Source organism: Micromonospora echinofusca, assembly GCF_900091445.1.
GTDB classification, from domain to species: domain Bacteria; phylum Actinomycetota; class Actinomycetes; order Mycobacteriales; family Micromonosporaceae; genus Micromonospora; species Micromonospora echinofusca.
On sequence record NZ_LT607733.1, the window covers coordinates 505,661 to 618,605 of the forward strand.

Below are 112,945 nucleotides of genomic sequence, written 5' to 3' on the forward strand. Positions count from 1 at the left end.
TCGCCGCCACGCCGAACGCGTACCGGCTGAGCATCAACACCGCCCGGGTCACCGATCTGTCGGTGCGGCAGGCGATCAACCACGCGATCGACCGCACCAGCATCACCAAGAACCTCGGCGGCCCCTACGGCGCCGTGCCGATGACCACGCTGCTGCCGCCCACCACCCTGGGCTACAAGCAGTTCGACGCGTACCCGGCCGGCGACAGCGGCAACCCGGAGAAGGCCAAGGAGCTGCTCGCCGGCAAGACGCAGAACCTGGTGCTGCTCACCTCCGACGTGACCAGCTCCCAGGAGCGGGCCACCCAGATCAAGAACGCCCTGGAGAAGGCCGGCTTCACCGTCACGATCAAGACGATCCCCGAGGACGGCTACCTCGACACGGTGAAGAAGAAGGACAACCCGTACGACATCTGGGTCGACTCGTGGGCGGCCGACTGGCCCAGCGGCGCGTCGATCCTGCCGGTGCTCTTCGACGGCCGTGGCATCAAGGCCGAGGGCAACAGCAACACCTCGCAGCTCAACAACGAGGCGCTCAACGCGGAGTTCGACCGGATCCTCGCGCTCGACCCGGCCAAGCAGGCCGAGGAGTGGAGCAAGATCGACGAGCGGCTCATGAAGGAGACGGCGCCGGCGGTGCCGCTCTACGTCGAGGTGGTCTCCCTGGCGCACGGCGAGAAGGCCGGCGGCGTCTTCATCGGCAGCATCTTCGGCTGGCCGAGCTTCGTGGACGCGTACGTCAAGCAGTGACACCGCCCGTGCCGCGATGACACCCCAGCGGTGACACGCACGGACCGACCCCCGGTCGACAATGTCGTCGGCCGGGGGTCGCCGTGTCCGTGGGCTGCCACCCGCGACCTGCTCGGCGCCGCCACCGCCCGGCGGGAGCCGGCCGGCCCGCGGCGGCGGGGACGGCGGGCGCGGCTAGAGGTGGCGGCGGACGAAGTCGAGTTCGAGCCTGAGCAGGCGTTCGGCGATGCCGCCGGCGGCCATGTGGGTGGCCCCGGTCAGCGGCAGCACCGAGTGCGGCCGGCCGGTCGACAGCAGTGCGGCGGACAGCCGCAGCGTGTGCGCGGCCACCACGTTGTCGTCCACCAGGCCGTGCACCAGCAGCAGTGGCCGGGCCGCCTCCCCGGCCGGCACGGGCTCGCCGGCCAGCTCCACCAGCGAGTGATGCGCGTAGATGTCCGTGCCGTCGTCCGGCAGGCCCAGGTAGCGCTCCGTGTAGGCGGTGTCGTACAGCGCCCAGTCGGTGACCGGCGCCCCGACGATGCCGCACCGGAACAGCTCCGGGTGCCGCAGCACCGCCAGGCCGGCCAGCCAGCCGCCGAACGACCAGCCCCGCACCGCCACCCGCTCCAGGTCGAGGTCCGGATGCTTGCCGGCCAACGCGGTGAGCGCGTCCACCTGGTCGAGCAGGACCACATCGGCCACCCGGCGGTGGATCGCCTTCTCGAAGGAGGGGGCCACGCCCGGCGTACCGCGGTTGTCGATGGTGACCACCGCGAAGCCGGCGTCGGCCCACCACTGCCGCTCCAGCCACGCCCCACGGGCGGCCAGCACCTCCTGGTGTCCCGGCCCGCCGTAGACGTCCAGCAGCACCGGCAGCCGCCGGCCGGTGACGTAGTTGTCCGGGTAGAGCACGGCCGTCGGCAGCCGCCGGTCGGTGACCCGCTCCAGCAGCGGCAGCGGCGCGTACGGCGGGGTGGCGGCGAGCGAGCGCAGCACAGCCACCTCCTGCCCGCCGCGCCGCACCGTCCACCGGGTGCCCGCGTGGTCGAGCGAGGCGCTGCCCACCACCAGCACGTCCCCGCCCACGGCGGCGGTGTGCCAGCCCGGGTCGGTGGTGATCCGGCGGGCGTCCACGCCGCCGCCGATGGTGGTGCGCACTCGGAACAGGTGCCGCTCGCTCGGCTCGCCGTCGCTCGCCTCCACCAGCAGGTCGGCCGGGCCGGTGCCGCCGGGCAGCCGCCCGACCACCCGCCGCACGTAGAGCGACGGCGGGGTGAGCAGGGTGCCGTCGGCGAAGAGGCAGCGGGCGTCGTACCCGTCGTGGGCCAGCTCGCCGCCGACCAGCACCCGGCCGTCCGGCAGGTGCGCCGGGGTGCCGGGGATCGGCTCCACCCAGCGCGGGTCGGCCAGCTCCGCGTGCACCTGGGTCTCGCCGGTACGCGGGTCGATCGCCAGCACCAGGCCGTGCTGCTGGGAACGGCGCAGCACGGTGATCAGCGGCCCGCCCTCGGCCCAGTGCACGGCCGTCAGGTACGGGTAGGTCTCCCGGTCCCAGTGCACGTCGACCCAGCCGTCGTCGAGGTCCAGCAGGTGCAGGCTGACCTCGGCGTTCGCGCTGCCCGCCCGGGGGTACGCGACCGTGGTCGGCGGGCTCGCCGGGTCGGCCGGGTCGTGCAGGTGCCAGCGTTCGACCCGGGACTCGTCCACCCGGGCGGCCAGCACCGACCGGCCGTCCGGCGCCCACCAGTAGCCGCGGAAGCGGTGGAACTCCTCGGCCGCGATGTGCTCGGCCAGCCCCCAGGTCACCCCGGAGTCCTCGCCGGCCAGCAGCGTGTCCGTGCCGTCGTGCTCGACCACCCGCAGCTGCCCCCGGCGGACCCCTTCGGCGGCGTCGGTGACGTACGCCAGGCGCTGCCCGGTGGGGTCGGGCCGGGGGTCGAGCACCGGACCGACGGTGGCCACCTCGACCACGTCACCGTGCACCAGGTCGGCCCGGAACAGCCGCCCGGCCAGCGCGAAGACCGCCACCCGCCCGGTGCCGTCGAGGGCGTACGAGCCGATGCCGGAGGCGCTCAGCCGCAGCCGCTCGCGCAGCGCGCGCTCGCCCGGGCTCAGCGCGGCGGGATCGGCGTCGGCCCCGAGCAGCGTCGCCGGGTCGGCGACCAGCCGCTCCTCGCCGGTCGCCACGTCGAGCAGCCAGAGGGCGTCGGCCGGGTCCTCCGGGCCGGCCGAGCGCAGGAAGACCACCCGGGAGCCGTCATCGGCCACGGTGACCGCCCGCGGCGCTCCGCGGCTGAACCGGCGGGTGCGGGCGGCCAGCTCCGGAAAGTCCACAGTCCAGATCGTAGAGCGGTGACCGGGGGTGATGTGGCCGACCTGCGCGGACGCGTCAGGGTCGGCGGAGGAGAACCGCCGGATAGAGTGACCGGCGTGACGACGCTGCCTGACCGCCGCCTCCTGCTGGTCCACGCGCACCCCGACGACGAGTCCATCGGCACCGGCTCGACGATGGCGCACTACGCCGCCGCCGGCGCCCACGTCACCCTGGTGACCTGCACCCTCGGTGAGGAGGGCGAGATCCACGTACCGGCGCTGGCCCAGCTCGCCGCGGCCGAGGCCGACCAGCTCGGCGGCTGGCGGATCGCCGAGCTGAACGCCGCCTGCGCCGCGCTCGGCGTCACCGACCACCGCTTCCTCGGCGGCGCCGGCCGCTACCGCGACTCCGGCATGATGGGCCTCGCCACCAACGAGCACCCCCGGGCCTTCTGGCAGGCCGACCTCGACGAGGCCGCCGGGCACCTGGTGGAGATCATGCGGGAGGTACGCCCGCAGGTCATGGTCACCTACGACGACAACGGCTTCTACGGCCACCCGGACCACATCCAGGCGCACCGGGTCGCGATGCGCGCGTACGAGCTGGCCGGCGCGGAGGGCTTCGCCCCGGCGAAGGTCTACTGGACCGCGATGCCGCTCAGCGTGCTGGAGGCCGGCCTGACCCACTTCGCCGAGGCGGCCGACAACCCCTTCGCCGGCATCCAGGACATCTCCGAGCTGCCCTTCGGCACCCCGGACGCGCAGATCGCCGCCCGGATCGACGCCACCGAGCAGCACGCCGCCAAGGAGGCGGCGATGCGCGCGCACGCCACCCAGATCCCCGACGCCTCCTGGCTCTACTCGATCGCCGGCAACTTCGGCAGCGAGTTCATGGGCGTGGAGTACTACACCCTCGCGGTGGGGGAGAAAGGGCCGGGCAGCGGCCCGTACGGCTGGGAGGACGACCTCTTCGCCGGGCTCGACGTCGCCGACGGCCCGGACCGGTCCCCGGTCGCGGCGGCCGGTCTCCGGTGACCCTGCCCGTCGCGATGTCGGCCGCCCCGGAGGAGACCGCCGCGCCGCCGCCCGGGCGGTCCCGGCGGCTGCTCGACCTCGCCCTGCGGGTGGCCGGCGGGCTGATCGCCGTCCTCGGCGGGACGCTCACCGCGGTGCTGGAGCTGCTGTTGGCCACGCTCCGGGTCGGCGGCCAACTGATCGGCGTCTCGGTGCTGGTCGCCATCGGCGCGAACATCGCGCTGAGCTGGTTCGCGCACGAGGCCGTCGGCCGCCGGTGGGCGGTGGCGCTGCCCGCGACCCCCTGGTTCGTCCTGATGGCGGTGGCGGCGGTGCGTACCGCCGAGGGGGACCTGCTGGTCTCCGGCGACAACTGGGTCGGCCTGGCGATGATCGTGGCCGGCGCGATGACCTTCGCGGTGATGGGTTTCCGGCAGATCCTGGCGCCGCCGCCGGTCCCTTCGGGGGACTGACGCCGCACAGGTTCCGGTGGTAGACATTCCTGCCAGGAGGCCCGCCGCCGGGGCGGGCGGTACGGCGGGAGGCGTGCGATGAGTGAGCGGTGGCGCGGGACGGCGGTTCTCGCGGTCGCGCTGTTCGCGGTCAACGTGGTCGCCCGGCTGGTCACCCGGTTCGGCTTCGACGGCGACGACACCGCCGCCGACCGGGTGTCGCTGGGGATGTTCATGGTGATCGGGCTGGTCCTGGCCGCGGTCGCCTTCGTCTGGGGCAGGCGTCGGCCGGTGGCCGCCTGGGGTGCGGACATGGCCGCCGCGGTCGGGGTCGCCCTGCTGCTGACGGTGCTGGTGGGGCCGCTGCTGGTCGGTGACAACCCGTTCGGCGGGGGCGCCGGCACCTTCTTCGCCCAGATCTGGCTCTACCTCGCGGCGGCCGGCGTGGGCGTGCTGCTCGGCTACCTGCTGCTCACGGCGCTCGGCCTCGACCACCGCTCCCAGTCCCTCAAGCGCTACGCCGAACTCCGGGCCAGCAAGCCCCGCCGCGTAGTCCGCCGCTGACCACCCACCCCGCGCCGGCCCCCCACCCCCACCCCCACCCCCGGCCCCCCACCCCCGCGCCCCCGTCCCCCGCCGCGAGGTCGATCATGAAGTTAGCGCCCTGGAACGCGCTTTCCGGGGGCAATAAGTTCATGATCGACGACGTCAGGTGGCGGGAGGGCGCGGGGCAGGGCCCCGGGTGGGTCAGGGGGGTGGGGTGCGGGTCAGGTAGGTGTGGTGGGTGGTGAAGCCGAGGGAGCGGTAGAGGGCCACGGCCGGGGTGTTGCGCTGCTCGACCTGGAGGAAGGCGCGCGAGGCGCCGGCTGCGGCGCCCCAGTCGACGAGGGCGCGGATGATCCGACCCGCCAGGCCCTGCCGCCTCGCCTCGGGCAGCACCTCGATCAGGCTGAGCCCGAGCCAGCGTCCCGGCCCGGTGACCGTGCCCCGGCCGATGGCGAGCAGCGCGCCGTCGGCGTACACGTGGGCGAAGCGGACCTGGTCCACGGCGGTGAGCACGTGCCGGGCGGCGTCCGGTAGCCCGCCCTTGCGGCCGGCGGCGACGGTGAGCCAGTCGTCCGACGGCGCGGTGGCCAGCGCGACCGGCGGCGCCCCGGCGTGCTCCGGCGCGGCCGGCGGCAGCCCGGCCAGCGGCACGGTCTGCACCAGTACGGGCGGCCGGACGACCCAGCCACGGGCGTCCAGTTCCGCGCCGACCGGCGCGGCGAGCGGCAGCGGGGTGTTGACCATCGGCGGCTGCCCGAGGTCGGTGTACCAGCGCTCCACCGCGTCGAGCGCGGCGGGCAGAGGCCGGTCCGGGTCGCCCACGGGCAGCGCCGAGTTGGCCCGGCCGGTCCAGCCGTCGGCGGCGCGCAGCCGCCAGTCGCCGAGTCGACCCCGTACGGCGGCGGGCCAGGCCTCGTCGGCGGCCAGTTCCAGCTCGACCACCGCCGCGGCGGTGGGCCGGCGGGTCGGCGGTACCCGCTTGGCCCGGTGCACCTCGGCCACCGGGACCCGGAGCCGACCCTGCGCGGTAGCGAGTGTGAGGTGGGTCTCACTCAGCTCGACCAACTCGCCGAGGGCGTCCGAGAAGAGCGGCCGGCCCTCGCGGATGCCCACGATCCGGCGAACCACGATCCGGTGTCCCACATCCTGCTGTCGGAGCACGATCGACCCCCTCCCCGGCGAGATACTAGGCTCTTACCGTCGCGGGTGATCGCGGCGTGTCTTGCGGAGGAGAAGACCGGTGACCTACATCATCGCCGAACCGTGCGTGGATGTGCTCGACAAGGCTTGCATCGAGGAATGCCCGGTCGACTGCATTTACGAGGGCAACCGGATGCTCTACATCCACCCCGACGAGTGCGTCGACTGTGGTGCCTGTGAGCCGGTCTGCCCGGTCGAGGCGATCTTCTACGAGGACGACGTGCCGGAGCAGTGGAAGGACTACACCGGCGCCAACTACGAGTTCTTCGAGGACCTGGGCTCGCCCGGTGGCGCCTCGAAGATCGGCAAGGTGGAGAAGGACGCGACGTTCGTCGCCGCGCAGCCGCCGCGCGGTGAGGGCCACTGAACCGGCCCGCGCCGGTCTCGTCACGGCTGCCGGAGTTCACCTGGGACACCCTGGACGCCGCGGCCGCCCTGGCCGCGGCGCATCCTGAGGGCCTGATCAACCTCTCCATGGGTACGCCGGTCGACCCGGTGCCCGAGGTGATCAAGCGGGCGCTGGCCGACGCGGCCGACGCCCCCGGCTACCCGCTGACCGCCGGGACGCCGGTGCTGCGCGACACGATCGCGGCCTGGGTCGCGCGGGCCTGCGGCGCCGGCGTCAACGGCCTCGGCGTGCTGCCGACGATCGGTTCGAAGGAACTCGTCGCCTGGCTGCCGACCCTGCTCGGGATCGGCCCCGGCGACGTCGTCGTGGTGCCCTCGATCGCCTACCCGACGTACGAGGACGGGGTGCGCCTCGCCGGTGCCACCGTCGTACGCGCCGACTCGCTGACGGCCGTCGGCCCCACCCCACGCGTACGCCTGGTCTGGGTCAACTCGCCCGGCAACCCGACGGGCCGGGTGCTGCCGGCGGCCCACCTGCGCAAGGTGGTCGACTGGGCCCGGGAGCGCGGCGCGGTGGTCGCCAGCGACGAGTGCTACCTGCCGCTGGGCTGGTCCGCCGAGCCCGTCTCGGTGCTCTCGCCCGAGGTCTGCGGCGGCTCGTACGACGGGGTGCTGGCCGTGCACTCGCTCTCCAAGCGGTCCAACCTGGCCGGCTACCGGGCGGGCTTCGTGGCGGGCGACCCGGCGCTGGTGGCGGAGCTGCTCAAGGTCCGCAAGCACGCCGGGATGATCGTGCCGGCGCCGGTGCAGGCGGCGATGGTGGCCGCGCTGCGCGACGAGCGGCACGCCGACGAGCAGCGGCAGCGCTACCGGGCCCGGCGCGAGGTCCTGCACGCCGCGTTCACCGGCGCGGGCTTCACCGTCGAGCACTCCGAGGCCGGGCTCTACCTCTGGCTGACCCGGGGCGAGGACTGCTGGGAGACGGTCGACTGGCTGGCCCGGCGGGGCATCCTCGCGGCCGCCGGCGTCTTCTACGGCCCGGGCGGTCGGCAGCACGTGCGGGTGGCGCTGACCGAGTCCGACGAGCACGTGGCGGCGGTCGCCGGCCGGCTGCGCGCCTGAGCGCGATGACGACCGACGCGTCGGCGCCGGACCCGGCCGGGCGCTGGGCCGGGGTCCGGGCGGCGGTCGTGGGCACCGGCCTGATCGGCGGTTCCGTCCTGCTCCGGCTGCGGGCGGCCGGCCTGGACGTCGCCGGTTGGGACCCGGACCCGGCGACCCGCCGGCACGCCCGGCGGCAGGGCGTCGAGGCCCCGGAGACGCTCGACGAGGCGGTGGCCGGGCGCCGCGTGGTGCTGCTCTGCGGCCCGCTGCCCACCCTCGCGGACACCCTGCTGCGGGTCGCCCGGGCGGCCCCGCCCGACTGCGTACTGACGGACGTCGGCAGCACGAAGGCAGAGCTGGCGGCCTTCGCCACCCGGCACGGCCTCGTCGACCGGTTCGTGCCCGGTCACCCGATGGCCGGCGCGGACTCCGCCGGGCTCACCTCCGCCACGGCCGCGCTGCTCGACTCCGCCGCCTGGGTGCTCTGCCCGTCCGACGGTCCGGCGACGGCCGCTTTCCGGTGGCTCGCGGCCCTGGTCGTCGACGTGTTCCGCGCCCGGGTGGTGCCGATGTCCCCGCAGGAGCACGACGAGGCCGCCGCGCTCGCCTCCCATGTGCCGCACCTGCTCGCCGGGGCGCTGGCGGGGGCGGCCCGGCACGCCGCCCTGCGCGACGCGGTCCTCGCGCTCGCCGCCGGCAGCTTCCGCGACGGCACCCGCGTCGCCGGCACCCCGGCCGCGCGTACCGCCAGCATGCTGCTCGGCAACCGCGACCGGGTGCTGGACGGCCTGGCCGGGGTCACGGCCTTCCTCGACCGGCTGGCGGGCGCGCTGCGGGCCGGCGACGCCGCCTCCCTCACCGCCCTGTACGCCGAGGCCGAGGCGACCCGCTCCGCGCTGCTCGCCCGCCCGTTCGACACCTCCGTACGGGTGTTCCCGGCGGGCGGCGACCACGCCGCCGAGGTCGCCTGGCTGCGGCGGCTGGGCGCGGGCGGTGGGCACCTGAGCGCCTGCCGGGTCGCGGCCGGCACGGTCTCCTACACCGCGCACGCCCCGGCGGGCACCGCGCCGGCCTGACCCGCGACCGGCTCCGGCGTGCTCCGGACGACGGGCGGGTCGGTGGGTGCGCGGTTAGGGTGAGGGCATGGTGGACGGGCCGGTGGTGGCGGTGCGCGGCGAGGCGTACCGGGAGGTGGCTCCGGAGATCGCCCGGTTCTCGGTGACCGCCAGGGCGCGCGACCGCGACCGGGAGGCCACCCTGACCCGGCTGGCCGAGCGGGCCGCCGCCGTCCGGGTGCTGCTCGACGGCGAGGGCACCGGCATCGACCGGCGGGAGACCGGCGAGCTGCGGGTACGGCCGGAGACCCGGCGCTCCGGCGAGCGGGTGGTGGCGTACAGCGGCAGCGTCACCACCACCGTGACGGTCAGCGACTTCACCGCGCTCGGCGAGCTGATGCTGCGCCTGGCCGACCAGGACCAGATCGAGGTGGCCGGGCCGTGGTGGGCGCTGCGGCCGGGCAGCCCGGCCCACCGGGAGGCCCGGCACGCCGCGCTCGCCGACGCCCTGCTGCGGGCCCGCGAGTACGCGGAGGCCCTCGGCGCCCGGGTCACCGCCCTGATCGAGCTGGCCGACGCGGGCGCGGCGGAGCAGCCGATGATGAGCCGGATGGCGTACGCGGCCGACGGCACGGAGAGCGCTCCGCCGGAGCTGGAGCTCGACCCGCAGCCGCAGACCGTGCACGCCGCGGTGCACGCCCGGTTCGCGATCAGCGAGCCGGTCCTCGGCTGATGGCCGCCGCCCGGGTCGTCGGGACCGACGAGCTGGTGGCACGGGCGCGCGCCCTCGCCGAGGCCGGCCCGCGGCAGCTGCTCGGCATCGCCGGGCCGCCCGGCGCGGGCAAGTCGACGCTGGCGGAGCGGATCGTCGAGGCGGTCGGCCCGACGGCCCGGCTGGTGCCGATGGACGGCTTCCATCTCGCCCAGGCCGAGCTGCGCCGCCTGCGCCGGGCGGAGCGCAAGGGTGCCGTGGACACCTTCGACGCCAACGGCTACGTGTCGGCGCTGCGCCGCCTGCGCCGGCTGGAGCCGACGGCGGTCTACGTGCCGGCGTTCCGCCGGGACCTGGAGGAGCCGGTGGCCGGCTCGATCGAGGTGCCGCCGTCGGTGCGGCTGGTGGTCACCGAGGGCAACTACCTGCTGGTGGACGCGACCCCCTGGGACGAGGTGCGGCAGCTGCTGCACGAGGCGTGGTTCCTCGACCTGGACGCCGAGCTGCGGCTGCGCCGGCTGACCGCCCGGCACGAGGCGTACGGGCGGTCGCCGGAACAGGCCCGGGCGTGGGCGACGGGCAGCGACGAGGCCAACGCCGCCCTGGTGGCCGGCACCGCGCACCGCGCCGACCTGGTCGTCCGCCTCGCCGAGCCGCCGCCGACGCCCTGACGAGGATCCACGCTCAGCGGGGTCAGCCGGAGCCGGGCCGGGGTGCCGGGACGCCCCGGCGCAGCAGCCACGCCACCCGCGAGCGTTCCCGGTGGAACTCCGGCGCCTCGGGGTAGCCGCTGTGGTTGCGGATCGGGGGGTCCGCCACCTCCCCGTCGCTGGGGTACAGCGCCTCCGGGTCGCGTACGGGCAGGTCCCGTTCCCCGGCGGTGACCGGCCAGCCGAGCGGGTCGGTGTCGCGCCAGAAGTTGGTCCAGCGGACCTTGTCGCCGGGCGGGGTCAGCGCGTCGGCGAGCACGGGCAGCCGGTCCGGGCCGAAGTAGCCGGGGAAGACCCGCCCGTAGAGCCGGGTCAGCTGGCAGCCGTACGAGAAGAACCAGATCCGCCGGCGTACGCGGGCCGGCAGTTGCAGGAGCACCGCCGCGCAGATCACCGTGCCCTGGCTGTGCCCGGAGAGGATGATCCCGTCCACGCCCCGGGGGTCGTGCTCGGGGAGCGCCAGCAGTCCGGCGACGCGGGTCTGCAACTCGGGTACGGCCCGCTCGGCGTAGCTGGGCGGGGCCAGCGGGTGCGCCGTCCGGGGCCAGAAGGTGCCCACGTCCCAGACCACGCCCACCGAGCGGCGGACGACGTCGTTGCGGTAGACGAGCATGCCCACCGTGGCGATCAGCACCGGCAGCCAGCCGAGCAGCCGCCCGCCCAGCTCGGAGATCCATTCGACCACCGCCGCGCCGCCGGTCGCCACCGTGGGGTGCGGTGGGCTGTGGGTGAGCAGGGCGGCGCAGGAGAGGGTCGCCAGCACGAGCGACACGGCTGCGTAGCAGCCGACCAGCCGTACGGCGTGTTCGCCGACCAGTCGGTGCAGCGCGCGCCAGGCGGCGACGTCGCGGCAGCGCCGCAGCTCGTGCGCGGAGAGGGGGGCGCCGGTGCGTGCCGTCGCCTCCGCGTACTCGTGGCGGCGCAGGCGCAGGTAGAGCAGCCCGGCCCGGACGACGGTGGCGGCGAGCGCGAGCAGGGCGGCGGCGAAGACGAGCCCGGCCCACAGCACCGGAACCGGGGGCGCGACGGGGGAGGACCCGCCCGTGGCCGGGCCGCCGTTGAGCCGGCCGGTGACCCAGTAGAGCAGCCCGGCGCTGTACGAGACGCAGAGCATCCAGCCGAAGCCGGCGAGGAGCGCTGGCGCGCGCCCGCCCCAGGCCAGGTCGGTGTGGGGCCCCAGGGGTTGTCGCCCGAGCGGCACCGGGACGCGCGGCAGCAGCAGCCCGGTGGCGGCCAGGGCGACGATCAGGACGACGACCGCCCAGAACTCCAGCGCGGCGGGCGCGGGCGGCAGCCCGGGCAGCCCCCCGGTGAACCAGACGAACCCGGGAACGAGCAGCAGGGCGGCCGCCGCGGGCGCGACCAGCGCCCGCCGCCCGGACCGGGCCACCGCGCCGATCGCGATCAGCAGCAGCAACTGTCCCGTGCCCAGCCACGCGACGATCCAGTTCAGCCCGGGCAGCGACCGGTCGGCCGGGCAGGCCGGCGCGCCGGTGCGGGCGCAGCCGGGGGCCGGGCGCAGGTCGGCCAGGGGCGTACCGGCGGGGCCGTCGGGCAGCAGCAGGATCAGCACCGTGCCGGCCAGCCCGAACCCGGTGAGCGCGGCGACCGTGATGCTCCACCGGCCGAGCGGGGTGGCCCCCGCGCGCCGCGTCAGGCCGGGTCCGGCGAGGGCCACGACCGCGACGACCACGACTGCGGCGAGGGCCGCCACGGTGGACCAGGCGACGACCGCCCGCGCGCCCCGGGGTGGGTCCAGGGCGAGGACCACCCCCAGCGGTACGGCGGCGGCGGCGACCACGCCGGTGCACAGGTGCAGCACGGCGCCCCTGCGCAGTTGGCCCTCGCCGATCCAGAAGGTGCGGTCCTGCAACGGGTTTCCGGGCGGGTCGGGGGGTGGGTCCGGCGCGGCCGGGCCCGCCTCGGGTTGCTGCGGTCCGTCCGGCGGCGCGTCGGCGGGCCGCGGAGCCCTCGGTGGGGGCACCGGTTCGGCCGGCATCTGTGCCTCGTACTGGTAGGTGCGCCAGCTCACCAGGCCGAGCAGGGCCAGTGCGCCGAGGGGCACGATCAGGCCGACGGCCATCGGTCTGGTGCCCTCGCTCCACCAGCCCCGTCCCAGGAACTCCCAGGGGCCCGGGATCCGGCGCAGGCAGTCCTGGTCGACGCACTGCCAGCCCACGAGGTCGACTCCGACGGCGGTGAGGGTGAGGGTGAGGGTGCCGGTGAGGCTCAGGCAGAACAGCCGGATGAGCCAGGCCGCGATCCCCGAGGTGCTGTGCCAGCGTTCGGTGCCGGGGTCGGCCGGGACGGACGGCCGGGCGTGCAGCGCGACGTTGGCCAGCGTGAACGGGAGCAGCAGCGTCCACAGTGCGCGTTCGAGGTCGCGCGCGGTGCGTGCGCCGGAGGTCAACTGCCCCCAGCTGTACGCCTCGACGACGACCGGGGCACCGGGCTCGGCGGCGGGGGAGCGGTAGAAGCCGGTGACCGGGCCGCCCGCGACGAGCCACGGCGGTGGGGGCGCGTCCTGGCCGGGGGCCGGACGCAGGCCGAGGATCTGGCCCGGGGGCGTGTTGGAGACCCCGTGCACGCGCAGTTCGAGAACCCGACCGACCATCCGCGCCCCCTGGTGACGACGTCACCACCCACAGTGCCGGGTGCCGGGTGTGAAATGCCAGGGGTTGGAGGATGTTTGTGCAGGTGGTGGGCTTGATCGTGGTCAGTCGAGCTGTCGTACGACCCGGGCGGGGTTACCCACGGCGACGACGTTCGCCGGCAGGTCCCTGGTCACCACGGCGCCCGCGCCGACGACGGTGTTCTCGCCGATGGTGACGCCGGCGAGCACGATGGCCCCGCCGCCGAGCCAGACGTTGTCGCCGATGGTGATCGGCTTGGCCGCCTCCCACTTGTCGCGGCGGGGCCCGGGCTCGACGGGGTGGGTGGGGGTGAGCAGTTGCACGTTCGGTCCGATCTGGACGTCGGCGCCGATGGTGATGGGGGCGACGTCGAGGAAGACCGCGTTGAAGTTGACGAAGCTGCGTGGTCCGATCCGGACGTACCGGCCGTAGTCGACGTACAGCGGGGGCCGGACGTGGGTGCCCTCGCCCACCTCGCCGAGCAGGTCGCGCAGGGCGGCGAGCCGGGCCTCGGGGTCGGCGGCGGGGCTGCCGTTGAAGCGTTCCATCAGCCGCGTCGCCCGGTCCAGGTCGGCGGCGATCTCCGGGCCCTCGGCGATGTAGGGCTCGCCGGCCAGCATGCGTTCCTTCATGGAGGTCACCGGCCGATCATCCCCGATGACGGGGCCCGATCGTTGGCTGGTCCGTCATCTTCGTGTCTTCATTGTGCATACCCGGTATGCAATCCTGATGACTGTCAATGCATCCATCCCTACAGGTAGTAACGCCCGACGAGGAGGATCCGTTGCAGCGAAGAAGAAAACTGGTCGGTCTCGGTCTGGTGCTCGGCGTGGTGCTCGGTACCCCCGGCATGGCCGTCGCCCAGGCGCCCGCCGATCCGGCCACCCGTCCCGTCCCGGCCGCGTCGGCCCCGGCGGCGGGCACCGGCAGCCGCCCGGTCACCGTCACCCTGCTCACCGGCGACCGGGTCACCGTCACCGGCTCCCGCGTCAGCGTGCGCCCCGCGCCCGGGCGTGCGGACGTCCGCTTCCTCACCCGACGCGACCGGGGCCACCTCTCGGTGGTGCCCGAGGACGCCGTGGCGCCGATCCGCGAGGGGCGGGTCGACCGGCGGCTGTTCGACGTCACCGAGCTGGTCGCCGCCGGCTACGACGACGCCCGGCGCGACCACCTGCCCCTGCTGATCACGGGCGGCAGCGGGGCGGCCCGGCGCTCGGCCGTGCCCGGCGGGGTGACGGTCACCCGCGAGCTGCCCGCCGTCGGCGGCCTCGCCGCCACGGCGAGCAAGCGTCGCGCCGCGGAGGTCTGGGCGGCGGTCACCGCCGCCGGTGCACGCGTCGGCGCGGCAGGGGGCGCCGACCGGATCTGGCTCGACGGCCGGCGTCAGCTCACGCTCGACCGCAGCGTGCCCCAGATCGGCGCGCCGGAGGCCCACCGGGCCGGATTCACCGGCCGGGGCGTGCGGGTCGCCGTGCTGGACACGGGGATCGACGCCACGCACCCCGACCTGACCGGTCGGGTGGCCGAGGTGCGCAACTTCACCGAGGAGTCCGCGGCGGGCGACGTGGTCGGGCACGGCACCCACGTGGCCTCGATCGTCGCCGGCAGCGGCGCCGCCTCCGGCGGTCGCCTCCGGGGCGTCGCCCCCGACGCGACGCTGCTCGACGGCAAGGTCTGCGAGACGTACGGCTGCACCGAGTCGGCGATCCTCGCCGGCATGCAGTGGGCCGCGGTCGAGCAGCGGGCCGACGTGGTCAACCTCAGCCTCGGTGGCTTCGACACCCCGGAGGTCGACCCGCTGGAGGAGGCCGTCAACACGCTCACCGCGCAGACCGGCGCCCTCTTCGTGATCAGCGCCGGCAACTCCGGCCGGTTCGCGCCGGTCAGTTCCCCCAGCACCGCCGACGCCGCCCTCTCGGTGGGCGCCGTCGACCGGGACGACAGCCTCGCCGACTTCTCCAGCCGTGGCCCCCGCACCGGTGACGACGCGCTCAAGCCCGACATCACCGCCCCCGGGGTGGACATCGTGGCGGCGCGCAGCCGTGACGGCGTGATCGGCGAGCCGGCCGGCGACGGGTACGTCTCGCTCTCCGGCACCTCGATGGCCGCCCCGCACGTCACCGGCGCGGCGGCGCTGCTGGCCCAGCAGCACGCCGACTGGAAGGCCGACCGGCTCAAGGCCCTCCTGATGTCCTCGGCGAAGCCGAACCCCGAGCTGACCGCGTACGAGCAGGGGGCCGGGCGGGTCGACCTGGCCAGCGCGGTCCGGCAGACGGTGACCAGCAACCCGCCGAGCGTGTCGCTCGGACGGGCACTCTGGCCGCACCACGACGACACCCCGATCACCCGCACCGTGACCTGGCGCAACGACGGCGCCGCGACCGACCTGGAGCTGACCGTCGAGGCGACCGGCCCGGACGGCGGGCCGGCCCCGGCGGGCATGTTCACCCTCGGTGCGAGCCGGATCAGCGTGCCGGGCGGCGGCACGGCGAGCGCCACGATCACCGCCGACACCCGGGTCGACGGCCCGGACGGTCACTACACCGGCCGGATCGTGGCCCGCTCCGGCGGCACGGTGGTGGCCACGACCCCCGTGGCCGTGCACCGGGAGGTGGAGAGCTACACGGTGACCGCCCGGCACCTGAACCGGGCCGGCGCGCTCGCTGGCGAGCACGGCACCACGCTGGTCTCGCTGGACGAGCTGAACCCGTACGACCTGTACGACCCGGACGGCACCGCCGAGCTGCGGGTCCCCAAGGGCCGCTACGGGCTGGTCAGCTTCGTGTACGACGTGGCCGGCGAGGAGGTCACCGCGCTCACCCAGATCGTCCAGCCGGAGCTGGTGGTCGCCGGGGACACCCGGATCACCCTCGACGCCCGCCGGGGCAAGCCGGTCCGGATGAGCGTCCCGCAGCGCTCGGCCACCCCGGCGCTCGTCGTCACCGAGGCGATCTTCCTCGCCGAGACGGGCAGCTACACCTTCGGAATGCTGGGCTCCGACTTCGAGGGCCTGCACACCCTCGGGCTCGGGCAACCCGCTTCCGGTGAGCGGTTCGTCGCCACGGTCAGCAGCCAGTGGGCCGACCTGGAAGCGGCGAGCAGCCCCTACCTCTACGCCCTCAGCGAGGGCGTGCCGGGCCGGATGCCGACCGGCTTCGTCCGGCACTACCGCACGAAGGACCTGGCCACGGTCACCCACCGGTTCAACGGCGGCAGCCCGGGGCTGGTCACCGACCGCCTGGTCTTCCCGCAGCGCGAGCCCGACGTCGGCGGCTGGGCGGTCGGCCTGCGTACCGCCACGCCGGGGCAGCGGGTCGAGCACTACAACACGCGGGGCGTGCGCTGGTACTCCGAGCTGGACTTCGGGGTGCCGACCGACGAGGGCTGGGCCGACCTCAAGGCGATCCTCTTCTCCGAGGCGCGCACCCTGCGCCCCGGGCGGCACTACCGGGAGAGCTGGAACAGCGCGCCGTACGGGCCGTCGTTCCCGGTGGCGGGGATCACCCGGCAGGGCGACCGCATCGAGGTGGGCCTGCCGCTGTACAGCGACGCCGAGGGGCACGCGGGAGGCTCGCTCGCCGACACCGCCCGCACCGCCCTCTACCGCAACGGCGTGCTGGTCGGGGAGACGCCCGAGGGGGCGTACGGCGGGTTCGACGTGCCGTCGGGCGCGGCCGACTACCGGCTGGAGGTGCTGTCGAAGCGGAGCTTCACCGACCTCGCCACCGAGGTGGCGGCCACGTGGACGTTCCGGTCGCGGCACGTCGGCGGGGACGACCCGGTCGCGCTGCCGGCGTCGGCGATCCGGTTCGCGCCCCGGCTGGACCGGGACAACGCCGCCCCGGTGGGCCGGAGCTTCGTGATCCCGGTCGAGGTGCAGCGGCAGCCGGGCGCGCCCTCGGCCCGGGTCGCCGCGCTGACCGTCGACGTCTCCTACGACGGCGGCAAGACCTGGCAGCCGGCCCGGGTCCGCCCCGGCGGAGACGGCTGGACGGCCACCGTGCGGCACCCCGCCAGCGCCGGACACGCCTCGCTGCGGGCCACCGCCCGGGACACCGCCGGCAACACGGTCACCCAGCGCGTGATCCAGGCGTACCGCCTGCGCTGAGGCGTACCCCCCGCCGGGTCCGCGGCCGACCGCGGACCCGGCGGGGCGACCGTCAGTCGTTGGCGTGCAGCGCGGCGTTCAGCTCGATGCCCCGGCCGGTGCGCGGCTTCGCCTCCAGCGCGCCGGTGACGGAGTTGCGCCAGAACAGCAGGCCGTCCACCCCGGACAGCTCGCGGGCCTTGACGACCCGACCGTCCGGCAGGGTGATCTTGGAGGCGGCGGTGACGTAGCAGCCGGCCTCCACCTTGCAGTCGTCGCCGAGCGAGATGCCCACGCCGGCGTTCGCGCCGATCAGGCTGCGCTCGCCGATGCGGACCTTGTCGGTGCCGCCGCCGGAGAGGGTGCCCATGATCGAGGCGCCGCCGCCGACGTCGGAGCCATCGCCGACCACCACGCCCTGCACGATCCGTCCCTCGACCATCGAGGTGCCGAGCGTGCCGGCGTTGAAGTTGCAGAAGCCCTCGTGCATGACCGTGGTGCCGGCCGCCAGGTGCGCGCCGAGCCGCACCCGGTCGGCGTCGGCGATCCGCACGCCCGACGGCACCACGTAGTCGGTCATCCGGGGGAACTTGTCCACCCCGTACACGGCCAGGTGGCGGCCGGCGGCCCGCTCGATGACGCGCAGCTCGTCGACGCGCTCCGGGGGGCACGGCCCGGCGGAGGTCCAGGCCACGTTCGCCAGCTTGCCGAAGATGCCGTCGAGGTTGAGCTCGTTGGGTCGCACCAGGCGGTGGGAGAGCAGGTGCAGCCGCAGGTACGCGTCGGCGGCGTCCTTGATCGGGTCGTCCAGCGAGCCGATCACGGTGACCACCTGGACGGTACGCAGCCCGGGCAGCGCCCGGTCGCCAACCGCTCCCGGCGGCAGGTCCAGCACGTCCGCCTCGTCCTCGCCGGCGACCAGCGGCAGCTCGCCGAGGCCCAGCTTGCCGGTCGGGTACCAGGTGTCGAGCACCTGGTCGTCAGCGGTCACGGTGGCCAGGCCGATGCCCCAGGCGGATTCGGACGTCACTGATTCACCTCTCGTTCGTGGCTGCCGGGCGGGCGGGTCACCAGGTGCCCCGCGCGACGCGCGCTCTGACGCCGGCCGCCCGGAACGCTCGCTCCTCACGCGCCCGACCTGACGGTACCGTGCGAACCATGGAGAACCCGCTGACCCCCGAGGTCCTGGCCGATCCGGTGGCGCTGACCCGAGCGCTGGTCGACATGGAGTCCGTGTCCCTCAACGAGAAGGCGATCGCCGACTGCGTGGAGCAGGTGCTGCGGGGCGTACCGCACCTGACCACGTACCGGCACGGCAACACGGTGATGGCCCGGACCGACCTGGGCCGCGACCAGCGGGTGGTGCTCGCCGGTCACCTGGACACGGTGCCGCTGAACAACAACTTCCCGTCGACCATGCGCGGCGACCTGATGTACGGCTGCGGCACCTCGGACATGAAGTCCGGGGTGGCGTACGCGCTGCACCTGGCCGTGAGCCTGCCCGACCCGCGCTACGACGTGACGTACTTCTTCTACGAGGCGGAGGAGATCGAGTCGAAGTACAACGGCCTCTTCCTGGTCGCCGAGGCGCACCCGGAGTGGCTGGAGGCGGACTTCGCGCTGCTGCTGGAGCCGACGTACGGCATCGTCGAGGCCGGGTGCCAGGGCACCATGCGCTCGGTCGTCACCACCACCGGCGTACGCGCCCACTCTGCCCGCTCCTGGCACGGCGTGAACGCGATCCACGCGGCCGGCGAGGTGCTCGACCGGCTGGCCAACTACGAGGCGCGGCGGGTCACCATCGACGGCTGCGACTACCGCGAGGGGATGAACGCGGTCCGCATCCACGGCGGCGTGGCCGGCAACGTGGTGCCCGACCGGTGCGAGGTCGAGGTCAACTACCGCTTCGCGCCGGACCGGACCCCGGCCGAGGCCGAGGCGCACCTGCGCGAGGTCTTCGCCGGCTTCGACGTGCGGGTCACGGACTCGGCCGCCGGCGCCCCGCCCGGCCTGGAGGCGGCACCCGCCAAGGAGTTCGTGGCGGCGGTGGGCGCGAAGCCGATCGGCAAGCTGGGCTGGACGGACGTGGCCCGGTTCGCCGCGATGGGCATCCCGGCGCTGAACTTCGGCCCCGGCGACCCGAACCTGGCCCACCACCCGGACGAGCACGTCGAGATCAGCAAGATCCGGGACGGCGCCGCCACGCTGCACCGCTGGCTCGCCTCCGCCTGACGCCCGGGCGGGTGAACTCCTCGCACGGACGGAGGGTCCGCGTCGGACGACGCGGACCCTCCGCTCACGGTGCTGCCGGTGCGGGTCAGACGGTGGTGGACGCCTCGGCGGTGGGCCGGGCGTCGGTCTGGCCGCCCTGATCGGTGGACGGTTCCATCAGGCGGGCGCGGCGGCGCTCGGCCACCACGTCGCGGATGCGGCGCTGCATCTGCCGCCGGATCCGGATCATCTCGCTGTTGCTGATCACGCTGACTCCTCCCCCGAAGGCGCGCGCCGGGGCATACCCGGTATGTGAATAGTAAGACGTCCGGGCGACCGAATTAGTTGCCCAAGATCGGAAATTATTTCCGGTCGTCGCCGCGGCAGCGTCGTCGTCGTCCTCCGCGCCGCCGAGCGTCGCCCGAGAGCCGCCTCCGCCGGTCGGCGCAGGTCCGGCTCGTGGTGCCCGCACCTGGCGGGTGCCGCTCCACTACGGTGGCTCCCATGGGTCAGAGCAACGGGCGGGAGTCCGGCCGCGAGCCGGGACAGGAACGGCACCGGGGGGCCGTGACGCTGCGTCGGCAGGCGATCACGAGTAGCACGGCCGATCAGCGCCTGCTCGATTCGCGGGGGCGGAGCGACTGGAAGACCAAGGACGCCTGGCGGGCGCTGCGCATCCTCTCCGAGTTCGTCGAGGGCTTCGACACCCTCGCCGACCTGCCCCCGGCGGTCAGCGTGTTCGGCTCCGCCCGCAGCCGGCCGGAGAGCCCGGAGTGCCAGCTGGCCGAGGCGCTGGGTGCCGCCCTGGCCCGGGCCGGCTACGCGGTGATCACCGGCGGCGGGCCGGGCGTGATGGAGGCGGCCAACCGGGGCGCCAGCGAGGCCGGAGGGCTCTCGGTCGGTCTCGGTATCGAGCTCCCCTTCGAGCAGGGCCTCAACGACTGGGTCGACCTGGCCATCGACTTCCGCTACTTCTTCGCCCGCAAGACCATGTTCGTCAAGTACGCCCAGGCGTTCGTCGTGCTGCCCGGCGGGTTCGGCACCATGGACGAGCTCTTCGAGGCGCTGACGCTGGTGCAGACCGGCAAGGTCACCCGCTTCCCCGTGGTGCTGATGGGCGCGGACTACTGGAGCGGCCTGCTCGACTGGCTGCGCGGCACGATGGCGGCCGACGGCAAGATCGGTCCGGTCGACCTGGACCTGATTCGCGTGACCGACGACGTCGACGCGGCCGTCCGGCACATCGTGGAGGCCGAGGCCGCGCTCAACGTCGAGCAGGAGGCGGTCCGCGAGGAGGCCGTCGCCGTGACCGCCGCCGACCAGCAGGCCGCCGCCGAGGCGGGCGACGAGAGGCGGGAGCGCTGATGGCGGCGATCTGCGTGTTCTGCGCCTCCTCCCGTACGCTCGACCAGCGCTGGCTGGACCTCGCGGCCGAGACGGGCGCGGAGATCGCCCGGCGCGGGCACACGCTCGTCAGCGGCGGCGGGTGCGTCGGCATGATGGGCGCGCTGGCGGACGGGGCACGGGCCGCCGGCGGTCGGACGGTCGGGGTGATCCCGCAGTCGCTGGTCGACCTGGAGGTCGCCGACCTGGCGTCGGACGAGCTGCTGATCACCGACTCGATGGCCAGCCGCAAGACCGTCATGATCGACAAGTCGGACGCGTTCCTCACCCTGCCGGGCGGGCTCGGCACCCTCGACGAGCTGTTCGAGGTCTGGACGACCGCCACCCTCGCCCTGCACGCCAAGCCGATGGTGCTGGTCGACACCGACGGTTTCTACCGCCCGGTGCTCGACTGGCTGGGCGCGCTGGCCGACCAGACCTTCCTCAAGCCCGCCGGCCTGGGCCTGCTCACCGTGACCGACACGGTCCCCGCCGCCCTGGACGCCATGGAACGCCAGCTGACCTGATCCCACCCCACCCGCCCCCGTGCCCCGCGCCGGAAGAGGGCGGGGTGGCGGGGCGGGGGTGTCGTACCGACGTGGTGGGATGGGCGGATGCAGGCGTACCGGTTGGTGCGCCGGCCTGCCGAGGCGGTCCGGGGGGACCAGCGGCCCGGCGGGCCGGCTCGGGGGGACGGTCGGTCCGAGGGACCGACCGGGGACGAGCGGCGCTCCGAGGGGTCGACCGGGGACGAGCGGCGCTCCGGAGAGCCCGCGGGCGCGCGGCGGGCGGCGGCGCGGCTGACCGATCCGCACCAGGCCGAGATCGTGGCGCACACCGACGGGCCGATGCTGGTGCTCGGCGGTCCCGGCACGGGCAAGACCGCCACGCTGGTCGAGGCGGTCGCCGCCCGGGTGGCCGAGGGCGTCGACCCGGAGCGGATCCTGGTGCTCACCTTCGGCCGTCGGGCCGCCACCGCGCTACGCCAGCGGATCGAGGCCCGGGTCGCCGAGGACGGCCACCGCGTGCTGCGCGAGCCGCTGGTGCGCACCCTTCCGGCGTACGCCTTCGGGCTGCTGCGCCGGGCTGCGGCCGAGCGCGGCGAGCCGTCGCCCCGGCTGCTCACCGGCCCGGAACAGGATCTGATCATCCGTGAGCTGCTCGACGTGGTCGGCGAGGAACCCGACGACGACCCGGTCGGCTGGCCGGAGGACCTGCGCCCCGCGCTGCGCACCCGGGCCTTCGCGGCGCAGCTGCGCGACCTGCTGATGCGCGCCGCCGAGCGGGGCGTGGGCCCCGTCGAGCTGGCCCGGCTGGGCGAGAAGCTCGGCCGCGCCGACTGGCCCGCCGCCGCCCGCTTCCTGCGGGAATACGTGGCCGTGCTCGCCCTGCGCGACGTCAGCAACCGGGGCTCCGTCGCGTACGACCCGGCCGAGCTGGTGCGGGCCGCCACCGGGATGCTGCTCGACGATCCCGAGCTGCTCGCGGCCGAGCGCCGGCGGCTGGCGTACGTCTACGTCGACGAGCTGGCCGACACCGACCCGGCCCAGCAGGACCTGCTCGCGACGGTGGCCGGCGGCGGTAAGCCCCTGGTCGCGTTCGCCGACCCGGATTCGTCCACGTACGCCTTCCGTGGCGCGGACCCGGCGGGGGTGACCACGTTCCCGCACCGGTTCCGCACCGCCTCCGGAGCACCCGCGGCCCAGGTGGTGCTCACCACCTCCTACCGGGCCGGTGCCCGGCTGCTCGCCGCGTCGGGTCGGCTGGCGCGGCGGCTGCGCGGCCCGGCGGCGCACCGCCGGCTGCACCCGCTGCCCGAAGCGCCGCCCGGCGCGGTGGAGGTACGCACCTTCCGCTCGGCCACCAGCGAGGCGGCCTGGCTGGCGCACGCGCTGCGCGAGGCGCACCTGCTCGGCGGCGTGCCGTGGTCGGAGATGGCCGTGCTGGTGCGCTCCACCGGGCGGCAGTTGCCCTCGCTGCAACGCGCCCTGCACGCCGCCGGGGTGCCCACCGTCGTGCACGGCGAGGACCTGCCGCTGCACCTGCAACCGGCGGTCGCGCCGCTGCTGCTCCTGCTGCGCTGCGTCCTGGAGCCCGAGCGGCTCGACGAGGAGGCCGCCGTGGCCCTGCTGCACTCGCCGCTCGGCGGCGCCGATCCGCTGGCCGAGCGGCGGCTGCGGCAGGGGCTGCGGGCCCTGGCGCTGGCCGGCGGCGACCGGCGGCCCTCCGGCGAGCTGATCGTGCAGGCGCTGCGCGATCCGGCCGAGCTGGCCGGGATCGAGCGGCACTGGGCGGAGCCGGCGCAGACGGTGGCCGGCCTGCTGGCCGTCGCCCGGGAGGCCGCCGAGCGGGCCGGGGCCACCGCCGAGGACGTGCTCTGGGCGGTCTGGCGGGCCAGCGGGCTCGCCGAGCTGTGGTCGGCGGCGACCGGCCGGGGCCAGACGGTGGCCGGCGAGGGCGACGTCGCGCGGCGTCGCCGCGCCGAGGCGGCCGACCGCGACCTCGACGCCGTGATGGTGCTGTTCGACGCGGCGGCCCGCTTCACCGACCGGCTGCCCGGCGCGCGTACGGAGGTCTTCCTCGACCACGTCCTCGCGCAGGACCTGCCGGCCGACACCCTCGCCCCGACCGCCGACCGGGGGGAGGCGGTGCGCCTGCTCACCGCCCACGCCGCGAAGGGCCTGGAGTGGGATCTCGTGGCGGTCGCCGGGGTGCAGGAGGGCGTCTGGCCCGACCTGCGGCTGCGCGGCAGCCTGCTCGGCTCGGAGCGTCTGGTCGACGTGCTCGCCGGCCGGACGGCCGGGGCCGGCGTGGTGGCCACCCTGGTCGGGCAGAGCTCGGCGCTGCTCGACGAAGAGCGGCGGTTGTTCCACGTCGCGGTCACCCGGGCCCGACGACGGTTGCTGGTCAGCGCGGTCGCCTCCGCCGCGGTCGGCGGCGACGACCACGAGGAGCAGCCGAGCCGCTTCCTCTACGAGCTGGGCCCGACCGACCCGCCCGCCCCGCCCTCCCCGGGCGACGGCCCTCCGCCGCCCGGCGACGGCCCTGACGGCCCCGACCCGGCCCGGCCCGATCGGGACGCGCCGCAGCGGCCGGGCGGCGGAGGGGGCGCCGACGCCGACGAGGAACCGGACCGGCCGGGCGCGTTGCCGGTGAGCCGGCCGCCCCGGGCGCTGACCCTGCCGGCGCTGGTGGCGGAGCTGCGTACGGCCGTCAGCGACCCCGCCGCGCCGTACGCCCGGCGGCAGGCGGCGGCCGCCGAGCTGGCCCGGCTCGCCGCCGCCGGGGTGGCCGGCGCGCACCCGGACGACTGGTGGGGGCTGCGGCAGCTCTCCGACGACCGCCCGCTGGTCGACGAGGGGGCGCCGGTCCGGGTCACCCCGTCGGCGATGGAGAGCGCGCTGCGGTGCAGCCTGCGCTGGCTGCTGGAGCGGCACGGCGGCAGCCCGCCGGCCAGCGCGGCCCAGGGGGTCGGCAACCTGGTGCACGCCGCCGCGATGCTCGCCGAGGACGCCAGCGCCGACCGTGGGGCGCTCCTGGACTACGTCGCCGCCCGGTTCGACGCGATCGAGCTGGCCGCCCGCTGGATGGTCGGGCCGGAACGCAGCCGCGCCGAGGCGATGGTGGACAAGCTGCTGCGCTGGCTGGCCGCCAACCCGCGCCGGCTGCTCGCCATCGAGCACGAGTTCGCCGTACGCCTCGACGACCCGCAGCGGCCGGTCGAGCTGGCCGGCCGGGTGGACCGGCTGGAGGTCGACGAGGACGGCCGGCTGGTCGTGATCGACCTGAAGACCGGCAAGTCCACGGCGGTCACGGCCCACGACCTCGCCGAGCACCCGCAGCTCGGCGCCTACCAGGCGGCGGTGGAGGCGGGCGCCTTCGCCGACTTCGGCGAGGAGTCCGGCGGGGCGGCGCTGGTGCAGCTCGGCACGGGTGCGAAGGACGCGAAGGAGCAGAGCCAACCGCCGGCCGGGGAGGGCCCGGAGGCCGGTTGGGCGACCGCGCTGGTGCGGCGCACCGCCGATACGATGGCTGCCGCCACCTTCGCCGCCGTCGCCAACTCGAAGTGCCGGGTCTGCCCGGTGCGGACGAGCTGCCCGGTCTCCGGGCAGGGCCGCCAGGTGGTCGAGCCGCCGACCGCCCGCCCGCCGGAGCGCCCGTGAGCGTGAGGAGTGAGCTTGCGAGCCCCGCAGTCGCGAACTGAGATGACTCAGTGACGCAGCCCGCCCTGTTCAGCGGCGCGACCCCGGCGCCCCGGGTCGCCGACGCCGGTCCCCGGTACACGCCGGTGGAGCTGGCGAAGCTGCTGCGGCTGCCCGCGCCGACCCGGGAGCAGGCGGCGATCATCGCGGCCCCCGTGGAGCCGCTGCTGGTGGTCGCGGGCGCCGGCTCGGGCAAGACCGAGACGATGGCGGCGCGGGTGGTCTGGCTGGTCGCCAACTCGTACGTGCGGCCGGAGCAGGTGCTCGGGCTCACCTTCACCCGCAAGGCCGCCGGGGAGCTGGCGCACCGGGTGCGTACGCGGCTGGACCAGTTGGTGCGGCGGCTGGGGCGGCGGGGGCGCGACTCGCTCGACGACCCGCTGACGGGGGAGCCGACGGTCTCCACCTACCACTCGTACGCGGGCCGGATCGTCACCGAGCACGGGCTGCGGGCCGGCTACGAGCCGTCCACCCGGCTGCTCACCGAGGCGTCCCGCTGGCAGTTGGTCGACCTGCTGGTACGCAACTACGACGGCGACATGTCCGAGGTGGACCGGATGCCGAGCACCGTCACCGACGCGGTGCTGGCGCTCGCCGGGGAGCTCGACGAGCACCTGGTCGACCCGGACGCGCTGGCCGCGTGGACGGGCCGCTTCTTCGCCGAGGTGCAGGCGCGGCCCGGCCGGGTCTACGCCGACGTGCGCAAGGCGCTGCAACTCCAGCAGACCCGCCTGAAGCTGCTTCCGCTGGTGCGCGCGTACGCCCGGCGCAAGGAGGACTTCGAGGCGATGGACTTCGCCGACCAGCTCGCCCGGGCGGCCCGGGTGGCCCGGGACCACCCGGGCGTCGGCGAGATCGAGCGGGACCGCTTCCGGGTGGTGCTGCTCGACGAGTACCAGGACACCAGCCACGCCCAGGTGGTGCTGCTCAACGCGCTCTTCGGCGGCGGGCACCCGGTGACGGCGGTCGGCGACCCGTGCCAGTCGATCTACGGCTGGCGCGGGGCGAGCGCCGGCACCCTGGACCGCTTCCCCACGGAGTTCGCCCGCCCCGACGGCGCGCCGGCCGAGGTGCTCAGCCTCACCACGAGCTGGCGCAACCGGCCCGAGATCCTCGGCGTCGCCAACGCCCTGGCCACCCCGCTGCGGGCCGCCGGCGCCCGGGTGCCGGAGCTGCACGCGGCGATGAGCGTCCGGGAGCCGGTCCCGCACCGCAGCGCCCGTGGCGCCGCCGCCGGCACCGTCCACTGCGCCCTGCTGCGGACGTACGCCGACGAGGCCGACTGGATCGCCGACAGCGTGCTGCACGCCTGGCGGGGGGCGGCGGGGATGCCGGGCGCGCTGCCCGAGCACATCCCGGTGCCGCTGCGGCCCACGACCGCCGTGCTCGTACGGCTGCGCAGCCAGATCCCGGCGATCGAGTCGGCGCTGCGCGAGCGCGGCCTGCCCGTCGAGGTGGTCGGCCTGGGTGGCCTGCTGGACACCCCCGAGGTGCGCGACGTGGTGTGCACGCTGCGGGTGCTGGCCGACCCGACGGACGGGGCCGCGCTGCTGCGCCTGCTGACCGGCGCGCGCTGGCGGATCGGCCCCCGTGACCTGGTGGCCCTGCACCGCCGGGCGAAGGCCATCGCGGCGGCCCGGCGCAGGCTCGCCGACGACGGCACCCCGCAGATCAGCCCGGACCTGCTCGACGAGGCGACCCTGGTGGAGGCGCTGGCCGACCTGGGCCCGGCGCAGGCGTACTCGGCGGAGGGCTACGCGCGGCTGCGGGCGTACGCCCGGGAGCTGGGCCTGCTGCGCTACCGGCTGGACCAGTCCCTGCCGGAGCTGATCGCGGACATCGAGCGGACGATCGGCCTGGACGTGGAGGTGGCGGTGCGGGCGGGCCGGGACGGGGCCGGCGACGCCGGCCTGGCCCGGGGCCACCTGGACGCGCTCGGCGACGTGGCCGCCCGGTTCAGCGGGGAGACGCCGGGGGCCACCCTGTCGGGGTTCCTGGCCTACCTGGCCGCCGCCGAGGACGAGGAGCGCGGCCTCACGCCGGGCGAGGTGGAGGTGGTCGAGGGCGCGGTGCAGATCCTCACCGCGCACGCCGCGAAGGGCCTGGAGTGGGACGTGGTGGCGGTGGCGGGGCTGAGCCGGGGCGTCTGGCCGGGCCCGGTGCGCAACTCCGACCACTGGCTCGGCGGGCTGGGCGTGCTGCCGTTCCCACTGCGCGGCGACGCCGACGGGCTGCCCGAGCTGGGCCTGGCCGAGGCCGGGGACCAGCGGGGGGTGGCCCGGGCACTGGAGGACTTCACCGACGCCTGGCGGGCGCACGACGAGCGGGAGGAGCGCCGGCTGGCGTACGTGGCGGTGACCCGCCCCCGGCGGCTGCTGCTCTGCTCCGGCTACTGGTGGGGGGAGGGCACCAAACGGCCGCGCGGCCCGTCGGTGCTGCTGCGGGAGGTGCACGACGCCTGCCTGGACGGGGGCGCGGGGCACCTGGTCGACGAGTGGGCGCCGGAGCCGCCGGGCGACGCGGTCAACCCGACGACCGAGGTGGTGCTGCGCGCCGAGTGGCCGGCCGACCCGCTCGGCGCCCGCCGGCCGGCGCTGGCCGAGGCGGCCACCCTGGTCCGCCGCTTCCTCACCGACGGCGACCCGGCCGAACGGACGCTGTCCGACGACGACCCGGCGGCTCGTCTGCTGGCCGACGACGACCCGGCGGCTCGTCTGCTGTCCGACGACGACCCGGCCGAACCGACGCTGTCCGACGACGAGACGCCCGCCCACCCGCTGGCCGGCGGCGACGACACCGCCGGGGCGGGCGCGGACCCGTCGGTGGGCGACGCGGACGTGGCGCGGTGGCGGCGGGAGGCCGATCTGTTGCTCGCCGAGCGGGCCGAGCTGACCCGGCAGTCCGGCGCGATCGAGGTGGCCCTGCCCGGCCAGTTGTCGGTCACCCAGCTGGTGGCGCTGCGCCGCGATCCGGCGGCGCTGGCCCGCGCGCTGCGCCGCCCGGTGCCCACCGAGCCCAACCCGTACGCCCGCCGGGGCACCGCCTTCCACACCTGGCTGGAGCAGCGCTTCGGTGCCGACCGGCTGCTCGACCTGGACGAGCTGCCCGGTGCGGCCGACGCGGACGCGGCGCCCGACGAGGCGCTGGCCGAGCTCCAGGAGCGCTTCCTGGCCAGCGAGTGGGCCGACCGGGTGCCGGTCGAGGTGGAGGTGCCCTTCGCCACAGTGATCGCCGACGTGGTGGTCCGGGGGCGGATGGACGCCGTGTTCGCCCGGCCGGGCGGGCGGTTCGACGTGGTCGACTGGAAGACCGGCCGGCAGCCCGCCGGCACTGCCGCCGACGTGGCCGCCGTGCAGCTGGCGGTCTACCGGCTGGCCTGGGCCGAGCTGGCCGGTGTGCCCGTGGAGCGGGTCGGCGCCGCCTTCCACTACGTACGGGACGGGGTCACGGTCCGTCCGGCGGACCTGCTCGACGTGGACGGCCTGACCGCGCTGATCGTCTCCGTACCGGAAATTGCGGCAGACGGTGGTGCTCGGCCGAATCCGTGATAGGTTGGTCGCGTTGCAGTTATGGTTCCCAGAGACTCTGTGTGCGCCTGGAGGATTGTGGCCCAGGCGCTCTTTGTTGTGTCCGGAGTTCTCCGGGCGGGGCGACCAGAAGCGACAAGCGAGCCAGGCAGTTCCGCGTGGCGCGCTCCTCTTCGAGTCCGCAACAAGTGCGGGTTCGACGTTCCGTCAAGGAGACGAAACAAAAATGGCTATTGGCACCGTCAAGTGGTTCAACGCTGACAAGGGCTTCGGCTTCATCACCCCGGACGGCGGCGGCGCCGACGTCTTCGCCCACTTCTCGGCGATCCAGTCCTCCGGCTACCGGAGCCTGGACGAGAACCAGCGGGTCGAGTTCGAGGTGACCCAGGGCCAGAAGGGCCCGCAGGCGGAGAACATCCGCCCGCTCTGATCTTCGGATCTTCCAGGTAACACCCACCGCGCCCTCCGGGCGCGGTGACGGGACCGGCCCGCCGCACCGTCGACCTGCGTGAGCAGGCGGCGAACGGCGGCGGGCCGGGGCCCGTACCCCTTTCGGTTCGTGCTTGTGAGTCACCCGCGGCCTGGTCCGCCGGTGACAGCGCCGCCTCCGGCGCCCTCCCTCGACACGTGCCGCGTCGAGGAAGGCTTCCGCATGACCACCGTCGTACCCTCGTTCGCCCTCACCGGGCTGGCCCCGGCGCTCCTCGCCGAGTTGACCGCCCAGGGCATAACCGAGCCGTTCCCGATCCAGTCGGCGACCCTGCCGGACTCGCTGGCCGGCCGCGACGTGCTCGGCCGGGGCCGCACCGGCTCCGGCAAGACGCTCGCCTTCGGGCTTCCCCTGCTGTCGCGCACCGCCGGCCGCCGGGCCCGCCCGGGCCGACCGCTGGCCCTGGTGCTGGTGCCGACCCGCGAGCTGGCCCAGCAGGTCACCACCGCGCTCGACCCGTACGCCCGCGCCGTCGGGCTGCGCTGCGCCACCGTCGTCGGCGGGCTCTCGCTGCAACGCCAGGCGGACGCCCTGCGCGCGGGCGCCGAGCTGGTCGTGGCCACCCCCGGCCGGCTGCACGACCTGATCAACCGCGGTGACGCCCGCCTGGACCAGGTCGGCATCACCGTGCTCGACGAGGCCGACCAGATGGCCGACATGGGCTTCCTGCCGCAGGTCACCAAGCTGCTGGAGCAGGTCGCCCCGAACGGGCAGCGGATGCTCTTCTCGGCCACCCTCGACGGCGGCGTGGACCGCCTGGTGCGCCGCTTCCTCAGCAACCCGGTCTCGCACTCGGTCGACCCGGGCACCGCCACGGTGACCGCGATGACCCACCACGTGCTGCACGTGGACGCGGTCGACAAGCCGACCGCCCTGACCTGGATCGCCGCCCGCGAGGGCCGCACCATCCTGTTCATGGGGACCAAGCACCGTGCCGACCGCCTCGCCCGCCAGCTGCTGTCCAAGGGGGTACGCGCGGCCGCACTGCACGGCGGGAAGTCGCAGCCGCAGCGCACCCGGATCCTGGAGCAGTTCCGCACCGGGCAGGTGACGGCGCTGGTCGCCACCGACGTGGCGGCCCGGGGCATCCACGTCGACGGGCTGGACATGGTGGTCAACGTGGACCCGCCCACCGAGGCGAAGGACTACCTGCACCGTGGTGGGCGTACGGCCCGGGCGGGGGAGTCCGGCACGGTGGTCACCCTGGTCCTGCCGGAGCAGCGCCGGGACGTGTCCCGGCTGATGTCGACCGCCGGCATCCGTCCCGAGTCCGTCCAGGTGCGTCTCGGCGACGAGTCCCTGGCCCGGGTGACCGGTGCCCGGGAGCCGTCCGGCGTGCCGGTGACGATCGCGCCGCCGCCGCAGGCCGCCTCCTCCGGGGGCCGGTCGACCGGCCGGGGCGGTGAGGGCGGGCGTGCCGGCGAGGGTGCTCGGGCTCCGCACCGCGCCTCGGGGCGGCCGCGCCGCTCCCGCCGTCCCCGCGCCCCGCACGCCTCCTGATCGACGTCCCCCCCCCGCTCCTCCCACCGGCTCCGGGCACCCGTGCCCGGAGCCGGCTGAGTCTGGAATCAGCACATGTTGCGTCCGATCGGCGGCTGTTTCCGTCGCCCCGGGTGGTGAAGGCTTGGTGCGGGGGAAGATCCGGGCGGAAGCGCCCGGCGGGGAGGGGTGACCATGGTGGGCGACGCCGGCTCGGGCGCGGCGCGGGAACTGCTGCTGGTGCTCGCGGTGGCGCTGGCCGGGCTGTTGCTCGCGGTGGTCGCGGTGTTCACACCGTGGCACGCGGCCCCGGACGGGGCCGCGCCCGCCGCTCCCGTCGAGCTTCGCAGCCCGACGGAGCAGCCGGCCACCACCGTCGGCTGACCGTCACGAGGCCCCGCCTGCCCGTCGCCGGGAGCCGGTGCGCGGTCAGCGGGCGCGGGTTTCCCCGGTCGGTCAGCGTGCCCGCCTTGACCAGCTCGGCGCCGCCGACCGGAGCCGAGGCGGCAACGGCGAGCATGGCCCGGAGCGCGTAGTCGTTGCGCGCGGAGACGTACCCGTCACTGACCCGCCTGGTCCAGCACGCCCCAGCGCCGCCGGATCGCCTTGTCCGCCGCCCCGAACGCGGCGTCGACCACCAGGCCCAGCACCAGGATCACGATCATGGTGGAGATCAGCCAGGGGGCGTCGGACAGCTCCCGCGAGTACGTCAGTTGCGCGCCCAGCGAGGTCTGCGAGATGCCGACCACGATCAGCTCGCCGGCCATCAGGCTGCGCCAGGAGAACGCCCAGCCCTGCTTGAGGCCGGCCACGATGGCCGGCAGCGCGGCGGGCGCGATGACGTACCGGTACAGGTTCAGCCCTCGGGCGCCGAGGTTGCGGCCGGCCCGCAGCAGCAGCGGCGGCACGTAGTCCACGCCGGCGATGACGCCGTTGGCGATGGACGGCGCGGCACCGAGCACCACCACGAAGAAGATCGCCTTCTCGCTCAGCTCGAACAGCAGGATCGCCAGCGGGAACCAGGCGATCGACGGCATGGTCTGCAACGCGGTGATCATCGAGCCGATCGCGGCCCGCAGGATGCGCGACCGGGCCACCGCCAGGCCGAGCAGCAGGCCGACGGCGACCGAGAAGAGGTAGCCGAGGGCCGCCCGGCGCAGGGTGGTGGCCAGCCCGTCCCAGAGCTGTACGCCGCTGACCTGCCGGAGCAGCTCCCGGCCCACGGCCGCCGGGCCGGGCAGCGAGTACTCGGGTTTCCAGCCGGTCCAGACCACGACCTGCCAGGTGGCGAGGGCGAGGGCGAGGGCGGCCAGCTTCGGCCAGGTCGCCGCCCAGAGGCGGCTGGCCCGGGTGCGGCTCTGATCCCGCCCGGCCAGTTCCAGGGCGTCCAGCCCGGAGATCTCCGCGTCGGTACGCGGGGCGGTGGCGAGGGTGTCACCGGCCATGGCGGCCCACCTCCGTACGCAGGCGGTCGGTGACCTCGGCGGCGATCGCGGCGACCTCGGGGGAGTCGATGCGGCGCGGCCGGGGCACGTCGACCGGGGTGGACCAGATGATCCGGCCGGGTCGACTGGAGAGCAGGATGATCCGGTCGGCGAGCCGGGCCGCCTCGCGGACGTTGTGCGTCACGAAGAGCACGGTGAGCCGCCGCTCGGTCCAGATCCGTTCCAGCTCGTCGTGCAGGATGTCCCGGGTCATGGCGTCGAGCGCGCCGAACGGCTCGTCCATCAGCAGCACCGGCGTGTCCAGGGCGAGGGTGCGGGCCAGCGCCACCCGCTGGCGCATGCCGCCGGAGAGCTCGTGCGGGCGCTTGCGGCCGAAGTCGGCCAGGTGCACGGCGGCCAGCAGTTCGGCGACCCGCCCCCGCCGGGCGGCCCGGGGCAGCCCGCGCAGCTTCAGCGGCACCTCGACGTTGCCCTCGACGGTCAGCCAGGGGAAGAGGGCCGGTTCCTGGAACATCAGTCCCGGGTCGACGCCCTCGTCGAGGGCGATCCGCCCGCCGCTGGGCCGGTCCAGGCCGGCGACCAGGTTGAGCAGGGTGCTCTTGCCGCAGCCGGAGGCGCCGACCAGGCAGACGAACTCGCCGGGCGCGACGTCGAGGGAGACCCCGTCGAGGGCGACGACGGCGTTCGCCCCGCGCCCGTACACCTTGCTGACGCCGTGCAGCGCGACCGAGCCGGTCGCGCTGCGTGGCGTCGTCGTGGTCGACGTCATGGTCGGCCGACCTCGGGCTTGCCCTGGCCCTTGAGCACCTCGTTGAGGTGGGTCAGGTCGTAGAGGCCGTCGAGGCTGACCGGCTGGGTCAGCCCGACCGCGACGGCGTGGTCGAGCCCGGTCTTCAGCGACGAGGCGATCGGGTCGTTGGTGAACTCCAGCGTCGGCCACGCCTGCTTGATCAGCTTGAGGTCCAGCGGCTTGCCGCTGATCTTTCCAATGTGGTCGGAGATGGCCTGGTGCGCCTCGTCGGGCCTGCCGTTGACGAACTCGTTGGCGGCCACCTGGCCCTCGACCAGCTTCTTCACCACGTCGGGGTGGGCCTTGAGGAACTTGGTGCTGACGATCAGGTTGGTGATGACGAACTTCCGGCCCGGCCAGAGGTCGCGTTCGTCGACGAGCACCTTGCCCCCGGCGTTGACCAGCCGGGACACGAACGGCTCGGGCACCCAGGCACCGTCGACCGCCCCGCTGCCGAACGTCTCCACCGTCTGGGCGTTCTCCTGGGGGATGATCTTGACGTCGCCGCCCCCCTCCTTGGTCGTGGTGAGGCCCTTCTCCTTGAGCCAGTGACGGATGGCCACGTCCTGGGTGTTGCCCAACTGCGGGGTGGCGATCTTCCTGCCCCGCAACTGCTCCACGCTGGTGATCTCGGGCTTGACCACGAGCGCGACGCCGCCGGAGGCCGCGCCGGAGATGACCCGGACGGCCTCGCCCTTGGACTTCGAGAAGGCGTTCACGGTCGGGTTCGGGCCGATGTACGTGGCGTCGAGCGCGCCCGAGAAGATCGCCTCGATCGCGGCGGGGCCGGCGTTGAAGGTCTTCGTCTCCAGCTTGACGTCGCCGCCGAGCTTCTCGGCGAAGATGCCCTTCTCCACGCCGACCACGGCCGGCGCGTGGGTGATGTTGGGGAAGTAGCCGAGCCGCAGCGTCGTCGGGCCGGAGCCGCCGCCCGCGCTCTCGCTGTCGTCGCCGCAGGCGGCGGCGGTGCCCAGGGCCGCCGCGCCGACGACGGCGAGGGTGGCCAGGGAGACCCACCGACGCAGGGGGAGCCGTCTCATCGTCCATCCAATCCGCAGTATTCCTACTTAGTCGATAGGAAGACTGGGTGAGGCGGTGGGCCGTCGTCAAGGGGCGACCACATGCCGGGAGCGGCATCTCAGAAAAGGCGGCAATCCCTACTTGCTGGATGGGCTATCCGCCTACTGTCCCCGGCGCCGCCACCGGTCGGGAGGAACGACGGTCGCGGCACCCGGGGCGCCGGCCGGGGCGGCTGGCGACAGGTCGCCGATGGCGGAGGTGCCGACGCGCTAGGGTCGATCCCGTGGCGGCCCGGAGATCGAGAATTCCAACGACGAAGTACCCGGTCGAGCGGTTCACCCTCGACAACGGCCTGCGGGTGGTGCTGACGCCGGACCGCAGCGCCCCGGTGATCGGGGTGGCGGTCGTCTACGACGTCGGCATCCGCTCGGAGCCGGAGGGGCGCACCGGCTTCGCCCACCTCTTCGAGCACCTCATGTTCCAGGGCTCGGAGAACCTGGAGAAGCTGGCGCACTTCCGGCACGTGCAGGGGGCGGGGGGCACCTTCAACGGCTCCACCCACCTGGACTACACCGACTACTTCGAGACCTTGCCGAGCAACGCCCTGGAGCGGGCGCTGTTCCTGGAGGCCGACCGGATGCGCGGCCCCCGGCTGACCGAGGAGAACCTGCGCAACCAGGTCGACGTGGTCAAGGAGGAGATCCGGGTCAACGTCCTCAACCGCCCGTACGGCGGCTTTCCCTGGCTGACCCTGCCGCCGGTGCTGTTCGACACCTTCCCGAACGCGCACGACGGCTACGGCTCCTTCGTCGACCTGGAGTCGGCCACCGTCGCCGACGCGGCCGACTTCTTCCGCCGCTACTACGCCAGCGGCAACGCGGTCCTGGCGGTCGGCGGGGACATCGACGTCGCCGAGGCGACCACGCTGATCGAGCGGCACTTCGGCGACGTGCCGGCCCGCCCCGCCCCGCAGCGACCCGACTTCACCGAGCCCGACCTGACCGAGGAGCGGCGCACCTCGTACACCGACAAGCTGGCCCCGCTGCCGGCGGTGGCCGGCGCCTGGCGGGTGCCCGACCCGATCACCGACTTCGCCGCCTACCTGCCCTACGTCGTCCTGGCCGAGGTGCTCACCGACGGCGACGCGTCCCGGCTGGTCGAGCGGCTGGTCCAGCGCGACCGGGCGGTGACCAGCCTCGGCGGCTACGTCGGCTTCATGGGCGACCCGTTCGACGTGCGGGACCCCACGGCGCTGCTGCTCCAGGCGCACCTGCCCCCGAGCGGGGACGTGGACAAGGTGCTGCGCACCGTCGACGAGGAACTGGACCGGCTGGCCACCGACGGCCTGGCCGAGGGCGAACTGGCCCGTACCCAGGCCCGGATGGCGACCCACCTGCTGCGCGACACCGACGCGGTGCTCGGCCGGACGTTGCAGATGGCCGTGTTGGAGCAGCAGCGCGGCGAGCCGGGGCTGCTCAACGACCTGCCCCGGCTCGTCGGCGAGGTCACCGACGAGCAGGTCCGCGCCGCCGCGGCCACCCTGCGGCCCGAGCGCCGGGCGTCCATCGAGGTCATCGCCGGAGGTCACCAGTGACGGCAACCGCACAGGCCGCGCCCCGGGCGCTGCCACCGCTCGGCCCGAACCGTCGGCTCAAGCTGCCGAAGCAGGCCGAGCGCACGCTGGGCAACGGGCTGACCGTGATCGCCGTACGCCGGCCGGCGGTGCCGCTGGTGGAGGTGCGGCTGTGGATGCCGTTCGGCCGTGCCCACCTCGCCCGGGGCGCCATGCTCGCGCAGACCCTGCTCTCCGGCACGCGGACCATGTCCAGCGTGCGGATCGCGGCCGAGTTGCAGAAGGTCGGCGGCGGGCTTACCGCCGGGATCGACCCGGACCGGCTGATGCTCTCCGGCGCCGGGCTGGTCACCGGGCTGGACCGGATGCTGGAGATCCTCGCCGAGGTGCTGACCGACGCGAGCTACCCGAACGACGACGTCGCCACCGAGCGGGACCGGCTGGTCGACCGGATCCAGGTGGCGCGCAGCCAGCCGGCGCACCTGGCCCGCACCGCCCTGCTGCGGCGGGTCTACGGCACGCACCCGTACGCGGTGCAGACCCCCGAACCGGAGGCGGTCCGGGCGGTCCGGCCGGCGGTGCTGCGGACCCTGCACGCCCAGCGGGTGCACCCCGCCGACGCGGTGCTGGTGCTGGTCGGTGACGTGCAGCCGGAGCGGGCGTTGGACGCCGCCGAGAAGGCGCTCTCGGGGTGGAACGGCGCCGGGCACACCGCCGACCTGCCGCCCGCCCCGCCGCTGGAGTCGGGGCCGCTGCTGCTGGTCGACCGCCCCGGGGCCGTGCAGTCCTCGCTGCGGATCGCGCTGCCGGCGGTGCCCCGCACCCACCCCGACCATGCCGCGCTGCAACTGGCCAATCTGATCTTCGGCGGCTACTTCTCCTCCCGCTGGACGGAGAACATCCGCGAGGACAAGGGCTACACGTACGGGGGGCACTCCGTCGTCGAGCACTCGGTGGCCGGATCCGTGCTGGTCGCCGCCGCCGACGTGGCGACGGAGGTCACCGGGCCGGCGCTGCTGGAGACGACGTACGAACTCGGCCGGCTGGCCACCCTCCCGCCCGGCGAGGACGAGCTGGAACAGGCCCGCCAGTACGCCCTCGGCACTCTCCAGCTCGGGATCTCCACCCAGGCCGGGCTCGCCTCCCTGACCAGCGCGTACGCCGGCAGCGGGCTGCGCCTGGAGTTCCTGGCCGAGCACGCCGCCCGGTTGGCGAAGGCGACGGTGGCGGACGTGGCCGAGGTGGCGGCCCGCTACCTCGCCCCGGCCCGGGCGGCCACGGTGGTGCTGGGGGACGCCGAACGGATCGGGCCGCAGCTCGCGGCGCTGGTCCCGGTGACCACCGAGCCGGCACGGCCGTGAACGGGGAGGCCGCCCCGCCGCTGGCCCGGTCCACCCTGGACCGGGCGGCCCACCGGCGTACCGACCCGGGATGGCTGGCGCAGGCCTGGAGCCAGGCCCGGGTGCTGGTGCTCGACTCCGGCGACGGCGGCCGGGCCCTGGTGCGCACCGACACGTCACCGCCGTCGCTGGTGCTGCTCGATCCGGCCGGGCTGCCCGAGCCGACGGCACCGATCTTCCTCGGCGTCGAGCCGGACGGGGTCCCGGTCTTCGCCGTGGACGCCCCGCTGCCGGCGGTGCCGGGGGCCCGGGCGACGCACCTGCGCGAGGTCGGGCACCTGCTCGGCGACCGCGACGCCGGGCTGTTCACCACCGCGCTGGCGCTGGTCAACTGGCACCTGCGGCACCGCTACTCGTCGGCCACCGGGCACCCGACCGAGGTGGACGAGGCCGGCTGGTCCCGGGTGGACCCGGCGGGGGAGCGGATCTGGCCGCGTACCGATCCCGCGATGATCGTGCTGGTGCACGACGGCGTCCCGGGCCTGGACGGGCGGTGCCTGCTCGGCAACAACGCGAGTTGGCCGCACACCGCCGGCGAACGGCGCTTCTCCTGCCTCGCCGGCTACGTCGAGCCGGGGGAGTCGGCCGAGGCCGCCGTGCTGCGCGAGGTCCGCGAGGAGGTCGGCGTCCCGGTCGACGACATCGCGTACGCGGGCAGTCAGGCCTGGCCGTTCCCCGGCTCGCTGATGCTCGGCTTCCTCGCCACCGCGGACCCGGCGCATCCGGTGCAGGTGGACCCGACGGAGATCGCGTACGCCCGCTGGTTCTCGCGCCGGGAGATCGGCACGGCCCTGGCGGGGCGGCCGGTGGAGGTCGGCGGGGCCCGGCTGGTGCTGCCGCCGCCGTCGTCGATCGCGCTCTTCCTGATCCACCGCTGGCTCGACGGGCACTGCTGAACCGGGTGCCGCCGGCGGTGGCTGGGCCGCCGGGAGGCCGGGTCGGTGGCCGGGGAGGTCGTGCGGTCCCGGCCCGTGGCCGCCGTTGCCGCGACGGTCACGGACCGGGAACACGGGCCGTCGTGGTCGGCTGGGGCAAGGAACACGGCGGGGGAGCCGGTCCGACCACGACGGACGTCTGGGTGCGGGTCAGCTGCCCCGGTCGTCGGACGCGACCCGGAGCCCGCCGCCCGGCTCGTCGAGCGGGAGCACCTTGACCCGTTGCCTGCCGGAGCGGACCGCGCCGACGGTGGCGAGGGCCCGGGCCAGCAGCAGCGCGGCGTCGCGCTCCTCGGCGTGCACGATCTGGCGGCGCGGTTCGGGCGCCGTGGTCTCGTCCCGCAGGCGGCCACCGCACGCCCAGGCGGCGGCGATGTCCACGTCGGCGGCGGCGCGGATGTCGGTGCGAACGATCAGGAACCGCATACGGGTCTCCGGATGAATCGCGACGGTGGGGAACGGGTGGAAGTTCCACGTCACTCTGTCGTCATGTTACGCCGCGCGGTCGTCTCATCAAGTGAAACACGACGATTGGTCCGGAGGCTCGTCCGATCAGCGGATGCCTGGTCGGCGGGGTGGTACGGCGCGGACGCGACGGGGCCGCCGGCACCCTGCCGGCGGCCCCGCGACGGTCGACGGATCAGTTCAGATCGAACTGTCCGTTCTTCGCGCCGGCGATGAAGCCCAGCCAGCCCGCCCGGTTGAACAGCAGCACCGGACCGCACTGGTCCTTGCTGTCGCGCAGGGCCACCGCGACCGGCCCGGTCCTCAGTGGTGCGACCTCGACGCAGTTCGAGGTCTGGCTGCGCGTGCTCTTACGCCACGGGGCGTCGGCGAGCTGGTTGATCACGGCCGGCGTGTTGCGGATCTCGTTCATCGTGCCACTCCTGAGGTGAACTGCTCCGATGGAACGAGTGGCGCCGCACGACCCGAAGGTGGGACCCCCGTGATCACCGCTCCGTCAGGCGCCCGGAGTGCCGGCGACGCTGGGGCGGCGCCGTTGCCGACCCGTACGCCACCGTGGACGCGGTCGCCGTGTCGGGCAGCCGCCCCGTCGCCTCGATCAGCCAGGAGAGGGTGTCCGACTCGGAGAGCGCCGCCGTGCATAGCCACTCGAACACCACTTTATAGCGATTTAGGGCGTTTACCTCAGTCGACATGACGTCGGTGAACCCCCCTTCGATCGCGAGCGTCTCCGGATCGAGCGGATCGGCGAACCGGTAGACCGAGAACGCGGTCGGCGGGAGGTACCAGTCGCCGATCTGGGTGTCGCGCGGCAGCACGTGCAACGTGACGTTCGGCAGCATCGCCAGCTCGCAGAGCTGCACGAGCTGCTCGTGCAGCACCTCCGGCGGCGCGGTCCGGCCGCCGAGCGCCGCCTCCTCCAGCACCGCCGTGTAGCGGGGCGCGTCGACGGCGCGGTTGAGCAGCGACTGGCGGGCCAGCCGGGCCCGTACCTCGGTGTCGATGTCCTCCCCGGCCTCCGGATCGCCGGCCTCCTCGCCGACCTGCCGGGCCGAGGCGATCCGCACCGACGCGTACGCCGCCGTCTGGAGCAGCCCCGGCACCAGGACCGGGTTGTATTCCGAGATCTCCGCGCAGCCCGCCTCCAACTCGGCGAAGCTGCGCTGCTGCTGGGTCATCACCGGGTAGTTCCGCAGCCAGCCGCGGATGTCGCCGGCCTCCTGCGTGATGCCGAGGAGCTCCCGGCGTAGCGCCTCCTCGGCGCCGTAGAGATCCAGTAGCGCGCGGACGTCGTCCGGGTCCGGGCGGCTGCGGCCGTTCTCCAGCCGGGACAACTTGGACGCGGACGCCCAGCCGACCCGCTCGATGACCTGGTCTCCCGTGAGACCTGCGGCCTCGCGCAGTCGGCGCAGTTCGGTGCCCAACCTGCGTCGGCGCAGGATCGGGCTGGGTGAGGCAGGAGGCACGACGTCCTCTTTCCCGTGGACCGCCGCAGACGCGACGGTAACTGTATGAAATTCGCCCCCCACGGTCAGTATGGACGGCGCGCCTCCCGTCGGAGGCCCCGGTGGGGGGCGTGTCTCGCAGAAAAGAGGACCGTGGGAAGGGTGCGGCGGCCCGTACGACGCCGTCGGCCCGCCCGCGCCACCCCCGACCGCGCCACGCCGCGCACCACCCCCGCCGGAGGGACCCCATGCGCACCGTCCTGCGCCGCCCGGATTTCCGTCTGCTCTTCGGCGGCCTGCTGGCCAGCATGGCCGCCGAGTCGATCCTGCTGCTGGCCCTCGCCATCTGGGTGAAGGACCTGACCGGATCGGACGGGCTGGCCGGCGCCACCATCTTCGCCGTCATCGCCCCGATGACCCTGGCCCCGCTGGTGGGGTGGATCGTCGACCGCTACCCCCGCCGCCCGTTCTTCGTGGCGGCCAACCTGGCGACGGCCGTGCTGCTCACCCCGCTCCTCGCGGTGCGGGACCGGACCGACGTGTGGATCATCTACGTGGTGGCCGCCCTCTACGGCCTGTCGTACATCACCCTCAGCGCGGTGCTCAGTGGCCTGATCCGTCAGCTCGTGCCGGTGGAGCTGCTGGCCGAGGCCAACGGCGTGCTCCAGACCGTGCGCCAGGGGCTGCGCCTGGTCGGCCCGCTGGCCGGCGCCGGGCTCTACGCCGCCGTGGGCGGCTGGATGCTGGCCGTCATCGGGATGGTCGGCTTCCTGTCGGCCGCCGTCGTGGTGGGCCTGATCCGCACGACGGAGACGCCGCGGACCGGGGGCGGGGTGCGCTGGCCGGCCGAGGTGAGCGCCGGGCTGCGGCACCTGGCCGGGGAGCCGGCGCTGCGGCGGGCGCTGCTCGGCTACGGGCTGGGGTCGCTGGCGATGGGCTTCAGCGAGTCGTTGATCTTCGCGTACGTCGACCAGGGGCTCCGCCGCGACGCCGCGTTCGTCGGCGTGCTGGTCACCGTGCAGGGCGTCGGCGGACTGGTCGGCGGGCTGCTCTCCCCGGCCGTCGTGCGCCGCGCCGGCGAGGTGGGCACGCTCGCCGCCGGGGTGGCGTTCTTCGGTCCGGCCTCGTTGGCGCTGGTGTACCCGAACCTCTGGCTCGGCTTCGTCGCGGTGCTGCTGGCCGGCGTCTCGCTGCCGCTGACGATGGTCGGGCTGCACACGCTGATCCAGCGGCGCACCCCGCCGGGCCTGCTCGGCCGGGTCGCCGCGGCCTCCGAGGCGGTGGTGAGCGGTCCGCAGGCGCTCTCCATCGGCGCGGGGGCCCTGCTCGTCGGGGTGCTGGACTACCGCGTCCTGTTCGCCCTGATCGGCGTGGCCACCCTGCTCGCCGGTGGCTACCTCTGGCACGGCCGTGCGCTCAGCCCTCCGCCGCCCGCAAGGATCCCGGCGCCCCGCCGGCCCGCCGACGGGCCCGCCCCCGCGGACCCGGCCGGGGCCGGCAGCCAGCGGAGCGGGGCCGGGGGCCAGCGGGCCGGGACCGAGGGGTGGTGAAGCGAGGCCGGGGGGCAGGAGGTGGTCGGCACCACGCCACCGGGCCCGGGGCGCTGAGCCGTCCTGTCCGCCCCGCTGCGGCGGGAACGCGACGAGCGGCCGCCCGGGTGGGCGGCCGCTCGTCGTCGGTGCTGCGTCGGTCAGGCGTCGATCGTGGCGAGGTGCTGCTTGACCTGGGTGATCGAGGGGTTGGTCAGGGCGCTGCCGTCGGCGAAACGCAGCGTCGGGACGGTCTGGTTGCCGCCGTTGACGCTCATCACGAACTCCGCGGCCTTCGGGTCCTGCTCGATGTCGACCACCTCGTAGCCGATGCCCTCCCGGTCGAGCTGCGACTTCAGCCGGTGGCAGTAGCCGCACCAGGGGGTGGAATACATCGTCAGCATGCTCAGGTCCTCCAACGGTCCGCACGGCGGCTTGCCGATCAAGCCCAGGCTAATCGCTGCAACGTCCGGCGGAGCTGAGACAATTCCTCGCTGTGGCGGTTCACTCAGCATCCGAACGCGTGCTCGCGGGGCTCGACCCGGAGCAGCGCTCGGCGGTGACCGCCCCCGCCGGTCCGGTCTGCATCCTGGCCGGCGCCGGCACCGGCAAGACCCGCGCGGTCACCTGCCGGATCGCCCATCGGGCGCTCTCCGGCGAGATCTCCGCCCGGCACGTGCTCGCGGTGACCTTCACGGCCCGCGCCGCCGCCGAGATGCGGGCCCGGCTCACCGCGCTCGGGGTGGGTGGCGTCCAGGCGCGGACGTTCCACGCCGCCGCGTTGCGCCAGGTGCGCTACTTCGCGCCCCGGCTGCTGGAGGGTCGGGCGATGCCCGAGCTGCTGGACAGCAAGGTCCGGCTGGTCACCCTCGCTGCGGCCAAGGCGGGCCTGCGTACCGACCGGGCGGCCGCGCGCGACCTCGCCGGCGAGATCGAGTGGGCGAAGTCGTCGCTGGTGGAGCCGGGGGAGTACGTCGTCGCGGCGGCCAAGGCGATGCGGGACACCCCGCACGAGCCGGCCCGGGTCGCCGAGGTCTTCGCGGCGTACGAGCGACTCAAGCGCTCCAACGGCGTGATCGACTTCGAGGACATGCTGCGCGCCGCGGTCTGGGGCATCGAGGAGCACCGGGACGTCGCCGAGCAGGTCCGCGCCCAGTACCGGCACTTCGTCGTCGACGAGTACCAGGACGTCAACCCCCTCCAACAGCGGCTGCTGGACGCGTGGCTGGGCGGGCGGGACGACCTCACCGTGGTCGGCGACGCCAGCCAGACGATCTACTCCTTCACCGGGGCCACCTCGTCCTACCTGGTCGACTTCCCGCGCCGGCACCGGGGCGCGACGGTGGTCCGGCTGGTCCGCGACTACCGCTCCACCCCGCAGGTCGTCGGGCTGGCCAACGCGGTGATCTCCCAGGCGCGGGGCGCCGAGGCGCGACTGCGACTCGAACTGGTCGGCCAGCGTCCGCCCGGCCCCGAACCGGAGCTGCGGATCTTCACCGACGAGCCGGCCGAGGCCAACGCCGTGGCCGCGCGCTGCCGCGCCCTCGTCGACGCCGGCACCCCGGCGAAGGAGATCGCCGTGCTGTTCCGGACCAACGCGCAGTCCGAGGCGTACGAGAAGGCGCTGACCGAGGCGCAGGTGCCGTACGTGGTGCAGGGGGCGGAGCGGTTCTTCGAGCGGGTCGAGGTCCGACAGGCGATGGTCGCCCTGCGGGCCGCCACCCGGTCGATCCCCGGGGAGACCCCGCTGCCCGCCGCCGTCGTGGAGGCGCTCACCGCGGTCGGCTGGGCCCCCGACGCGGCCCCGGCCGGCGGCGCCGTCCGCGAGCGGTGGGAGGCGCTGGCCGCGCTGGTGCAGCTCGCCGAGGAGTACGCGGCCACCCCGCAGGTGCTGCCGATCGGGCCCGCCGCCTCGGTCGAGCGCCCGGTCACCCTGGCCGACTTCAACGACGAGCTGGCCCGCCGGGCCGCCGCGCAGCACGTGCCGACGGTCGACGGGGTGACCCTGGCCTCGCTGCACTCCGCCAAGGGCCTGGAATGGGACGCGGTCTTCCTGGTCGGCCTCTCCGAGGGCACCCTGCCCACCACGTACGCCAAGACCGTCGAACAGGTCGAGGAGGAGCGCCGGCTGCTCTACGTCGGCGTCACCCGGGCGCGGGAGTGGCTCTGGCTGTCGTACGCCTCGGCCCGCTCCCCGGGCGGGCGGGCCCGGCGGCCCTCGCGGTTCCTGCCGCAGCTCGACCGCTCCGGCGGGGCGGAGCGGGCCGGGGCCGCGCCGGCGGCGCGCCGGCCGGAGCGCCGCCGGACCCAGATCGTCTCCTGCCGGATCTGCGGCGCCACCCTGCTGGCCGGGCCGGACCGCAAGCTCGGTCGCTGCCCCACCTGCCCCTCGGACATCGACGAGGAGCTGCACGAACGGCTGCGCGAGTGGCGCCAGCGGGTGGCCGGCGGGCAGCGGGTACCGGCCTATGTGGTCTTCACCGACGCCACGTTGGTGGCGCTCGCGGAGCGGCGCCCCGGCCGGGCGGAGGAGCTGATCGCCATCGCCGGCATCGGGCCCCGCAAGCTCGGCCTCTACGGGGAGGCGGTGCTGGCGCTGGTGGCGGGCGCGGCGGTCGACGACGTCTGCCCGGAGAAAACTTTCGAAATCTCGCCGTAAATTCGTTTGCCCTCGCCCCGTGACGAGGAATAGCCTCATGGCACACCTCGCGAGCGGCGCCATTTCGGCTGCTCATGAGGGGTAGAGACCGTTTCGGCACGAGTGAACGTCAGAGGAGGTGGCCCCAATGGAGATCGTCTACATCTGCGAGCGTCCGGCGGCGCTGCCCGCTGTCGTCGCTCCGCTGTCGGCTGTCCGGGTGGCCCTCGCCGCTGCGCGACCGTCGGTTTCCCAGGTGCACCAGGTCGAGGCTCAGGCCGAGCTGATTCTCGTCCCCGCGCCGAACGGAATCCAGGGCACCAGTGGCTTCACGGGCAAGGGCGTCGATGCTGCCAAGCGTCACATGGACGTCCGCGGAGTTCCACCTCGAGGTAGACCGGTCTGATCCTCAGACCACCGGCTCACCTCGAGGCCGCGGAACCCGCTACCGGGATCCGCGGCCTCAGTTTTTTGCCCGCCAAGTACGTCGGAAGTGCGATCCACGAGATCGAAGTGAGAGAGAGGTGACCGGGCGATGAGTCTGGCGTTGGCCCCGCTCGACGTGAGCGTCGAAGTGGAGGCGAACCTGCCCTGCCGGAAGTTCGACCCCGACCTGTGGTTCTCCGACTCGCCCGCCGAGCTCGAGCTGGCCAAGTCGCTCTGCGGGGACTGCCCGCTGCGCGTCGAGTGCCTCGCCGGGGCGGTGGAGCGGGCCGAGCCCTGGGGCGTCTGGGGCGGCGAGATCTTCGAGCGTGGCGCGGTCGTCCCGCGCAAGCGGCCCCGTGGCCGTCCGCGCAAGGAGGACCTCGCCCGCGACGCGGCGCTCCGGGTCGAGGCCGAGGCACGACTGGCGGCCAGTGGGCTGTCCGAGTCGCGCACCACGGTCCGGCTGGCGGCCTGACATGCACCCGATCCAATCCACCCACGCCGGTGTCACGCCGGCGACGAGAGAGCTGACCACCATGCTGAACGTTCTTGACGGAGTCGCCGAGATGCAACTACTCCACGAAGCGTTGTCCCGGGCTCGAATGCGCCGGCCTCAGGCCGGTCGTACCACCGCGAGCACTGAGGCAACCCTTTCCGCCCGTACCGTCGCCATGAACAGCCGCAACCGAGCGGCGCGCGACCTGGGCGTTCTCTAGTACCCCACCGAATGTCGAGGGGCGGTGGCCGGATTCCGGCCACCGCCCCTCGACGTGTCCACCGCGGACCGACCCGCCCGGCCGACGCGGCCGTCGCGTGGCCGAGTCGACTCGGCCGCCGCCCGTCGACCCCGCCTGAGGCTCGGCCGACCCGAACGCAGCCTGGCCCGGCCGACTCCGCCGCCGGTGCGGGACGGTCGCTCAGCCGCCCGTCGAGGGCTGCCCGGTCGACGGGGCGAAGCCGGGCAGCCAGCGCTCCAGGACGCCCCGGTAGGGCGCCTTCGCCTCCAGCTGGCAGAGCACGCCGATCGAGCCGAGCGTCACCCGGTGGATGAGCAGGTACGACGGCGGCAGGTTGAGCTGGCGGCTCAACTGGTAGGCGGGGGACCGGGGGCTGGCCAACCGCGTCGCCTCCGCGCGCAGCCAGGCCCGGGTGAACCGGAACTCGTCGGCGGCGATGGGCTCCAGCATCGGACGCAGGAAGTCGAGCACCGCCTGGGCGTCGATCTCCTCCGTGGAGCCGATGAAGCCCTCCGCGCGCAGGCCCGCCACCACCCCGTCGGCATCGCCCCGCAGCGCCAGCCCGGCGATGCGCCCGATCGGCTCGGGCGTGCCCTCCGGCATCCGGGCCACCGCGCCGAAGTCGATCACCCCGAGGCGGCCGTCCGCCAGCAGCCGGAAGTTGCCCGGGTGCGGGTCGGCGTGCAGTAGCCCGGCCCGCTGCGGCGCGGACAGGTGCAGGATGGCCATCAACCGGCCGGCCTCGTCGCGCTGTTCCTCCGTGCCCTCGCGGATGATCTCCGCCAGCGGGGTGCCCTCGACCCACTCGGTGACCAGCACCCGGGGCGACGCCGAGACCACCGCCGGGATGTGGATCTCGGGATCGTCCGCGTACGCGGCGGCGAAGGCGCGCTGCGACTCCGCCTCCAGCTCGTAGTCGAGTTCCTCGGTGATCCGTTCCCGCAGCTCCGCCAGGAGCGGCTTGACGTCCAGTCCGGGCTGGATCGCCCGGAACATCCCGCCGAGCCGGGAGAGCTGCTTGAGGTCGGCGAGCAGGGCGTCACCGGCGCCCGGGTACTGGATCTTGACCGCCACGTCGCGCGTGTTCGGCGCGCCCGAGGGGCCGTAACCCGGCTCCCGCCACACCGCCCGGTGCACCTGGCCGATGCTGGCCGCCGCTGCGGGGGTGTCGTCGAACTCCACGAACCGGTCCCGCCAGTCCGGGCCGAGCTGCTCGGCGAGCACCTTGTGCACGCTGGCCGCCGGCAGCGGCGGCGCGGCCTCCTGGAGCTTCGTCAGCGCCTGCCGGTACGGGGCGGCGATCTCCTCGGGCAGGGCGGCCTCGAAGACCGACAGCGCCTGGCCGAACTTCATCGCACCGCCCTTGAGCTGCCCCAACACGCTGAAGAGCTGCTCGGCGGTGCGTTGCTGGATCTCCGCGGAGATCACGTCGGAGGCGAGCCCGGTGACGCGCTTACCCATGCCGAGGACGGTCCGACCGGCGAAGCCGAGCGGCAGAGCGGCGAGCTTGGCGGTCCGGGACACGGCCCGGCGCGGGATGTCGGTCACTCGGCCATTGTTACCGACTCCGGGGTCCCACGGCTGCTCTGCCGGCGGGCTGGCTGCCCGGCCCCGCTCTCCGGGGTGTCACCGGCGTCGTCGGGAGCATCCGCAGGAGGGGTGCGGCGGCCACGTCCGGCGGCGGAACCGCCCCGCCCCGGTGATCTCCACCGCGCAGCCCAAAGTCTCCGGGGTGCCCCCGTCGAGCTGTGTCAGCGCCTCGGCCGCCGCGTACGCCCCGGCGGCCAGGAGGGTCGCGGTGGCGCCCGCCTGCTCACCGGCGTCCGAGGCGAGCTGGGCGGCCAGCGCCGGCCAGTCCGGGTCCCGGTCGGCCCGGTGCAGGTCGAGGCAGTGCAGGCACGGCCCGGCGGGCGGGCGGACGAGAGGGCCGACGACGGGCACTCCCTCGCGCAGGCCGAGCAGCAGGTGCGGCTGGCGACGCTGGGCGTGGCCGGCGGCGAGCAGGGCGGCCGGCCGGGGCGTACCGAGCTGGACGACCAGGTCGACCCGCCCCCGCCGGAGCGGGCCCGTGGCCGTGCCCGGGGCGGCCCGCTCGACGGCGTCGCGTACCGCCGGGGCGAGCGGGTGGCCGAGCGCGGCGGCCGGGATGCCCGTGCCGACCAGGTCCGCCGGCCGTACCGGACCGGCCAGGTCGGCGTGCACGTGCCCGACCCCGGCCTGGGCCAGCGCGAGGGCGACGGGGGCGCCGAGGCGGCCGGTGCCGCTGACCACCACCCGGGCGGCCAGCCGCCGGCGCAACACCTGGGCGGGGGTGCCGGGAAGCCGCGCCGCGGCCAGGGCGAGCGCCCCGGCCTCCGCGGTGAGCCGGGCCCGGGGCGGGCCGGCCAGGTCCTTCGGCAGCAGGGTGTGCGCGGGTACGACCAGGCCCGCGGCGCGCAGCGCGTCGAGCAGGGTACGGGCCTCGTCCGGCGCCACGTCGGCGGCGACGGCGTGCGCCAGGACCACCCGTTCGCTACGGGTGCCGTCGAGCAGGTCGAGCAGGCGGGCGGCCCGGGGATCGGCGATCTCCAGCAGTACGGCGCGGCCGGGCTCGACGCCGAGTTGCAGGGTGTGGCGGTCCCGCCAGAGTCTGGTGAGGCCCGGCAGCAGCGTGGGCCGGGGCAGCGTGGCACGGCGCATGACACGAATCGTGACCGTGTCGGTGCTCACCGTCGATCGTTGTCCACAGGTGTGCGGCGCCCTGCCCAGGGCTGTCCACAGGAAATCCGGGGATATCCACAACTCGCCGGTAACCGTGTCGGCGAGCCGACAGTGTTCCCGGCCGGGTCGCCCGGGGCGAACCCGCCGCCGGGCGGCCGACCCGGATCAGGTGTGGCCATGCCGGAGAGGACGGCCGACGGCCGCCCTCTCCGACGCATCCGTACGGGTCAGACCTTCGCCTTGCCCAGGATGCGGTTCACTGTTGTGCCGCAGACCGGACACTTGCCCTTGGCCATGTTCATTCCGGTCTTCGACACCTCGACGCGGCCCTCGAAGTCCCGCTTCTCCTTGCACTTGACGCAGTAACCGTTGTAGGTCTGGGCCTGGTCGGCCACGGTGCCCTCCTCGTCTCGTCCGCCGGCCGATGCCGTCCCGGCGGGGTTCCCGGCGGCGGGGCCACTCGGGCACCGGCGCTGGGTCGTTCTCCCACGGCCACGCTCGTGACCGCTGGTCCGCGGACCCTACCCAGGTCTGGGCAGTTCCATGTCAGCTGTGCTTCGTCACTGTGAGCAAGTCGACGTCGAGAGTGTGCATGGCGAATTACGTCGGATAAGTCAGTTTGGCGGGGACACGCCGACCGAACCCGGTCAGATGCCCCGTGCGGGGCACCCCGAGCTGCGCGCGCTACGGAGATCACCTACGGTGGGGATGTCGCCCCGCCCCCGCCGGCGGCAACCGCAGGTCCCGGCCCGTCGCGCCGAAATCGGCCGCCACGAAGGGTGACGGCGGTGTATTGCGAGGGCCCGGCAAAAGATTTTTTGGGACTCCTGCCGACCAATCACCATTTTCCGGGCGACTGTCGGGGTGTTGACCCTTGCGGACCCCTGGTCAGTACGCATTAGCTTTCCTTCGTGACAGGAATCCGAGGCTGCGCGGCCCACTGATGGCAGGGACGCGGAAGCCGGTCGTCGAGGTGCGGCGCAGCCAGCGTCGGCGACGCACGGTGTCCGCCTACCGCGACGGTGAGCGGGTCGTCGTCCTGATCCCCGACCAGTTCTCCCGTGCCGAGGAGAGCGAGTGGGTCGACCGGATGCTCGCCCGGCTCGCCGCCCGGGAGGGGCGCCTCGCCCGGTCCGACGCCGAACTGCTGGCCCGGGCCACCCGGCTGATCAAGCTCTACCTCGCCGAGCACGGCACGCAGGCCGTACCGACGAGCGTCCGCTGGGTCACCAACCAGAACGGCCGGTGGGGGTCGTGCACCCCCGACGACGGCACGATCCGCCTCTCGCACCGCGTCCGGGACATGCCCGACTGGGTGATCGACTACGTGCTCATGCACGAGCTCGCGCACCTCATCGTGCCCAGCCACAACGCCCGGTTCTGGGCGCTCGTCGCGCGCTACCCGAAGACCGAGCGGGCGCGCGGCTACCTGGAGGGCGTGGCAGCGGCCTCCGGCACCCCGCCATCGGACTGACGCCGTCCGCGTCGGCCCGCTCGGCGTCGGCCCGCTCCGCGGAGACGGCAGATCTTGGTAGGAAACGGCCCCTCCAGGGGCCGTTTCCTACCAAGATCTGCGAAGACTCGTCTGTACGCGTCGTGCGGCAAACAGCCGGACACCCGGACAGCCGGACAGCCCGCGCAGCCGCGCAGCCGGACAGCCCGCGCAGCCGGACGTCGGTCCGGCCGTCGTCCGGGCAGCCGGCTAGGGTCGGGGCGTGGCCCGACGTGTGGTGGTGGCGTTACTCGGACCGGTGGCCTGGGCGCCTCCCGGCACCGACCCGGTGGAGTGGCGGGCCGCGCTCGCCGAGGACGTGGTGGACCTGCTCGCCACGCTCAACGAGGTGGAGACGGCCGTCGCCGTCACCGCAGCCGACCGGTCGCTGGCCGACGCGGTGATCTGGCCGGACACGGCCGTGTACGAGGTGCCCGAGACGACGCCGAACGCCGTCTTCGCCGCCCTCGCCGGCGCCGGCTACGACCAGGCGGCGGTGATCGCCGGGGACGCGCCCGACGTGCCGGGCCTGACCATCGGCAAGCTGCTACGCCCGCTCACCACCCGGCCGGTCGCGGTCGCGCCGGTCGAGGGCGGTGCGCCGGGGCTGCTCGGCGTGGCCGCGCGACTGCCCGTACCGGGCTGGCTCCCGCCGCTGGACCTGGACACCGCCCGCCCCGCGGCCGTGCGCGTGGCGGCGCCGCGACCCGGCGACCTCGCGGTCACCCCCGCCTGGCGGCGCCTGCGCGGGCCGGACGACCTGGCCTTCCTGGACCCGGCGGTGGAGGGGTGGGAGGCCACCCGCGCCCTGCTCTCCGGCGCCGCCCGGTCCCACTGACCGAGCGCCGACCGGGGCTCGGCCCCGCTGACCCGCGCGGGACCACGGACGGGCTGCCCGACCGCGCGACGAGGTCGCCGGATCGCGCGACGAGGGCCGCCCAGACCCCGGTGGGTCGGGCGGCCCTCGTCGTCGAGGCGATCAGGGGCGGCTGGCGTCGCCGTCCTCGGTGCCGTCGTCAGGCCGCTGCTGCCCCGGCTCGCCCGGGGACTTCTCCTCCGGGCCGCCCGGCGCGCTGAAGTCGAAGTTCTCCAACTCGCCGAGGTCCCACTCGGACATCGCGAAGGCCACCGGGTCGGCGAAGTCGTCGTCGGAGGGGAGCAGGTCGGGGTGGCCCCACAGGGCGTCCCGGCCCGAGATGCCCCGGTGCTCGGTGAGCGCCGCCCACAGCGCCGCCGCCTCGCGCAGCCGGCGCGGACGCAGTTCCAGGCCGACCAGCGCCGCGAAGGTCTGCTCCGCCGGGCCACCGGCGGCCCGGCGACGACGGAACGCCTCGCCGAGGCTCACGACGTTGGGCAGCCGGCCGCTCGCCGCGCTGTCCACCACGTGGCACACCCAGCCCTCGACCAGTGCCAGGGCGGTCTCCAGCCGGGCCAGGGACGCCTTCTGCGCCGGGCTGTCCTCCGGCGTGAAGATGCCCTCCAGCGCGATCGCCTGCATCGACTCCGGATCGGTGGGGTCGACCCGGCCCATCGCCTCCTCGATCGCCTCCCGGTTGACCCGGATGCCGGCGGCGTACATCTCCACGGCGTTGAGCACGTGCCCGCGCAGCCACGGCACGTGCTGGAAGAGCCGCTGGTGGGCCGCCTCGCGCAGGGCCACGTAGAGGCGCACCTCGTCCTCGGGCAGCTCCAAGCCTTCGCCGTACGCCCGGATGTTGGCCGGGATCAGCGCGGCCGTGCCGGCCGGGCCGAGCGGCAGCCCGATGTCGCCGGCGGAGAGCACCTCCGCGGCGAGCGAGCCGAGCGCCTGGCCGAGCTGGCCGCCGAAGAGCGCGCCACCGAGGGTGGCGACCATAGACTGCATCGGGCCGAGCTGGGCGCGCGCCTCCGGCGGCACCAGGTCGCCCATGGCGCCGACCATCCGGCTGGCCACCGGGTCGCAGAGCTTGCGCCAGACGTCGAGCGTCTTGTAGATCCACTCGTTGCGGTTCCAGGCCAGCGAGGTCTGGATCCCCGAGGGCAGGGCGGAGGCCGGCTCCAGCCACAGGTCGGCGAGCCGCAACGCCTCCTCCACCGCGTTGCGCTCGAAGGGCGACACCGCCGGGTCGCCCGCGGCGGCGAGCTGACTGGCGGCCACCTGCCGGGCCAGGTCCCAGTTGACCGGCCCGCTGCCCGACGCGGAGAGCAGGTGCTGCAACTGCGACATGAACTGCTGCATCTGCGCGGGATCGTTGGGGTCTGGTGGTTGCCCACCCGGGAGCGCGAAACCGAACGGAATATCAGGCACGACGTCTACGGTACGCGCGCCGCGCCCCAGGTAGCCGCCGCTGGCGTTGCGCTGAGGGCGAAGTCGCGATTCACCCGCCGGAGGCACCGATCCCGGTCGGTACGCTCTGCCGCATGAGACGTCGCGGCGTGACCGTCCTGCTCGGTGCTCTGCTCACCGCTCTGCTCAGCATCGGCGTGCTCGGCGCGCCCATCCCGTACGTGGTGCTCGGCCCCGGGCCGACCGTCAACACGCTGGGCAAGGAGAACGGCAAGGAGGTCATCCAGATCACCGGCCGGGAGACGTCCACCTCCGCCGGGCAGCTGCGGCTGACCACGGTCGGCGTGCAGCCCTCGGTCAAGCTGCGCTCCGCCATCCAGGGCTGGTTCTCCGACGACGAGGCGGTCGTGCCGCGCGAGCTGGTCTACCCGCCGGGCGAGAGCCGCGAGGAGGTCGAGGAGCGCAACGCGGAGGACTTCAAGACCTCGCAGACCAGCGCGGAGACCGCGGCGCTGCGCGAGCTGGGCTACCCGGTGCAGGTGGTCGTGAAGACCGTCGTCGCCGACGGCCCGGCGGCCGGTGTGCTCAAGCCCGGCGACGTGCTGACCTCGGTCGACGGGCAGCCGGTGCCAGTGGCCGTCCGCCTCACGGAGCTGATCCGGGCGAAGCCGGCCGGGACGGCGCTGGAGATCGGCTACACCCGCGGCGGTGTCGCCGCGACGGCGAAGGTCACCAGCCGGGAGCAGGACAACCGGCCCCGCATCGGCGTGGAGATCGAGCAGCAGCAGCCGCACCCGTTCACCCTGAACATCGACCTGGAGGACATCGGCGGGCCGAGCGCCGGTCTGATGTTCGCTCTCGGCATCGTCGACAAGCTGACCCCGGAGGACCTGACCGGCGGGAAGATCATCGCCGGGACCGGCACGATCGACGACTCCGGGCAGGTCGGCCCGATCGGCGGCATCGCCCAGAAGCTGGTGGGCGCGAAGGACGCCGGCGCGGTGGCGTTCCTGGTGCCGGCGGCGAACTGCGCCGAGGCCGTACGCAACCCGCAGCCCGGGCTGCCCCTGCTCCGGGTCGGCTCGCTGGACGAGGCGCTGACCGCGCTCGAGACGTTGCGCGCCGGGGGCCAGCCGGCCCGCTGCTGACCACGCGCGCGGGCGCTCCCGGCGTACGTGGCGGGCCCGCACCGGCCGGCCCGTGCGTCGACGCTTCCGCCGCGCGGCGCGACGCCCTGTGACCTTGGACCGACCCGTTCAGGAACACCCCGTACTCTGGGTGCCTGGTCGGAGCCGATCACATCGAGCGTGCGGAGCCAACAGTGGTCATGAAGAGCAGCAGCCCCCTGCCGAGGATGAGCCGACGCGGACGCGTCACGATCGGTGTCCTGGTCGGGGTGTTCGTGCTCTTCACCCTGCTCGGCTGGGGTGTCCAGGCGTGGACGGACTGGCTGTGGTTCGACGAGGTCCGCTACACCGGGGTCTTCACGGGGGTGCTGACGACCCGGCTGCTGCTCTTCTTCGTCGTCGGCCTGGGCATGGCGCTGATCGTCGGCGGCAACCTCTGGCTGGCCCAACGGCTGCGCCCGCGCATGCGCCCGCACTCGCCCGAGCAGGCCACCCTGGAGCGTTACCGGATGCTGCTGGGCCCCCGGCTCGGCCTGTGGATCGCGCTGGTCGCCGCCGTGGTCGGCCTCTTCGCCGGGCTGTCGGCGCAGAGCCGGTGGAACCAGTGGCTGCTCTTCCGCAACGGCGGGGACTTCGGCGTGAAGGACCCGGAGTTCGGCATCGACGTCGGCTTCTACGTCTTCCAGCTGCCGTTCCTGCGCTACCTGCTCGGGGTGGGCTTCACCGCGGTGGTGCTCTCCGTGATCGGCGCGCTCGCCGTGCACTACATCTTCGGCGGCGTCCGGCTCCAGGGCGTCGGCGACCGGATGACCAATGCCGCCCGGGCCCACCTGAGCACGCTCGTCGCGGTCTTCGTCCTGCTGAAGGCGCTCGCGTACGTGCTGGACCGGCGCGCGATGCTGCTGGAGTACGGCAACGGCCCCGTCTACGGCGCCGGCTACGCCGACGTCAACGCGTTGCTGCCGGCCAAGGAGATCCTCGCGTACATCTCCATCGTGGTGGCGATCGCGATCATCGTCTTCTCCAACGCCTGGATGCGCAACCTCGTCTGGCCGGGCATCTCGCTGGCCCTGCTGGGCGTCTCCGCCGTCGCCATCGGCGGCGTCTACCCCTGGGCCGTGCAGACCTTCGAGGTCAAGCCCAGCGCGAAGGAGAAGGAAGCGCCCTACATCGAGCGCAGCATCAAGGCCACCCGCGCGGCGTTCGGCCTGGAGGCGGCCACCACCACGCCGTACGCGGCGAGCAACCTGAGGCCGCCGGCGACCCTCGCCACGGACACCTCCGTGGTGCCGAACATCCGGCTGCTCGACCCGCAACTGGTCTCCGAGACGTACACCCAGCGCCAGCAGGTCCGGCAGTTCTACGACTTCGGCGAGAAGCTGGACGTCGACCGCTACGGCGTCAACGGCAAGGTGCAGGACTACGTGGTCGGCCTCCGCGAGGTCAACTACCGGCAGCTGACCCCCCAGCAGAACACCTGGATCAACCGGCACACCGTCTACACCCACGGCTACGGGCTGGTGGCGGCGCCCGGTAACCGGGTGGTCTGCGGCGGCCAGCCCTTCTTCGTCTCCGGTTTCCTCGGCGACCCGCAGGAGCAGCAGAAGGAGCAGGGCCAGCAGACGGGCGAGCAGTGCGCCTCGCAGACCGAGCAGATCGCGGCCAAGCAGCCCCGCGTCTACTACGGCGAGCGGATGGACGCCAGCGACTACGCGATCGTCGGCCAGAGCGACCCGGAGCGGAAGGCCGAGTTCGACCGTCCGGTCGGCGAGGGCGGCGAGTCCTACACCTACACCGGCGAGGGCGGCGTCGAGATCGGCTCGTTCACCCGGCGGCTGCTCTACGCGATCAAGGAGCAGGAGTCGAACTTCCTGCTCTCCGACGCGGTCAACGACAACTCCAAGCTGCTCTACGTGCGCAACCCCCGCGACCGGGTGGAGAAGGTCGCGCCGTTCCTCACTCTCGACGGCGACCCGTACCCGGCCGTGGTCGACGGTCGGATCCAGTGGATCATCGACGGCTACACGACGGCGGCGACCTACCCGTACGCGGAGCGCATCAACCTCCAGGAGCAGACCACCGACGAGCTGACCGGGCGGGGCACCTTCCAGCTCGCCCGGGAGAACGTCAACTACATCCGCAACTCGGTGAAGGCCACCGTCGACGCGTACGACGGCACGGTCCGGCTCTACGAGTTCGACGAGACCGACCCGGTGCTCAAGGCGTGGAACAAGGCGTTCGGCGGCGACCTGGTGGTGCCGAAGGCGGAGATCCCGGCGGAGCTGGCCGAGCACTTCCGCTACCCGGCCGACCTGTTCAAGGTGCAGCGCAACCTGCTGACCCGGTTCCACGTGACCGACCCGGGCGCCTTCTACTCGGAGACGGACTTCTGGCAGGTGCCGAACGTGCCGGACGCCCCCGACACCGGCCAGAAGCAGCCGCCCTACTACCTCTTCACGCAGTTCCCCGGCCAGGAATCGGCGCGCTTCCAGCTCACCTCGGCGGTCACCCCGAACGGCCGGGAGAACCTCGCGGCGCTGATCTCCGGGTCGTACGTGGACGGGCAGCCGAGGCTGGAGGTGCTCGACCTGCCCGACCAGACCCGGATCTCCGGCCCGGTGCAGGTGCACCAGTCGATGACGAACAACGCCAACATCCGGCAGCAGCTCAACCTGCTCCAGTCCCAGCAGGCCCAGGTGCAGTACGGCAACCTGCTCTCCCTGCCGTTCGGCGACGGCATGCTCTACGTCGAGCCGGTCTACGTGAAGACCGCCGCGCAGAACGCGCCGCCGCTGCTGCAACGGGTGCTGATGTCCTACGGCGACGGCGGCTCCTACGTGGTGCTGGCCAACAACGTGGCCGACGGCATCAAGCAGCTCATCGAGCAGGGCAAGCAGGCCGCCACCCCGGGCACCCCGCCGCCCGCCGGCGGGACCCCGCCGCCGCCCGGGGGCACCCCGCCGGGCGGGACCGCACCCCCGCTGACCGGCGAGCTGGCCGAGGCGGCCAACCGCGTGCAAACCGCCATCGCGGAGGTCCGGGCCGCCCAGACCTCGGGCGACTTCGAGCGGTACGGGCGCGCGTTGAAGGCGCTGGACGAGGCCCTCACCGCCTTCCAACAGGCCCAGCAGGCCGCCTCCGCCCCGACCCCGGGGGCGAGCGCCCCGGCGTCCCCGTCGCCCGGTGCCAGCGCCCCGGCGTCCCCGGCACCGGGTGGCAGCGCCTCCCCGAACCCGGGCGGCTGACCCGTACCACCCCTCGCGGCGCCCCCGGCCCACGGACCGAACCGGTCCCGACGCCGGGGGCGCTGTCGTGTTCGCGACGGCCGGCCCGGCACCCGCAACCCGCCACCCCACGACGCCGTCTTCCCTGCAAGAGGCGGGGAACGACCGGAGAGCGTGGGTCGGAGACATGAGAGATGCGACGAGCTTCGACGAGTTCTACCGGAGCACCTCCCGGCGGATGCTCCGCTACGGCTACGCCGTGGCCGGTGACCACACCGAGGCACAGGACCTGGTGCAGGAGGCGTACGCCCGGGCCTGGCGGCAGTGGGGCGGCCTGGCCGCCCACCCGGCGCCGGAGGCGTGGCTGCGGCTCGTGGTCGCCCGGCTCGCCACGGACCGGTGGCGCCGGTTGCAGGGTTGGCGCGTCGCGCTGAGCCGCACGGGCCCGCCCGAGCCGGTGCCGCCACCGAACGAGGACGCCGTGCTGCTGGCGGGCGCGCTGCGCCGGCTACCGACCGCCCAGCGGCAGGCGCTCGCCCTGCACTACCTCTTCGACATGTCGGTGCAGGACATCGCCCGGGAGACGCGGGTACCCACCGGCACCGTGAAGTCCTGGCTGTCGCGGGGGCGGGCGCGGCTGGCCACGCTGCTGCCCGGCCTGCCCACGGAGGAGTTGGAGGCGAACGATGTCGCGTGAACTGTCCGAGCTCTACCGGTCGCTCGCCGAGGATGCCGACGGCCGTACCCTCGCCCTCCCCGAGGAACTGCGCGGGCGCGCCGACCGGCGGGCCCGGCGGCGGATCACCGGCACCGCGCTCGGGACGGCGCTGCTGGTCGGTGGGCTGGCGACCGGCACCGGGCTGGTGCTCGCCGAGGAGCGCGGGCCCGTCGCGCCGCCCGCCGCCGTCGAGCCGCCGTCGAGCGTGCCGGCGGCGCCGACCGCGTCCACCCCACCGGCCGCCACGGCCGGACCGGTCGTCCCGACCGGAGGCACACCGAGGGCGACGGGCACGCCGGCGGCGGCCGGCAGCACCCGCGCCGCGCCGCCCCGGGCGCCCGGCCGCGTCCCCGACCGGGCCTTCTTCGTCCAGGCCGCGTCGAACCGCACGGGCATCGAGCCGTCCTTCCGGGACACCGACGCGCTGCCCGCGCTCTGCGACGCCCGCTACCGCAGCGACGCCGGCATCGTGCAGCGCCGTACCCGCAACCTGGCCTACAAGCTGCCGCAGACCCCGCAGGGGTACGTCCCGGACGGCAGCTACGCGCACACCGTCACCCTCTACCGGCCTGGGCGGGCCGACGAGTTCCTCCGCGAGCTGCGGGCGGCGGTGCGGGGCTGTCCCACGCAGCCGGGGGTGGGCGGCGGCAACGCGTCGACCTCCCGACTGCGGCTGCTCGCCGACGCCGGCTTCGGCGACGGGTCGGTGCTGTTCGAGATCCGGACGCCGGCCCGGGACATCGACGGCAACCCCACGGGCGGCGGGGAGGTCCGGCTGATCCGGGCGATCCGGGTCGACGACGTGGTGACCGTGCTCTGGGAGCAGGGCTGGGAGGGCACCTCCTCGCCCCGGTCGCAGGTCGACGCCGACAGCCGGCGGGCCGTGGCCGCGATCGAGGACTGGCTGCGCTGAGGCGTACGCCGCCCGGGTCGGGCAGGCCCGGGCGGCGTACTGCCGGGGTCGTTTTGCGGCGACGGGGGCCGGTGGGATACGGTGTACGAACCGACGCGGGGTGGAGCAGCTCGGTAGCTCGCTGGGCTCATAACCCAGAGGTCGCAGGTTCAAATCCTGTCCCCGCTACCACGACGGAACGGCCCCGGAGTTCACTCCGGGGCCGTTCCGCATTCTCGGATCCCACGCCTTGCCCGCCGTCTTGCCTGGCGCCCCGTCTTGCCTGGAAGCCCCGCTGCCTGCCGCCTTGCCCGCTGCCTTGCCCGCTGCCTTGCCCGCTGCCTTGCCTTGCCTGGCCGCCGGCCGCCTTGCCCCGCCGCCGGCCGCCTTGCCTGGCCGCCGGCCGCCAGCCGCTTGCCTGCCTGGCGTTGCCTGCCTGGCGTTGCCTGCCGGCACGCCGCTGGCGTGCCTGGCTGCTGCCCGTTGCCCGTCCGTCGGCCATGTCCGGTCACTCGGTCGTGCCCTGTCCCCGCGGTGGCCGTTCACGTCCCGGCGCGGCGGGCGGCAATCCGCCATCGTGGTACCGGCCCCGATCGGTGTGGGCACGAACGGACCGTATGACGCGGGTCACTCCACCTCGCCGCTGGCGCACCCGCCCTCGGCCTTGACCACCCTCGCCGGCTCAGCCCGAGTGCCAACCTCCACGTCACCCCACCCAGCCAAGCGGTGATCAGGACGCCGTGGACCCTATGACCCCTGGATGACGTCCACGGCGTCCTGATCACCGGACGTTCGCGGGGGAGGAGGCGGTGTGTTCGTGTTCAGGGAGGAGCTTGGAGCGGGCTAGAGGTTCCGTGGCGGCCCAGTGCGGTCGGACGGGGCGGGAGACGGGTGGGATCCCGCACGGGTCTCTGGTGCCTGTTTGTGCTGGTCAGAGAGGGGGCTGCGGCGGGATCGGGGGTCCGCTGATCATCGCGGCGTCGGGTGCGCTACAGTTAACGAGCCGACGCGGGGTGGAGCAGCTCGGTAGCTCGCTGGGCTCATAACCCAGAGGTCGCAGGTTCAAATCCTGTCCCCGCTACCACGACGGAACGACCCCGGACTCTACTCCGGGGTCGTTCCGCATTTCCGGGCCCACCCGCTGCCCGACGATCAGCCAGCCCCAGCCCCGGCTCCAGCTCCGGCCCCCGGCTCCAGCTCCGGCCCCCGGCTCCGTGCCGCCTGCCGTGCTCGTGTCCGCTCCCGCTGTTGTCCGCGCCTGACGCTGGAGTTCAGGGGGGCACGGGAGAGGGGTGCCGGTCGGGCGGGAGGGCGGCGCCAACGTCGGATTCCTCCCCGGCCGACGTGCCGGGGTTGCGGTTGTCGGCGAGGATGTTGGCATGTCTGCATTCGGTAAGTGGTGGGGCCGGTTGACGACCGTCCTCGGAACGGTCGTGCTGTCGGTGTTCGTGCCCGTCGCGGCTTGGGCGTCCACCGGTACGGGTGAGCTGGTGGTGGAGGCCGCCCGGCGGCGGCGCGGGGGCGGCTTCGGCTTCATCGGCCTGCTCTGCTGCCTGGTCGTGGTCGCCGGAGTTGTCTTCCTCCTCCTGCGCATGATGCGTAACCGTCGGGGCGGACCGCCGCGCTGAGGTAGCGGCGCCACCGCGCCGAAGCTGCGCCTCGGTCGAGGCGCCGGGTGCCTCGACCCGGCTCGGCTCGAAGCACCCGACCCGGTACCCGGCTGGCGGTAGCCGCTCTGAGCGTCGGCGTGCCCTGCTCGGTGTTCAGTCCGGGCAGGCCGGCGATGGCCGCCGGGAGCGGCGGCGCACCCGACCCGGCACGGCTCGCGGAGCAGGCGTACATGTCCGGGTCTACCCGGCCAGCGCCGCGTCCGCCCGTGCCAGGAAGCGGGCCGCTGCCGCCCGGGGGCCGGTTTCGCCGCCGCGAACGCTCTCGGCGGCCTGCAACAGCAGTGCCCGCACCCGCAGGTGCCCCTGCGGAGGCGGGCTGGGCGCCGGCCCGAGCCGGGCGGCCAGCGCGGCGCCGAGGGCCGTCGCGCGCCGCTGTGCCGGGTCGGTGATGCTGCCCTCGACGAAGCTCCGTACGGCGAGGCTGGGGCTGACACCGCGTTCGTGGCCGAGCGCCGTCCCCGCCTCGCCGTTGTTCGTCAGGAAGTTGATCACGTCTGCGACCAGGGCGGGGTGTCGGGTGCCGCGGAAGGCCGCCCAGTACATCGACGCCCGGTGCCACTGCGCCTCGACGGGGCCCGGCATGGCGACCACGCCGAGTTCGGAATCGGTGAGGCGCTGGAGTTCCGGCAGCTGGTGCGACCAGGCGAACGAGGCGGCCGTGGCGCCGGTGACCACGAGCTGCCGCGTCGGCTCGCCGCCCTCGGCCTGCTCCACGAGGGCCGCGCTCGGGGTCGCCCGGCCGGAGCGGGCGCGCCGCCACAGCTCGAACCACTCGGTAAGCGCGTCGGCGCCGAAGCCGAGCTGGCGGTCGCGGTAGAACTCACCGCCCTGGCCGCGCAGCCAGAGCCAGAACGCCCGGTGGTCGCCGGACGGGTCCATCGTGCCGGCCACCCGGCCCTCGCCGACCCGGGTGACCCGCCGCGCCCAGGCGACGTACTCCGTCCAGGACATTCCCGTGCTCGGCTCGGGCAGCCGCAGCCGGCGCAGCAGCGTGCGGTCGTAGACGACGGCGGCGGTGGTCTGTCCCGCGGCGACGCCGACCGTACGCCCGTCGACCTGCCCGTAGCGGACCAGGCCCGGGGGCAGGGTGCGCAGGTCGACGCGGTGGTCGGCGACGTAGGCGCTGAGGTCGAGGACGATCTCGCGGCGGGCGTACTCGGTGAGCATGCCGTCGTCGAGCTGGATCAGGTCGGGCACGTTGCCGCCCGCCGCCTGGGTGGCCAGCCGGTCGTAGTAGCCGTCGGCGCCCTGCCAGGTGATGCGGAAGCCGACGCGGGGATTGCGGTCGGTGTAGAGCCGCAGCACCCGTTCGGTGAGTTCGGCCCGCTTCGCCCCGCCGTACCAGAACACCGACAGCTCGACCGGCCCGGTCTCCTCCGGGGCCGTCTGGTCCTCGCTGCACCCGGTGAGCCCGCCGGCGGCAAGCACCGGCGCGCCCAGCAACGCGGCGAGCACCCGACGCCGGCCCGGGTCCGCTCCGGCGCGGGGCAGCGGAAATCGGGCAGCGGGCACGGAAACTCCTGGCGGACCGGTGGGGCGGGCGGCCGGATCATTCACGCAGGCGCGGAGAGGGGTGTCAACGTACGTCCGGCCACACCACCGCACCCCAGGCGTACGCATCGATGCCCGCAGCCTCCGGCCGAGGCCGTACCTGGCCCGCATGGTGTACTAGGGCGCGTGGAACTTCTGCACTCGGGCAAGGTCAGGGACGTCTACGCCGACGGCGACGACCTGATCCTGGTCGCCTCCGACCGCATCTCGATCTACGACGTGGTGCTGCCGACGCCGATCCCCGACAAGGGCAAGCTGCTCACCGCGCTGTCGCTGTGGTGGTTCGAGCAGCTGGCCGACCTGGTGCCGAACCACGTCGTCTCGGCCACCGACGTGCCCGCCGAGTTCGCCGGTCGGGCCGTGCGCTGCCGGCGGCTGGAGATGTTGCCCGTGGAGTGCGTCGCCCGGGGCTACCTGACCGGCGGCGGCCTGAAGGAGTACCAGCGCACCGGCGCGGTCTCCGGCGTCGAGCTGCCGCGTGGCCTGGTCGAGGCGTCGATCCTGCCCGAGCCGATCTTCACCCCGTCGACCAAGGCGCCGGTGGGGGAGCACGACGAGCCGATCACCTTCGCCGAGGTGGTGGACAAGGTCGGTGCCGAGACCGCCGAGCGGCTGCGCCGGATCACGATCGACGTCTACCGCCGGGGCGCCGAGCTGGCGGCCGACCGGGGCATCCTGGTCGCCGACACCAAGCTCGAACTGGGCTGGGCTCCCGACGGCACGCTGATGCTCGGCGACGAGCTGCTCACCTCCGACTCGTCCCGGTTCTGGCCGGCGGAGTCGTACCAGCCGGGCCGGGCGCAGTTCTCCTACGACAAGCAGTACGTGCGCGACTGGGCGGTGGAGAGCGGCTGGGACAAGCAGGCCCCGGCGCCGGAGGTGCCGGCCGAGGTCGTCGAGGCGACCCGGGCCCGCTACGTGGACGTCTACGAGAAGCTCACCGGCAACCGCTGGGACTGACCCCCGGGGGCCGCCACACCGGGGGCGCGACGACGTTCGCGGCCGGCCAGCCAGCCGACCGGCGCGGCGGTCAGTCCACCCAGTCGAGGGTGCGCTGGACGGCCTTGCGCCAGTTGCGCAGCTCCTGCTCCCGGTGCGCCGGCGCCATCGTCGACTCCCACTGCGCGTCGGAGCGCCACTGGGCCCGCAGCGTCGCCAGGTCCGGCCAGAAGCCGACCGCCAGGCCGGCCGCGTAGGCCGCGCCGAGGCAGGTGGTCTCGGTGATCCGGGACCGGACCACCGGCACGTCGAGCACGTCGGCGAGGAACTGCATGAGCAGCCCGTTGGCGGTCATGCCGCCGTCGACCCGCAGCCGGCGCAGCGCCACGTCGGAGTCGGCGTTCATGGCGTCGACCACCTCGCGGGTCTGCCAGGCCGATGCCTCCAGCGCCGCCCGGGCGAGGTGCCCCTTGGTGATGTAACCGGTCAGGCCGGCGACCACCCCGCGCGCGTCGCTGCGCCAGTGCGGGGCGAACAACCCGGAGAAGGCCGGTACGACGTAGCAGCCGCCGTTGTCGTCGACGGTGCGGGCCAGCTCCTCCACCTCGGACGCGGTGGAGATCAGCCCGAGGTTGTCCCGCAGCCACTGCACCAGCGAGCCGGTGACCGCGATCGCCCCCTCCAGCGCGTAAGCGGCGGGCTGGCCGTGGATGCGGTAGGCGACCGTGGTGAGCAGGCCGTGGGTGGAGGGCACCGGGCTGGCACCGGTGTTGAGCAGCAGGAAGCTGCCGGTGCCGTAGGTGCACTTCGCCTCGCCCGGCTGGAAGCAGGTCTGCCCGAACAGGGCGGCCTGCTGGTCGCCGAGCGCGCTGGCGACGGACACCCCGGCCAGTACGCCCGTGGCCTCCCCGTAGACCTCCGCCGAGCTGCGGATCTCCGGCAGCATCGCGGCCGGCACGCCCATCGCGTCGAGCAGTTCCGGGTCCCAGTCGAGGGTGCTCAGGTCCATCAGCAGGGTGCGGCTGGCGTTGGTCACGTCGGTGACGTGCCGGCCGGTCAGCTTCCAGATCAGCCAGCTGTCCATCGTGCCGAAGAGCACCTCGCCGGCCTCGGCGCGCTCGCGCAGGCCGTCGACGTGCTCCAGCAGCCACCGCAGCTTCGGCCCGGCGAAGTAGGTGGCCAGCGGCAGCCCGGTGCGGGAGCGGAACCGTTCCTCGCCGTACGCCTGGTCGAGCTCGCGCAGCAGCGGCCCGGTGCGGGTGTCCTGCCAGACGACGGCGTTGGCCACCGGCCGGCCGGTGGCCCGGTCCCAGACGACGGTGGTCTCCCGCTGGTTGGTGATGCCCACGGCGGCGAGCCCGGCGGCGTCGGTGCCCGCGCCGTGCAGCGCCTCGCGGACCACCCGCTGGACGTTCTCCCAGATCTCCTCGGCGTCGTGTTCCACCCAGCCGGGCCGGGGGAAGATCTGCCGGTGCTCCCGCTGGGCCACGGAGACGATCTCCCCGGCGCGGTCGAAGACGATGCACCGTGAGGAGGTGGTGCCCTGGTCGATGGCGGCGACGTACTGGGGGGTCACGGCAGCACCGTACCCGCAGTGGCGACGCCCCGCCGACCGGCCGCGCCCGGCCCGCCGGTCCCGGCCCCGGTCGGGGGCGGGCCGGGGTGGCGTCCGTACGATGTGCGGACGTGCGTGACATCGCCGTCTTCAGTGGAACCGCCCACCCCGAACTCGCCGCCGAGATCTGCGCCCACCTCGACGTGCCGCTGCATCCGGTACGGGTGTCCCGGTTCGCCAACGACTGCCTGGAAGTGCAGTTGCAGGCCAACTGCCGGGAGCGGGACGTCTTCCTGATCCAGCCGCTGGTGCCGCCCGTACAGGAGAACCTGGTCGAGCTGCTGCTCATGATCGACGCGGCCCGGGGCGCGTCGGCCGGCCGGATCACCGTGGTGCTGCCGCACTACGCGTACGCGCGGTCGGACAAGAAGGACGCGCCGCGCATCTCGATCGGCGGGCGCCTCGTCGCCGACCTGCTCACCTCGGCGGGAGCGGACCGGGTGCTGGCGATGACCCTGCACTCGCCGCAGGTGCACGGCTTCTTCAGCGTGCCGGTCGACCACCTGCACGCGCTGCGCGAGCTGGCCGACCACTTCAGCCGCTACGACCTGGGCAACACGGTGGTGGTCTCGCCGGACCTCGGCAACGCCAAGGAGGCGGCGGCGTTCGCCCGGCGGCTCGGCACCCCGGTGGCCGCCGGGGCGAAGCAGCGGTTCAGCGACGACCGGGTCAAGATCAGTGCGGTGATCGGCGACGTGACCGACCGGGACGTCATCGTGCTCGACGACGAGATCGCCAAGGGCAGTACGGTCATCGAGCTGATGGAGCACCTGCGCGAGCTGCAGGTCCGCTCGATCCGCCTGGCCTGCACGCACGGCCTCTTCTCCAGCGACGCGTTGCGGCGGCTGAGCGGGCAGGAGGGCGTGCTGGAGATCGTCTGCACGAACACGGTGCCGATCCCCGCCGACAAGCGGGTGCCGAAGCTGCGGGTCCTGTCCGTGGCGCCGGCCCTGGCCGAGGCGATGCGCCGGATCCACAACGGCGAATCGGTGAGCGCCCTCTTCGCCTGATCCGCCCCGGGCCGCCGGCCCCCGTGCGGCAGTCAGTCGCGGCGGTGGCGGCCGGTGTGCTGGGGGGCCCCGACGGCGGTGCTGATGCGGACCGTGGTGCCGCGCGCGCCGGTCTCGACGTCCATGCTGTCGCTCAGTTCGCGGGCCAGCCAGAGACCCCACCCGCCGGCGGTGTCGGCGGCGGGGCGGCTCCGGTCGCCCAGCCGCTGCGTGCTGATGCCCTGCCCGTGGTCGGAGACCTCGCAGAACAGTTGCCCCGGCTGCCGCCACAGCCGCAGCCAGCCTCGGCCGCCGCCGTGCCGGACCGCGTTGGTGATCAGCTCGTTGACCGCGAGCACGAAGTCGTCCAGGCGCTGCCCGCTCAGCCCGGCGGCGTGCGCGCAGGAGGTGACCGAGTGGCGAAGCTCGGTCACCTGGGCCTGCTCGAAGGCCTCGGCGATGAGTAGGGAAGATTCGATGGGCACAACCGTACGCTGTGCGCCGGGTTCCGCATTCGTCATGGCCCCGTCCCGACAGCGGATCGCGGAATTTTTGCGGCTTTTCCACCGTACGTCAGGGTTCTGCCGGGCGCATCCGGCGGCCCCTCGGCCGACGTGGCCCGCTGTGGCATCGTGACGGGCGTGTCGACGCCGCCCGGTGGTTTCGAGGTCCCGCTCTGGCGGGCCATCGCTGTTTTCCGCGTGGCCTCCCTGGCGTACGTCTGCGCGCTGGCGCTGCGCGACGCCGACCGGTACGCCCACCCGCTGGCGGCCGCCGGCCTGGTCCTGCTGATGGCGGTCTGGACGGGCGTGACCGCCGTCGGCTACGCCGACCCGGCCCGCCGGCGCTGGCCGCTGCTCCTGGCCGACCTGGGGGTCGTCCTCGGCATCATGCTGGCCACCCCCTGGGTGATCGGGCGGACGGCGCTCGCCGCCGGCGTGCCCACCCTCGCGGTGGCCTGGCTGGCCGGCCCGGTGCTGGCCTGGGCGGTCTCCGGCGGCCGGCGACGGGGCACGGTCGCCGCCCTCGTGCTCGGCGCGGCGGACCTCGTCACCCGCGAACGGATCGGCGGGTCCTCGCTCACCGGGGTGATCCTGCTGCTCCTCGCCGGGGTGGTGGTCGGGCACGTCGCCCGGCTGGCCGTGACCGCCGAGGAGCGACTGCACCGGGCGGTCGAGCTGGAGGCCGCCACCCGGGAACGGGAGCGCCTGGCCCGGGACATCCACGACTCCGTGCTCCAGGTGCTCGCGCTGGTGCAGCGGCGCGGCGCCCACCTCGACGGCGAGGCCGGGGAGCTGGCCCGGCTCGCCGGGGAACAGGAGGCCGCGCTGCGCGCCCTGATCGGCGGCGCCGCGTCGGCCGGGACCGTCGTCGACGGCGGGCCGGTGGACCTGCGCGGGCTGCTCAACCGGTACGCCTCGGCCACGGTCTCGCTCTCCGCGCCGGCGACCCCGGTGCCGCTGCCCGGGCCGGTCGCCCACGAGCTGGCCGCCGCGACCGCCGCGGCCCTCGACAACGTGGCCCGGCACACGGACGGGCGGGCGTGGGTGCTGGTCGAGGACGAGGGGACGACGGTGACCGTGTCGATCCGCGACGAGGGGCCGGGCTTCGCGGCCGGCCGGCTGGAGGAGGCCGCCGCCGAGGGCCGGCTCGGCGTCGCCCGGTCGATCCGGGGCCGCCTCGCCGACCTCGGCGGCACGGTGCGGATCACCTCCGCGCCGGGCGTCGGCACGGAGCTGGAACTGACCGTGGAAAGGGAGGGCCGGTGAGCGCGAGGAGTGAGCCGGGTCTGCGAGCCCCGCAGTCGCGAACGAAGGAGGGGCCGGTGAGCGCGAGGAGTGAGCCGGGTCTGCGAGCCCCGCAGTCGCGAACGAAGGAGGTACGGCCGTGACGGGCGTGCGGGTGATGGTGGTGGACGACCACCCGATGTGGCGTGAGGGGGTGGCCCGGGACCTCACCGAGGCCGGCCACGTCGTCGTCGCCACCACCGGCGAGGGCCGGCAGGCGGTACGGGTGGCTGCCGCCGCCCGGCCCGACGTGGTCGTCCTCGACCTGCAACTGCCGGACGTCTCGGGGGTGGAGGTGATCCACGGGTTGCGCGCCGTGCTGCCGCAGGTGCGGGTGCTGATGCTCTCGGCCAGCGGCGAGCAGCAGAGCGTGCTGGACGCGGTGAAGGCGGGCGCCACCGGCTACCTGGTGAAGTCGGCCGCCCCGGCGGAGTTCCTGGAGGCGGTGCGCCGGACGGCGGCGGGGGAGCCGGTGTTCACGCCCGGCCTGGCCGGGCTGGTGCTCGGCGAGTACCGCCGGCTCGCGGCCGACCCGGGCGGTGCCGAACCCGGCGGGCGGGACGTTCGGGGAGCCGGCCCGGCCCCCCAGCTCACCGACCGGGAGACCGAGGTGCTGCGCCTGGTCGCCAAGGGGATGTCCTACAAGCAGATCGCCGAGCGGCTCGGGTTGTCGCACCGCACGGTGCAGAACCACGTGCAGAACACGCTCGGCAAGCTCCAGCTGCACAACCGCGTCGAGCTGACCCGGTACGCGATCGAACGGGGCCTGGACGACTGAGGGCCGCCGGGGAACCACCCCGAAGGGTTCCCCGACGGCCCCGCGACGGCTCAGACCGAGTGCGGTGGGCGCGTCTCGTGGATGGCCAGCTCCTCGGCGCTCGCGCCGCCGCCGGCCGAACCGGCGTCGTACGCCACCGAGTCGGTCTCCTGGTCGGTGTGTGCCCCCTCGTCCGGTTCGACGAGCCGGCCGACCTCGGCGTCGGCGACGCTGCCGAGCTGGCCGTGGTCGTAGAGGGAGACCGGCGACTTCGGGTCGGAGGTGGGGCCGGGGTCGAGCACGTCCGCGTCGAGCTGGGCCTGGGCCGCGGCCTCCTCGCTGTCGGCCTCGGCGGCGATGTCCGGGTCGACGGGGCCGGCCAGCGGATCGTCGGCGGGGCGTTCGTACCGCTCCCGGTCGAGCTTGTAGTCGAGCGACTCGCCGTCGAGCTGCTCCTCGGCGGTGGTCCCGAACCGGTCCACCGCGACCGGCGTCCGGTCGCCCGGCAGCTGGGCCGGCTCCGGGCCGTCCGCCTCGCGCCCGGTCAGGACGTCGTCGTTGGCGGTCGAGTCGTCGTCGGCGGTGTCGGGCAGGCCCTCCGCCTCGGGGTCGGACACGGGGGTCGGGTACTCGTCGTCGCGCATGGCTGACCACTACCCACCTCCCCGGCGGCATAACCGGTGCCGGCCGTGGCCATCCGGGCGGAAGGGGTGCCTCCGGGGACGGCGGGGCAGGATCGGGGCGCCGTCAGCCGTGCTCGCCGGCCTCGTCGGCCACGTGCAGCACGCACCAGACGACCTTGCCGTCCGGCACCCGGCTGCTGCCCCAGCTGCGGGCCACGGTGTCGATCAGCAGCAGGCCGCGCCCGCCCGCGACGTCCGGCGGGGCCGTCCCGGTGAACGTCGGCTGCCGCGACGAGTGGTCGCGTACCGCCAGGTGCAGGTGGTCGTCCCGGGGCGCCAGGCGGACCGTCATCGGGGTGCGCGCGTGGGCGACGACGTTGTTCACCATCTCGGTGACGGCGATGCACGCCGGTTCGACCAGCTCGGGCAGGCCCCAGGCTCCGCAGCCCTCCGCCACGAGCTGCCGGGCCTGCCGGGCGGCCCCGACGACGGGCGGCAGGTCGGCCTCGACCACCGCGGCCAGCGGCGCGGCGGCCAGCCCGGCCATCGCCCCGTCCAGGGTCGGCCATGCCGGCACCCCCTCGACGGCGCCGGTCGGATCGCAGAGCAGCAGGTCGGCGGCGGGCCAGTGGCGCACCTCCCGGCGTACCTGCGTGAAGACGTCCCGGGCCGTCGGGTCGGTCACCCGCAGGTCGGTGAGGTCCGCCACGACCGCGCCGGGCCGTTCGCAGAGGTGGGCGAGCAGGCCGTCGCGCACGGCGTCCGTGGCGGAGTGGTCGAGCACACCGGTCACCCGGAGCACCCCGGAGGACTCGTCGGCCTTCACCTGACAGCGCGCGTCGGTCGCCATGATCGCCCTATTCTGCACCGCCCGCGCGGAGCGCGCACCCGACCGCTCGCTGCCGGGCATCAGCGGTCCGTCCGCGCCCGGCGGGTCATCGCGGCCACCGTCCCGACGGCGGTTCCCGCCGCCGCCAGCCCGAAGGCGGCGGTCATCCGGACCAGGTGCCGCCGCCGGCCGTGCCAGCCGCCCTCGCGCTGTGCCGCCGCGTCGGGGCGGAAGACGTTGCCGGCGCTCTCCGGTCGCGGGGCGGGCCCGAACTGGGTGCGGTGCGTGTACCAGCCGAGGACCCGCTCGGCGAGCGCCGGGGCCAGCCGCCACTGGAGGCCGATCAGCCGGGCGGCCCCGCCGGCGTACGCCTCGCGCCGGGGGCGGCGCAGCAGCCGGACGATCGTCTCGGCCACCACCTCCGGCGGGTAGACCGGGGGCGGCGGCACCAGTTCCCGGCCGCTGTGGTTGGCGGCGTGCCGGAAGAACGGGGTGTCGATGGTGGCCGGCAGCACCGTGCAGATGGAGATGTCGCCGCGCCCGGTGACCCGCATCTCCTGCCGGACCGTGTCGGCCAGCCCGCGGATGCCGTGCTTCGCGGCGTTGTACGCCGACTGGTAGGGCATCGCCACCTCGGCCAGCACCGACGCGTTGTTGACCAGTACGCCGCCCCCCGCCGCGCTCAGCTGGGGCAGGGCGGCCCGGGTGCCGTACGCGGCGCCGAGCAGGTTCACCTCCAGCACCCGCCGGAACTCCTCCACCGGGATCTCGTCGAAGAGCCCGACCGCGCCGACGGCGGCGTTGTTGATCCAGCCGTCGATCCGCCCGAACTCGGCGACGGCACGGGCGGCGAGGCGCTCGACGGCCGCCGGGTCGGTCACGTCGGTCGGCACGACCAGCGCCCGCCCGCCCAGTTCCCGGCACCGCTGGGCCACCTCCTCCAGCGCCGCCTCGCTCCGGGCGGCCAGCACGACGGCGGTGCCGCGCCGGGCGAGGGCGTACGCGGTGGCCGTACCGATGCCGCTGGAGGCACCGGTGAGCACGACGGTGGCGTCGGCGAGGCTGCGGGTCAGAGGCATTCTTCGCCCGTACCCCCACGGGCAGGGGTCATGCGGCCGGGGCCGGGTCGGAATTGCCCCGGCTCCGGGTGTGGCAGGCCGCGCCGCGACAGTTGCCGTCGCGCAAGCACCCGCCGGGCTCTTCCCGATCTGCCAGGTTTCGGCTCCCGGGAGTTCGGTTAATGGGACCCTCTGACCGAGGACCACCGCTTGAGAAGATCGCATGGAGGTGACCCATGCGCGTCGGCCTCGTCTGCGCGCACGCCGGCCCGCCCAGGGGCACCGACGGCCTGACCGTCGGTACCCACCAGCACATCGCCCGGGTCGCCGCCGAACTCGCCGCGCGGGGCCACGACGTCCGGGTGTACGAACGCCGCGACGACCCCGACCTGCCGGAGACGGCGACGGTCGACGGTTACCGGGTGGAGCGGGTCCCGGTCGGCCCGGCCGCCCCGCTGCCCACCGCCGAGCTGGTGCCGTACGTGTCCGCGTTCGGCGCCTGGCTGGCCGACCGGTGGGTGGGCGACTGGCACCCCGAGGTGGTCCACGGGCACTACTGGGTCGGCGGGCTGGCCGCCGCGCACGCGGTCCGCGAGACCGACATCCCGGTGGTGCAGACCTTCCACTCCCTGGGCGTCGAGCAGCTGCGCCACCTCGGCCGGATGTACGACGGCCCGGGGGAGCGGATCCCGCTGGAGCGCGCGCTGACCCGGGCGGTGGACATCGCGGTCGCCCAGTGCACCGACGAGGTCGACGAGCTGACCAGGATGGGACTGCAACGCAGCTCCGTGGCGATGGTGCCGGCCGGCGTCGACACCGCGCAGTTCCACCCCGACGGCGAGGCCGCCCCCCGCGACCGGCGGGCCCGGATCCTCTCCGTCGGCGGGCTCTCGGCCGGGCACGGCCAGGAGGACCTGATCCGGGCCATGCGGCTGGTCGGCGACGCCGAACTCGTGATCGCCGGCGGCCCGCCCGCCGGGCAGCTCGCCAGCCACGCCGAGGCCCGCCGGTTGCGCGAGTTGGCCGAGCGCAGCGGGGTGGCCGAGCAGGTGAAGCTGGTGGGCGCGGTGCCGCACGAGCAGATGGCCACCTGGTACCGCTCGGCGGACGTGGTCGCCTGCACGCCGCACTACTCCTCCGCCGGCCGGGTGTCGCTGGAGGCGATGGCCTGCGGGGTGCCGGTGGTGGGCTACTCCATGGGCGGCATCGCCGACGCGGTGGTCGACGAGGTCACCGGCCGGCTGGTGCCGCCGGGCGACGTCCGCACGCTGGGCGTGACGCTGCGCCGGCTGCTCTCCGACAACGCCGGGCGGTTCGCGTACGGGCACGCCGCCGTCGACCGGGTGCGGTGCAGCTACACCTGGGAGCGGACGGCCGGCGCGCTGGAGCGCCTCTACGAGCGGGTGGTGAGCCGGCGCAAGCCGGTCGAGGCGGCCTGACCCGGTTCCTCAGAGCGGTCGGCCGGGCGCTCCGACGCCCACCATGCCCCGGTCGGGTTCCCCGGCGACGGCGTGGTGGTGCTGGGGTTCGGCGTACCGGGTGAGGCCGATGACGGCCGCGAGCGTGACCAGGAACCCGACGGCGGCGAGCCACTCCCGCCCGGGCCAGATCTTGTCGTTGAGCAGCAGCAGGCCGACGATCGCGGCGGGCACCGCCCCGGCGGCGTCCATCGCCGCCACGGCGGCCGTGGTCGAGCCGCGCTGCATGGCGAGACCGAGCAGCAGCTGACCGACGATCGAGTGGACGATCAGCAGGTAGAGCAGCGGGTCCCGGACGAACGCCTCCGGCGTCGGGGAGGAGGCGAGGGGCCGGGCGGCCACCGCGGCGGCGGAGAACGCCAGCCCGGCCAGCGCGCCGAGCGCCACCGAGCCGGGCGCCCCGTGCAGGCGTACGGCGAAGAAGCCGATGACCGCGATCACGCCGAGCGCCACCGCCAGGGCGACCAGCCCGGCGGTGCCGAGCGGCTTGGCCGGCGCGGGCTCGGCGGAGAGCACCAGCGCGGTGATCCCGGCGAACAGCAGCACCAGCAGCGCCACCTCGGCGGCCGGCAACCGCCACTTCAGCACCAGCACGCCGAGCAGGGCGGTGACCCCGAGCCCGGCGGCGACGCTGGACTGGACCAGGAACAGCGGCAGGTCCCGGCGGGCGAGCAGGGCCAGCACGAACCCGGCCACCTGGCAGCCGAGCCCGACCAGGTACGTGCGGTGACCCGCCAGCCGCAGCAGCAGCCCCGGGTCGAAGGTGTGGTGCACGGTGGTGCGGGCGGCGGCCACCGACTGGAGGAGGTTGGCGACGCCGTACGCGACGATCATGGCCGCGAGGAAGCACCAACCGGAGGAGACCACCTGGCGAGGATAGAGGCTGCCGGAGGTCAGTGCTCGATTGGCCGACCCAGCCGGGCGAGGATGTCGGCGTGCAACGCGCCGTTGCTGGCCACGGCGCTGCTCTCGGTCCCGGCGTCGCCGGAGGGGGCGGGTCGGCCGGCCAGATCGGTGAACGTGCCGCCCGCCTCGGTGACGATCGGCACCAGCGCGGCGACGTCCCACAGCGACAGCTCCGGCTCCACCATCACGTCCAGCGCGCCCTCGGCCAGCAGCATGTAGCCGTAGAAGTCGCCGTACGCCCGGCTGCGCCAGGTGTCCCGCATGAGCTGGAGCATCGCGTCCAGCCGGCCGGCGGACTCCCACCCCGTCAGCGACGAGTAGCAGAAGCTCGCGTCGGCGAGGTCGCGGACCGCGGAGACCCGGATCGGCGCGCCGCTCGCGGCGTCGGGCCCCGCGTACGCCCCCTCGCCGAGCGCGCCCCACCAGCGGCGGCCGAGCGCCGGCGCGGAGACCAGCCCGGCGACCGGGCGGTCGCCCTCCAGCAGCGCGATCAGGGTGGCCCACACCGGCACGCCGCGGATGAAGTTCTTCGTGCCGTCGATCGGGTCGACCACCCAGCGCCGGCCGTCCGGGCCGCTGGCGGGCTGCTCGCCGTACTCCTCGCCGAGCAGGCCGTCGGCCGGCCGGTGCGCGGCCAGCAGCGCCCGGATCTCCCGCTCGACCGCGGTGTCCGCGTCGGAGACCGGGGTCAGGTCGGGCTTCGCCTCGACCCGCAGGTCGAGCGCGCGGAACCGGGCCGTGGAGACGGCGTCGGCGGCGTCGGCGAGCAGGTGGGCGAGGGCGATGTCGTCGGCGTACCGGGGCATGCCCCAAACGGTAGCGGCGACCGGCTCAGGACCCCGCGAGCGGGTCGCCGGGATTCCGCTGGTCGGGTTCGCGCGCGTCGCCCTCGCCCGACCGGGAGGCCAGCAGCCGGCGGTACGAGGCCAGCCGGCGCGGATCGGCCTTGCCGGCGGCGACCCAGGCGTCCAGCCCGCAGTCGGCCTCCTCCGGCGTGTGCGGGCAGTTGGCGGGACAGTCGACCGTCCCCTCGACGAGGTCGGGGAAGCCGTGCAGCAGGCTGTCGGCGGAGACGTGCGCGAGCCCGAAGCTGCGCACCCCCGGGGTGTCGACGATCCAGCCGGCGGCGTCCCCGCCGCGCGGTGGGTCGCCGGGCAGCCGGGGCAGGCGCAGCGCCACCGCGCTCGTGGAGGTGTGCCGGCCCCGGCCGATGGCGCTGACCGTGCCGACCGCCCGGGCGGCGTCCGGCACGAGCCGGTTGACCAGCGTCGACTTGCCCACCCCCGAGTGCCCCACCATGACCGAGATCCGCCCGGCGAGCAGGTCGCGCAGGGCGTCGAGGTCGGAGTCCGGGCGGATCAGCACGTACGGCAGCTCCAGCTCGGCGTAGTAGCCGAGCACCGTCTCGGGGCCGGCCAGGTCGGCCTTGGTGAGGCAGAGCAGCGGCTCGATGCCGGCGTCGTACGCGGCCACCAGGCACCGGTCGATGAACCCGGTGCGCGGCGGCGGGTCGGCCAGCGCGCTGACGATGACCAGCTGGTCGGCGTTGGCGACGACCACCCGTTCCAGCCGGCCCTCGGCGGTGGTCTCGTCGTCGTCGGCGGTGCGCCGCAGCACCGACGTGCGCTCGGCGATCCGGACGATGCGGGCCAGCGCCCCGGCCGAGCCGGAGGTGTCGCCGACCAGGCCGACGCGGTCGCCGACCACCACCGACTTGCGTCCCAGTTCCCGGGCCCGCATCGCGGTGACCGGGGGCGCGTCCGGCCCCGCGTCGGGCGGCACGCACGTGTAGCGGCCCCGGTCGACGGCGATCACGAAGCCGTCCACCGCGTCGGAGTGCAGGGGGCGCGTGCGGGTACGCGGGCGCGACGACCTGCCCGGACGGATCCGGACGTCGTCCTCGTCGTACTCCCGCCGTCTGGTCGTCAGGACCCGCCCCCCGTCGTGTCAGCTCTTGCCGGTCACCATCGCCGACCATAGTGCCGGAAACTCCGGCATGGTCTTCGAGGTGCACGCCACGTCGCTCAGCTCGACGCCCGGAACGGCCAGGCCGGCCACGGCGGCGGCGTGCGCCATCCGGTGGTCGTGGTAGGTCTCGAACACCCCGCCGTGCAGCGGCCGGGGCCGGATCTCCAGCCCGTCGGGGGACTCGGTGATGTCGGCGCCGAGGGCGGTGAACTCCCGCGCCAGCGCGGTCAGCCGGTCGGTCTCGTGGCCCCGGATGTGGCCGACGCCGGTGAACACCGACGGCGAGTCGGCGAGCATGGCGAGCGCGGTCAGCGCCGGGGTCAGCTCGCTGACGTCGGAGAGGTCGGCGGTCAGGCCGTGCACGGCGCCGGTGCCCCGGACCGTCAGCCCGCCGGTGGAGAGGGTCACCTCGCCGCCCATCCGCTGGAGCAGCGAACGGAGCTGCTCGACGGGCTGGGCGCTGCTGCGCGGCCAGCCCTGGAGGGTCACCTCGCCGCCGGTGACCAGGGCGGCGGCGAAGAACGGCACGGCGCCCGACAGGTCGGGCTCGATCTGCCAGCCGCGCCCCGCCAGCGGGCCGGGCTCGACCACCCACACGTCGGGGGTGCCGTCGTCGACGGCCGCGCCGGCGGCCCGCAGCATCTGCACGGTCATCCGCAGGTGCGGCGCGGAGGGCACCGGCGGGCCCACGTGCCGGACCACCACGCCCCGGTCGAAGCGCGGCGCGGCCAGCAGCAGCCCGGAGACCAGTTGGCTGGACGCGGAGGCGTCGATCACCACCTCGCCGCCGACCACCCGCCCGGCGCCCAGCACGGTCAGCGGCAGGCTGCCGGTGGCGGGGGCGTCCACGCGTACGCCGAGGGAGCGCAGCGCCCCGATCAGCGGGCCGAGGGGGCGGGTGCGGGCCTGCGGGTCGCCGTCGAGGGTGATCCGCCCGTCGGCGAGGCCCGCCACGGGTGGGACGAAGCGCATCACGGTGCCGGCCAGGCCGACGTCGACGTGCGCGGGGCCGACCAGCGGGTGGGGGCGGACCAGCCAGCGTTCGTCGTCGCTGATCGACATGTGCGCGCCCAGCGCGCGCAGGCCGGCGGCCATCAGCTCGGTGTCCCGGGCGCGCAGCGGCCCGGCCAGGGTCGAGGGACCGCCGGCCAGGGCGCTCAGCACCAGGGCGCGCGCGGTCATCGACTTGGACCCGGGCAGGCGCAGCGTCGCCGCGACCGGGTCGGAGGCGGTCGGAGCTGTCCACGGCTGCGGCGGCCGGGTCGCGATCAGGTTCCCCACGCCTCCATTCTGCCGCGTCCGGGGGCGGGTGCGGCCGGCCGGCGCGGCTACTCCCGGTCAGCGGGACAGCCGGACGACGCGCGGCGGGTTAGCGTGTGCCACATGTGCGGGAGGTACGCGACGACCCGGAGCGCGGGCGACCTGAGCGCGCTGTTCGAGTCCCAGGACGAGACCGGCGGCGGCGTCGGCCCCGACCACAACGTCGCGCCCACCGACCGGGTGCCGTTGGTGCGGGTCAGTCCGGAGGGCCACCGCGCGCTGTCCGTCGGCCGCTGGGGTCTGGTCCCGTCCTGGTCCCGGTCGCCGTCCGGCGCCGCCCGCATGATCAACGCCCGCGCCGAGACGGTCGCCACCAGCCGGGCGTACGCGGGGGCCTTCGCCCGCCGCCGCTGCCTCGTCCCGGCCGACGGCTGGTACGAGTGGGTCCGCTCGGCGGACGGGCGCAAGCAGCCCTTCTACATGACCCCGTCGGACGGCTCGGTGCTGGCCTTCGCCGGCATCTGGTCGGTCTGGGAGGGCTCCGCCGACCCGCTGCTGACCTTCAGCGTCCTCACCACGGCCGCTCTGGGCGAGCTGGCCGAGGTGCACGACCGGATGCCGCTGCTGCTGCCCCGGGAGCGCTGGGGGGCGTGGCTCGCGTCGACCGACGAGCCGGAGGGCCTGCTCGCGCCGCCGCGGCCGGACTGGCTCGCGACGCTGGAGATCCGCCCGGTGGGCACGGCGGTGGGGGACGTGCGCAACGACGGGCCGCAGTTGACCGAGCGGGTGCCGCTCGCCCGGGCCGCCGGTCCACAGGAGATGACGCTTTTCTGACAGTCCGACACATTGTCGGGAGTGATTTACCTGAGTTGCGGACGAAACGTCGCCCCCGCGTTCGCCCGTATTCGCCGTGAAGCCTTGTCCCGGTGTCCGGAAGTGCGATACAACACAGCGCCGGTAGTGGGTGTCGATTCGCACGGGGCGGACGACGCGCACCGATCTTGCCGGTCCCACGGGGGAGGTGGGTGGATGACACGGGCACGTATGCCCCGGCCGCACGAGGTGGCCGCCGCACGACGAGACCCGCGACTGCTGCGGGCGTTGCGGGAGCGGCGACAGGACGAGGCGTGGCGAACCAGGGGAACCTGCCAGAACGTCGACCCGGAAACGTTCTTTCCGGCGCCGAACGAACCGGCAGACGCGGCGGTCGCGCTCTGCCGCAGCTGTGACGTGCAGGGCTCCTGCCTGGCGTGGGCGCTGGACGTGGGCGACCTGCACGGCGTCTGGGGCGGCACCACTCCGCGCGAGCGGCGGGCGATGCTGGTCGCCTGGCGCGACGAGGTGCTACCGGATCCGGAGGCCGCCGGCGAGGCGGGTCCACCGGTCCGGGACCGGCTGCTCACGCTGGTGCCGCTGAGCTGACCGGCGACTGAACCGGTCGCGGCCGGCCCCCCATCCCGGCGGGCCGGCCGCCCGTCGTGCCCGCGACACCGCAGAATGGGCCGGTGCCGCAGGACGACGAGCTCTCCACCCCGCGCGGGCCCGCCCGGGTCGACACCGACCTGCCGGCGGGTACGCCGAGCGCCCTGCTGGTGCTCGGCCACGGCGCGGGCGGTGACGTCGACGCCCCGGACCTGCGTGCGCTCCGGGACGCGGCGGTCGGTGTCGGGCTGGTGGTGGCCCGGGTGACCCAGCCGTACCGCGTCGCCGGCCGGCGCGCGCCGGCTCCGGCGGGGCACCTCGACGAGGCGTGGACGGCCGTGCTCGCCGTGCTGCGGCAGCGGCACCCGGGCGTACCCCTGCTGGTGGGTGGACGCTCCAGCGGCGCGCGGGTGGCGTGCCGCACCGCGCCGGCGGTGGGCGCCGCCGGGATCGTGGCGCTGGCGTTCCCGCTGCATCCGCCCGGCCGCCCGGAGCGGTCGAGGGCGGCGGAGTTGGCGACCGGCCTGCCCACCCTCGTGGTCAACGGCGACCGCGACCCGTTCGGGGTGCCGGAGCCGGGGCCGGGGGTGCGCGTGGTGACCCGCCCGGGGGAGCGGCACGACCTGCGGGGCGACCCGGCCGGCACGGCTGCGGTGGTGTGTGACTGGCTGCGCGGGCAGGGCTGGGCGCGACGCTGAGCCGGGCGGCGGACGCCGTGGCGGGCCGTGTCCGGTGGCGGCGGCGGGTCGTTGCATCGGATGGCGCCGGACGCCCGGTTCGGGCGGGCGGCGCCGGTCCTCCCAGGCCCTTCCTGGTCCCAGCGTCGGCCCGCTGCCGGCGCCGGGACCAGGAACGGGGGGAGACCAGCGGAATGCCCCGCCCCGTCGGGGGCGTTGCACCCCCCGGGACGACATTTCTGGCGAGGGGGGAGACCGGTGCCGACCGAGACACGGGCCCGGGAACGGGACGAGCGGGGAGCGCGGCAGCTCCGACGGCTGCTGGGCGGCCCGGACTGGCCCGCGGTGGTGCCGCCGGTCGGCCCGGCGGCGGTGCGCACGACCACGGTGAGGACGAGCACACCCGCCGGAAGTGAATCTGCGGGCACGTCCGGGCGCGTATCCTCGGCGGGACAGCATCCGACGCGAGGGGATGTGCGGTTGACCACCGAGAAGACGGACGAGCGCAGGGCCCGCTTCGAGCGGGACGCGATGCCCTTCGTCGATCAGCTCTACGCTGCCGGGCTGCGGATGACCCGCAATCCGGCGGATGCCGAGGACCTGGTCCAGGAGACCTACCTGAAGGCGTACGCGGCCTTCCACCAGTTCGAGCAGGGCACGAACCTCAAGGCCTGGCTCTACCGGATCCTGACCAACACCTACATCAACTCCTACCGCAAGCGGCAGCGCCAGCCCATCCAGGCGCCGACCGAGGAGATCACCGACTGGCAGCTCGCCGAGGCCGAGTCGCACACCTCCAGCGGCCTGCGCTCGGCCGAGACCGAGGCGCTGGACCGGCTGCCGGACAGCGACGTCAAGGAGGCCCTCCAGCAGTTGCCGGAGGAGTTCCGCCTGGCCGTCTACCTCACCGACGTCGAGGGCTTCTCCTACAAGGAGGTCGCCGACATCATGGGCACGCCGATCGGCACGGTCATGTCGCGGCTGCACCGCGGCCGTCGTAATCTGCGCAAGCTGCTCGAGCAGTACGCCGCCGAGCGGGGCTTCACCGCCGCGGCGTCGAAGAAGGGCTCGACCGCTTCCGCCGGCCGGGAGGTCTGACATGAGCTGTGGGGATCCGCACGAGACGGACTGCCGAGAGGTCCTCGCGGAGGTCTACCTCTACCTGGATCTGGAGTGCGCCGAGGAGCGGCGCGCGCTGATCCGCCACCACCTCGACGAGTGCGGGCCGTGCCTGCGCGAGTACGGCATCGAGCAGGAGGTGCGGGCGCTCGTCGCCCGCTGCTGCGGCAACGAGACCGCGCCCGACAAGCTGCGGGAGCGGCTGCGGCTGCGGCTGACCGAGCTGGTGGTCTTCGAGAGCACCGAGTCGAAGGAACTGGCCGACTGAGACCGGGCCGGTGAACGGCGGCCGAGCGGGGTCGGTCGCCACGTGGACGGCGACAGCGGTGGCCCGGGTCGGGACGACCCGGGCCACCGGCGTTCGCGCTGACTGGTCGCGCCGGGCCGTGGGGCCCGGCCGCCGGTCAGGAGTTGGGGCGCTTGCCGTGGTTCGCGCCGCTCTTCTTACGGGCCTTCTTCTTACGGGCCTTCTTCGCCATGGTGACCTCCTCGTGATGGTCGGATCCCCCTGCGCACGAGCTCGGCGCCGGTGCACGCACCGGTCCTCCCGGCGCCGGGGTCCGACCCGCTGATGCTAGTGCGGCCGGCACCCGCCGTCGTCCGCCGGGGCCGCCGACCGTACGCCGCGCCGCACGACACGCCGGAGGCCGCGCCGCCCACCGGCCGGGATGCCCGGGAGGGTCGGCCCCAGAGTCGATCAACCATCCGCCCCGGGCCGCTCCACGCCCGCCGGAGGCCGCCCGCATGATTGGATACGTCGGCAGGCAACCGCGAGAGGGAGGGCCCTGGACATGGCCGAGGAGATCCGCGCCGAGATGGTGGCGAACGTCTGGAAGGTCGTCGCGTCGGCCGGGGACACCGTGTCCGAGGGGGACACGCTGGTGATCCTGGAGTCGATGAAGATGGAGATCCCGGTCGTCGCCGAGTCCGACGGTGTCGTCAAGCAGCTCGCGGTCAACGAGGGCGACGTCGTGCAGGACGGTGACCTGATCGCGGTGATCGATTGACCGGCCTCTCGGTGCGCCGGGCCGGGCCGGACGACTTCCCGGCGGTGGCCCGGCTGACGGTCGCCGCGTACGAGGCGGACGGCCAGCTCAAGGGCGAACACGGCTACGCCGCCGTACTCGCCGACGTGGCGGCCCGGGCCGTCGACGGCGAGGTGCTCGTCGCCGTCGACGACGCCACCGGCGCGCCGCTCGGGTCGGTGACCTTCGTCCTGCCCGGCACCCGCTACGCCGAGCTGTCCCGGGCGGGCGAGGCGGAGTTCCGGATGCTGGCGGTCGACCCGGCCGCGCAGGGGCGGGGCGTCGGCGCGGCGCTGGTCGAGGCCTGCGTGTCGCGGGCGGCCGAGCTGGGCTGTTCCGCCGTGGTGATCTGCGTGCGCAGCGGCTTCGCCGCCTCCGCCCAGCGGCTCTACGAGCGTCGCGGTTTCGTCCGCACGCCGGAGCTGGACTGGGAGCCCCTGGACGGGGTGCGACTGCTCGGCCTCCGGCTGGAACTCACCGGTTCCTGAGGCGCCGCCAGAGGCGGCCCAGGCGGGAACGCGGTCGGGGGACCGCACGGCTGGCCGTCAGCGTGGCGGCCAGGGCCGCCGTCTGCGGGTCCAGGGCCGGGCTGGCCAGGGACAGGTGGGCCAGGGACGGCGCGATGGGCACCGGGCGGGTCCGGGCGACCGTCGCGACGTCGGCCAGCCGCTCGGTCACCACCCGGGCCACCTCGGGGCGTACCTCCGGGTCGACCCAGGCGGCGGTGACCAGGGCGAACAGGGCCGCCTCGGTGACCCAGTCCTCGACGCCCCAGACCAGGTCCAGCAGCACCTGACGCCGGGTCGACCCGGCCCACGGCTCGTCGGTGCGGTGGTGCAGCAGGCCGAGGCACGCCCACACCTGCACGCAACGCACCCAGAGCGAGGGGTCCTGCCCGAGCACCCGGCCCAGCGCGGTCGGCGGCGCCTCCGGCGGGTGCGCCAGCAGGCCGAGCAGGTCGGGCAGTTCCAGGGTGGCCAGGCCCACCGCCGCGTCGTACGCGGCCGGCGGGTGCGGCCACGCCGGGTGCGCGAGCTGCCGCAGCCGCGCGGCCGCCTCCGCCGAGGGCGCCGGCACGGCGGGCACGACCGTCGTCCCGTCGTGGCGCCAGAGGGAATGGGCACCCGCCCGCCGGGGCTCGCGCGGGTCGGGCTCCGGCACGCCGGTGACCTCGATCCGCAGCCCGGGCGCGGCCGTCGCGGCGGTACGCAGCGCGCTGGGCGGCGCGGGCGAGTCCAGCCGTACGGTGCCGAGGCCGGCCCGCTCGTCGGTGACGGCCAGGCGCAGCGCCTCCACCACCGGCCCGGTCGCCGGGGTGACCTGCCCGAGCCAGGGCCGCCCCCGGCAGCTCTCCGCCAGGTCGCCGTGCTCGTGGGTGTCGTCGGGATGCTCCCGGACGAAGTCGGCGAGCGCGACCAGGTGTGCCACGTCGCCGTCGCGCTGGTGCCGCAGCCGGTGTGCCGTGTGCACGGCGCACTCGAAGGAGGGGTCCCGGGCCAGCGCCCGCTCGATCCACTCCAGCGCCTCGTCGAGCCGCCCGTTGTCGGCGAGGGTGCCGGCGATGTCGGCGTAGACGGTCAGGTCGTCGGGGTCGTGCGCGACGGCCCGACCGAGCGCGGCCAGCGCCTCGCGGGTGCGCCCGGCGCTGCGGTACGCGTATCCGAGCCACACCTCGCCGATCTTTGACGGCTCCGCGCGTACGCCCCGGGCGGCCCAGCGGATCGCCAGGTCGACCTCGCCGACCCGCCTGGCCAGCGCGGACGCCGCGCCCAGCAGCAGGCCGTGCTCGGGGTGGACGGTGACCGCGTTGCGGGCCAGCGCCAGGTAGGGGGCCAGGGCGGCCCGGTCGGCCCGGGGTACGGGGTCGGACACGGCGGCGCAGACCTGCATCAGGATCCGGGCGGTCCGGTCCGGTTCGAGGCGCTCGGCGAGTTGCGGGGTGGTCACCCACGGCACCGCGGCCCAGCCCGTCCCCGGTGCGTGGCCGGTCGCCGCGACCAGCAGGTCGAGTCCTTCCGCGGGCCGGCCGGCGGCGGCGAGCAGGTGGGCGCGGGCCACCACGGCACCGACGAAGGCGTGGCCCTGGAGCGGGAAGAGGTCGACGCCGCCCGTGCCGTCGGCGGCGGCGAGCCGGGCGAGGGTCTCGTGCACCTCGGGCAGGGTCGGGGCCTGGGCCAGCGCGGCGGCGACGTGACCGGCTGCGTGTCTCAGATCGCCGTCGTCCATGGCGAGGCGGGCCAGGGCAAGTTCCTCCGCCGCGGGCAGCGACCGGTCGTCCTCGGGCACGTGGTCCTCTCGCTCGTCGGGCTCCGGTGGGCCGGGCAAGCCTAGGTGATGTTGCGGCGAGATGGTGATCATCTGCGCAGTACTGCTCGTTCGATTGCTCGGTACAGCTCAAACGTGCAAGACTGAGCAGGAAACGCGCGGCAATCGCGCAGTGGGAGGAGTTTCCGTGACGCGTGCAGGGGCTGGCATGGCCGCCGACATCGACGAGCAGCCGGCGGGCTACGAGCGGTTGCTCTCCGCCGAGCACGCCGGGGCGATCGCCCGGGTGGCGGCGGTCGTCGCGCAACGCCGCCCCCGGCACGTGGTCTTCACCGCCCGGGGCACCTCCGACCACGCCGCCCTCTACGGGGCGTACCTGACCGAGATCCGGCTCGGCCTGCCCGCCGGCCTCGCCTCGCCCAGCGTCGTCACCCTCTACGGCGCCACGCCGGACCTCTCCGACGCGCTGGTCGTCGGCGTCAGCCAGAGCGGCGGCTCGCCCGACCTCGCCGAGGTGCTGCGCACCGCCCGCGCCTCCGGCGCGCTGACCCTCGCGGTCACCAACGCGCCCGACTCCCGGCTGGCCGACGTCGCCGAGCTCAGTGTCGACATCGCCGCCGGGCACGAGCGCGCGGTGGCCGCCACCAAGACCTACACCGCCGAGCTGCTCGCCCTGCTGATGCTGGTCGAGGGCGTCCGGGCCGGCGACGGCGCGCTGCCCGCCGAGGAGCGCGAGGCGCTCGCCGCCCTGCCCGAGCTGGCCGCCCGCACCCTGGAGGACCCCACCCCGGCCCAGCTCGCGCCCCGCTACCGGTTCGCCGGCCAGCTCGTCACCACCGGTCGCGGGTACGCGTACCCGACCGCCCGCGAGGCCGCGCTGAAGCTGATGGAGACCTCCTACCTGCCGGCGCTGGCGTTCTCCGGCGCCGACCTGCTGCACGGCCCCCTCGCCATGACCGACCCGGACGTGCCGGTGCTCGCGGTGGTCGGCTCCGGGCCGGGTGGCCGGTCGATGGGCGAGGTGCTGCCCCGGCTCGGCGAGCGCCGCGCCGACGTGGTGGTGGTCGGCTCCGCCGACGTCGAGGGCGCCACCCGGATGGCCGTCCCCGAGGTCGACGAGCGGTACGCGCCGCTGCTGGACATCCTGCCGTTGCAGCGTCTGGCGCTGGCGCTGGCGCTCGCCCGGGGCGAGGACCCGGACGCGCCGCGTGGGCTGAAGAAGGTCACCGCGACGATGTGACGCCCGCCGTGGCACGCTGGTCGACGTGTCCACGCTGCGCGACCTCGCCGAGGAGCACACCCGCCTCCGTCCGGCCGACATCGACCACCTGCACCGGATCGCCGGCGACTGGCAGTTGCTGTCCGATCTGTCCTTCGCCGACCTGCTGCTCTGGGTGCCCGTTGACGGTGACGGGGCCTTCCTCTGCGTCGCCCAGGTCCGGCCGACGACCGCACCCACCGCGTACCTGGACGACCAGGTGGGGCGGATCGTCGGCGGGCCCGAGGTGGCGCACCTGGAGGTGGCCCACCGGCAGGGCCGGATCTGGCGGGAGGGCGACCCGGTCTGGTACGGCGACGTGCCGGCCCGGCACGAGGCGATCCCGGTGCGGCTGCGCACCACCGACGGCGAGGCCGGCGAGGTGATCGCCGTGGTGGGGCGGGACACCAACCTCTCCACCGCGCGTACGCCCAGCCAGCTGGAGTTGAACTACCTCACGACGGCCGACGACCTGGCCCAGATGATCGCCGACGGCACCTTCCCGCCGCCGCGGCATCCGGGGGAGACCACCTCGGCCCCGCGCGTCGGCGACGGGCTGGTCCGGCTCGACGCCGGCGGCAAGGTCACCTACGCCAGCCCGAACGCGCAGTCGGCGTACCGGCGGCTGGGCTACGCCTCCCACCTGGTGGGCGAGGACCTGGCGGCGCTGCACCGCCGGCTGGCGAGCGACCCGCTGGAGGGCACGGACGCGGCGAACGGGATCCTCGCCGCGCTGCGCGGCGAGGCGCCGCCCCGCCGGGAGATCGACGCGCGCGGCGCGACCATGCTCACCCGGGCACTGCCGCTGATGCCCGCCGGGGTGCCGATCGGCGCGCTGGTGCTGGTCCGCGACATCACCGAGGTGCGCCGCCGCGACCGCGCCCTGATCACCAAGGACGCCACCATCCGGGAGATCCACCACCGGGTGAAGAACAACCTCCAGACCGTCGCCGCCCTGCTGCGGCTCCAGGCCCGCCGGGTCTCCATGCCGGAGGCCCGGATCGCCCTGGAGGAGTCGGTACGCCGGGTCGCCTCCATCGCGCTGGTGCACGAGACCCTCTCCATGTCCAGCGACGAGGCGGTCGAGTTCGACGGCATCGTGGACCGGGTGGCCAGCGCCGCGACGGAGGTGGCGGCGACCGAGGCGACGGTCGGCATGCGGCGCGAGGGCAGCTTCGGCGTGCTGCCCGCCGAGGTCGCCACGTCGCTGGTGATGGTGCTCAACGAGCTGCTGCTCAACGCCGTCGAGCACGGCTTCCCACCGCCCGCCGAGCCCACCGACCCGACGGGCCCCGGAGGCTTCGCCCCGGCGGACCCGGTGGCGGCCGGCGCGGAGGGGTCGGAGGGGGCCGGCCTGGCGGAACCGGCGGCCGGTCCGCCGGGATCGGAGGGGGCCGGTCCGGTCGCGCCGGAGGTCGTGGTGTCGGCGCACCGGTTCCGCAAGATGCTGCACGTCTCGGTCACCGACAACGGGCGCGGGCTGCCGCCCGACTTCGACGCCGAGCGGGGCGGCAACCTCGGGTTGCAGATCGTCCGGGCGCTGGTCACCGGCGAGCTGCGCGGCACCATCGAGCTGCGCGACGGCGCGAAGGGCGGCACCGAGGCGACGCTCGTCGTCCCCCTGGCCCGCAACGAGAGCCGCTCCGCCGGCTGACCACCGGCCCGACGCCCCGGCTGGCGGCCGGCGACGGGGCACGGTCGCCGCTCGTGTCCGGCGGGTCAGCGGGTCAGGAGGGCGACGGTCACGCCCGGGCGGGGCCAGACCCGTTCGACGGTGAACCCGGCGCGCAGCGCGTCGCCCTTGGCGCCCGCTACGGCGGCCAGCGGGTCGTCGCGGCGGCCGGTCACCACCAGCCAGACCCGTTGCGTGCCGGCCAGGCACTCGGCCGGGCGGGCGCACTCGGCGGCCCACAGGTCGGCCCGGCGGGCCTGGTCCTCGGCGACCAGCACGTCGCGGGGCCGCTGGTCGCCGAGGTGGTACGCCAGACCCAGGTCGAGGAAGAACCAGCTCCGGCGGGGGGAGAAGACGACCGCGTCGCCCGGCCGTTGACCGTCGGCGACGATCCGGGCCGCGCCCCGGTAGTCCACCGTCGCGCTGCGCGGCCACTCGTGCGTACGCCGCAGCGCCGCCTGGTCGGGCAGCCCGAGCAGCCCGGTCAGGGCGACGACGGCCAGCGCGGGCGGCAGCGGCACCGCAGCCAGCGCCGCCCCGGCGAGCAGGCAGCCGAAGGGCACCACGAAGACGAGGTAGCGGGGCACCCAGAGCGGTACGGCCAGCCCGGCGGCGAAGAGCAGCAGCACCGGCAGCAGCACGGCGAGCCCGGGCAGCAGCGCGCGCCGGCCGAGCGTGGCCGCGCCCAGCGCCGCGAGGCCCACCAGCACCCCGCCCACCACGCCGCTCTGCGTCACCCCGCCCGCGAGCGCGGCGAGGTCGTCGGGCCGGGCGGTGTCCACCCAGCCGAGTTGCCGGGCCCGCTGTGCCCTGGCGAGCAGCACCAGCGGCGCCACCAGCAGTACGGTCGGCAGCAGGGCGAGGACCCAGCGCAGCGGGCGGCTCGGCGGCCCCGTACGGCGGGTGGCGAGCACCGCCACCGCGTGCGCGGCGAGCAGCGTGAGCGCCACCAGGTGGGTGAGCCCGAGCGCGGCCACGGCGGCGGCGTACCCGGCCCAGCGCGTCCACCCCGGCCGGGCCGTCGCCTCGACCAGCAGCAGGGTGGCCAGCATGGCCAGGAGGGTGGCCAGCGCGTACGGGCGGGCCTCCTGGCCGTACCGCGAGGTGCCCGGGAGCACCGCGAGGAGCAGCCCGGCGAGCAGCCCGGCCCGGGTGCCGACCAGCCGCTGCCCGAGGACCGCCGTCAGCCCGGCCGTGGCGGCCATGGCCAGTGCGGCGGGCAGCCGCAGCGCGGTCACCGAGTCGCCGAAGACGGCCACCCAGGCGTGCATGAACAGGTAGTAGGGGCTGGTGGCGGCGTCGATGGTGCCGGCGAGCCGGACGAGGTCGGCGGGCGAGCGGGTCGCCGCGCTCCAGGTGGCCAACTCGTCGCGCCACGGCTGCGCGTGGTCGATCCCGGTCAGTACGACGGCCAGCGTGACCAGGCTCGGCGCGATCCAGACCAGCCGGCCCGCACGATCCGGCCCGCCCGCCGCCCCGCGCACCGGCGGGACGCGCTCGCCGGGCGGGTCAGCGGAACCGGTCACGTACCGCAGCGTCACACAATCCGGACCTCCCGTGCGCCGATCCGGCGATCGGGCACGCGTGGCCGGAGAAGCCCGGGACCACGGTCTGGGTGATGAACCGTGACTGGCTGCGCCGGACCTCGGCGGCCCGGCGGTGTAGTTCGCTGGTCTCGATACCACACGGGTATATTTATGCCGCAGAGGTATCAGCGTTCCGGGTGACAGCGCCCCGCGCGTCGACCGCCTGCGGCGGCGTTTCCGCGCTGGCCCGTGATGTGGGATCCCACACGCGTTCGTTGGCTGGCTCCCACCGGGTGTGGCAGCATGACTTTCATGACCGCCGCTGTCGTCCGCCGTCTCGTGGCCCGCCGCCACGTCGACTACGGCCGCGTGCGCAGCGCGATCTGTCCGGCCCACTGACGACGCCCGACCAATCTGTCTCGGGCGCGCCTCGCGCCGGCTGTCCCGACACCGTTGTCGCCAGCCCGTTCCGACGGGTCGGCCGCGCGCCTTGCGTGTCCCAGAGGCACCGCAGACAACGGAGGACGCCGCCATGGCGGTCAGCAGCATTCCGGCCCGGGCCGGGGACCCGACGTCTCCCCGACCGGCCCGGACCCCCCGCCGGCCCCGGGGGGAAGGTCAGTGGGCGCTCGGTCACCGCGAGCCGCTCAACCCCAACGAGCGGATCAAGAAGGACGACGACCCGCTGAACGTACGGTCGCGGATCGAGAACATCTACGCCCACCACGGGTTCGCCTCGATCGACCCGCAGGACCTGCGCGGCCGGTTCCGCTGGTGGGGCCTCTACACCCAGCGCAAGGCGGGCATCGACGGTGGCCGTACCGCCGTGCTGGAGCCGCACGAGCTGGAGGACGAGTTCTTCATGCTCCGCGTGCGGGTCGACGGGGGCGAGCTCGACCTGGCGCAGCTGCGGGTGGTCGCGGACATCTCCCGCGAGTTCGCCCGGGACACGGCCGACATCACCGACCGGCAGAACATCCAGTACCACTGGATCCGCGTCGAGGACATGCCGGAGATCTGGCGCCGACTGGAGTCCGTCGGCCTCCAGACCACCGAGGCGTGCGGCGACTGCCCCCGGGTCGTGCTGGGCAGCCCGGTCGCTGGCGTGGCCCGCGACGAGCTGGTCGACCCGACGCCGGCCGTCGACGAGATCGTCCGCCGGTACGTGGGCGACAAGGCGTACTCCAACCTGCCGCGCAAGTTCAAGACCTCCATCTCCTGGCTGGTCGACACCCCGTACGAGGCGAACGACATCTCCTTCCTCGGGGTGGACCACCCGGACCACGGGCCGGGCTTCGACGTGTGGGTCGGCGGTGGCCTGTCCACGAACCCCATGCTGGCGCAGCGGCTCGGCGTCTGGGTGCCGCTGGACGAGGTGCCGGACGTCTGGGCGGGCGTGGTCGGCATCTTCCGCGACTACGGCTACCGCCGGCTGCGCAACCGCGCCCGGCTGAAGTTCCTGGTCGCCGACTGGGGCGTGGAGAAGTTCCGCGAGGTGCTGGAGAAGGAGTACCTGGGCCGCGCCCTGCTCGACGGCCCGGCCCCGCAGCTGCCCGACCGGCCCGTGGACCACATCGGGGTGCACCCGCAGCGCGACGGCCGCCACTGGGTGGGCGCCGCACCGGTGGTGGGCCGGGTCTCAGGCGGGCAGCTCGCCCGCCTGGCCGACGTCGTCGAGGCGCACGGCAGCGGGCGGGTGCGGCTCACCCCGTACCAGAAGCTGCTGGTGCTGGACGTGGCGCCGGAGCGGACCGACTCGCTGGTGCGCGAGCTGCGCGGCATCGGTCTGGAGGCGCGGCCGTCGGCCTGGCGGCGCGGCACCATGGCCTGCACGGGCATCGAGTACTGCAAGCTGGCGATCGTCGAGACCAAGGCGCGCGGCGAGGAGCTGGTGGCCCGGCTGGAGGAGCGGCTGCGCGACTTCGACGCCGACATCTCCATCCACCTCAACGGCTGCCCCAACGCCTGCGCCCGCACGCAGGTCGCCGACATCGGCCTCAAGGGCCAGCTCGTGGTCGGGCCGGACGGCCGGCAGGTGGAGGGCTTCCAGGTCCACCTCGGCGGCGGGCTCGGCATGGCCGAGGGGCAGACGGCCGGGTTCGGCCGCAAGCTGCGCGGTCTGAAGACCACCGCCGAGGAGCTTCCGGCGTACGTGGAGCGGCTGGCCCGGCGTTACCTGGCCGGCCGGGAGGCGGGCGAGACGTTCGCCAACTGGGTGATCAGGGTCGACGAGGAGGAACTCCGATGAGCGAGACCCGTTCCGCGCCGCTGTACTGCCCGTACTGCGGCGAGGAGGACCTGCGGCCGAGCGAGGCCGGCCACGGCGCCTGGGAGTGCCACGCGTGCGCCCGGGTGTTCACGGTGAAGTTCGCCGGCCTGCTCGGCAGGGCGGTGGCCCGGTGAGCGCGCGACCGGGCGAGCGGCCCGGTCTCGTCTCCGCGACTGGCCTGAACCTGGTGGGCCCGGGTACGCCCGCGCCGGCCGACCCGGCCCGCTCCGACCCGGCCCGCTCCGGCCCGGCCGACCCGGCCCGGCGTCGCCCGGACGAGCTGCGGGCGTTGGCCGAGGAGGCCGGCCGGGAGCTGGAGGGCGCCCCCGCGCTGGAGATCGCCCGCTGGGCGGCCGAGACGTTCGGCGACCGGTTCTGCGTCACGAGTTCCATGGCCGACGCGGTGCTGGCGCACCTGGTCTCCCGGGTCGCCCCGGGCGTGGACGTGGTCTTCCTCGACACCGGCCTGCACTTCCCGGAGACGCTCCGGGTCCGCGACGAGGTGGCCCGGACGCTGCCGGTGAACGTGCGCTCGATCCGGCCGCGGCTGACCGTGGGCCAGCAGGACGGCCAGTACGGTCCGCGCCTGTTCAACAAGGCGCCGGACGACTGCTGCCAGCTGCGCAAGGTGGAGCCGCTGGAGCGGGCGCTCGCCGGCTACGACGCCTGGGCCGCCGGGCTCCGTCGGGACGAGTCGCCGACCAGGGCGAACACGCCGGTGGTGACCTTCGACGCCCGCCGGGGCAAGGTCAAGGTCAACCCGATCGCGGCATGGCGGCAGGCCGACGTGGACGCCTACGTCGCCCGCTGGAACGTGCCGGTCAACGAGCTGTTCCGGCAGGGCTACGGCTCGATCGGCTGCTGGCCCTGCACCCGCCGTACGAAGGCGGGTGAGGACCCCCGGGCCGGCCGTTGGGCCATGTTCGAGAAGACCGAGTGCGGACTGCACGTCTGACCGGGCCCACCCCGGTCCCTCCCGTGTCGCCGGAAGCGCCCGGGCCGTCGGGGGCGGCCGACCCGGTGGTGCTGGTCGCCCACGGCAGCCGGGACCCGAGGGCCGCCGAGGCGACCCGGGCGCTGGCCCGGGCCGTGTCGGCCGTCCGCCCGGGCACGCCGGTGCTGGCGAGCTGGCTGGACCACACCGAGCCGGGGCCGGCGACGGTGCTGCGGGACCTGGCCGCCGCCGGGCACCCCCGGGCCGTGCTGGTGCCGCTGCTGCTCACCGCGGCGTACCACCGGCGGGTGGACGTCCCGGCGGCCGTCGCGGCCGCCCGGGAGGCGGGACCACCGATCGCGGTACGGGTGACCGACGTGCTCGGTCCCGCCGACGGGGAGGTGGACGGCGGTCTGCTGGCGGGGCTACGCCGACGGCTGGCCGAGGCGGAGCCGGGGCGGTTCGACGCGCTGGTGCTGGCGGCGGCCGGCACGAGGGACGCCCGGGCGCGCGGGTCGGTGGGGCGGGTGGCCGCCGCCCTCGCCGCCCGACTCGGGGTGCCGACCCGTGTGTCGTACGCCTCGGCGGCCCCGCCGGAGGTGGCCGCGGCGGTGGCCCGGCTGCGGGACCGGGGTGCCCTTCGGGTGGCCGTGTCGGCGTACTTCCTGGCTCCGGGCCTGTTCCACGACGCCGTCGCCGCGTCGGCGCGGGGCGCGGGGGCGGTGGCCGTGTCCGCCCCGCTGACCGACGCGCCGGAGCTGGCCGACCTGGTCCTGCGGCGGGTGGACGCCCTCGGCCGGGTGACGGGACTCACGCCCCGCTCATGATCGTCGACTGTCCCCGGCGGGTACCGGCAGGACATGCGGACAGCGATACGCCCCGGCGGGCGTACCCGGCCGGGGCGTATCGCTGGTGCGTGGGGATCAGGCGGAGTGAGCGCGCAGCACCCGGAGGCCACCGCGGCGCTTGACAGCCCGCCGCTCCTCCTCGCTCATCCCGCCCCAGACGCCAGCGTCCTGACCGGACTCCAGCGCCCACTGCAGGCACTGGTCGGTCACGGAGCAGCGCCGGCAGACGGCCTTGGCCTGCTCGACCTGCAGGAGAGCCGGTCCGGACGTCCCGATCGGGAAGAACAGCTCCGGGTCCTCGTCGCGGCAGACAGCATGGTGACGCCAGTCCATGGCGGCAACACTCCTCATTCTGGGTGGGGTGGCAGATATTGCTTCTGTTGCTTTTCCTATTTGCATCCGCAGCGCCGATGGTGACGGTTCGCGTCTGCCTATTCGGCAATGCGTGAGCAGGCTGTGTCGGCCCCGCGGACCTGCTGGAACAGCTCAACCTGACGAGCGTATCCAGGCAATGTCCCGGTAACTCAAGTTCGCTTGTGAATACTTTCACGAACATCGGGGATGTCAAGGGTGACGCTCGGAAAAACTCCGGGCGGTGAGCAAGCCCACAACCCCTTTGTCCGGATTCCAGCGCCTTCCTGGTTACCCGGCGTACCACTGTCGAGGATCAATATAGTACAGTCCGCGTGACATTGCTGACATTTCCGGCACCTGCCCCTCGGTGTGGCGGCCGTCGCATCGACCGGTGGCGCGACCGCGTCGACCAAGGGCAGTACCCGAGACCTAGCAGATTACTCTCAGTGCGGCGGGAATGGATGTGAATCTGACTTTCTCCCGCTCGCCAAGGTAGTCGCCGTCGAGCTGGAACGCCTGCGGACGGGCCGAGACCAGGGTGAACTCGGCAACATCGTGCAGCCGCAGCACCTGACGGCCGTGCGGATCCGGCGTTCGGGAGAAGAACTGCGTCACCGTCCGTGTCGTGCTGGCCACCCGCAGCTGACGCAGTGCCAGCACGTCCAGGCCCAGATCGAACGACGCCTCCGGGTTCGGGTTCACCTCGCGGTCCCCCAGATAGGTCCACGGGGCGGTGTTCTGGATGATGACCGTCGCCAGCTCGCCCTCCGCCGGCTCGCCCGGGCGCTCCAGACTGATCGCCGGATGACGGCGGTCGGAGTTGAGGAAGTACTGGGCCACGGTGGACCGGAAGTAGAGGGCGGGCGTCGAGACCCGGCCCCGCCGGCGGGCCTGCTCCACCCGGTGGATGACGGCCGCGTCGACGCCGAAGCCCGCGCAGAAGGTGAAGTAGCGGTCGTCGGCCCGGCCGAGCCCGATCGTCCGGTACCGGCCCAGCCGCAGGCCCTCCAGGATCATGCTGGTCCCGTCCGGCCAGTCCCGGGGCAGGCCCAGCGCCCGCGCGAAGACGTTCGTGGAGCCCCCCGGCACGGTCGCCAGGGCGGGCAGCCGCTCGGCCGGCGTGGCCCCGTTCGGCAGGGTCGGCGGCTGCGCCGTCATCAACCCGTTGACGACCTCGTTGACCGTCCCGTCGCCACCGAGCGTGACGACGACGTCGACGCCCTCCTCGGCCGCCTCGCGCGCCAGGTCGGTCGCGTGGCCCCGCCGTCGGGTGTAGCGCACGGAGAGGTCGACTTCGCTGCGCAGTGCCCGGACCAGGACGTCCCGGCTGCGCTCGCTGGTGGTGGTGGCCTTCGGATTGACCACCAGGACGGCCCGCATGGGCGGCACTGTACCGCGCGCCACCACGGGTATCGTGGCGCGCGTGACCATCGACTCCGACCCGATCCCCGTCACCCTCCGCTGGGCGGTCCGGTTGCTGCGGGCCGAGGCGGTCGCCGTGGGACTGGTCGCCGCGTGGCTGCTCTGGGCCGACCTCACCGCGACCACCACCGACCTCACGTCGGCGTTGCTGGTGACCGCGTTCGCCATCGGCGCGGCGGCGGCCCTCTGGGCGCTGGGCGGCGCGCTGACCCGCCGGCGGGCGGGAGCCCGGTCCCCGGCGATCGTGCTCCAGTTGATGCTGCTGCCGATCGGGTGGTTCATGATCCAGGGCGGCATGGGGTGGCTCGGCGTACCGCTGATCGCCCTCGGCCTCGGCGTGACCGCACTGCTGGTCAGCACCCCCACCACCCGGGCCCTCGGCTTCGGGTGACGCCCGGCGTGGCGCCGGATCGAGGTGTCAGTAGCCGGAGGCGCGTCGGGTGAGCAGCGAGATGGTGGCCTGGCCGTCGGCGGCCGTCGCGGCCGCGGACGTGGTCAGCGCGGTGAGCACCTTCCAGGCGAACGACGACTCGGCGGGGAGCGTGGCGCCACGCACCGTCGGCACGGTCACCTCCACGGTGAGCGCGTCGTCGGTGACCGCGAAGCGGCAGTCGAGCTCCGCGTCGCGGGTGGCGATGGCGAGCAGCATCGCGCACGCCTCGTCGACGGCGATCCGCAGGTCCTCGATCTCGTCGAGGGCGAACTGGAGCCGCGCCGCGAGCCCCGCGGTGGCGGTACGTAGCACCCCGAGGTAGCCCCCGTCCGCGGGCACGGTGAGGTGCACGACGTCGTCGTCGGTCGTCGGCTGCCCGGTCAGTTGAGTCACCACTCATCCCCCCGGTCGGGGACTCTACCCGCTCGGTCGCCCGGACGTGTGGGGACCGCCACGTTCCTGCGCGGCGGGACCCGTCAGCGCGTCCCCGCCGAGCCGGTGGGGGTCGGTTCGTGGCCGGCCGATCCGTGCGCCATGACGACGGCCGGCACGCCCTCGGGACGTGCCGGCCGGATCGTCGGCGGACCGGTGAGGGTCACGCCTGCTTGGTCTCCCAGAAGATCTTGGAGATCTCGTCGATCTTCTGGAGCAGCTCGTCGGCCTTGGACGGGTCGGTGCCGCCCTTCGCGCCGGCGGCGCCGGCCAGCTTGGTGGCCTCGTTGAACAGCTGGTGCAGGTGCGGGTACTTCTCGAAGTGGGCCGGCTTGAAGTAGTCGGTCCAGAGCACCCACAGGTGGTGCTTCACCAGGTCGGCGCGCTGCTCCTTGATCAGGATGGCGCGGGTGCGGAACTCGGGGTCGGTGTTGGCCTGGTACTTCTCGCAGATCGCCTTCACCGACTCGGCCTCGATCCGGGCCTGGGCCGGGTCGTAGACGCCGCAGGGCAGGTCGCAGTGGGCGCTGGCGGTCACGCGGGGCGTAAGGATGCGCGGAAGTCGCATCAGGATCCTCCATGGGAAGTTTGCGATGATCCAAGACGACATTACTCCTGGAGGCGCTCCGGGGAGGCCGGCTGGAGGGGAAACCGATGGGGACCGATTACCCGGCGGTGGGCCCCCGGTTGCGGTGGCCGCTGACCGCCGTCCTGGTGACCGGCCCCTCAATGTCGCCCACGCTGCGGCACGGCGACGCGGTGCTGGTGCGCCCGGGCGGCCGGGCGGTGCGCCCCGGCGACGTCGTGGTCGCCGTCTTCCGCAGCCGCCCCGACCTGCTCGTGGTCAAGCGCGCCGTACGCGCACAGGGCGGCGGCTGGTGGTTGCACGGCGACAACGGCCTGATCGCCGACGATTCCCGGGCGTACGGGGTGGCCGACGTGCGGGGTCGCGTGGTGGCCCGCTACTGGCCCCACCCCGCCCGGGTGCGCCCCCGTCGGATATGACCCCGCTCACATCGGTGTGACGGTGGCGACACTATGCTCGGGACGTGCCCGGGTGACCCCCGCACCGCGTGCCGCCGCTCGGCGCCTCACCTCGCGTCCGCGCCGGCCGCTCCGTCTGCTCGACAGATCATGGAGTCACCATGTCATCGTCCCCCGTGGACCCCGCTGATCCCGTCTTCCGGCTGCACCGGGGCGGCAAGATGGCCGTCGCCTCGACCGTCCCGCTGACCAGCCGGGAGGACCTCTCCCTCGCGTACACCCCGGGTGTGGCCCGGGTCTGCGAGGCGATCGCCGCCGACCCGACGCTCGCCGACGACTACACGTGGGCGTCGCACACCGTCGCGGTCGTCACCGACGGCTCGGCCGTACTCGGGCTGGGCAACATCGGCCCGCGCGCGTCGCTGCCGGTGATGGAGGGCAAGGCGGTGCTGTTCAAGCAGTTCGCCGGGGTCGACGCGGTACCGGTCTGCCTGGACACCCAGGACGTGGACGAGATCGTGGCCGTGGTGCGCGCGCTGGCCCCGTCGTTCGGCGGGATCAACCTGGAGGACATCAGCGCCCCGCGCTGCTTCGAGGTGGAGCGCCGCCTCGACGAGGCGCTGGACATCCCGGTCTTCCACGACGACCAGCACGGCACCGCGATCGTCGTGCTCGCCGCCCTGCGCAACGCCGCGGCGCTGCTCGACCGCAAGCTCGGCGACCTGCGGGTGACGGTCAGCGGCGCCGGCGCGGCCGGGGTCGCGGTGACGAAGATGCTCGTCGCCGGCGGCGTGAACCCCGACCAGGTGGTGGTCTGCGACTCCAAGGGCATCATCGGCCGGCACCGGTCCGAGCTGACCGGCAGCAAGGCCGAGCTGGCCGCGAGCACGAACGCCGGCGGTCGTGAGGGCGACGTCACCGAGGCGCTGCGCGGCGCCGACGTGCTGATCGGCGTCTCGGGCGGGCAGATCCCGGAGGCGGCGATCGCCGGCATGGCCCCCGGGGGCATCGTCTTCGCGCTGGCCAACCCGACGCCCGAGGTGCACCCCGAGGTGGCCGCCCGGCACGTCGCGGTCGTCGCCACCGGCCGCAGCGACTACCCCAACCAGATCAACAACGTGTTGGCCTTCCCGGGCGTGTTCCGGGGCGCGCTGGACGCCCGCGCCACCCGGATCACCGAGGGCATGAAGGTCGCCGCCGCCGACGCCATCGCCGGCGTGGTGGCCGGGTCGCTCACCGCCGAGGCGATCGTGCCGTCCCCGCTCGACCCCCGGGTCGCCCCCGCGGTGGCCGAGGCGGTGGCCGAGGCCGCCCGCCGCGACGGCGTCACCCGCTGACCGGGTGAGGGGCCCTTTCCCGTCGCCCGACGACGGGAAAGGGCCCCTCCGCGCGTCGGTGCCCTTCTTGTCGGGGGCTCGGCTTGTTACCGTGCCGATCATGCGTGCCGCCTTCGCCTCCCGCTTCGACGACGCCAACCCGCTCGCCGCGCTCACCGTCGGCGAGCAGCCCGAGCCGACCCACCCGGCCGACGACTGGGTGACCGTGCAGGTGCGGGCCAGCTCCCTCAACCACCACGACCTCTGGTCCCTGCGGGGGGTCGGGCTGCGCGCGGAGCAGCTGCCGATGATCCTCGGCTGCGACGCCGTCGGGGTGGACCCGGACGGCAACGAGGTCGTCGTCTACCCGGTGATCCCGACCCCGGGGGACCCGCGCGGCGTCTCCATCCTCTCCGAGCACTTCCCCGGCACGCTGGCCGAGCGGGTCGCCGTACCCCGGTCGAACCTGCTGGCCCTGCCGGCGGGCCTGGCGGCGGCGGACGCGGCCTGCCTGCCGACGGCCTGGCTGACCGCGTGGCGGATGCTGACCACCAGGGGCCGGGTCGACGAGGCCGACGCCGTGCTCGTGCAGGGCGCCGGCGGGGGCGTGGCCACCGCGGCCGTCGCGCTGGCCGTCGCGATGGGCAAGCGGGTGTACGCGACCAGCCGCGACGCCGCCAAGCGGGCACGGATCGCCGAGCTGGGCGCCACCGCCGTCGAGCCCGGCGCCCGGCTGCCGGAGCGGGTCGACGTCGTCATCGAGACGGTCGGGGCGGCGACCTTCGACCACTCCCTGAAGTCCGCCGCGCCGATGGCCCGGATCGTGGTCTCCGGCGCCACCAGCGGGCACGAGCCCAAGGTCAACCTGCGCCGTGTCTTCGCCATGCAGCTGGAGATCCTGGGCACCTCGATGGGCACCCCGGTCGAGCTGGCCGCCCTGCTCGCGTTCTGCGCCGAGCGCGGCGTACGCCCGGTGGTGGACACCGTGGTCCCGTTCAGCGAGGTCGCCGACGCCTTCGCCCGCCTGCACTCCGGCGACGTCTTCGGCAAGGTCGTCGTCGACCACACCGCCTGAGGCACGCACCGGTGGCCGCCCCGGGTGGCGTCCTGCCCGCCGCCGCCCCCGAGCGGGGAGGTCACCGGTGACTCAGAGGCGGTTGTCGAGGGTGGCGACGTCGTCGCGGGCGGCGTCGGTCGGGATGCGGCCCTTGGCGGCCTGGTCGCCGTAGAGCGACCAGCGCAGGAACTCGACCGTGGTGTCGGCGACCACCCGCAGCGCGGCCCCGTCGCTGAGCAGCGCCCGGCCGTGGTCGCCCTTCGGCAGGCTCAGCATCGCCTTCGGCCAGGGCACCTTGTCGTAGACGGCCTTGCCGGCGGCGTACTCGACCACCTCGTCGGCCTCGCCGTGCACGAAGAGCTGCGGGGCGGCGGCGCCCGCGAAGGCGGTGCCCACGCCGAGTGCCGTGCCGGCGAAGACCACCCCGGCGTCCAGCCGCTCGTCCCGGCCGGTCGTGAAGAGGCCGATAGTGGTCACCCCGCCGGCCGAGTGCCCGGCTGCGGCCACCCGGTCCGTGGCGAGCCGGCCACGCAGCGGGTCGCCGGACCTGCCGTCGAGGGCGAGCACCTGGGTCAGCACGTACGACACGTCGGCCGGCTGGTTGAGCACGTCGAGCACGTTGCCGTCGCCGCCGGAGGCGGTGTGCGGGAACGTCGGCGCGGCCACCACGAACCCGGCCGCCGCCCACCGGGTCAGCAGCGCCCTGTAGTCGGCCGGCCGGGCGCTCAACCCGTGGCTGAACATCACCACGGGGAACTTCCCCGTGGCGGCGTCCGCCGACCCCTCCGGCTGCCCGCCGGGCTTCCCGGCCGCCGGATACCAGACGGTCACCGGCAGCGGCCGCTTCCCGTCGCGGTTCAGCTTCAACTGGCGTACGCCGACGGCGAAGGCCTTGCCGGGCGCGGTGCCGGCGGGCACCTGCGGGGTGGCGGTGACCGCCTGCGAGGGCGGCGCCGGGGCCGTCACCTGCGGAGCCGCCTCCCGCGGAGCCGGCCCGGCGTCGTCGGAGCAGCCGACCAGACCGGCGGTGAACAGTGCGGAGGCGAGCAGGGCGGGGGTGACACGACGCGGCATGGAGACGATTGTGCCTCGCCCCCCACCCCCGCCCCCCAACGATCGCCCCCAACCCTCGCCACACCACGACGCCCGCCACCCGGCCCTGCACCCCGTAGCACCCGCGTGCACCCCGTAGCACCCGCGTGCACCCCGTAGCACCCGCGTGCACCCCGTAGCACCCGCGTGCACCCCGTAGCACCCGCGTGCACCCCGTAGCACCCGCGTGCACCCCGTAGCACCCGCGTGCACCCCGTGACGCCCCGGTGATCAGGACGGCATGGACGTGTTCCGGCCCGTTTTCGGTACATGGCGTCCTGATCACCGGGAGCGCTAGCCGGTCATGGGTGGCGGTCGGTGGCGCGGAGGCGGGTCAGGTCGGCGGCGTCCTTGCCTCGCCGGGGCCGGTCCGGCATCCAGACGGGGAACATCTCCTTGAACTCGATCTGCGCGGCCACCGAGATCATCGGGACGGCCAGCGAGCCGATGCGACCGGGCGGACCGGTCAGCATGCCGTCCGGCAGGGCGGTGCCCGCCCACGGGCCGGCGCCCACCACCACCCGCCCCGTGGCGTCCCGGGCCAGGTAGGCGACGCTCATCTCGACGTCTGCGCGCACGAGGTCGAGCTGCACGTCGACGGGCATCCGGGGGTCGGGCCGCCAGCCGCGCCCGCGCAGCAGGTCGGCCAGCCGGTCGGCGTCCGCGCGCCAGCAGTACCAGTCGACGTCGACGTGCGCCCTGGTGACCTCGCCCAGGTGGAAGTCCATGGCCCAGCCGCCGCGTAGCCACACCTCGATGCCGGCCGCCGCCGCGAGCCCGGCCAGTTCCGCGATGCCGTCCAGTTGCCGCCTCGCGAGATCGTCCACGGCGGCACCGTAGCCGGGACGGTCCCTCTCACGCACGCGCCTTTGTCTGCTCGGACCGGCGGTGACCGGTGGCGCGGGTGGGAGCGGGCGCTGGCGGCGGGCGGTATGTCCGGCTCCTGCGCCGGCACGGGAGGGATCAGCGGGCGAGGCGGGTCTCGTACGCCGTCACGCCGGGGGAGCGGGCGTCGGCGGGCAGGCGGCGGCCGGCTGCCTCGTCACCGTAGAGCGTCCAGCGGAGGAAGTCGGTGGTGGTGGCGAGAACCTGGTCGAAGCCCGGCAGGCCCGGGCTCAGGTACTCGCCGTGGCCCTGCCCGAGCAGGCTCAGGAAGGTGGACGGGCCGGTGGTGCGGTGGTACGCGGCGCGGCCGACCGTCACCGGCACGATCCGGTCCGCCGTACCGTGCACGAAGAGCAGCGGGGCCGCCGGCCCGGCGAAGCTGCCGGCCATCCCGCCGCCGGCGATCACGATGCCGGCGCGCAGCCGCCCCGAGCGCCCGGAGGTGAACATGCCGGCGGTGGTGAAGCCGCCCGCCGAGTGGCCGGCGGCGGCGATCCGGGCGACGTCGAGGTGGCCGGCGAGCGGGTCCCCGGCCCGGGCGTCGAGCCGCACCAGGTGCCGGATCAGCCGCCAACCGTCGGCCGGCTGATGGCGTACGTCGGCGCGGCTGAACCGGCCCGCGCCGCGCCGGGTGTGCGGGTAGGTCGGGGCGGCCACCACGAACCCGGCGGCGGCCCAGCGCGTGGTCAGCCCGGCGTGCAGTTCGGGCAGGCTGTGCAGCCCGTGGCTGTAGACCACCACGGGGAAGCGGCCGGCGGCCACCGCGCCGCGATCTGCCGGATACCAGACGGTCACCGGCAGGGGGCGCGCCGAGGCGGGATCGACCGTGAAGGTGCGTACGCCGACGGAGTAGGCCGCCACGGGCGCCGGGCGCGGCGGCGGCGGTGCGCCGGGCGCGGCGGTGGCCGCCGGGGCGCAACCGGCCAGCAGCGTCGTCATCAGTACGGCGACCAGCCGCTTGATCCCCACGGCTTCACGGTAGGTGCCCGGCGGCCCGCAGCGGTCCCGCCGTCCGGACCGGACGCCCCCGCCACCCGGGCGGATCGTCTCCACCGGCCGGCTCGACCTGACCCCGGTCCGCGTGCCGGGGACGGCGGCCCGGAACCGGCTTGGCTAGGGTCACCGCCATGTCTGAGAACCGCACCGACCCGAGCGGCAACACCGAGGCGTTCCGCGCCTACGCCCACACCGCCGAGCCCGAGGCTCCGGCCGGCGCCTCCCGGACGCCGCTGCTCGTCGGCGCGGCGGCGGTCGCGCTGGTCGCCCTGCTCGCCTGGCTCGCCCTGAGCTGACCGGCGTTGGAGCCATCAGGCGACCCGGGGCCGGGCGCTCCCGCCACGCCGTCCGACACGCGACGTCCGGCGCGCGCCCCGGGGCGGTGGCGGAGGCTCCGCTCCGGTCTTCGCGGCATCCGTCGGGGCAGCGCCGCCCTCGGCCTGGTGCTGCTGCTCGCGGGGCTGACGAACGCGGTGGCCACCGGTGCGTACAAGTGGCACCTGCACGCCAAGGCGGAGCGGCTACGGGCGGACGGCGTCCCGGTACGGGCGACGGTGACCGACCGGCGCGACACCGTGGGACGCGGCGGCGGCACCGACACCGTCCAGGTCTGGTACGACTACGAGGGCGTCCGGCACAACGAGCGCATCCTCTGCGGCTCGGCCGGTGGCTGCCTGCGCGATCCGCCCGAGGTGATGACGCTCTGGGTCGACCCGGAGCGACCGGGTGAGTTCGTCGCCGCCAACGGCAACACCGACGACTCGGTCTTCTTCCTCAACTCCTGGGGCGGCATTCCGTTCGGGCTGCTGGTCGCCACGGCGGGCGGGGCGTTCGTCTTCGCGGCCCTCGTCCCGACCGGGATGTTCGACCGGCCCACACCCGCACCACCGCGCCGAGGGCCGGGACGCGACCGGGTCCGGCGTACCCGATCCGCCCGGCGTCGCGGCAAGGGCCGGAGCTGAGGCCGACGGCGACCCGGCGCCGGCCTCAACCGGCGGGGTGTGAACGCCCGCCGGCGGAGGGCTGCCGGCCACGGTCGCCTCGTCGCGCAGCACAGCGCGAAACAGCGGGCCACCCGGGCCGCCGGCACCGTCTCCCCGAAGAGTGGCCAGGCGGCAGCCGGGCCGGGCGCAACGACCTGCTCGTGCCGTGCCGACCGGTTGGCCGTCAGCCGGCGGCCTCGATGACGGCGCGGGTCTGGAGGGCGATCTCGCGCTCCTCGTCGGTGCCGACGACGCAGACGGTCACCTCGGCGCCCTCCGGCGAGACGACCCGGTCGCCGCTGCCGGCGTTGCGTTCCGGGTCCACCGCGATGCCGAGCCGTTCCAGGCCGGCAAGGGCGGCGGCGCGTACCGGCGCGGCGTGCTCGCCGACACCGGCGGTGAAGGTGACCGCGTCCACCCGGCCGAGCAGGGCGTAGTACGCGCCGACGTAGCCGGTGATCCGCCGGCAGTAGACGTCGAAGGCGAGCGTCGCCGCCGGGTCGCCGTCCGCCCGGCGCGTGAGCACCTCGCGCATGTCGTTGGCGCCGGTCAGCCCGAGCAGGCCACTGCGGTGGTTGAGCAGGTCGTCGATCTCGTCGACGGAGAGCCCGCCCTCCCGGCGCAGGTGGAAGATCACGGTCGGGTCGAGGTCGCCGCTGCGGGTGCCCATGACCAGGCCCTCCAGGGGGGACATGCCCATCGAGGTGGCCACGCTCCGGCCGCCGGCCACCGCGCAGGCGCTCGCGCCGTTGCCGAGGTGCAGGGTGATCGTGTTCACCTCGGCGTACGGGCGGCCGAGCAGCTCGGCGGTGCGTCGCGACACGTACGCGTGCGAGGTGCCGTGGAAGCCGTAGCGCCGGATGCCGTACCGCTCGGCGGTGGCCCGCTCGATCGCGTAGGTCGCGGCGGCCTCGGGCAGGGTGTGGTGGAACGCGGTGTCGAAGACGGCGACCTGCGGCACCTGCGGCAGCGCCGCCCGGGTGACCTCGATGCCGGTCAGGTTGGCGGGATTGTGCAGCGGTGCGAGCGGGATCAGGTCGCGGATCGCGGTCAGCACCGCGTCGTCGACGAGCACCGGCTCGCCGAACCGCTTCCCGCCGTGCACCACCCGGTGACCGACGGCGGCGAGCCCGCTCAGGTCCAGCCCGTCGAGGATGGCCCGGACGGCCGTCTCGTGGTCGGCCGGGCCGCCACCGGCCTCGCCGACCCGCTCCACGGTGCCCTTGTCGACCACCCGGTCGCCGTCGAAGAGCCGGTACTTCACCGACGACGACCCGCAGTTGAGCACGAGGACCCGGCCGGCCTCCTGCGGCGCGGGGGCACCGTCGACGGGCGCGTTCATGACGACTCCTCGGTGGCTGCGGCCTGGATGGCGGTGATCGCCACGGTGTTCACGATGTCCGGCACGGTGGCGCCCCTGGACAGGTCGTTCACCGGCCGCCGCAGGCCCTGCATGACCGGTCCGACGGCCACCGCCCCGGCGGAGCGCTGCACCGCCTTGTACGTGTTGTTGCCCGTGTTCAGGTCCGGGAAGATGAAGACCGTGGCCCGGCCGGCGACCTCGCTGCCGGGCAGCTTCGTCGCCGCGACCGCCGGGTCGATGGCGGCGTCGTACTGGATGGGCCCCTCGACGAGCAGGTCGGGCCGGCGTTCCCGGACGAGCTTGGTGGCTGCCGCGACCTTCTCGACGTCGGCGCCCGCCCCGGAGCTGCCGGTGGAGTAGGACAGCATCGCGACCCGTGGTTCGATGCCGAACCGGGCGGCGGTGTCCGCCGAGGAGATGGCGATGTCGGCGAGCTGGGCGGCGTCCGGGTCGGGGTTGACCGCGCAGTCGCCGTAGACCAGCACCCGGTCGGCGAGCAGCATGAAGAAGACGCTGGAGGCCACCGAGACGCCCGGCACGTTGCGGATGATCTCGAACGCGGGGCGGATGGTGGCGGCGGTGGTGTGGGTCGCGCCGGAGACCATCCCGTCGGCGTGCCCCGTCTGCACCATCAGCGTGCCGAAGTAGTTCGGCTGGGCGACGACGTCGTGGGCCAGGTCGAGGGTCATGCCCCGGTGCGCGCGCAGCTTGGCGTACGTGGCGGCGAACTCGTCGCGCCACTCGCTGGCGACGGGGTCGACCACCTGCGCGCCGGTGATGTCGATGCCCAGCTCGCGGGTGCGCCGGGCGATGTCGTCGGGGCGGCCGAGCAGGGTGATGTCGGCGACGCCCCGGCGCAGCAGGATCTCCGTCGCCCGCAGGATCCGCTCCTCCGCCCCCTCGGGCAGCACGAGGTGCCGGCGCCGGGTCCGGGCGCGGTCGATCAGGTCGTACTCGAACATCAGCGGGGTGACCCGCTCGGAGCGGCTGACCCGCAGCCGCCGGGCCAGGTCGTCGGTGTCCACGCAGCGCTCGAACGCGCCGAGCGCGGCCTCGACCTTGCGTGGGTTGGCGGCGCTGGGCCGCCCCTCGATCCGGCTGGACGCGGCGACCGTGTCGTAGCTGTCGCTGGGCACGGAGAGCACCGCGAGCCCCGTGTTGAGCCCTTCGACCAGCCGCATCGCCCGCGGGTCCGGCCGCTCGCCGAGGGTCAGCACCAGTCCGGAGACCGAGACCTGCCCGGCCACGTGCGCGGCGCTCGCCGCCACGAGCAGGTCGGCCCGGTCGCCGGGGGTGATGACCAGGGCGCCCTCGGTCAGGTGGTCCAGCAGGGTCGGCACGTGGGCCGCCCCGACCACGTAGTCGAGCACGTCACGGCTGAGCGCGTCGTCGTCTCCGGCGAGCAGGGTGGCGCCGAGCGCCGCCGCCACCTCGGCCACCGTCGGCGCCGACACGGTCGGCACCTCCGGGATGGCGTACGTGGGGACGGGCAGCTCGGGCAGCGTCATGGGGCCCGGCACCCGGTTGGCGATCACCGCCAGCACCGTCGCCCCGAGGTCCTCCAGATCGTGGTACGCCCCGCGCGCGGCGGCCGCGATCGCCGCCGGCTCCTGCTCGAAGCCGTCGATGACGGGCACCACCACGCTGCCGAACTCGGTGGCCAGCCGGGCGTTGAAGGCCAGCTCGCGGGGGCCGGCGCCGTCGCCGCCGTCGGCGAAGTCGCTGCCCACCACGACCACGGCGGGGCAGCGCCGTTCGACCTCCCGGTAGCGCTCGACGATGCCGCTGATGAGCTCCTCGCGCCGCCCGTCGGCGACGAGTGCCGTCGCCTCGGCGTAGCTGGTGCCGCTCAGCTCGGCCAGCGGCAGCTCGATCCGGTAGCGGTCACTGAGCAGGGCGAGGATCGGATCGGGGCCCTGCCCGCGTACGAGCGGCCGGAACGCGCCGATCCGCTCGACCTGCCGGGACAACAGTTCCGCGAGCCCGAGGGCGACGGTCGACTTCCCGCCGCCGGACCCCACGCTGGTCAGGTACACACTCCGCGCCACCCACCCACCCTAGAAGATCTTCGGATTCCCGGCTCGGGTCCTTCGCCCCCTTTCGTCGATCATGAAGTTGTCGCGGAGCCGGGCGCAGTCCGGGCAGGGGCTACTCGTCGTCGGGGTCGTCGAGGCGGGCCAGCCAGGTGGCGAAGCGCTCGATCGGGGTCTCGAACTCCGGGTTCAGGTCGACGAAGTCGCGCAGGCGCTCGCCGAGCCACTCCATGCTGACCTGCTCTTCGCCCCGGCGCTCGACCAGTTCCTCGATACCGCGGTCGGTGAAGTACATGCTGTGGGTTTCCTCTTCGTCGCTGTGCTGTGTGGGCCGTGGTGCCGCCGGGGCCTGCCGGCGGCGGAGGCGGGACGGCGACCGGGGCAGAGCCGTCAGGGTCGACGGGCTCTGCCCCGGTGCGCTCGGCGGTGCGTCAGGTCACGGGCGGGGCAGGGCCGCCTCGATCAGCGCGGTCTGCTCGACCTCGTGCATCTTCGCGGAGCCCACGGCCGGGGCGGCCGCCGCCGGGCGGGAGATCCGGCGCAGCCGTACGTCCGCCAGGTGCTCCAGCAGGTTGAGCGCGACGAACGACCAGGCGCCCTGGTTGGCCGGCTCCTCCTGCACCCAGGCGAAGTCCTCGGCGTTCGGGTACGCCGCCAGGGCGGCCCGGATCTCCTCGACCGGCATCGGGTAGAGCTGCTCGATCCGGATGATCGCGGTGTCGGTGACGCCCCGCTCGTTACGGGCCTGGAACAGGTCGTAGTAGACCTTGCCCGAGCAGAGCAGCACCCGCTTCACCTGCTCCGGCGCCGGGGCGCCCGAGTCGGGCAGCACCGGCTGGAAGGTGCCGGTGGTGAAGTCCTCCACCGGGGAGACGCAGAGCTTGTGCCGCAGCAGCGACTTCGGCGTGAACACCACCAGCGGCTTGCGCTTCGGCGACAGCGCCTGGCGGCGCAGCAGGTGGAAGTAGTTCGCCGGGGTGGTCGGGATCGACACCCGCATGTTGTCCTCGGCGCACATCTGGAGGAACCGTTCGGGTCGGCCGGAGGTGTGGTCCGGGCCCTGGCCCTCGTGGCCGTGCGGCAGCAGCAGGGTGACGGCGGAGCGCTGGCCCCACTTCACCTCGCCGGAGGAGATGAACTCGTCGATGACCGACTGGGCGCCGTTGACGAAGTCGCCGAACTGCGCCTCCCAGCACACCAGCGCGTTGATGTTCTCCACCGAGTAGCCGTACTCGAAGCCCATCGCCGCGTACTCGCTGAGCAGGGAGTCGTGCACGAAGAACCGGGACCGCTCGCCGTCGCCGGTCAGCGACTGCAACGGCAGGTGGTCGTTGCCGGTCTGCGCGTCGACCACCGAGGCGTGCCGCTGCACGAAGGTGCCCCGGCGGGAGTCCTGCCCGGCGAGCCGGACGGTGACCCCGTCGTGCAGCAGCGAGCCGAAGGCGATGATCTCGCCGAAGCCCCAGTCGATGTTGCCCTCGACGGACATCTTGGCCCGTCGGTCGAGTAGCTGCTGGATCCGCTTGTGCGGGGTGAAGCCCTCCGGCAGGTTGACGTGCGCCTCGCCGACGGCCTTGACGACGGCGGCGTCGGTGGCGGTCTCCACCTGCGGCTCCGGCTCGTCCTCCCGCTTGGGGCGGCTGAGCTGCCGCGGCGTGGTGGCTGCGTCCCGGGTGGCCTTGAAGACCCGCTCCAGCTGCGACTGGTAGTCGCGCAGCAGCTCCTCCGCGTCCTCCACGGTGATGTCGCCGCGCCCGATCAGCTCCTCGGTGTAGAGCTTGCGGACGGAGCGCTTCGAGTCGATGATCTTGTACATCTGCGGGTTGGACATCGACGGGTCGTCGCCCTCGTTGTGCCCGCGCCGGCGGTAGCAGACCATGTCGATGACGACGTCCTTGTTGAACTCCTGCCGGTACTCGAAGGCCAGCCGGGCGACCCGGACCACGGCCTCGGGGTCGTCGCCGTTGACGTGGAAGATCGGCGCCTGGATCATCCGGGCGACGTCGGTGCTGTAGAGGCTGGAGCGGCTGTACTCCGGGGCGGTGGTGAAGCCGACCTGGTTGTTGACCACCACGTGGACCGTGCCGCCGGTGCGGTAGCCGCGCAGCTGCGAGAGGTTGAGGGTCTCGGCGACCACGCCCTGACCGGCGAAGGCGGCGTCACCGTGCACCGCCAGCGGCAGCACGGTGTAGCCCTCCAGCTTGAGGTCTATCCGGTCCTGCTTGGCCCGGACGATGCCCTCCAGCACCGGGTCGACGGCCTCCAGGTGCGACGGGTTCGCCACCACCGAGACCTTGACCGCGTGGTCGCCGTCGGGCGTGGTGAACTTGCCGTTCTGGCCGAGGTGGTATTTCACGTCGCCGGAACCCTGCGTGGAGCGCGGGTCCAGGTGCCCCTCGAACTCCGAGAAGATCTTCTCGTACGGCTTGCCGACGATGTTGGCCAGCACGTTGAGCCGACCCCGGTGGGCCATGCCGATGACGACCTCGTCCAGCCCGCCCTCGGCGGAGGCCTCCAGCACCTCGCCGAGCAGCGGGATCAGCGACTCGCCGCCCTCCAGCGAGAAGCGCTTCTGCCCGACGTACTTGGTCTGGAGGAAGGTCTCGAACGCCTCGGCGGCGTTGAGCCGGTTGAGTACGTGCTTCTGCTCGTCGGCCGACGGCTTCTCGTACTTGCGCTCGATCCGCTCCTGGATCCAGCGCCGCTCCTCCGGGTCCTGGATGTGCATGTACTCGATGCCGACCCGGCGGCAGTACGAGTCGCGCAGCACGCCGAGGATGTCGCGCAGCTTCATCCGCTGCTTGCCGGCGAAGCCGTTGACGGGGAACTCGCGGTCGAGGTCCCAGAGCGTCAGCCCGTGCTGGAGCACGTCCAGGTCGGGGTGCTTGCGGATCTTGAACTCGAGCGGGTCGGTGTCGGCCATCAGGTGGCCGCGCACGCGGTACGCGTGGATCAGCTCGTGCACCCGGGCGGTCTTGTTGATCTGGCCCTCGTTGTTGACCGCGACGTCGCGCATCCAGCGCACCGGCTCGTAGGGGATGCGCAGCGAGGTGAAGATCTGGTCGTAGAAGTTGTGCTCGCCGAGCAGCAGCTCGTGCATCACCTTCAGAAATTCGCCGGACTGCGCGCCCTGGATGATCCGGTGGTCGTACGTGCTGGTCAGGGTGATGACCTTGCTGACGGCCAGCTCGGCCAGGGTGGCCTCGGACATGCCCTGGTAGGGGGCCGGGTACTCCATCGCGCCGACGCCGATGATGGCGCTCTGCCCCGGCATGAGCCGCGGCATCGAGTGCACGGTGCCGATGCCGCCGGGGTTGGTCAGCGAGATCGTGGTGCCGGAGTGGTCCTCCATGGTCAGCTCGTTGCGGCGGGCGCGCCGGACCACGTCCTCGTACGCCTGCCAGAACTGCCGGAAGTCCATCTGCTCGCAGGCCTTGATGGAGGGGACCACCAGGTTGCGGCTGCCGTCCGGCTTCACCAGGTCGATCGCGATGCCCAGGTTGACGTGCTCCGGCCGGACCATGACCGGCTTGCCGTCGACCTCGGCGAAGGAGTTGTTCATCTCCGGGTGGGCGACGAGGGCGCGGACCATCGCGTAGCCGATGAGGTGGGTGAAACTGACCTTGCCACCACGCCCACGGGTGAGGTGGTTGTTGATCACGATGCGGTTGTCGACCAGCAGCTTCGCCGGGACGGCGCGCACGCTGGTGGCGGTCGGCACGGCCAGCGAGGCGTCCATGTTCTGGACGATCTTCGCCGCCACGCCGCGCAGCGGGGTGGTCTGCGCGCCGGTGGCGGTCGGCTTGGCCGCCGCCGGCTTGGCGGGGGCCGCCTTCGTGGCCGCCGGCTTGGCCGGGGCGGCCTTGGCGGCGGGCTTCTCCGCCTTGGGCTCGGCCTTGGGTTCCGGCTTCGGCTCCGCCGGCTTCTTCTCGGCCGGCTGGGCGACCGTGGTGGCCGCCTCCTGCTGGCCGGCGGGCTCCGGCGCGGCGGCCGGCTTCGGGGCCTGCTCAGCTCCGCGCGGCTTCCCGGCGCCGGGCGCCGGGCGGTAGTCCGCGAAGAAGTCGTGCCAGGCCGAATCGACGCTGGTGGGGTCGGCGAGGTAGCGCTGGTACATCTCCTCGACGATCCACTCGTTCGGACCGAAACCCGCCAGTGGGTTCTCCTGCGAAGTCTGCTGGGTCGACACGGCCGGTAATCGCCTCTTTCACGCGGGTTTGTGTGGCACGCGGTGTCCGGTGTCGCCCTGCCTTCGAGCGCGCACGAGACGGCTCCCAGGCTACGCCGTACGGATGCCACAGGCATTTCCGCCTCCGACGCGTGGCCGGTTTCACAGAAGATGCCAGAAGTTCACCAAACGCTGCGTGTTCCGTCGGCTCCTGATAAGGCACGGCATGTGGGCGGAGCCCGGTGCGACCGGGGCGGGAGTGGTGCCCGGCACCACCCCCGCCCCGTCGTCGCGGCGGACCCGTCAGGAGATGTCGCGCCGCCGGGTGATCAGGACACCGGCGACCCCGCTCACCACCGCGTAACCGATCAGCACGAGCGCGCCGACCCACCACGCGGGGGTGAAGTCCGTCTGGCCCTCGCTGACCATCACGGTCGAGGCGATGGCGGGCCAGATCACCTGCCACTTGACCACGGCCTCGCTGTTCAGCAGGTTCGACAGCAGCATGAACAGCAGCCCCACCACCTGCGTGCCGACGAGGTAGAGCACCGCGGCGGTGATCACCGCGCCGAGCTGGTTGGTGATCAGCGTGCCGATGCCGATGCCCAGGACCGTCCAGATCGCGTACGCCAGCAGGTTGAGCAGCAGCGCCCGCTGCACGGCCCACTCGCCGAGCAGGGTGCCGTGGCCGTTGGCCGACAGGAACACCGCCCCGGCGGCCAGGTCGATCAGCGTGGTCACCAGCCAGAAGCCGATGCCCAGCAGGCTGGCCGCGACCAGCTTGCTGAGGATCACCGACGTGCGCCGCGGCGTGGCCAGGAACGTGGTGGTCGCCGTCTGGTGGAAGAACTCGTTGGTGACCATCAGGATGCCGATCAGCATCACGAACATCAGGCCCAGGTACTGCCCGGAGGTGTAGAGGTTCGCGGCCTGCGCCGCCGCGGATGCCTGGTCGCCGGTGACGCCCAGCTCCTCGGCGTTGCCGTTCAACGTCTCGTTGGCGACCCAGGCGTTGAAGGCGAAGGCCAGCGCGATCGACAGGAACGCGGCGATGGCCAGCCACCACCACGTGCTGGTGGTACGGATCTTGAGAAGCTCGGACCGGACGAGGTTCATCGGATGCCCGCCTTTCCGGCCGTCAGCTCCAGGAAGACCCGTTCCAGGTCGGGCCGCTCCGTGGTCAGTTCGTGCAGTTCGACGCCCGCCGTCAGGGCGACCCGGCCCACGGTCGGGGCGTCCACCCCGCCCACCAGCAGGACGCCGTGCTCGTCGCGGTCGACGGTGGCCGGCCCCTCCTTGAGGGCGGCGATCAGCGCGTCGGCCTGCGGGGTGCGTACCCGCACCCGGATGCCCTGCGCCATCGAGCCGATCACCTGCTCGACCGTGCCCTGCCGGACGAGCTGCCCGGCCGCGATGATCACCACGTCGTCGGCGAGCAGCTGCATCTCCGACAGCAGGTGGCTGGAGACCAGCACCGTACGGCCCTCGTGCGCGAGGTTCTTGAGGAACCCGCGCATCCACCGGATGCCCTCCGGGTCGAGCCCGTTGGCGGGCTCGTCGAGGACCAGCACGCGGGGGTCGCCCAGCATGGCGGCGGCGATGCCGAGCCGCTGCTTCATGCCGAGCGAGTAGCCCTTGAACTTGCGCTTCGCCGCCGGGGTGAGCCCGACCTGCGCCAGCACCTCGTCGGCCCGCTGCTTCGGCAGCCCGGCCGCCGCCGCGATCACCCGCAGGTGGTTGATGCCGGTGCGGCCCTTGTGCGCGCTGGACGCCTCCAGCACGGCACCGACGTGCCGCAGCGGGTCGGTCAGGTCGGCGTACCGACGCCCACCGATGGTGGCCGTCCCGCTGGTCGGCGTGACCAGGTTCAGCAGCATCCGCAGCGTGGTGGTCTTGCCGGCGCCGTTGGGGCCGAGGAAGCCGGTCACCCGCCCCGGTTCGACGGTGAACGACAGGTCGTTGACGGCCCGTACGTTCTTGTACTGCTTCGTCAGGCCGGACACCACGATCTGACCGTCACCGGTGGGGCTTCTCTGCCCGTCAGTCATTGCTCTCCTTCGTGCGGTGGCGTCGGGGTACGCCGTGACACAGCGTGGCGGGCGGGCGCAACCAGGTCAATCAGGCGCGCTTCCTAGATCCACCTCCGCCTCAGGCAGGAGGCCCTCATCCCCAGGGACGATTATCCGGCGTCGTCCGGTACGGCGATCCAGGTTGCCCGGGCCCAGGCCAGGAGGGTGCCGTCGGGGGCGTACAGGCTGGTGTGCACGAGCGCCTTGCGGCCCTCGCCGCCGACCATGACGCCGGTCACCACGCACTCGTCGCCCGGCTCCGGCAGCGTCGCGACCACCGCCGCGATCCGGCCGAGGACGTACGGCCGGCCGGGGGCGATCACCGCCCAGCCGCCGGGGCAGTCCAGCGCGGCCCAGACGGTGGGTGTCGTGACCGCGGGGGGCACCCGAAACGGCGCGGCGGTGCGGCCGTCCGGCAGCCGCCCCGGAAAGATCCGCAGCCCGTCGGGGCGGTCCGGGCCGCAGACGTAGCAGCCCGGGAAGGGGTGCTCCACCAGTCCGGGGTACGCCGCCGAGGCGGCCCGCGCGGCCGGCAGCTGCACCGGCGGCACCACCGCCCGGGGGTCCTCCGTGGGGCGGACCTGGGCGACGAGGAGGCCCTGTGGGTCGTGGACCTCGCCGTCGGCGAGAGTGAGCGGGGTCTCCAGCGGGGGCGGGCGACGCAGCGTGACCTCGACCGGCCCCGGGCCGGCGGCCTCGGCGAAGACCCCGGCGCTCCAGCCGCCGTTGCCCGAGCCGGGCGGCCCGTTGAAACGCGACTCGATGATCATCAGACACCTCCGGCGGCGACGCCCGGCCCCGTCGCCGGTACGCCCCGGCAGCCTCGCACGCCGTCCGTCCGACTCCGGCACGGGCCGTTCACCTCATCGACACCGCTCACCCCGCCGGCCGGCAACCCGGGCCGCCTACACAGGTCCCATGGCCGTTCTGCACGCCGCTGGCGCACCCCTGACGACCAGCGGATACACCCTGCTGATCGCCGACGACCCGAACGAGGTCGCGGCCGCTCAACGCCTGCGTCACGAGGTGTTCGCCACCGAACTCGGCGCGATCCTGCGCCCGGGCGCCGCCGGGCTCGACGTCGACGACTTCGACGCGTACTGCGACCACCTGATCGTCCGGCGGGAGAGCACCGGCGAGGTGGTCGGCACGTACCGGCTGCTCCCGCCGGGGCGCACCGACCGGCGGTACGCGGAGACCGAGTTCGACCTCAGGGCGCTCGACCCGCTCCGCGACGACCTGGTCGAGGCGGGCCGCTCCTGCGTGCACCCCGACCACCGCTCCGGCGCGGTGATCAACCTGATGTGGGCCGGCATCGTCCGCTACCTGCACCTGCGCGGGTCCCGCTGGCTCGGCGGCTGCGCGTCGGTGCCGGTGGCCGACGGGGGCGGGACCGTCGCGCGGGTGTGGGACGAGGTCTCCGCGCGGCACCTGGCCCCGCCGCGACTGCGCGTACGCCCGAAGCGCCCCTGGTTCGCCGAGCCGGGCGCGGCGGGCGGCCCGGCCGCGGACGGCGGCCTGGCGGCGCGGGCCGTGCCGCCGCTGCTGCGCGGCTACCTGCGCCTCGGCGCCTGGGTCGGCGGCGAGCCGGCGTACGACCCGGACTTCGGGGTGGCCGACTTCTACGTGCTGTTCTCCCTGGACCGGATGAACCCCCGCTACCTGCGGCACTTCCTTGGCGGGGCGGAGCGGTGAGTGCGGCCGGACGCCTCTGGCTGCCCGTGTCGGGTTGCGGGCCGGCGTGCCTGCCCGCCGCCGGCGAGGTGCCGGCCGTGCCGCCGGCCCGTCGGCTCGCCCGGCTGCTCGCGGTGCTCGGCATGCTGGCGGCGGGAACGGGGCTGGCGGTGCTGCTGCCGGTGCTGCCGGCCGCCGCCCGGGCGGCGGGCGTGCGCGGCTGGGCCCGGTGGACGCTGCGGGCGTTCGGCGTACGCCTGGTGGCGCGCGGCCGGCCGCCCCGGCGGCGGGCGCTGCTGGTCGCCAACCACGCCTCGTGGCTGGACGTGCTGGCGTTGCTGGCCGTCGCGCCGGCCCGGATGGTGGCCAAGCGGGAGGTCCGGTCCTGGCCGCTGGTGGGGCTGTTCGCCGCGGCGGCCGGCACCGTCCTGGTGGACCGTTCCCGCCCTCGCGACCTGCCCGCGACGGTGGCCCGGGTCAGCGCCGACCTGCGCGCCGGTCGTGCGGTCGCGGTCTTCCCGGAGGGTACGACGTGGTGCGGCACCGCCGACGCGGCCGGTTGCCGGCCCGGGCGGGGGTTCCGTCCGGCGCTGTTCCAGGCGGCCATCGACGCCGGGGCGCCGGTGGTGCCGCTGCGGATCGGCTACCGGTGCGCCGCGACCGGCGTGCCGACCACGGCCGCCGCCTTCGTCGGCGACGACGACCTGCTCCGCTCGGTACGCCGGGTGCTCGCCGCCCGGGGCCTGGAGGTGCGGGTGACGGTCTCCGCCGCCCTGCACCCCGACCCGGGCGCGGACCGGCGGCTGCTCGCCCGGGCGGCCGAGTCGGTCGTGCACCTCGCGGCGGTCACCCCGCCCGCCACCCGCAGGCGGGGGCTCGGCCTGGCCGCCTGACCCTCCTTCCCGGTGCGCCGGTGCGCCGGTGCGCGTGGGATGTGCGCCCTTCCCGGCGCCGGTGCCCGTCGGGTGTGCGGCCGGCGCTGTGTCATCGTGAGGGACGTGCCCAGGACCCATCCGCCGGCCGGCCCGACGCGCGAGGCGGCCCGGCGTCGGCTCCGCTCACTGGCCGGGTGGGAGCTGCTGAACGTCCCCCTCCAGGCATGGCTGTGGTTCCGGGTGGTGGACGTGCCGCTGACGGCGGCGAACATCGCCGGCTTCGGGTCCGTCGCGGCCCTGCTCGTGGTGGGCGCTGCGTACTGGGCACTCAAGCTCCGGCAACTGCGCCTCGGGCGGTCGCGCCTGCCCGGCCTGCGCCACTTCGCCACCGCGCGGGCCGCCCTACCGGTCCTCCTGGTGGCCGTGCTCGCCGCCTGCGCCGTGGCCGCCGTGCGGACCCCCGGCGCGCAGTCGTACCCGGGGCTGGCCTTCGGCATCTTCGCCGTCCTCGAGTACGTCAACTACTTCCACGTCCAGCTCATGCACGACAACCGCGCCGACCTGCGGCGTCTGGCCACGGTGGGGTTCCGGCGTGCGCATCTCGCCCGGGACCTGCGCGCCGCCCGCTGAGCCTTGGTGCCGCGTCCCGACCGGAGCGCCGCCATGGCGGTTGTGGTGTCGCGATGTATCGCGTTAATGTCCTGCCATGGACGAGGGGGAGCTGCCGTGACCGCCGTGTTCAGTCACGGGCGGCTCCGGCTCTACCTGCTCAAGCTCCTCGACGACGGCCCCAGGCACGGCTACGAGCTGATCCGCCTGCTGGAGGACCGCTTCCTCGGCCTCTACGCGCCCAGCGCCGGCACGATCTACCCCCGGTTACAGCGGCTGGAGGCCGGCGGGCTGGTCACCCACACCGCCGTCGGAGGCCGCAAGGTCTACGAGATCACCGAGGCGGGCCGGGCCGAGCTGCGGCAGCGGGCCGGCGAACTGACCGCCCTGGAGTCGGACGTCGCCGCCTCGGTGGAGGAGCTGTCCGCGCTGGCCGGGGAGCTCCGCGACGAGGTACGCGGCTCCGTGCGCGACCTGAATCGGGAGCTGCGCGAGGCCCGGCGCCCCCGCCGTACGCGCTGGGGGTCCCCCGGTCCGGGACCGACGCCCGCCCCCTCGCCCGGCCCCGCACCGGCGCCCCCCGCCGGCCCGTCGTCGGCGCCCGAGCCCACCTCGACGCCGCTGGACGAGTTCGACCAGCGGCTGGCCGCCTTCGCCGCCGAGGCGGCCGCCCTGATGCGGGCCCGCCGGCCGAGCGACGTGCAGCTGCGTACGGCCGCCCGGTTGCTCGACGGCGCGC

103 protein-coding genes, 2 tRNA genes and 1 pseudogene (2 of these 106 cut by a window edge) are annotated in these 112,945 nt (G+C 74.5%); 62 read left to right on the top strand and 44 right to left on the bottom strand.

Features of this window, described 5'->3' with window-relative positions; translation table 11 throughout:
- Window positions 1-749, top strand: partial view of an ABC transporter substrate-binding protein gene (locus tag GA0070610_RS02435; protein ID WP_088998514.1) — the final stretch only. The gene continues 997 nt to the left of window position 1, outside the view; only the last 749 of its 1,746 coding nucleotides appear in the window; its start codon lies beyond the left edge, outside the window; its stop codon occupies window positions 747-749.
- 174 nt (window positions 750-923) lie between these two features.
- Here GA0070610_RS02435 and GA0070610_RS02440 read toward each other — a convergent pair whose 3' ends face one another.
- Window positions 924-3,065 (bottom strand): S9 family peptidase, encoded by a 2,142-nt coding sequence (locus GA0070610_RS02440; protein WP_088998515.1) that lies wholly within the window; start codon window positions 3,063-3,065, stop codon window positions 924-926.
- A gap of 87 nt (window positions 3,066-3,152) precedes the next feature.
- On the opposite strand from GA0070610_RS02440, the gene mshB reads away from it, so the two are divergent.
- The 3 genes from mshB to GA0070610_RS02455 all read left to right on the top strand — a co-directional run bounded on the left by mshB (window position 3,153) and on the right by GA0070610_RS02455 (window position 5,074).
- Window positions 3,153-4,079, top strand: coding sequence for an N-acetyl-1-D-myo-inositol-2-amino-2-deoxy-alpha-D-glucopyranoside deacetylase (gene mshB, locus GA0070610_RS02445; RefSeq protein WP_088998516.1), 927 nt, complete (start codon window positions 3,153-3,155; stop codon window positions 4,077-4,079).
- 14 nt (window positions 4,080-4,093) lie between these two features.
- Complete coding sequence (locus GA0070610_RS02450; protein WP_089003213.1) at window positions 4,094-4,531, top strand: hypothetical protein; 438 nt, start codon at window positions 4,094-4,096, stop codon at window positions 4,529-4,531.
- Window positions 4,532-4,609: 78 nt separating this feature from the next.
- Window positions 4,610-5,074, top strand: a complete 465-nt coding sequence (locus GA0070610_RS02455) for a hypothetical protein (protein WP_088998517.1) — start codon at window positions 4,610-4,612, stop codon at window positions 5,072-5,074.
- 183 nt (window positions 5,075-5,257) lie between these two features.
- On the opposite strand, the gene GA0070610_RS02460 is transcribed toward GA0070610_RS02455, so the two are convergent.
- Window positions 5,258-6,217, bottom strand: a complete 960-nt coding sequence (locus tag GA0070610_RS02460; RefSeq protein WP_088998518.1) for a GNAT family N-acetyltransferase — start codon at window positions 6,215-6,217, stop codon at window positions 5,258-5,260.
- Between the two features lie 79 nt (window positions 6,218-6,296).
- Between GA0070610_RS02460 and fdxA the strand changes: the two genes are divergently transcribed.
- The 5 genes from fdxA (at window position 6,297) to GA0070610_RS02485 (ending at window position 10,146) form a co-directional block, all read left to right on the top strand.
- Window positions 6,297-6,623: a ferredoxin gene (gene fdxA, locus GA0070610_RS02465; RefSeq protein WP_007464872.1), complete on the top strand. Its 327-nt coding sequence runs from the start codon at window positions 6,297-6,299 to the stop codon at window positions 6,621-6,623.
- The gene (gene dapC / locus GA0070610_RS02470; RefSeq protein WP_088998519.1) at window positions 6,620-7,726 is read left to right on the top strand and encodes a succinyldiaminopimelate transaminase; all 1,107 of its coding nucleotides are present in this window, start codon (window positions 6,620-6,622) and stop codon (window positions 7,724-7,726) included. Before fdxA ends, dapC begins: the two co-directional genes overlap by 4 nt.
- Before the next feature lie 5 nt (window positions 7,727-7,731).
- The gene (locus tag GA0070610_RS02475) at window positions 7,732-8,784 is read left to right on the top strand and encodes a prephenate dehydrogenase (RefSeq protein WP_088998520.1); all 1,053 of its coding nucleotides are present in this window, start codon (window positions 7,732-7,734) and stop codon (window positions 8,782-8,784) included.
- Window positions 8,785-8,851: 67 nt separating this feature from the next.
- Complete coding sequence (locus GA0070610_RS02480; RefSeq protein ID WP_088998521.1) at window positions 8,852-9,496, top strand: SIMPL domain-containing protein; 645 nt, start codon at window positions 8,852-8,854, stop codon at window positions 9,494-9,496.
- Window positions 9,496-10,146 (top strand): nucleoside/nucleotide kinase family protein, encoded by a 651-nt coding sequence (locus GA0070610_RS02485; protein ID WP_088998522.1) that lies wholly within the window; start codon window positions 9,496-9,498, stop codon window positions 10,144-10,146. The genes GA0070610_RS02480 and GA0070610_RS02485 overlap by 1 nt, the downstream gene beginning before the upstream one ends.
- A gap of 22 nt (window positions 10,147-10,168) precedes the next feature.
- Here GA0070610_RS02485 and GA0070610_RS02490 read toward each other — a convergent pair whose 3' ends face one another.
- Window positions 10,169-12,799 (bottom strand): hypothetical protein, encoded by a 2,631-nt coding sequence (locus GA0070610_RS02490; RefSeq protein ID WP_088998523.1) that lies wholly within the window; start codon window positions 12,797-12,799, stop codon window positions 10,169-10,171.
- A 102-nt stretch (window positions 12,800-12,901) separates the two neighbouring features.
- Entirely contained in the window at window positions 12,902-13,459 is a 558-nt protein-coding gene (locus GA0070610_RS02495) for a sugar O-acetyltransferase (RefSeq protein WP_088998524.1), read from the bottom strand.
- A gap of 98 nt (window positions 13,460-13,557) precedes the next feature.
- On the opposite strand from GA0070610_RS02495, the gene GA0070610_RS02500 reads away from it, so the two are divergent.
- Complete coding sequence (locus GA0070610_RS02500) at window positions 13,558-16,926, top strand: S8 family serine peptidase (RefSeq protein ID WP_088998525.1); 3,369 nt, start codon at window positions 13,558-13,560, stop codon at window positions 16,924-16,926.
- 52 nt (window positions 16,927-16,978) lie between these two features.
- Here the strand turns inward: GA0070610_RS02500 and dapD are convergent, their stop codons facing one another.
- A complete protein-coding gene (gene dapD / locus GA0070610_RS02505) occupies window positions 16,979-17,935 on the bottom strand; it encodes a 2,3,4,5-tetrahydropyridine-2,6-dicarboxylate N-succinyltransferase (RefSeq protein WP_088998526.1) in 957 nt (318 codons plus the stop codon).
- 128 nt (window positions 17,936-18,063) lie between these two features.
- Here dapD and dapE point away from each other — a divergent pair, with 128 nt between their 5' ends.
- Window positions 18,064-19,137, top strand: coding sequence for a succinyl-diaminopimelate desuccinylase (gene dapE / locus GA0070610_RS02510; protein ID WP_088998527.1), 1,074 nt, complete (start codon window positions 18,064-18,066; stop codon window positions 19,135-19,137).
- 85 nt (window positions 19,138-19,222) lie between these two features.
- Here the strand turns inward: dapE and GA0070610_RS30800 are convergent, their stop codons facing one another.
- Window positions 19,223-19,384 (bottom strand): hypothetical protein, encoded by a 162-nt coding sequence (locus GA0070610_RS30800; protein ID WP_172896355.1) that lies wholly within the window; start codon window positions 19,382-19,384, stop codon window positions 19,223-19,225.
- Between the two features lie 236 nt (window positions 19,385-19,620).
- Here GA0070610_RS30800 and GA0070610_RS02515 point away from each other — a divergent pair, with 236 nt between their 5' ends.
- The 7 genes from GA0070610_RS02515 (at window position 19,621) to GA0070610_RS02545 (ending at window position 30,581) form a co-directional block, all read left to right on the top strand.
- Entirely contained in the window at window positions 19,621-20,481 is an 861-nt protein-coding gene (locus tag GA0070610_RS02515) for an LOG family protein (protein ID WP_088998528.1), read from the top strand.
- Window positions 20,481-21,026, top strand: a complete 546-nt coding sequence (locus GA0070610_RS02520; protein WP_088998529.1) for an LOG family protein — start codon at window positions 20,481-20,483, stop codon at window positions 21,024-21,026. The genes GA0070610_RS02515 and GA0070610_RS02520 overlap by 1 nt, the downstream gene beginning before the upstream one ends.
- A gap of 87 nt (window positions 21,027-21,113) precedes the next feature.
- Complete coding sequence (locus GA0070610_RS02525; RefSeq protein ID WP_088998530.1) at window positions 21,114-24,662, top strand: ATP-dependent helicase; 3,549 nt, start codon at window positions 21,114-21,116, stop codon at window positions 24,660-24,662.
- Between the two features lie 50 nt (window positions 24,663-24,712).
- On the top strand, window positions 24,713-28,249 hold the full coding sequence (locus GA0070610_RS02530) for an ATP-dependent helicase (RefSeq protein WP_088998531.1): 3,537 nt from the start codon (window positions 24,713-24,715) through the stop codon (window positions 28,247-28,249).
- 205 nt (window positions 28,250-28,454) lie between these two features.
- Window positions 28,455-28,658, top strand: a complete 204-nt coding sequence (gene cspE / locus GA0070610_RS02535) for a transcription antiterminator/RNA stability regulator CspE (protein WP_007464836.1) — start codon at window positions 28,455-28,457, stop codon at window positions 28,656-28,658.
- A gap of 222 nt (window positions 28,659-28,880) precedes the next feature.
- A complete protein-coding gene (locus GA0070610_RS02540; protein WP_088998532.1) occupies window positions 28,881-30,218 on the top strand; it encodes a DEAD/DEAH box helicase in 1,338 nt (445 codons plus the stop codon).
- A gap of 174 nt (window positions 30,219-30,392) precedes the next feature.
- Entirely contained in the window at window positions 30,393-30,581 is a 189-nt protein-coding gene (locus GA0070610_RS02545) for a hypothetical protein (protein ID WP_089003214.1), read from the top strand.
- Window positions 30,582-30,757: 176 nt separating this feature from the next.
- On the opposite strand, the gene GA0070610_RS02550 is transcribed toward GA0070610_RS02545, so the two are convergent.
- From GA0070610_RS02550 to GA0070610_RS02560, 3 genes are read right to left on the bottom strand one after another with little or no spacing between them, the layout of a single operon-like run.
- On the bottom strand, window positions 30,758-31,642 hold the full coding sequence (locus tag GA0070610_RS02550; RefSeq protein ID WP_088998533.1) for an ABC transporter permease: 885 nt from the start codon (window positions 31,640-31,642) through the stop codon (window positions 30,758-30,760).
- Window positions 31,632-32,411, bottom strand: coding sequence for an ABC transporter ATP-binding protein (locus GA0070610_RS02555; protein ID WP_088998534.1), 780 nt, complete (start codon window positions 32,409-32,411; stop codon window positions 31,632-31,634). The genes GA0070610_RS02550 and GA0070610_RS02555 overlap by 11 nt, the downstream gene beginning before the upstream one ends.
- Window positions 32,408-33,472: an ABC transporter substrate-binding protein gene (locus GA0070610_RS02560; RefSeq protein ID WP_088998535.1), complete on the bottom strand. Its 1,065-nt coding sequence runs from the start codon at window positions 33,470-33,472 to the stop codon at window positions 32,408-32,410. The genes GA0070610_RS02555 and GA0070610_RS02560 overlap by 4 nt, the downstream gene beginning before the upstream one ends.
- A 263-nt stretch (window positions 33,473-33,735) precedes the next feature.
- Here GA0070610_RS02560 and GA0070610_RS02565 point away from each other — a divergent pair, with 263 nt between their 5' ends.
- The 3 genes from GA0070610_RS02565 to nudC are packed head-to-tail and all read left to right on the top strand — an operon-like array spanning window position 33,736 to window position 37,321.
- A complete protein-coding gene (locus GA0070610_RS02565; protein WP_088998536.1) occupies window positions 33,736-35,046 on the top strand; it encodes a M16 family metallopeptidase in 1,311 nt (436 codons plus the stop codon).
- Window positions 35,043-36,386, top strand: coding sequence for a M16 family metallopeptidase (locus tag GA0070610_RS02570; RefSeq protein ID WP_088998537.1), 1,344 nt, complete (start codon window positions 35,043-35,045; stop codon window positions 36,384-36,386). Before GA0070610_RS02565 ends, GA0070610_RS02570 begins: the two co-directional genes overlap by 4 nt.
- The gene (gene nudC / locus GA0070610_RS02575; RefSeq protein ID WP_088998538.1) at window positions 36,383-37,321 is read left to right on the top strand and encodes an NAD(+) diphosphatase; all 939 of its coding nucleotides are present in this window, start codon (window positions 36,383-36,385) and stop codon (window positions 37,319-37,321) included. The genes GA0070610_RS02570 and nudC overlap by 4 nt, the downstream gene beginning before the upstream one ends.
- A gap of 189 nt (window positions 37,322-37,510) precedes the next feature.
- On the opposite strand, the gene GA0070610_RS02580 is transcribed toward nudC, so the two are convergent.
- From GA0070610_RS02580 to GA0070610_RS02590, 3 genes are all read right to left on the bottom strand, one after another.
- Window positions 37,511-37,786 (bottom strand): hypothetical protein, encoded by a 276-nt coding sequence (locus tag GA0070610_RS02580; protein ID WP_089003215.1) that lies wholly within the window; start codon window positions 37,784-37,786, stop codon window positions 37,511-37,513.
- A 214-nt stretch (window positions 37,787-38,000) separates the two neighbouring features.
- Window positions 38,001-38,237, bottom strand: a complete 237-nt coding sequence (locus GA0070610_RS02585; RefSeq protein ID WP_088998539.1) for a DUF397 domain-containing protein — start codon at window positions 38,235-38,237, stop codon at window positions 38,001-38,003.
- A gap of 73 nt (window positions 38,238-38,310) precedes the next feature.
- Window positions 38,311-39,291: a helix-turn-helix domain-containing protein gene (locus GA0070610_RS02590; protein ID WP_088998540.1), complete on the bottom strand. Its 981-nt coding sequence runs from the start codon at window positions 39,289-39,291 to the stop codon at window positions 38,311-38,313.
- A gap of 227 nt (window positions 39,292-39,518) precedes the next feature.
- On the opposite strand from GA0070610_RS02590, the gene GA0070610_RS02595 reads away from it, so the two are divergent.
- Complete coding sequence (locus tag GA0070610_RS02595) at window positions 39,519-40,820, top strand: MFS transporter (RefSeq protein ID WP_088998541.1); 1,302 nt, start codon at window positions 39,519-39,521, stop codon at window positions 40,818-40,820.
- A gap of 140 nt (window positions 40,821-40,960) precedes the next feature.
- Here the strand turns inward: GA0070610_RS02595 and GA0070610_RS02600 are convergent, their stop codons facing one another.
- On the bottom strand, window positions 40,961-41,203 hold the full coding sequence (locus tag GA0070610_RS02600; protein WP_089003216.1) for a mycoredoxin: 243 nt from the start codon (window positions 41,201-41,203) through the stop codon (window positions 40,961-40,963).
- A 92-nt stretch (window positions 41,204-41,295) separates the two neighbouring features.
- Here GA0070610_RS02600 and GA0070610_RS02605 point away from each other — a divergent pair, with 92 nt between their 5' ends.
- The 3 genes from GA0070610_RS02605 to GA0070610_RS02615 all read left to right on the top strand — a co-directional run bounded on the left by GA0070610_RS02605 (window position 41,296) and on the right by GA0070610_RS02615 (window position 44,338).
- Window positions 41,296-43,458 (top strand): ATP-dependent DNA helicase UvrD2, encoded by a 2,163-nt coding sequence (locus GA0070610_RS02605; RefSeq protein WP_088998542.1) that lies wholly within the window; start codon window positions 41,296-41,298, stop codon window positions 43,456-43,458.
- Window positions 43,459-43,585: 127 nt separating this feature from the next.
- A complete protein-coding gene (locus GA0070610_RS02610) occupies window positions 43,586-43,843 on the top strand; it encodes a hypothetical protein (RefSeq protein ID WP_088998543.1) in 258 nt (85 codons plus the stop codon).
- A 129-nt stretch (window positions 43,844-43,972) separates the two neighbouring features.
- Window positions 43,973-44,338, top strand: a complete 366-nt coding sequence (locus GA0070610_RS02615) for a WhiB family transcriptional regulator (RefSeq protein ID WP_088998544.1) — start codon at window positions 43,973-43,975, stop codon at window positions 44,336-44,338.
- Between the two features lie 442 nt (window positions 44,339-44,780).
- On the opposite strand, the gene GA0070610_RS02625 is transcribed toward GA0070610_RS02615, so the two are convergent.
- The 3 genes from GA0070610_RS02625 to GA0070610_RS30805 all read right to left on the bottom strand — a co-directional run bounded on the left by GA0070610_RS02625 (window position 44,781) and on the right by GA0070610_RS30805 (window position 47,695).
- Window positions 44,781-46,148 carry an ABC1 kinase family protein gene (locus tag GA0070610_RS02625; RefSeq protein ID WP_088998546.1) on the bottom strand — a complete coding sequence of 456 codons (1,368 nt, stop codon included), beginning with the start codon at window positions 46,146-46,148 and terminating at the stop codon, window positions 44,781-44,783.
- Between the two features lie 78 nt (window positions 46,149-46,226).
- On the bottom strand, window positions 46,227-47,279 hold the full coding sequence (locus tag GA0070610_RS02630; RefSeq protein WP_089003217.1) for a TOMM precursor leader peptide-binding protein: 1,053 nt from the start codon (window positions 47,277-47,279) through the stop codon (window positions 46,227-46,229).
- 248 nt (window positions 47,280-47,527) lie between these two features.
- Complete coding sequence (locus GA0070610_RS30805) at window positions 47,528-47,695, bottom strand: DUF5679 domain-containing protein (RefSeq protein ID WP_012014940.1); 168 nt, start codon at window positions 47,693-47,695, stop codon at window positions 47,528-47,530.
- Between the two features lie 548 nt (window positions 47,696-48,243).
- On the opposite strand from GA0070610_RS30805, the gene GA0070610_RS02635 reads away from it, so the two are divergent.
- Together GA0070610_RS02635 and GA0070610_RS02640 are read left to right on the top strand one after the other, a co-directional pair.
- Window positions 48,244-48,774 carry a M48 metallopeptidase family protein gene (locus tag GA0070610_RS02635; protein ID WP_088998547.1) on the top strand — a complete coding sequence of 177 codons (531 nt, stop codon included), beginning with the start codon at window positions 48,244-48,246 and terminating at the stop codon, window positions 48,772-48,774.
- Between the two features lie 241 nt (window positions 48,775-49,015).
- Window positions 49,016-49,630: a hypothetical protein gene (locus tag GA0070610_RS02640; protein WP_088998548.1), complete on the top strand. Its 615-nt coding sequence runs from the start codon at window positions 49,016-49,018 to the stop codon at window positions 49,628-49,630.
- A 141-nt stretch (window positions 49,631-49,771) separates the two neighbouring features.
- On the opposite strand, the gene GA0070610_RS02645 is transcribed toward GA0070610_RS02640, so the two are convergent.
- A complete protein-coding gene (locus GA0070610_RS02645; RefSeq protein ID WP_172896359.1) occupies window positions 49,772-51,079 on the bottom strand; it encodes a zinc-dependent metalloprotease in 1,308 nt (435 codons plus the stop codon).
- Window positions 51,080-51,192: 113 nt separating this feature from the next.
- Between GA0070610_RS02645 and GA0070610_RS02650 the strand changes: the two genes are divergently transcribed.
- The 7 genes from GA0070610_RS02650 (at window position 51,193) to GA0070610_RS02680 (ending at window position 58,647) form a co-directional block, all read left to right on the top strand.
- Window positions 51,193-52,206, top strand: coding sequence for a YlbL family protein (locus GA0070610_RS02650; protein ID WP_088998550.1), 1,014 nt, complete (start codon window positions 51,193-51,195; stop codon window positions 52,204-52,206).
- Between the two features lie 179 nt (window positions 52,207-52,385).
- Window positions 52,386-55,430 carry a UPF0182 family membrane protein gene (locus GA0070610_RS02655; protein ID WP_088998551.1) on the top strand — a complete coding sequence of 1,015 codons (3,045 nt, stop codon included), beginning with the start codon at window positions 52,386-52,388 and terminating at the stop codon, window positions 55,428-55,430.
- Between the two features lie 166 nt (window positions 55,431-55,596).
- The gene (locus GA0070610_RS02660) at window positions 55,597-56,106 is read left to right on the top strand and encodes a SigE family RNA polymerase sigma factor (protein ID WP_088998552.1); all 510 of its coding nucleotides are present in this window, start codon (window positions 55,597-55,599) and stop codon (window positions 56,104-56,106) included.
- Complete coding sequence (locus tag GA0070610_RS02665) at window positions 56,096-57,040, top strand: hypothetical protein (protein WP_088998553.1); 945 nt, start codon at window positions 56,096-56,098, stop codon at window positions 57,038-57,040. Before GA0070610_RS02660 ends, GA0070610_RS02665 begins: the two co-directional genes overlap by 11 nt.
- 94 nt (window positions 57,041-57,134) lie before the next feature.
- A tRNA-Met gene (locus GA0070610_RS02670) sits at window positions 57,135-57,211 on the top strand.
- 815 nt (window positions 57,212-58,026) lie between these two features.
- Window positions 58,027-58,103: transfer RNA gene (locus GA0070610_RS02675), tRNA-Met, on the top strand.
- 295 nt (window positions 58,104-58,398) lie between these two features.
- Entirely contained in the window at window positions 58,399-58,647 is a 249-nt protein-coding gene (locus tag GA0070610_RS02680) for a hypothetical protein (RefSeq protein ID WP_088998554.1), read from the top strand.
- 222 nt (window positions 58,648-58,869) lie between these two features.
- Here the strand turns inward: GA0070610_RS02680 and GA0070610_RS02685 are convergent, their stop codons facing one another.
- Window positions 58,870-60,201: an ABC transporter substrate-binding protein gene (locus GA0070610_RS02685; protein WP_231925884.1), complete on the bottom strand. Its 1,332-nt coding sequence runs from the start codon at window positions 60,199-60,201 to the stop codon at window positions 58,870-58,872.
- Window positions 60,202-60,366: 165 nt separating this feature from the next.
- On the opposite strand from GA0070610_RS02685, the gene GA0070610_RS02690 reads away from it, so the two are divergent.
- On the top strand, window positions 60,367-61,200 hold the full coding sequence (locus GA0070610_RS02690; protein WP_088998556.1) for a phosphoribosylaminoimidazolesuccinocarboxamide synthase: 834 nt from the start codon (window positions 60,367-60,369) through the stop codon (window positions 61,198-61,200).
- A 70-nt stretch (window positions 61,201-61,270) separates the two neighbouring features.
- Here GA0070610_RS02690 and glpK read toward each other — a convergent pair whose 3' ends face one another.
- A complete protein-coding gene (glpK, locus tag GA0070610_RS02695; protein ID WP_088998557.1) occupies window positions 61,271-62,755 on the bottom strand; it encodes a glycerol kinase GlpK in 1,485 nt (494 codons plus the stop codon).
- 110 nt (window positions 62,756-62,865) lie between these two features.
- Between glpK and GA0070610_RS02700 the strand changes: the two genes are divergently transcribed.
- Complete coding sequence (locus tag GA0070610_RS02700; RefSeq protein ID WP_088998558.1) at window positions 62,866-63,804, top strand: ribose-phosphate diphosphokinase; 939 nt, start codon at window positions 62,866-62,868, stop codon at window positions 63,802-63,804.
- 32 nt (window positions 63,805-63,836) lie between these two features.
- Here the strand turns inward: GA0070610_RS02700 and GA0070610_RS02705 are convergent, their stop codons facing one another.
- Complete coding sequence (locus tag GA0070610_RS02705) at window positions 63,837-64,304, bottom strand: ATP-binding protein (RefSeq protein WP_088998559.1); 468 nt, start codon at window positions 64,302-64,304, stop codon at window positions 63,837-63,839.
- A gap of 120 nt (window positions 64,305-64,424) precedes the next feature.
- Between GA0070610_RS02705 and macS the strand changes: the two genes are divergently transcribed.
- The gene (gene macS / locus GA0070610_RS02710; RefSeq protein WP_089003218.1) at window positions 64,425-65,552 is read left to right on the top strand and encodes a MacS family sensor histidine kinase; all 1,128 of its coding nucleotides are present in this window, start codon (window positions 64,425-64,427) and stop codon (window positions 65,550-65,552) included.
- A gap of 136 nt (window positions 65,553-65,688) precedes the next feature.
- Window positions 65,689-66,348: a response regulator gene (locus GA0070610_RS02715; RefSeq protein WP_089003219.1), complete on the top strand. Its 660-nt coding sequence runs from the start codon at window positions 65,689-65,691 to the stop codon at window positions 66,346-66,348.
- A gap of 50 nt (window positions 66,349-66,398) precedes the next feature.
- On the opposite strand, the gene GA0070610_RS02720 is transcribed toward GA0070610_RS02715, so the two are convergent.
- The 3 genes from GA0070610_RS02720 to GA0070610_RS02730 all read right to left on the bottom strand — a co-directional run bounded on the left by GA0070610_RS02720 (window position 66,399) and on the right by GA0070610_RS02730 (window position 68,858).
- Window positions 66,399-66,971: a DUF5709 domain-containing protein gene (locus GA0070610_RS02720; RefSeq protein WP_088998560.1), complete on the bottom strand. Its 573-nt coding sequence runs from the start codon at window positions 66,969-66,971 to the stop codon at window positions 66,399-66,401.
- 103 nt (window positions 66,972-67,074) lie between these two features.
- Entirely contained in the window at window positions 67,075-67,800 is a 726-nt protein-coding gene (locus tag GA0070610_RS02725) for an ATP-binding protein (protein ID WP_231925885.1), read from the bottom strand.
- A 59-nt stretch (window positions 67,801-67,859) separates the two neighbouring features.
- Complete coding sequence (locus GA0070610_RS02730; protein WP_088998562.1) at window positions 67,860-68,858, bottom strand: SDR family oxidoreductase; 999 nt, start codon at window positions 68,856-68,858, stop codon at window positions 67,860-67,862.
- Window positions 68,859-69,073: 215 nt separating this feature from the next.
- Between GA0070610_RS02730 and GA0070610_RS02735 the strand changes: the two genes are divergently transcribed.
- The gene (locus tag GA0070610_RS02735) at window positions 69,074-70,276 is read left to right on the top strand and encodes a glycosyltransferase (protein WP_088998563.1); all 1,203 of its coding nucleotides are present in this window, start codon (window positions 69,074-69,076) and stop codon (window positions 70,274-70,276) included.
- Here GA0070610_RS02735 and GA0070610_RS02740 read toward each other — a convergent pair.
- From GA0070610_RS02740 to aroA, 4 genes and pseudogenes are all read right to left on the bottom strand, one after another.
- Window positions 70,231-71,149: pseudogene (locus GA0070610_RS02740) on the bottom strand (hypothetical protein). The gene GA0070610_RS02735 and the pseudogene GA0070610_RS02740 overlap by 46 nt on opposite strands.
- 59 nt (window positions 71,150-71,208) lie before the next feature.
- Entirely contained in the window at window positions 71,209-72,027 is an 819-nt protein-coding gene (hisN, locus tag GA0070610_RS02745) for a histidinol-phosphatase (RefSeq protein ID WP_088998565.1), read from the bottom strand.
- A gap of 25 nt (window positions 72,028-72,052) precedes the next feature.
- Window positions 72,053-73,003, bottom strand: coding sequence for a ribosome small subunit-dependent GTPase A (gene rsgA, locus GA0070610_RS02750; RefSeq protein ID WP_089003220.1), 951 nt, complete (start codon window positions 73,001-73,003; stop codon window positions 72,053-72,055).
- Between the two features lie 165 nt (window positions 73,004-73,168).
- Complete coding sequence (gene aroA, locus GA0070610_RS02755; protein ID WP_088998566.1) at window positions 73,169-74,470, bottom strand: 3-phosphoshikimate 1-carboxyvinyltransferase; 1,302 nt, start codon at window positions 74,468-74,470, stop codon at window positions 73,169-73,171.
- Window positions 74,471-74,572: 102 nt separating this feature from the next.
- Here aroA and GA0070610_RS02760 point away from each other — a divergent pair, with 102 nt between their 5' ends.
- The 5 genes from GA0070610_RS02760 to rsrA all read left to right on the top strand — a co-directional run bounded on the left by GA0070610_RS02760 (window position 74,573) and on the right by rsrA (window position 77,935).
- Complete coding sequence (locus GA0070610_RS02760; RefSeq protein ID WP_088998567.1) at window positions 74,573-75,283, top strand: SOS response-associated peptidase; 711 nt, start codon at window positions 74,573-74,575, stop codon at window positions 75,281-75,283.
- A gap of 195 nt (window positions 75,284-75,478) precedes the next feature.
- Entirely contained in the window at window positions 75,479-75,871 is a 393-nt protein-coding gene (locus GA0070610_RS02765; protein ID WP_088998568.1) for a WhiB family transcriptional regulator, read from the top strand.
- 83 nt (window positions 75,872-75,954) lie between these two features.
- Window positions 75,955-76,569: an alpha/beta hydrolase family protein gene (locus tag GA0070610_RS02770; RefSeq protein WP_088998569.1), complete on the top strand. Its 615-nt coding sequence runs from the start codon at window positions 75,955-75,957 to the stop codon at window positions 76,567-76,569.
- Window positions 76,570-76,806: 237 nt separating this feature from the next.
- Window positions 76,807-77,646 carry a sigma-70 family RNA polymerase sigma factor gene (locus tag GA0070610_RS02775; protein WP_088998570.1) on the top strand — a complete coding sequence of 280 codons (840 nt, stop codon included), beginning with the start codon at window positions 76,807-76,809 and terminating at the stop codon, window positions 77,644-77,646.
- Window position 77,647: 1 nt separating this feature from the next.
- Complete coding sequence (gene rsrA / locus GA0070610_RS02780) at window positions 77,648-77,935, top strand: mycothiol system anti-sigma-R factor (RefSeq protein ID WP_088998571.1); 288 nt, start codon at window positions 77,648-77,650, stop codon at window positions 77,933-77,935.
- Between the two features lie 136 nt (window positions 77,936-78,071).
- Here the strand turns inward: rsrA and GA0070610_RS31870 are convergent, their stop codons facing one another.
- The gene (locus tag GA0070610_RS31870; protein WP_369700219.1) at window positions 78,072-78,146 is read right to left on the bottom strand and encodes a 50S ribosomal protein bL37; all 75 of its coding nucleotides are present in this window, start codon (window positions 78,144-78,146) and stop codon (window positions 78,072-78,074) included.
- 306 nt (window positions 78,147-78,452) lie between these two features.
- Here GA0070610_RS31870 and GA0070610_RS02785 point away from each other — a divergent pair, with 306 nt between their 5' ends.
- Both GA0070610_RS02785 and GA0070610_RS02790 read left to right on the top strand, forming a co-directional pair.
- Window positions 78,453-78,674, top strand: a complete 222-nt coding sequence (locus GA0070610_RS02785; RefSeq protein WP_172896635.1) for a biotin/lipoyl-binding carrier protein — start codon at window positions 78,453-78,455, stop codon at window positions 78,672-78,674.
- The gene (locus GA0070610_RS02790; RefSeq protein ID WP_088998572.1) at window positions 78,671-79,180 is read left to right on the top strand and encodes a GNAT family N-acetyltransferase; all 510 of its coding nucleotides are present in this window, start codon (window positions 78,671-78,673) and stop codon (window positions 79,178-79,180) included. The genes GA0070610_RS02785 and GA0070610_RS02790 overlap by 4 nt, the downstream gene beginning before the upstream one ends.
- On the opposite strand, the gene GA0070610_RS02795 is transcribed toward GA0070610_RS02790, so the two are convergent.
- On the bottom strand, window positions 79,167-80,918 hold the full coding sequence (locus GA0070610_RS02795) for a tetratricopeptide repeat protein (protein WP_392567309.1): 1,752 nt from the start codon (window positions 80,916-80,918) through the stop codon (window positions 79,167-79,169). The two genes, GA0070610_RS02790 and GA0070610_RS02795, sit on opposite strands and share 14 nt — an antisense overlap.
- Before the next feature lie 247 nt (window positions 80,919-81,165).
- Between GA0070610_RS02795 and GA0070610_RS02800 the strand changes: the two genes are divergently transcribed.
- Window positions 81,166-82,197 (top strand): SIS domain-containing protein, encoded by a 1,032-nt coding sequence (locus tag GA0070610_RS02800; protein ID WP_088998574.1) that lies wholly within the window; start codon window positions 81,166-81,168, stop codon window positions 82,195-82,197.
- A 25-nt stretch (window positions 82,198-82,222) separates the two neighbouring features.
- Window positions 82,223-83,869: a PAS domain-containing sensor histidine kinase gene (locus GA0070610_RS02805; RefSeq protein WP_088998575.1), complete on the top strand. Its 1,647-nt coding sequence runs from the start codon at window positions 82,223-82,225 to the stop codon at window positions 83,867-83,869.
- 65 nt (window positions 83,870-83,934) lie between these two features.
- Here GA0070610_RS02805 and GA0070610_RS02810 read toward each other — a convergent pair whose 3' ends face one another.
- A complete protein-coding gene (locus GA0070610_RS02810; RefSeq protein WP_392567310.1) occupies window positions 83,935-85,332 on the bottom strand; it encodes a glycosyltransferase family 39 protein in 1,398 nt (465 codons plus the stop codon).
- A gap of 613 nt (window positions 85,333-85,945) precedes the next feature.
- On the opposite strand from GA0070610_RS02810, the gene GA0070610_RS02815 reads away from it, so the two are divergent.
- Genes GA0070610_RS02815 through GA0070610_RS02825 form a run of 4 tightly spaced genes read left to right on the top strand, consistent with a single transcriptional unit; the run spans window position 85,946 to window position 89,443 of the window.
- A complete protein-coding gene (locus GA0070610_RS02815; protein ID WP_088998577.1) occupies window positions 85,946-87,661 on the top strand; it encodes a nitrite/sulfite reductase in 1,716 nt (571 codons plus the stop codon).
- Window positions 87,658-87,816 (top strand): hypothetical protein, encoded by a 159-nt coding sequence (locus GA0070610_RS30810; RefSeq protein ID WP_172896361.1) that lies wholly within the window; start codon window positions 87,658-87,660, stop codon window positions 87,814-87,816. Before GA0070610_RS02815 ends, GA0070610_RS30810 begins: the two co-directional genes overlap by 4 nt.
- A complete protein-coding gene (locus GA0070610_RS02820; RefSeq protein WP_088998578.1) occupies window positions 87,813-88,637 on the top strand; it encodes a phosphoadenylyl-sulfate reductase in 825 nt (274 codons plus the stop codon). Before GA0070610_RS30810 ends, GA0070610_RS02820 begins: the two co-directional genes overlap by 4 nt.
- A 23-nt stretch (window positions 88,638-88,660) precedes the next feature.
- A complete protein-coding gene (locus GA0070610_RS02825) occupies window positions 88,661-89,443 on the top strand; it encodes a sirohydrochlorin chelatase (RefSeq protein ID WP_088998579.1) in 783 nt (260 codons plus the stop codon).
- Window positions 89,444-89,539: 96 nt separating this feature from the next.
- Here the strand turns inward: GA0070610_RS02825 and GA0070610_RS02830 are convergent, their stop codons facing one another.
- Window positions 89,540-89,797, bottom strand: coding sequence for a WhiB family transcriptional regulator (locus tag GA0070610_RS02830; protein WP_007072794.1), 258 nt, complete (start codon window positions 89,795-89,797; stop codon window positions 89,540-89,542).
- A gap of 450 nt (window positions 89,798-90,247) precedes the next feature.
- On the bottom strand, window positions 90,248-91,198 hold the full coding sequence (locus GA0070610_RS02835; RefSeq protein WP_088998580.1) for a diacylglycerol/lipid kinase family protein: 951 nt from the start codon (window positions 91,196-91,198) through the stop codon (window positions 90,248-90,250).
- Window positions 91,199-91,241: 43 nt separating this feature from the next.
- Here GA0070610_RS02835 and GA0070610_RS02840 point away from each other — a divergent pair, with 43 nt between their 5' ends.
- Entirely contained in the window at window positions 91,242-91,631 is a 390-nt protein-coding gene (locus GA0070610_RS02840; protein WP_089003221.1) for a hypothetical protein, read from the top strand.
- A gap of 27 nt (window positions 91,632-91,658) precedes the next feature.
- Here the strand turns inward: GA0070610_RS02840 and GA0070610_RS02845 are convergent, their stop codons facing one another.
- Entirely contained in the window at window positions 91,659-92,066 is a 408-nt protein-coding gene (locus tag GA0070610_RS02845) for an ATP-binding protein (RefSeq protein WP_089003222.1), read from the bottom strand.
- Between the two features lie 202 nt (window positions 92,067-92,268).
- Entirely contained in the window at window positions 92,269-92,673 is a 405-nt protein-coding gene (gene sodN, locus GA0070610_RS02850; protein WP_088998581.1) for a superoxide dismutase, Ni, read from the bottom strand.
- Between the two features lie 86 nt (window positions 92,674-92,759).
- On the opposite strand from sodN, the gene GA0070610_RS02855 reads away from it, so the two are divergent.
- The 3 genes from GA0070610_RS02855 (at window position 92,760) to GA0070610_RS02865 (ending at window position 95,480) form a co-directional block, all read left to right on the top strand.
- On the top strand, window positions 92,760-93,110 hold the full coding sequence (locus GA0070610_RS02855; RefSeq protein ID WP_088998582.1) for a S24/S26 family peptidase: 351 nt from the start codon (window positions 92,760-92,762) through the stop codon (window positions 93,108-93,110).
- A gap of 140 nt (window positions 93,111-93,250) precedes the next feature.
- Window positions 93,251-94,426, top strand: a complete 1,176-nt coding sequence (locus GA0070610_RS02860; RefSeq protein WP_088998583.1) for an NAD(P)-dependent malic enzyme — start codon at window positions 93,251-93,253, stop codon at window positions 94,424-94,426.
- A 91-nt stretch (window positions 94,427-94,517) separates the two neighbouring features.
- Entirely contained in the window at window positions 94,518-95,480 is a 963-nt protein-coding gene (locus GA0070610_RS02865; protein ID WP_088998584.1) for a zinc-binding dehydrogenase, read from the top strand.
- A gap of 72 nt (window positions 95,481-95,552) precedes the next feature.
- Here GA0070610_RS02865 and GA0070610_RS02870 read toward each other — a convergent pair whose 3' ends face one another.
- The 3 genes from GA0070610_RS02870 to GA0070610_RS02880 form a co-directional block, all read right to left on the bottom strand.
- A complete protein-coding gene (locus GA0070610_RS02870; RefSeq protein WP_088998585.1) occupies window positions 95,553-96,536 on the bottom strand; it encodes an alpha/beta hydrolase family protein in 984 nt (327 codons plus the stop codon).
- A 320-nt stretch (window positions 96,537-96,856) separates the two neighbouring features.
- Complete coding sequence (locus tag GA0070610_RS02875; protein ID WP_088998586.1) at window positions 96,857-97,381, bottom strand: nucleotidyltransferase domain-containing protein; 525 nt, start codon at window positions 97,379-97,381, stop codon at window positions 96,857-96,859.
- Window positions 97,382-97,517: 136 nt separating this feature from the next.
- The gene (locus GA0070610_RS02880) at window positions 97,518-98,378 is read right to left on the bottom strand and encodes an alpha/beta hydrolase (RefSeq protein ID WP_435820168.1); all 861 of its coding nucleotides are present in this window, start codon (window positions 98,376-98,378) and stop codon (window positions 97,518-97,520) included.
- A 188-nt stretch (window positions 98,379-98,566) separates the two neighbouring features.
- Between GA0070610_RS02880 and GA0070610_RS30815 the strand changes: the two genes are divergently transcribed.
- Window positions 98,567-98,731: a hypothetical protein gene (locus GA0070610_RS30815; RefSeq protein WP_172896364.1), complete on the top strand. Its 165-nt coding sequence runs from the start codon at window positions 98,567-98,569 to the stop codon at window positions 98,729-98,731.
- 147 nt (window positions 98,732-98,878) lie between these two features.
- Entirely contained in the window at window positions 98,879-99,397 is a 519-nt protein-coding gene (locus GA0070610_RS02885; protein WP_088998587.1) for a DUF3592 domain-containing protein, read from the top strand.
- 205 nt (window positions 99,398-99,602) lie between these two features.
- Here GA0070610_RS02885 and GA0070610_RS02890 read toward each other — a convergent pair whose 3' ends face one another.
- The 7 genes from GA0070610_RS02890 to GA0070610_RS02920 all read right to left on the bottom strand — a co-directional run bounded on the left by GA0070610_RS02890 (window position 99,603) and on the right by GA0070610_RS02920 (window position 109,818).
- The gene (locus GA0070610_RS02890) at window positions 99,603-100,760 is read right to left on the bottom strand and encodes an acetate/propionate family kinase (RefSeq protein WP_088998588.1); all 1,158 of its coding nucleotides are present in this window, start codon (window positions 100,758-100,760) and stop codon (window positions 99,603-99,605) included.
- A complete protein-coding gene (gene pta, locus GA0070610_RS02895) occupies window positions 100,757-102,829 on the bottom strand; it encodes a phosphate acetyltransferase (protein ID WP_088998589.1) in 2,073 nt (690 codons plus the stop codon). The genes GA0070610_RS02890 and pta overlap by 4 nt, the downstream gene beginning before the upstream one ends.
- Before the next feature lie 100 nt (window positions 102,830-102,929).
- Complete coding sequence (locus tag GA0070610_RS02900; RefSeq protein ID WP_088998590.1) at window positions 102,930-103,109, bottom strand: DUF6104 family protein; 180 nt, start codon at window positions 103,107-103,109, stop codon at window positions 102,930-102,932.
- Window positions 103,110-103,250: 141 nt separating this feature from the next.
- Window positions 103,251-107,000, bottom strand: coding sequence for a multifunctional oxoglutarate decarboxylase/oxoglutarate dehydrogenase thiamine pyrophosphate-binding subunit/dihydrolipoyllysine-residue succinyltransferase subunit (locus tag GA0070610_RS02905; protein ID WP_088998591.1), 3,750 nt, complete (start codon window positions 106,998-107,000; stop codon window positions 103,251-103,253).
- Window positions 107,001-107,282: 282 nt separating this feature from the next.
- Entirely contained in the window at window positions 107,283-108,095 is an 813-nt protein-coding gene (locus GA0070610_RS02910; protein ID WP_088998592.1) for an ABC transporter permease, read from the bottom strand.
- Window positions 108,092-109,027: an ABC transporter ATP-binding protein gene (locus GA0070610_RS02915; protein ID WP_088998593.1), complete on the bottom strand. Its 936-nt coding sequence runs from the start codon at window positions 109,025-109,027 to the stop codon at window positions 108,092-108,094. The genes GA0070610_RS02910 and GA0070610_RS02915 overlap by 4 nt, the downstream gene beginning before the upstream one ends.
- Before the next feature lie 131 nt (window positions 109,028-109,158).
- Complete coding sequence (locus GA0070610_RS02920) at window positions 109,159-109,818, bottom strand: hypothetical protein (RefSeq protein ID WP_088998594.1); 660 nt, start codon at window positions 109,816-109,818, stop codon at window positions 109,159-109,161.
- A gap of 148 nt (window positions 109,819-109,966) precedes the next feature.
- Here GA0070610_RS02920 and GA0070610_RS02925 point away from each other — a divergent pair, with 148 nt between their 5' ends.
- From GA0070610_RS02925 to GA0070610_RS02940, 4 genes are all read left to right on the top strand, one after another.
- Complete coding sequence (locus GA0070610_RS02925) at window positions 109,967-110,743, top strand: GNAT family N-acetyltransferase (RefSeq protein ID WP_088998595.1); 777 nt, start codon at window positions 109,967-109,969, stop codon at window positions 110,741-110,743.
- The gene (locus tag GA0070610_RS02930; protein ID WP_088998596.1) at window positions 110,740-111,615 is read left to right on the top strand and encodes a lysophospholipid acyltransferase family protein; all 876 of its coding nucleotides are present in this window, start codon (window positions 110,740-110,742) and stop codon (window positions 111,613-111,615) included. The genes GA0070610_RS02925 and GA0070610_RS02930 overlap by 4 nt, the downstream gene beginning before the upstream one ends.
- A gap of 105 nt (window positions 111,616-111,720) precedes the next feature.
- Window positions 111,721-112,227, top strand: coding sequence for a hypothetical protein (locus tag GA0070610_RS02935; protein WP_197697790.1), 507 nt, complete (start codon window positions 111,721-111,723; stop codon window positions 112,225-112,227).
- Window positions 112,228-112,323: 96 nt separating this feature from the next.
- Window positions 112,324-112,945, top strand: partial view of a PadR family transcriptional regulator gene (locus GA0070610_RS02940; protein WP_088998597.1) — the 5' portion only. 29 nt of this gene lie beyond the right edge of the window; only the first 622 of its 651 coding nucleotides appear in the window; its start codon is at window positions 112,324-112,326; its stop codon lies off the right edge, out of view.

Excerpts from the sequence above, each read along its gene's own strand:
- GA0070610_RS02450 (WP_089003213.1), top strand. The coding sequence starts at position 4,094 with ATGTCGGCCGCCCCGGAGGAGACCGCCGCGCCGCCGCCCGGGCGGTCC.
- GA0070610_RS02455 (WP_088998517.1), top strand. The coding sequence starts at position 4,610 with ATGAGTGAGCGGTGGCGCGGGACGGCGGTTCTCGCGGTCGCGCTGTTC.
- GA0070610_RS02475 (WP_088998520.1), top strand. The coding sequence starts at position 7,732 with ATGACGACCGACGCGTCGGCGCCGGACCCGGCCGGGCGCTGGGCCGGG.
- GA0070610_RS02480 (WP_088998521.1), top strand. The coding sequence starts at position 8,852 with ATGGTGGACGGGCCGGTGGTGGCGGTGCGCGGCGAGGCGTACCGGGAG.
- GA0070610_RS02485 (WP_088998522.1), top strand. The coding sequence starts at position 9,496 with ATGGCCGCCGCCCGGGTCGTCGGGACCGACGAGCTGGTGGCACGGGCG.
- GA0070610_RS02490 (WP_088998523.1), bottom strand. The coding sequence starts at position 12,799 with ATGGTCGGTCGGGTTCTCGAACTGCGCGTGCACGGGGTCTCCAACACG.
- GA0070610_RS02500 (WP_088998525.1), top strand. The coding sequence starts at position 13,558 with ATGCATCCATCCCTACAGGTAGTAACGCCCGACGAGGAGGATCCGTTG.
- dapE (WP_088998527.1), top strand. The coding sequence starts at position 18,064 with ATGGAGAACCCGCTGACCCCCGAGGTCCTGGCCGATCCGGTGGCGCTG.
- GA0070610_RS02515 (WP_088998528.1), top strand. The coding sequence starts at position 19,621 with ATGGGTCAGAGCAACGGGCGGGAGTCCGGCCGCGAGCCGGGACAGGAA.
- GA0070610_RS02520 (WP_088998529.1), top strand. The coding sequence starts at position 20,481 with ATGGCGGCGATCTGCGTGTTCTGCGCCTCCTCCCGTACGCTCGACCAG.
- GA0070610_RS02525 (WP_088998530.1), top strand. The coding sequence starts at position 21,114 with ATGCAGGCGTACCGGTTGGTGCGCCGGCCTGCCGAGGCGGTCCGGGGG.
- cspE (WP_007464836.1), top strand. The coding sequence starts at position 28,455 with ATGGCTATTGGCACCGTCAAGTGGTTCAACGCTGACAAGGGCTTCGGC.
- GA0070610_RS02540 (WP_088998532.1), top strand. The coding sequence starts at position 28,881 with ATGACCACCGTCGTACCCTCGTTCGCCCTCACCGGGCTGGCCCCGGCG.
- GA0070610_RS02545 (WP_089003214.1), top strand. The coding sequence starts at position 30,393 with ATGGTGGGCGACGCCGGCTCGGGCGCGGCGCGGGAACTGCTGCTGGTG.
- GA0070610_RS02550 (WP_088998533.1), bottom strand. The coding sequence starts at position 31,642 with ATGGCCGGTGACACCCTCGCCACCGCCCCGCGTACCGACGCGGAGATC.
- GA0070610_RS02555 (WP_088998534.1), bottom strand. The coding sequence starts at position 32,411 with ATGACGTCGACCACGACGACGCCACGCAGCGCGACCGGCTCGGTCGCG.
- GA0070610_RS02560 (WP_088998535.1), bottom strand. The coding sequence starts at position 33,472 with ATGAGACGGCTCCCCCTGCGTCGGTGGGTCTCCCTGGCCACCCTCGCC.
- GA0070610_RS02580 (WP_089003215.1), bottom strand. The coding sequence starts at position 37,786 with ATGCGGTTCCTGATCGTTCGCACCGACATCCGCGCCGCCGCCGACGTG.
- GA0070610_RS02585 (WP_088998539.1), bottom strand. The coding sequence starts at position 38,237 with ATGAACGAGATCCGCAACACGCCGGCCGTGATCAACCAGCTCGCCGAC.
- GA0070610_RS02595 (WP_088998541.1), top strand. The coding sequence starts at position 39,519 with ATGCGCACCGTCCTGCGCCGCCCGGATTTCCGTCTGCTCTTCGGCGGC.
- GA0070610_RS02600 (WP_089003216.1), bottom strand. The coding sequence starts at position 41,203 with ATGCTGACGATGTATTCCACCCCCTGGTGCGGCTACTGCCACCGGCTG.
- GA0070610_RS02610 (WP_088998543.1), top strand. The coding sequence starts at position 43,586 with ATGGAGATCGTCTACATCTGCGAGCGTCCGGCGGCGCTGCCCGCTGTC.
- GA0070610_RS02615 (WP_088998544.1), top strand. The coding sequence starts at position 43,973 with ATGAGTCTGGCGTTGGCCCCGCTCGACGTGAGCGTCGAAGTGGAGGCG.
- GA0070610_RS02630 (WP_089003217.1), bottom strand. The coding sequence starts at position 47,279 with ATGCGCCGTGCCACGCTGCCCCGGCCCACGCTGCTGCCGGGCCTCACC.
- GA0070610_RS02635 (WP_088998547.1), top strand. The coding sequence starts at position 48,244 with ATGGCAGGGACGCGGAAGCCGGTCGTCGAGGTGCGGCGCAGCCAGCGT.
- GA0070610_RS02650 (WP_088998550.1), top strand. The coding sequence starts at position 51,193 with ATGAGACGTCGCGGCGTGACCGTCCTGCTCGGTGCTCTGCTCACCGCT.
- GA0070610_RS02655 (WP_088998551.1), top strand. The coding sequence starts at position 52,386 with ATGAAGAGCAGCAGCCCCCTGCCGAGGATGAGCCGACGCGGACGCGTC.
- GA0070610_RS02660 (WP_088998552.1), top strand. The coding sequence starts at position 55,597 with ATGAGAGATGCGACGAGCTTCGACGAGTTCTACCGGAGCACCTCCCGG.
- GA0070610_RS02665 (WP_088998553.1), top strand. The coding sequence starts at position 56,096 with ATGTCGCGTGAACTGTCCGAGCTCTACCGGTCGCTCGCCGAGGATGCC.
- GA0070610_RS02680 (WP_088998554.1), top strand. The coding sequence starts at position 58,399 with ATGTCTGCATTCGGTAAGTGGTGGGGCCGGTTGACGACCGTCCTCGGA.
- GA0070610_RS02705 (WP_088998559.1), bottom strand. The coding sequence starts at position 64,304 with ATGACGAATGCGGAACCCGGCGCACAGCGTACGGTTGTGCCCATCGAA.
- GA0070610_RS02715 (WP_089003219.1), top strand. The coding sequence starts at position 65,689 with ATGGTGGTGGACGACCACCCGATGTGGCGTGAGGGGGTGGCCCGGGAC.
- GA0070610_RS02720 (WP_088998560.1), bottom strand. The coding sequence starts at position 66,971 with ATGCGCGACGACGAGTACCCGACCCCCGTGTCCGACCCCGAGGCGGAG.
- GA0070610_RS02725 (WP_231925885.1), bottom strand. The coding sequence starts at position 67,800 with ATGGCGACCGACGCGCGCTGTCAGGTGAAGGCCGACGAGTCCTCCGGG.
- GA0070610_RS02730 (WP_088998562.1), bottom strand. The coding sequence starts at position 68,858 with ATGCCTCTGACCCGCAGCCTCGCCGACGCCACCGTCGTGCTCACCGGT.
- GA0070610_RS02735 (WP_088998563.1), top strand. The coding sequence starts at position 69,074 with ATGCGCGTCGGCCTCGTCTGCGCGCACGCCGGCCCGCCCAGGGGCACC.
- hisN (WP_088998565.1), bottom strand. The coding sequence starts at position 72,027 with ATGCCCCGGTACGCCGACGACATCGCCCTCGCCCACCTGCTCGCCGAC.
- GA0070610_RS02760 (WP_088998567.1), top strand. The coding sequence starts at position 74,573 with ATGTGCGGGAGGTACGCGACGACCCGGAGCGCGGGCGACCTGAGCGCG.
- GA0070610_RS02765 (WP_088998568.1), top strand. The coding sequence starts at position 75,479 with ATGACACGGGCACGTATGCCCCGGCCGCACGAGGTGGCCGCCGCACGA.
- rsrA (WP_088998571.1), top strand. The coding sequence starts at position 77,648 with ATGAGCTGTGGGGATCCGCACGAGACGGACTGCCGAGAGGTCCTCGCG.
- GA0070610_RS02795 (WP_392567309.1), bottom strand. The coding sequence starts at position 80,918 with ATGGACGACGGCGATCTGAGACACGCAGCCGGTCACGTCGCCGCCGCG.
- GA0070610_RS02800 (WP_088998574.1), top strand. The coding sequence starts at position 81,166 with ATGGCCGCCGACATCGACGAGCAGCCGGCGGGCTACGAGCGGTTGCTC.
- GA0070610_RS02815 (WP_088998577.1), top strand. The coding sequence starts at position 85,946 with ATGGCGGTCAGCAGCATTCCGGCCCGGGCCGGGGACCCGACGTCTCCC.
- GA0070610_RS30810 (WP_172896361.1), top strand. The coding sequence starts at position 87,658 with ATGAGCGAGACCCGTTCCGCGCCGCTGTACTGCCCGTACTGCGGCGAG.
- GA0070610_RS02830 (WP_007072794.1), bottom strand. The coding sequence starts at position 89,797 with ATGGACTGGCGTCACCATGCTGTCTGCCGCGACGAGGACCCGGAGCTG.
- GA0070610_RS02835 (WP_088998580.1), bottom strand. The coding sequence starts at position 91,198 with ATGCGGGCCGTCCTGGTGGTCAATCCGAAGGCCACCACCACCAGCGAG.
- sodN (WP_088998581.1), bottom strand. The coding sequence starts at position 92,673 with ATGCGACTTCCGCGCATCCTTACGCCCCGCGTGACCGCCAGCGCCCAC.
- GA0070610_RS02855 (WP_088998582.1), top strand. The coding sequence starts at position 92,760 with ATGGGGACCGATTACCCGGCGGTGGGCCCCCGGTTGCGGTGGCCGCTG.
- GA0070610_RS02860 (WP_088998583.1), top strand. The coding sequence starts at position 93,251 with ATGTCATCGTCCCCCGTGGACCCCGCTGATCCCGTCTTCCGGCTGCAC.
- GA0070610_RS02870 (WP_088998585.1), bottom strand. The coding sequence starts at position 96,536 with ATGCCGCGTCGTGTCACCCCCGCCCTGCTCGCCTCCGCACTGTTCACC.
- GA0070610_RS02880 (WP_435820168.1), bottom strand. The coding sequence starts at position 98,378 with ATGACGACGCTGCTGGCCGGTTGCGCCCCGGCGGCCACCGCCGCGCCC.
- GA0070610_RS30815 (WP_172896364.1), top strand. The coding sequence starts at position 98,567 with ATGTCTGAGAACCGCACCGACCCGAGCGGCAACACCGAGGCGTTCCGC.
- GA0070610_RS02890 (WP_088998588.1), bottom strand. The coding sequence starts at position 100,760 with ATGAACGCGCCCGTCGACGGTGCCCCCGCGCCGCAGGAGGCCGGCCGG.
- GA0070610_RS02900 (WP_088998590.1), bottom strand. The coding sequence starts at position 103,109 with ATGTACTTCACCGACCGCGGTATCGAGGAACTGGTCGAGCGCCGGGGC.
- GA0070610_RS02910 (WP_088998592.1), bottom strand. The coding sequence starts at position 108,095 with ATGAACCTCGTCCGGTCCGAGCTTCTCAAGATCCGTACCACCAGCACG.
- GA0070610_RS02915 (WP_088998593.1), bottom strand. The coding sequence starts at position 109,027 with ATGACTGACGGGCAGAGAAGCCCCACCGGTGACGGTCAGATCGTGGTG.
- GA0070610_RS02920 (WP_088998594.1), bottom strand. The coding sequence starts at position 109,818 with ATGATCATCGAGTCGCGTTTCAACGGGCCGCCCGGCTCGGGCAACGGC.
- GA0070610_RS02925 (WP_088998595.1), top strand. The coding sequence starts at position 109,967 with ATGGCCGTTCTGCACGCCGCTGGCGCACCCCTGACGACCAGCGGATAC.